The sequence below is a fragment of the Aquitalea sp. ASV11 genome, assembly GCF_016429185.1.
Classification (GTDB): domain Bacteria; phylum Pseudomonadota; class Gammaproteobacteria; order Burkholderiales; family Chromobacteriaceae; genus Aquitalea; species Aquitalea pelogenes.
Window position 1 is genome coordinate 1 of the sequence record NZ_JAELUD010000001.1, and the last position, 115,343, is coordinate 115,343.

The window sequence follows — 115,343 nt, forward strand, 5'->3', positions numbered from 1 at the left end:
AAGGTGTCTCGTAAGGGATGCTGGAGATATCAGAAGTGCGAATGCTGACATGAGTAGCGATAAAGCGGGTGAAAAGCCCGCTCGCCGAAAGCCCAAGGTTTCCTACGCAACGTTCATCGGCGTAGGGTGAGTCGGCCCCTAAGGCGAGGCTGAAAAGCGTAGTCGATGGGAAACGGGTTAAAATTCCCGTACTTTTGTGTAGTGCGATGTGGGGACGGAGAAGGTTAGGTCAGCGGCCTGTTGGAATAGGTCGTTCAAGCCGGTAGGCGTGAAGGGTAGGCAAATCCGCCCTTCTTTAACGCCGAGAAGTGATAACGAGGGTCTACGGACCTGAAGTGACTGATACCACGCTTCCAGGAAAAGCCACTAAGCTTCAGCTACACAAGAACCGTACCGCAAACCGACACAGGTGGGCAGGATGAGAATTCTAAGGCGCTTGAGAGAACTCAGGAGAAGGAACTCGGCAAATTGATACCGTAACTTCGGGAGAAGGTATGCCTGTTGTGGTGAACACCCTGCGGTGGGAGCTACGACAGGTCGCAGAGAATCGGTGGCTGCGACTGTTTATCAAAAACACAGCACTGTGCCAACACGAAAGTGGACGTATACGGTGTGACGCCTGCCCGGTGCTGGAAGGTTAAGTGATGGGGTGCAAGCTCTTGATCGAAGCCCCAGTAAACGGCGGCCGTAACTATAACGGTCCTAAGGTAGCGAAATTCCTTGTCGGGTAAGTTCCGACCCGCACGAATGGCGTAACGATGGCCACACTGTCTCCTCCTGAGACTCAGCGAAGTTGAAGTGTTTGTGAAGATGCAATCTCCCCGCTGCTAGACGGAAAGACCCCGTGAACCTTTACTGTAGCTTTGCATTGGACTTTGAAGTGGTTTGTGTAGGATAGGTGGGAGGCTTTGAAGCCAGGACGCTAGTTCTGGTGGAGCCGACCTTGAAATACCACCCTGACCCCTTTGAGGTTCTAACCTTGGTCCGTTATCCGGATCGGGGACAGTGCATGGTAGGCAGTTTGACTGGGGCGGTCTCCTCCCAAAGTGTAACGGAGGAGTTCGAAGGTTACCTAGGTACGGTCGGAAATCGTGCTGATAGTGCAATGGCAAAAGGTAGCTTAACTGCGAGACCGACAAGTCGAGCAGGTGCGAAAGCAGGACATAGTGATCCGGTGGTTCTGAATGGAAGGGCCATCGCTCAACGGATAAAAGGTACTCCGGGGATAACAGGCTGATACCGCCCAAGAGTTCACATCGACGGCGGTGTTTGGCACCTCGATGTCGGCTCATCACATCCTGGGGCTGTAGCCGGTCCCAAGGGTATGGCTGTTCGCCATTTAAAGTGGTACGTGAGCTGGGTTCAAAACGTCGTGAGACAGTTTGGTCCCTATCTGCAGTGGGCGTTGGAAGTTTGACGGGGGCTGCTCCTAGTACGAGAGGACCGGAGTGGACGAACCTCTGGTGTACCGGTTGTCACGCCAGTGGCATTGCCGGGTAGCTAAGTTCGGAAGAGATAAGCGCTGAAAGCATCTAAGCGCGAAACTCGCCTGAAGATGAGACTTCCCTGAGGGCTTGACCCTCCTGAAGAGTCGTTCGAGACCAGGACGTTGATAGGTCGGGTGTGGAAGCGCTGTGAGGCGTTAAGCTAACCGATACTAATTGCTCGTGAGGCTTGATCCTATCATTTGAGTGGCTTGGGAAACCGGGTCCGGATGGATAGTGAATGTGCGACGCGATCAAAGATCCAAGAAAGATACCTAATTAATTCAGTGATCCAGACGGTGTCTGGATGACAAAGCTTCTTCAAGTTTGTTGACAGTTTATGTCTGGTGGCCATAGCGAGGTGGTCCCACGCCTTCCCATCCCGAACAGGACCGTGAAACGCCTTAGCGCCGATGATAGTGTGGCATTCGCCATGTGAAAGTAGGACACCGCCAGACTCCCCATTCGAAGCCCAGCTCAACCGAGCTGGGCTTTGTGCTTTTGGGCACCGGCATGCGCCCGATTATCCTCAATCTGTCAGCGACTGCTGCTTTGATTTGTGAAGACAAGCCGTGCTGTTGGACAATGGCTTCATCTTCGTGTCTGGAGTGTTCATGCTATTGCGCCATCTGTCTTTCAAGTCGCTGTTGGTTGCTAGCTTGTTCGTGGTGACGCTGATTCCCTCGTTGGCACTGGTGCAAACCTGGTGGCATCTGCAGCAGTTGGCGGAGCAAGTGGACCAGAATCAGCGTCAGGCCTTATTACTTTCCGAATCCATACGCATATTTTCCAGTCAGGGTGAGCTGTTCGAGCGCTCGACACGCCAGTGGAATGTATTGCGTGAGGAAAGTTATTCCCAGGTTGGCAAAGAGGCCTTGAGCGCACTGATGCAGTTGGCGGCCAGGCTGGATCAGCAGGATGATGCGGGATTGCGCCGACTGGGACGCGCTCTGTTGCAGTGGGGCAAGCAATCTCAGGCCTTGCTGGACGGTGGTGAACATCCTGTTTCAGCGTGGTCCGCACAGTATGAGTCGCTGTCCGGTTTGGGTCAGATGCTGGAGTCGCGTATCAGACAACTGGGTGATGTTCAGCGAAAGCAGTGGGACAGTAATTTGCGGGAAAAACGTCAACAGGCTGACCGGGTGGCCATCCTGTCATTATGCCTTGCCGTGTTTTCCGGATTACTACTGGCTTGGCTGCTGGTCAGGCCCCTGCAGCATTTGCGCGGTAAAATTGCCGCCCTTTCTCAGGGAGTGCGTGGTCAGAGCTGGTTGATGTCGGCTCCGGCCGACATCGTGCAGCTGGCTTCTGCCCTGGGTGAGCTGGATCATCGGCTTGCCCGGCTGGAAGAGGATAAGGCAGATTTTTTCCGTCATGTCTCGCATGAGCTGAAAACCCCGTTGGCGGCCATTCAGGAGGCATCGTCACTGCTGCAAGACCAGATTCCCGGCCCCTTGCTGCCCTCGCAACAGGAAATCGTGGCGATCACCTTGTCCAATACCCGTTTGTTACGTCAGCGGGTAGATGCCTTGTTGCGGCATGATGCAGCCAACTGGTTGGCACAGCCTCTGGATATGCGTGTGCATGAATTGCATGCCTTGATTGAGGATGCGGCGGCAAGCATGCATCCCTTGTTGCAGCAAAAGCGCATCACGCTGGAACTGTCGCATGATAGTTTGCAGGTGCCGGTCGATAGTGAAAAATTCCGAACCATTATTGATAATCTTCTTTCTAACGCTATTCGGTTTTCTCCTGTTGGCGGTGTTATTTCCGTTGCAACTGGCAGGGAGGCTGATCGTACATGGGTAGCGGTCATTGATCAGGGGCCAGGAATTGCGCCTGAAAATCACACACTGGTTTTCCAGCCCTTCTATAGTGGGCCTGCTCCAGCCGGTGAAACGCCGGGTAGTGGTATCGGGCTGACCATGGTGAAAACCTTTGCCCAGCTGATGGGGGGCGATGTTGAATCCTTGCCTGCTGCTAAAGGTGCGCATTTCCGTGTCTGGTGGCCATGTACTTCCTGAATGAGCATTCGCATGATGCGTAACAATATTTTTGCCTTGTTGTTGTTGAGCCAGTTGTCGGCATGTGCTGGTTGGTCAGAGCATTCCTCACGCGATGCAGGTGGAATAGCTGCTTGGAAGAGTCAGTCACGCAACTGTCAGGACGCCGAGACTGTCCTGAGCAGCCTGCGGCGTAGTCGTGATAGTGCCTTGCCCGGGAAAGAAGCTTGTGCCGGTGAGCGCCTGCGCTATGTAGCACAGCAATGGCTGAATGGTGAGTCCAGGATTGAGCCATTGCGCAGCCAGCTGGACAAGGCGAATGAGCAGTTGCGGCAAGAGCCGGCAGAAGGCTTGTCGGGCTTGTCCACCTTGCTGGGCAGTCTGCTCAATGAGCGCAAGCGGCATGAGGATGCCATGCAAAGAAGCAATGCCCAGCTAGCCGAGCAGCAACATCGTGCCGATGAGCTGGCGGCCAAGCTGGAAGCCTTGCGTCTGATTGAACAATCCATGGTCAACAAGGCCAGCAAAAAGAAGATACAACCATGATGCATGCCGGGCGTGTTCTGTTGGTGGATGATGATGCGGACTTGCTGCATCTGCTTGGTTTGCGTCTGGAGGCAGCAGGTTATCTGGTGGACAAGGCAGCTTCGGCCGAGGCTGCCCTGAGCGCCTTGGCTGTGCGCAGAGCGGATGTGTTACTGACTGATTGGCGCTTGCCGGGAATGGATGGCATGGCCTTGTTCGAACAGGTAAAACGGAGTTACCCGTCCTTGCCGGTGATTATCCTGACAGCTCATGGCACAGTGCCTGATGCAGTGGAGGCGGTCAGTCGCGGTGTGTTCGGTTATCTGGTGAAGCCGTTTGACAGTGCCGCCCTGCTGAGCAAGGTGTCACAAGCGTTGCAGTTGTCTGCGCCTGCCTTGTCGCATGATGAGCAGGATGCCTGGCGCGCAGAGGTCGTCAGTTGCAGTCCTTTGATGGATGAGCTGTTGGCCGAGGCACGTCTGGTTGCTGTCACGGATGCCAGCGTATTGATTCGCGGAGAAAGTGGTACCGGCAAGGAAGTGCTGGCCCGAGCATTGCATCGCGCCAGTCCACGGGCAGACAAGCCGTTTATTGCAGTCAATTGCGCGGCCATTCCGGATAACTTGCTGGAGAGCGAGTTGTTCGGACATGAGAAAGGCGCTTTTACCGGGGCGGCAGCGCGCCACCAGGGGCTGATTGCCCAGGCCGATGGCGGCACCTTGTTTCTGGATGAAATCGGGGATATGCCGCTTGCCCTGCAGGTCAAGCTATTACGCGTGCTGCAGGAGCGCGAAGTGCGCCCCCTGGGCGCCAGCAAGCCAATCGCCGTTGATGTCAGGCTGATCTCGGCGACGCACCGCGATCTGGAATTGCTGATCAGTGATGGCCTGTTTCGTGAAGACCTGTTTTACCGTCTGAATGTCCTTACCCTGCAACTGCCTGCCCTGAGTGAACGGCGGGAGGATATTCCGCTGTTGGCGCAGCATTTCCTGAGTCAGGTGTGCGAACGTTATGGCAAGGAGGTAGCCGGATTCGCTCCCGACGCCATGGAATATCTGTGCACTCTGCGCTGGTCTGGCAACATCCGCCAACTGGCCAATGCCGTCGAGCAGTGCTGCGTGTTGAGTACCGCAGGCCTGATTCCGTTAAGCCTGGTGCAAAAAGCCGTATCAGACGGGATGGCCAGTATTCCTACACTGGCAGAGGCACGGCGCCAGTTCGAGCGGGAATATCTGGAGAAGCTTCTGCGGGTGACTGCAGGCAATGCCAGTGTGGCTGCGCGTATTGCTGACCGTAACAGAACCGAGTTCTACCGCTTGTTGCAAAAGCATGATCTGGTGGCTGCAGCGTTCAAGGACTTTTAAACCGGTATCAGGATCGAAAACCCCTGTCGCCATTTGGCGACAGGGGTTTTTTCATGTAAATCAATGACTTGAGCATTGTTGCCATCTCGCCTTGTCGCTGATAGGCGACAGTTTGAGACAAATAGGCAGCGGTGTAAGTGGCGTATTTTTACTAAGTCATTGAATTTAAATGCTTATCTAAGGTTGGCATGGCTTTTGCAATAGCAGCTGGAGTGCTCTTGTACCGAGGTGTGCGATGAAAATGAAACGTTCCGCATGGATATTTTTATTATTGCTTCCGCTGCAGGCAGTGATGGCAACTGACAGCCTGCCGATGGACCCGATTGCCGAACATGTTGCTGTTTCTCATGTATCTGATGACGAGAAAATAGCCTGGGAGCTGAATGAAGTACTGAAGCCGCTAGCCGATGGCTCGGGTTCGGTCGTGCATCCTTCGGTCAAGGCCGGAATGGTGTGGCTGAAAGGCTCCAGCCCCAGTCGCGATACCGTACGGCACTTGCTTGAGGTTGCCGCCAATGTGCCGGGGGTGCGCGAGGTTCGTTCGGAAATGTTGATACGCCCCATTTGATTTCTTGCTGCTTGATGTGAACTGCCCTTTGGCCTGCCTTCCCCCCCGAGAGGCAGGCCTTTTTTTATTCAGAAACTGACGACTTTGTCGGCTTCCAACGTCCAGTCGGCCAGTTCCGGCATGCTGCCTATCTTCACGCCTGGTAGCAGGCGGGTCTGATCCAGCCCGCGTGCTTCCGCGCAAGTGCGACAAACATAGACGGCTACACCATGCGCCATGGCCTCGGTCAGCATATCTGCCAGGCTTGGCCCGCTGGAGTTGCCCTGACCGTTTTGCGCGGTGATGACAGCATCGGACAGCAGAAACAGCTTGATGCGACTGGGTTGCCCATGGCTAGCAAGGGCCAGTGTCAAACGTAATGCACTCAGACAACGCTCGTTGCCATAGGGGCTGGCATTCACAATGAGCAAAATATTCTGCACGGCAAGTCCTGTCATTGACTACAAAGTGGATTGGCCCACCTGCGAAGGCCGGGTATCGGCGGTGGTCTGGCTCGCAAGCGGTAACGTTGTGGTAATGCAACAGCAAAGGATAGGGTTGATGCAGCAAATAATAGGACAAGTAGCTTGATTTGCCTTGATCTGTTGTCGTCCACGTAGTGTCTGGCGCCAAGAATATTTTATATTGTCGAACAAAGAAAAATGCAATTGTATACAATAGGCAAATCTTAACCGGTATAAACCGGGCTGCGAACAAAATCGGGAGTTTTCCATGCAATTCGAGGTGTTTGCCCTAAACCAGAGCGCCTTGCGCGATGCCATTACATCCGCATACCGTCGCGATGAACAGGAATGTGTACAGGCCTTGTTGCCGCAAGCGGCTTTGCAGCCGGCACAGGTAACCGCTACCCAGGACCTGGCGCGTCGCCTGGTCAGCCAGGTGCGGCATGAGCGTACGCGCTCCAGCGGGGTGGATGCCCTGATGCATGAGTTTTCGCTGGATAGCGCGGAAGGCATTGCCCTGATGTGTCTGGCTGAAGCCTTGCTGCGTATTCCGGACAAGGAAACTGCCGACAAGCTGATCCGCGACAAGATTTCCCGTGGCGACTGGAAAGCCCACCTGGGAAACAGCTCTTCCTTGTTCGTCAATGCCGCAGCCTGGGGCCTGGTGGTGACTGGCAAGCTGGTTTCCTCGCACAGCGAGCAAGGCCTGTCTGCTGCCATGACCCGTCTGATCGCCAAGGGCGGCGAGCCGCTGATCCGCAAAGGCGTGGACATGTCCATGCGCATGCTGGGCAAGCAGTTCGTCACTGGTGAAACCATCGAACAGGCGCTGGAAAATGGCCGTGAGCGCGAAGCACGTGGCTATCGTTTCTCCTACGACATGCTGGGTGAAGCCGCCATGACCGAGGACGATGCCCAGCGCTACATGAAAGACTATGTGATGGCAATCCACGCCATCGGCAAAGAGTCTGCCGGCCGTGGCATTTACGATGGTCCGGGCATCTCGGTAAAACTGTCCGCCATTCACCCGCGTTACAGTCGCGCCAAGCGTGAACGTGTGATGACCGAGCTGTATGCCCGCCTCAAGGAACTGCTGGTTCTGGCCAAGCAATACAATATCGGCCTGAATATCGATGCCGAAGAAGCCGACCGCATGGAGCTGTCGCTGGACCTGCTGGAACAGCTGGCTTTCGACAAGGACCTGGCAGGCTGGAATGGTATTGGTCTGGTGGTGCAGGCTTATCAGAAGCGCTGCCCCTTCATTATTGATTATCTGGTGGATCTGGCACGCCGTTCCGGTCACCGCTTCATGGTGCGCCTGGTGAAGGGTGCCTATTGGGATGCCGAAATCAAGCGCGCCCAGGTGGATGGCCTGCCGGGCTACCCGGTGTATACCCGCAAGGTGTATACCGACATTTCCTACCTGGCCTGTGCCAAGCGCCTGCTGGCCGCACAGGATGCCATCTACCCGCAGTTTGCCACCCACAATGCCTACAGCCTGTCTGCCATTTATCAACTGGGTCAGGGCCTGGATTACGAATTCCAGTGCCTGCACGGCATGGGTGAAACCCTGTACGACCAGGTGGTGGGCAAGGACAATCTGGGCAAGGCCTGCCGTATTTACGCGCCGGTGGGTTCGCACGAAACCCTGCTGGCTTATCTGGTACGCCGCCTGCTGGAAAACGGTGCCAACAGCTCTTTCGTCAATCGCATTGTGGACGAGAACGTATCCATCGACGAACTGGTGACCGACCAGGTAGCGGAAGCCGCCAGCCATGCCGGTCAGCCGCATCACAAGATTGCCCTGCCGGTTTCCCTGTATGGCAGCGAGCGTCAGAATTCCAAGGGACTGGACCTGTCCAGCGAGCATGTGCTTGCCGCCCTGCAAATCGGCCTGCAAGGTTCGGAACAGCAGCAGTGGCTGGCCAGCCCCTTGCTAGGCGATGCCGATATCAGCGAAGGTGACAAGCTGCCGGTACGTAACCCGGCCGACCATGCCGACATCGTCGGTGAAGTGATTGAAGCCACGCAGGAACATGTGGAACGCGCCTTGCAACTGGCCGAAGCTGCCGCCGCACGCTGGGCCAATACCCCGGTGGTGGATCGTGCGGGCTGCCTGAACCGTATGGCCGACCTGATGGAAGACCACATGCCGGCACTGATGGGCCTGGCAGTGCGTGAAGCGGGCAAGACCCTGAGCAATGCCATTGCCGAAGTGCGTGAAGCGGTGGACTTCTGCCGTTACTATGCCGCGCAGATCGTTGCCAATTTCGACAATGCCACCCACCAGCCGCTGGGCCCGGTGGTGTGCATCAGCCCGTGGAACTTCCCGCTGGCCATCTTCATTGGTGAAGTGACCGCCTCGCTGGCCGCCGGTAACCCGGTGCTGGCCAAACCGGCCGAGCAGACCAACCTGATTGCCGCCTATGCCGTGCGTCTGCTGCACGAAGCCGGCGTGCCGCGTGATGTGCTGCAACTGCTGCCGGGCCGTGGCGAAATCGTCGGTGCTGCACTGACCAGCGATCCGCGCATCCAGGGCGTCATTTTCACCGGTTCCACCGAAGTGGCACAAATCATCAACCGCACCCTGGCCAAGCGTGGCGAGGACGTGGTGCTGGTAGCCGAAACCGGCGGCCAGAACGCCATGATCGTGGACAGCTCGGCCCTGCCGGAGCAGGTGGTGACCGATGTCCTGAGCTCGGCCTTTGATTCGGCCGGTCAGCGTTGCTCTGCCTTGCGCGTGCTGTATCTGCAAAGCGATATCGCCGACAAGGTCATCGCCATGATCAAGGGCGCCATGGCCGAACTGACCGTGGGCAACCCGGCCAAGCTGAGTACCGATGTCGGCCCGGTGATCGATGCAGAAGCCCAGGCCGGCCTGCTGGCACATATCGACAAGATGAAGCAGCGTGCGCGCTGGTTCTACCAGACCCCGCTGACGGAACAATGCCAGCACGGCACCTTTGTACCGCCGACGTTGTTTGAAATCGACAACCTGTCCGATCTCACCCGCGAAGTATTCGGCCCGGTACTGCATGTACTGCGCTTTGAAGCCAGCCAGCTGGACAAGGTGGTGGCAGAAATCAACAGCACCGGTTACGGCCTGACTCACGGCATTCACAGCCGAATCGACGAAACCATCAACAACATTGTCGACAAGATCAAAGTGGGCAATGTCTACGTCAACCGCAATATCGTGGGTGCTGTAGTGGGTGTGCAGCCCTTCGGTGGCGAAGGCAAGTCCGGTACCGGCCCCAAAGCGGGTGGCCCGTTCTACCTGTACCGTCTGACCCGCGCAGCCTGGGCGCCCAAACTGGCCTTGCAGCCGGTGGCCGCCAATCTGTCCGGTCTGTCCAAGCTGGCCGCCGTGGCGGGCAGCATGGGCGTGAGTGGCCTGAATGCACGCATTGATGCGGCAGGTCGTGCTTCGCCGTTGACCCATCAGGTAAACCTGCCGGGACCGACCGGCGAAAAGAACACGCTCTGCTTTGCCCCGCGTGGCAAGGTAGGGTGCGTGGCCAGCAGTGGAGCAACGCTGGCCGAACAACTGGTGGCCGTACTGGCTACCGGCAACGTGGCAGTGCTGGCGGATTCGCCGGCCAATCGCCAGTTGGCCAGCACACTGGGCAGCCATGTCGAGCTGACGCAAGACGTGCTGACTGCCTCGCTGGATGCCGTGCTGTATGAAGGGGAAGACGCAGCCCGCGTGCGCCAGCAACTGGCGCAACGTGACGGTGCGCTGATTCCGCTGATTCTGGCCGGCAAAGATGGCTACAACCTGCATCGTCTGGTGGTGGAGCGCGCAGTCAGCGTCAACACCACGGCAGCAGGTGGTAACGCCAGCCTGATGAGTATCGGCGACTGATGTCAGTCAGCCCCGGCCCGGGCAAACCCGGCTGTTGGCGGGAATGGTCACAAACCGGGGCTGTGTGACGATATCTTTGTCACGCTACTTGTCATGTGCTGTCGGCATTGGAATAATGCCGCCAGCGTTTTCACTTACAACAAGCTCGCTGCATGAGATCTGTCCGCCACAAGCGGACAGGAGAGACCGAAAGATAGAGGATTCAAGATGCAATTCACCAAGCTGACTACCGTTACCATCGCTGTCGCAGCTGCTCTGGCACTGTCTGCATGTGGCAAGAAAGACGACGCCGCCGCTCCGGCTGGCGCATCCGCTCCGGCTGCTGCCGCTGCTGGTGGCGACACCGTGAAAATCGGCTTTGCCGCTCCGCTGACCGGCCCGCAAGCCCACTATGGCGAAGAATACAAAAACGGCGTGACCCTGGCCATCGAAGATGCCAACGCCGAGAAGCCGACCATCGGTGGCAAGCCGGTGACCTTCGAACTGGATGCCCAGGATGACCAGGCCGACCCGAAAACCGCTACCCAACTGGCCCAGAAGCTGGTGGACGACAAGGTTTCCGGCATCATCGGTCACTTCAACTCCGGTTGCGCCATCCCGGCCTCCAAGATCTACTCTGACGCCGGCATCCCGATGATTGCCATGGCGACTTCCCCGGTCTTCACCGCACAAGGCTTCAAGAACACCTTCCGTTCCATGACCTCCGATACCCAGCAAGGTAGCGTGATGGGCAAGTTCGTGGTGGACACCCTGAAGGCCAAGAAAATCGTCATTGTTGACGACCGTACCGCTTACGGCCAAGGCCTGGCTGACGAATTCGAAAAAGCCGTCAAGGCTGCCGGTGGCGACGTGGCCAAGCGCGAATTCACCAACGACAAGGCAACCGATTTCGCCGCCATTCTGACCTCCATCAAGGGCGTGAATCCGGACGTGATCTTCTACGGTGGTGCTGACGCCCAGTCCGCCCCGATGGCCAAGCAGATGAAGCGTCTGGGCCTGAAGGCTCCGCTGATCTCCGGCGAAATGACCAAGACCCCGAACTTCCTGCAACTGGCAGGCAAGGAAGCCGAAGGCTCCATCGCCTCACTGGCTGGCCTGCCGCTGGAACAAATGCCCAAGGGCAAGGAATATGCCGACAAGTACAAGGCACGTTTCAAGACCGACGTAGCCACTTACTCCCCGTACGGCTATGACGCGACCCGCGCGCTGATCCAGGCCATGAAGGATGCCAACTCCACCGATCCCAAGGCTTACCTGCCGGTACTGGCCAAGATCAAGTACTCCGGTGTGACTTCTTCCAACTGGACCTACGACGACAAGGGCGACCTGAAAGACGGCGGCATTACCGTGTACAAGGTGGAAGGCGGTCAGTGGAAAGTGATGCAAACCATCGGTGGCGGCGCAGCTGCTCCTGCTGCAGCATCCGCAGCCCAGTAATTTTCTTACTGATTTGGCTCAGAAACGGCGCAGACACTGCGCCGTTTTTTCATTCCTGCTGCTAGACAATTTCCCGCAGAACGGGGGCAGATGTGCATAATGAAAGCTGTATCTCTCAAGACTGATGTGATTGTGTATGAGTGAGTTGTTTGCCAGCATGCCCGCCAATCAGGCCGGGCGTGACTTTGTAGTGGGTGATGTGCATGGATGCTTCACCGAATTGCGTCAGTTACTGGAGCAAGTGGTGTTTGATGGCAGTCGCGACCGGCTGTTTTCCGTTGGCGACCTGGTGGATCGCGGCCCGGAGTCGCGCCAGGTACTGGAGTGGCTGGCCAAGCCCTGGTTTTATGCGGTAAGGGGCAATCATGAACAGATGGCACTGGAATTCGATCTGGCACAGACCGATGCCTGCGAACGCTACCTGAATAATGGTGGCGGCTGGTTCATCTGCCTGGATGAAAAAGACAAGCAAGCCTACCGCACTGCGTTCTTGCGCCTGCCGCTGGCGATGGAAGTGGTAAGCGAGCACGGCCTGATCGGCCTGTTGCACGCCGATTGCCCGCTGGACGACTGGAACCTGTTGCGTCAGCAACTGGCATTACCCACCCCTTGGGGAGAAGAGGGCGGCAAATTGCTGCGCCAGATCACCTGGTGCCGTTTGCGGGCCAAGGGCATGGTGCGCAAGCCGGTTGTCGGCGTGTACATGCTGTGTGTGGGGCATACTCCACAGCGCAAGGTCAGGCAGATCGACAATGTCTGGTATCTGGACACTGGCGGTGTATACGGCCGCCAATTGAGCATGCTGCAGCTGGATACCATGCAGACATATAGTGTAAACGTGGCCGACAAGGGCTACGGCACTGACATGCTGGAAAACTGAGCGGCCTGTCGTTTTGCTGGCACCCGGCCTATTTGCGCTGCAGCCGGCACCGAAGCGATGTTTGAGCCTGAACAATGTATTGCCTTATATGTTCATGGCATTTTTCTGAACTGCTATTATGTCGTGTGATTTTCGGGTAACTGGTCCCGCGTGCCGGGTTAGTCTCATTCCCTTGTAACAGGCTGTTTTATGTTTGCATCAATGTTGTTGCGTCATCATTCCGGGCTGCACCGCAGCCCTGCCGATTTTGCATTCCTGCGGCGTACTGGCGTTCTGTCCGGGCGGCCCGCATGAGTACCTCTCCCATTCCATCCCCCTGTCAGCAGCGTTGCCAACTGGATGCCACCGGTGAAAGCTGCAAGAGTTGCCGGCGAACATTAAAGGAAATAGCTGGTTGGCCAGGCTTCAGCGACTATGAAAAGAAAGCGGTATGGAACCGTTTGCTATCCTTGCCGCCGCTTGCCCAGGCCAAACTGTGCCAGCGCTGTGGCGACACCTTCCTCTGTGGTATTGCTGATGGTGAGGAAAACTGCTGGTGTGCCAGGCTGCCCAATGTCATGCCCATGTCGCAGGATGGCAGCGATTGCCTGTGCCCGGCCTGCTTGTTACAGGCCATTGCACAGGCTCCTTCCGGCCAGCAAGGGGATGCGGCCGACGACTCCTCAGGCCGATAGCAGTTTCCCGGTCTTGAATGACTGTGCGGTGGCCACCTTGGCTACCGTCATGCCCGCCGTGGCATACGGGTGCAGTTCCTGTGCGTACAGCATGCCGCCATAGCGTGAACTCAAAACTGCCACCTTGTCCTGCAGCGGGTCGATGATTTCGGCCACGGCCTGGCCTGCTGCTACCAGTGTGCCGGGAGCCAGCAGGAAATTGACCACCCCCGGATGGGGTGCCTGCAGGTTTTCCGAGCCGGACAGCGGGGTGGCCGGGTAGGGCAGCGGTGGCAATGCCGGTGCTTCGCCCGCAATCAAGCCACGCAGGCAGAGAAAATCCAGGATGGCGCGTGCGTCCTGCTGCGCCAGCGCCTGTGCCACCTGATGTTGTCCACGCAACTCCACGGTTACCGACAGACAGGCCATTTCGATGGGCACATCCAGGCCGTCCTGGCGGCACAGGGCTTCCAGTTCCCACCAGGTCTGGCTGCAGGCTTCGTCAAACGGATAATCGCCCGACTCGGTAGCCAGCAATTGCGCATGGGATTGCAAGTAGCGCGCCAGTGGCTCGCACTGTGGCCACAAGGGCGTGCCGGTGTAGACATGCAAGGCCGCATTGCTGTCGCAGTGCAGGTCCAGCACGATGTCGGCATCGGCGGCCAGCAGTAACAGCTGCTTGCGCAGGCTGACCAACTCGGTAGGTTCAGCCAGTTGTTGCAGGTGTTGGCGCATGGCCTGGCGGATCAGTGCGGTATTGGCTTTGGCGTCCTTGCCCAGCTGATGCTTGACTGCGGCGTATACCGCCTGGGTCAACTGCGGGTAGTGGCGGTTGAAGTTTTGTCCGCTGGCCAGTTCGAAGCGACCAAGCTGATACCCCAGCAGCGACTGGGCGTGGCCAATCGGGTTGGCTTGCGGTACCAGAATGATTTCACCGGCAATTTTTCCTTCCTGTTCCAGTACTTGCAGTGCTTGTTTCAGTTCCCACGCGGTCAGCATGCCGGGTAGCTCGTCTGCATGCAAAGACGCCTGGATATAAGCCTTCCCGGCGCTGGAGCCCGGCTGGCCGAAGTGAAAGCTGGAGAGCTGGCGCTGCGTTCCCAGGCAACTGGATGTCAATGGATGTTGGTGATGAATCATGAGGGCTCCGATGATGCCGCCATCAAATGCCGGCTTGAAGATGGTTCAGACAACAATGTAGCGCGTTGTGCGTACGCTGTCTAAATGCCTGCCCTCCGGTGTGTGCGGGGCTACCATGCTGACTTTGGCAGTGTTGGGATGTTTGGCTATGCATGATCAGAAATTTCCTATTGTTTGTTAAGAAATAACCCGGATAGTGATTGCATTGCCCTTTCTAAGCTTAGAGAGGCTCATGCTCGGTACGCTGTCAGCGTCAGTCGGAGCCTTTGAACGTGCTGGAATGCGGCGGATAATCACAAACAGGTGTCAGTGTCATGTCATATCATCATTTGATTTCAATGCGGCGGTGCATCGGCCACTGCTTGCAAGCACGCGCGGCGGATTCTGCATCCGGGGCTTACGGACCAAACGGAGGGGCCGCCACGCCCGAGTCGGATCTGTGGGCCGAAGGGTTGCAACCGAGGGTACTGGTTGCAGAGGATAATCTGGCCAATCTTTTTCTGCTTAACAGCCAGTTGCTGCGACTGGGTTGCCAAGTGGTGGGGGTCAGTAACGGACTGGATGCGCTGGCACAATGGCAGCAGGGGCAGTTTGATTGCTTGCTGACCGATTTGAGCATGCCGCAGCTGGGAGGGTTTGACCTGGTGCAACAGCTGCGGGCCGCAGGTGAGCAGCGCCCGGCCATTGGCATATCGGCTGACCCTTCCGAACGGGATCAGCAACGTGCGCAGGAAGCAGGCTTCAATATCCTGCTGCCCAAACCGGTTACCTTGCCGTTTTTGCATACCGTGCTGCTGCGCTACAGCCTGGATGTCTGCATGCAACGATTGCCGGTGTATGAAGCCAGCAGCCTGTCTGCCTTGTTTGATGGCAATCAGGATCTGATAGAGAAGTTTGTCAGCAAGCTGCTCGAAAGCAACCAGCAGGACTTTGCCGCCGCCAAGGCATGCTTTGCCGAGCGGGACTGGAATGGCCTTGCGCAGATGCTGCACAAGATCAAGGGTGCGGCGCGTCTGATTGATGCCCGGCAGGTAGTACGCTCTTGCGAGCAGCAGGAGAAAATCTGCAAGACCGGCAATGCCGAACAGCTGGAAATACTGCTGGCGGATCTGGACTTGCGCTTGCAGACGCTGGCCCGGCAATTGCGCAGTTTGTCCTGAGCCAATCACAGGCCTGCATGACAGCAAAAGAGCTGCCGGTTTCCCGGCAGCTCAGCTTTGACAAACCCCTCTCGCTTTCTGGAAAGAAAGCGAGGCTCCCCTTCTTCAATTGGCCGGGCAAGGGCGGGGGGATAGGGAATAGATGAGAAGGCTGCGGAATCAGTCACTTGGTCGAAAGGCCCGGCTTTGCCGGGTCCATTGCAATCGCACCAAATCACTTTGTCAGCAGCCTGAGCTGCCGGTTTCCCGGCAGCTCTTTTTCATGGCGATGCATTACGCTCAGCGCCGACTGATGATGGCCTGCAGAATCCGGCGGAAGGTGGCGATTTCATCCGGCGTGAAACTGGCCAGCATGGCGGCTTGTTGTTGCTCGGCCAGGTCATGCAAGGCCTCGGCATGCAGCTTGCCTTGCTGGGTCAGCTGATAATGCTGTCCTTGCAGGCTGATCAGCTCCTTGCGTATCAGCATCTGGGCGGCTTGTTCCACTTCCCTGTCCGGCATGTTGACCTCGCCGTGCATGGATGCCATATCCAGGCCCTGTTCCATCACCAGCAGCATGCGTGCCTCGCTGGTACGCAGCCCGGTGGCCAGTTGCAGTGGCTGGTAATGTTGCTGGTAGGCCCGTACTGCCTGGGTCAGCAGGTAGTAGACATTACCATCCAGCCGCTTTTGCCATTGCCGGTCTGCCGGGCTGCTTTCTTCTTTCTTTTGTTGCAGGCCATGCGGCAATGCCATGGCATAACTGCCCTGGTGGTAGAGCAGGGGTGCCCGGCCAAAGTCGTCCAGTGCCACCACCTTGCCCAGCATGATCCAGTGGTCGCCACCATCGTGCATGGCATGGCGTTCACACACGAAGCGGGCGGCGCAGTCCTCCAGCAGCGGCGCGCCACCAGCTCCCTGCGTGTGCGGTACACCTGCGAAGCGGTCGTCGCTCTGGCGGGCAAAGCGGTTGGACAGGCTGATCTGGTCGGCTGCCAGGATATTGACGGCAAAGTGACTGGCCGAGGCAAATACCGGATAGCTGCCGGAGCGCTTGTCTATGCTCCACAGAATCAACGGAGGGTCCAGCGATACCGAGTTGAAACTGTTGGCGGTGACGCCCACTTTTTGTCCATCGCTATCGCAGGCCGTCATCACGGTGACGCCGGTGGCAAAGTTACCCAGCGCGCGGCGGAACAGGCGTGGGTCATCCACACTGGCCGGTGGTTTGCTTGTCATCCTCATCTCCTTGTTTTGCTTGTTGTGGGGTGGTGTCAGACCATACTGGGGTCGGGTTCCAGTCCCATCAGTTCGCGGCCAAGGATCTGGGCGCAGACATCGTAGTCGGTATAAGCGTGGGCACCGGTCATGTGCGAGTCACGGAACAGGCGTTGCAGCTCGTTGCCTTCCAACCAGCTGGTGGCACCGGCTGCGCTGAACAGGCGATCCACCGCTTCGATGCACATCTTGACCGCATAAGCCTGATTGGTACGCCAGTAGGCCAGTGTCAGACGGTCCGGGTAGGCACGGCGACGGCCGTGTTCTGCATGATCCTGCCAGGTCTTTTCCAGCAAGGCGCGGGCGGCAGCCACCTGGTGGGTGGACTCTGCCAGGCGCATCAGGGCAGGCGTGGCAGTGCCGACGCTGGCACCGGTGTAGGCCCGCACGCGGTTGGCAGTTTTGTCCTTGAAGGCCTGCAACATCCGTTCGGCAATGCCCAGGCTGATGGCGGCAAAGCCACTGGCAAAATAGGGGCGGTACGGCGTGGTGAAAATATCGCTGTCCGGATACAGGCCAAAGCCGCTGGAGCGTCCTTCCATCATGTCCTTGGCCGCTTCGATACGGTGATTTGGGATGAAGGCATTGCGAATCACCAGGGTTTTGGAGCCGCTGCCTTTCATGCCCATGGCAAACCAGTTGTCGCGGATTTCATAGTCGCAACGTGGCAGCACGCCAAAACTGTAGACCAGTTCGCCCTCGGCATTCTTGCGGCGCATGCCGACAATGGCCCATTCGGCATGATCGCAACCGCTGCTCCATCCCATTTCGCCGCTCAGGTAAACGCCACCTTCCGCTTCTTCAATCTGGCTGAACGGGGCAATGCTGCTGCTGGCGGTGGCGTCCGGGTTGTTGGCCCATACTTCGTCCTGCAGCTGTTGCGAAAACATGGCCAGCTGATGGCTGTGGGTGCACAGCAGGCTGAATGCCCAGGCGGTGCCGCCACAGGCACCGGCCAGTGCGGCCACGCAGTCGGCAAATTCCGGCAGGGAGATTTCCAGCCCGCCGTATTTCTTTGGCTGGAAGGCGCGATGCATGCCAATGCCTTTGAGCAGGCGGATGTTTTGTTCCGGCACCTGGCGCATGGCTTCGGCCTTGTCCGCGTTGGCGGCGATTTCCGGCAGGATTTGCTGCAGCCGGGTCAGCAGGGTGTTCTCACTCATGAATGTCTCCTGTTGCATGTATTTTATTAACAAGTTAAGTATTCGTGCCGTGAGCAATGAAATACGGCAGCCAGCTGGCACTTGGTGTTGTTATCGTCCGACGAGCGTAAAAGCGCGACGTGCTGACTGCATTATGTAGGCCATATTGCAGCCGTGAAATACAAGTTTCAGGTTGATTACTGTACTTTTCATGGATTCATTCGGCCTTGCACCAAAAGGCAGATCGCGCAAAAAAAACAGCCGCTCGACAAGGAGCGGCTGACAAGGATGGTGCAGCTGAAAGGAGAATCTGCCCATCTGGAGCGGCTTTGGCATCAGAAACTGTGGCGCAGCCCCATGGCCAGTCCATGTACCGTACTGCCGGCAGACACACTGCCAATACTGCTGAAGCCGAAATCATAGGCGGCGCTGCCATGATTCCGGATTTGCGCATAGAGGGCTTTCAGCGTGGTGTGACGCGACAGGTCGTATTCGTAGCCCAGCTCGGCATGGCGTGCCCGCCCGCTATCGCTGGCTGTGCTGCCTTGCAACTTGCCGGACACGCCATACTGGCTGATCAGCCGTCCATGGTCGCCGACGCCGATAACGGCCTGGGCATACCACACATTCTGGCTGAGGCTGCTGCCCTGATAACTGGCGGCGGCAGTGGGGGTGAGATGGCCATCCGTATGGTCAAGCAGCAGGCCGATACGGCTGACATCACCAAAACGGTAATAGCCACCTGCGCGCAGGTTCCACACCCGGCGGAACTGGGTTGTGCTGCTGGCAGCATCATCCACGCCGGTGTCGATGCGCTCATAGGCTGAAGTCAGCAGCCATGGGCCACCGCGATAGCTCAGCCCGAGGTCAAACACGCTGGCGGTATGACTGGCACCTGTGGCGCGCGTTTCCACCGCGTCATAGCCCACGGTTGCCGTCAGCCCCTGCCAACTGGGGCTGGTGTACTGCACGGCGTTCTTGCGGCGGGTGTCGAAAGGGCTGGTGCGTACCAGGGTGTTGCCATTGCCATCGGCCGGGGTGGCGCTGCCATAGCTTTTCAGCAGGCCGTCAGCCGACAGGATGTTGCCCAGTTTGCCCAGCAACGCACCGGACATGCCGATGCCGGTATTGCCCTGATTGACATCCAGCATGCCAGCCACTACCCGGGTGGGCGGGCTGATCAGACCGGCCTGCACGCTACCGGCTGGCGTGGCGAGGCCGACAAAGCTGTCGCGGGTGCCGAAGGTGGCATAGGACGGCGCGCTATCCAGCCAGAGATTGCTTTCCAGCTGCCAGTAGGCGGAGAGGCCGTTGCCCAGTTCTTCACGCCCCTTGAAGCCGATCAGCGAACTGTCCGAGCTGATGCGGCGCACGCTGCTGCCGGGCTGACCATTGGCAGCACCACGGGTGCCGACGGATTCGATGGTCTCGTCCACTGTGCCGTACAGGGTGACGTCGGCATGGGCCAGCAGCGGCAGCAGGAACAGGGCTGCCCAAAAATGTTTGCCTTGCATGATATGGCTCCGGTTTGGGCCTGCGTTGCTGATTGTCAGGCGCAGGCCGTCGCGGTGTGCGGCCTTGATGCCGGACACCGTGCAGGTAAATAGGGAAGGGTTAATGGTTCAGTGGCGGGCCGGCTTTTGCAGCGGAATCAGCAGAAACACCAGGGCGCCGATCAGCAAGGCGGCTACCGCATACAACAGGCCGCTGGTGAAGCTGTGCGACATGTCTTTCAGCCAGCCCACCACGAAGGAGCTGAGCGCCGAGCCGATATTGCCGGTGGCGTTGATCAGCGCAATGCCCACGGCCTTGGCCTTGTTGGACAGGGTGGTGTCAGGGGTGGTCCAGAAAATGGTCATGGCGGTGAAGGAACCGGCCGATGCCATCACGATACCGGCCAGCCGCACTGCCGGGTCTCCGGCATAGGCAGTCAGCAGCCAGCCGGCAGCGGCGAACAGCATGGGCAGCACGGTGTGCCACTTGCGTTCCTGCGTGCGGTCGGAGCGCGCACCCCACCACAGCATCAGCAGGATGGTGCCCACTTGCGGAATGGCCGCCAGGATGCCGATGGTGACGTTGCTGCTGCTGGTGTTGAAGCTTTTGACGATTTGCGGCACCCAGATATTCACCATGCTCAGGGTGTTGACCAGGCAGAAATAGGCAAAGGCGAATTTCAGCACCGTGGGTTGCAGCAGCTCGTGCATTACGCCGGAATGTTGCTGGGCCGGCTGGTGTGCCTCGGCGTCCAGCATGCCTTGCAGACAGCGCTTTTCTTCCGGGCTGAGCCATTTTGCCTTGGCCGGCGAGTCATCCAGATAAAACCACACCACCACGCCCAGCACGGCTGAGGGCAGGCCTTCCACCAGAAACAGCCACTGCCAGCCGGCCAGTTGCCAGATGCCGTCCATTTCCAGCAGATAGCCGGATACCACCGAGCCCAGCGCTGCCGTTACCGGCATGGCAATCATGAACAGGGCATTGGCGCGGGCGCGGTAGACACGTGGAAACCAGAGAGTGAGGTAGACCAGCATGCCGGGCAGGAAGCCGGCTTCGGTAATGCCCACCAGTGCGCGCAGGATGTACAGGCTGGTGGCGTCATGGGCAAACATGGTGGCGGTGGAGGCAAAGCCCCAGGCCACCATGATGCCGGCCATCCAGCGCCGCGCACCGATGCGGCTGAGCATCATGTTGCTGGGGATGCCGCACAACACGTAGGTGATGTAAAAAATGGTGGCGGCAAAGCCGAACATGGTGGCGGTCAGGTTCAGGCTTTTGGCCATGGTGAGGCCGGCAAAGCCGATATTGATGCGGTCCAGAAAGGAAAATACGAACAGGATGAACAGAAACCAGATCAGGCGTCCGGAGACTTTGCGGATTACCCGCTGTTCTTGCTGTGTGTCGTCCTTGTGCGCCTGATCCATCAGGTCGGGCGCGGTGTGGCAGGTCGTGGCTTTATCCAGACTCATGCACTTCTCCTCATTTATCGTGCCGGGAGCGTTCCGGCGTGTTGTCCTTTGTCGTGGTGCCTGCTCTTGCTGGCAGATCACCTTGTTGCCTTGCTGCGGTGTGGCTGTGCGGTCCTTTCGGTCATGGTTAATTGAATATATTAATTATCTGGTGGCTGAACACAGTGCCAGCGGACGACCCACTGGGCCGTCCATTGTTGTTTCAATACACGCCACTGGCACCGGCCTGCTGGCCGCCACTTTTGAAGCGGCCGGCCAGTGCTTCGGCACTGCGCGCCAGCACGGTACTGTCCACCCCGACGGCGACAAACTGCGCGCCAAGCTCAATGTAGTGACGGGCCAGTTTCTCGTCAGCCATCAGGATGCCAGCCGCCTTGCCCTGGGCGCGGATGCGGGCGATGGCCTGTACGATGGCGGCTTGCACTTCCGGGTGGACAGGCTGGCCCAGATAACCCATGTCGGCGGACAAATCCGCCGGGCCGATGAACACGCCATCCACGCCGGGTGTGGCGGCAATGGCATCCAGATTGTTCAGGCCCTGACGGGTTTCGATCTGCACCAGCACACACAGCTCTTGTTCAGCCTGCTTGAGGTAGCCCTCGATCCGGTTCCAGCGCGAGGCGCGGGCAATGGCGCTGCCCACCCCGCGGATGCCATGCGGTGGATAGCGGGTGGCGGCTACCGCCAGAGCTGCTTCTTCGGCAGTCTGCACCATGGGCAGCAGCAGGGTTTGCGCGCCAATGTCCAGAATCTGCTTGATGCGCACCGGGTCGTTCCATACCGGCCGTACCACCGGGTGACTGGGGTAGGGGGCGATGGCCTGCAGCTGGCCCAGCATGTCATTCAATTCATTGGGCGCGTGTTCGCCGTCGATCAACAGCCAGTCGAAACCGGCAGCGGCCAGCAGCTCGGCGCTGTAGGGGCTGGCCAGGCTCAGCCACAGGCCGATCTGCACTTCGCCGTTTTTCAGCGCAGCCTTGAAGCAGTTGGATGGGTTCTGCATGGAATTTTCCTTAAAAAACAAGAGCAGCTAACAAAATAGCGCAGCGCCCCTGATGCAAGGCGCGCTGACGCAGACAGTACAAGGTGTACGGCCAGGAGGCGCAACGCAGCAGCAGGGTTTTTGTTCGCTGATCTAAACAAAGCGGCAGCTGATGGCACCTAGCGGCCCATAGTCCACATGGAAGGTATCGCCAGCGCGGGCCGGCACCGGACGAGTGAAGGAGCCACCCAGAATCACCTGACCGGGTTTCAGGCTGACATCAAACGGCGCCAGCTTGTTGGCCAGCCAGGCCACACCATTGGCCGGGTGGTTCAGTACTGCCGCAGCTACGCCGGATTCCTCGATCACCCCGTTGCGATACATCAGCGCGGATACCCAGCGCAGGTCCAGCTCCGACGGCTTCACCGGGCGGCCGCCCATCACCACCCCGGCATTGGCGGCATTGTCGGAAATGGTATCGAACACCTTGCGCGGCCGGCCGGAGGCCGGGTCGATGGATTGGCTGCGGGCATCGATGATTTCCAGTGCCGGAATGACAAAATCGGTGGCCTGATAGACATCAAACAGGGTAATGTCCGGGCCTTTCAGCTCCTTGCCCAGGATGAAGGCCAGCTCCACTTCCACCCGTGGCACGATAAAGCGGCTGGAGGGGATATCGCTACCGTCGTTGAAGAACATGTCGTCCAGCAGGGTGCCGTAGTCCGGCTCGTTGATCTGCGAGGACATCTGCATGGCGCGTGAGGTCAGGCCGATCTTGTGGCCCTTGATGGTTCTGCCTTCAGCCAGCTTCATCTCCACCCAGCAACGCTGGATGGCGTAGGCGTCCTCGATGGTGATGTCCGGGTAGTCCAGCGAAATCTGGCGGATCTGTTCGCGTTGCTGCTCGGCCTGATGCAGGCGGCGGGCGGTAGTCTGGATGATGTCTTGCGTCAGCATGTGGTCTCCTCAGTTGGCGATGCCGCCAAAGCACAGGTATTTGGTTTCCATGAATTCTTCCAGCCCCAGACGGCCGCCTTCACGACCCAGCCCGGACTGCTTGATACCGCCAAACGGGGCGACTTCGGTGGAGATGGCACCTTCATTGATGCCGACCATGCCGGCCTCGATGGCTTCTGCCACGCGCCAGCAGCGGCCAACGTCGCGGCTATAGAAGTAGGCGGCGAGGCCGGATTCGCCGCTATTGGCCAGACGGATGGCTTCGGCCTCGTCGTGAAAGCGGATCAGCGGTGCCAGCGGGCCAAAGGTTTCTTCCTGCGCCACCAGCATCTGTTCGGTGACACCGGCCAGTACGGTGGGCTGGAAGAAGTTGCCGCCGCGTGCATGCGCTGCGCCGCCGGTGAGTACCGTCGCCCCCAGGCTGACAGCGTTGGTGATGTGGCGCTGCACCTTGGCCACGGCGGCTGGGCTGATCAGCGGGCCTTGCTGCATGCCGCTCTCGCTGGCCGGGCCTACTTGCAAGGCTGCCACCGCGCTGGCGAGTTTGGCGGCAAAGGCGTCGTAGATGCCATCCTGCACCAGCAAGCGGTTGGCACAGACACAGGTCTGGCCGCTGTTGCGGAATTTGGCAAACAAGGCTCCCTGCACGGCGGCATCCAGGTCGGCATCGTCAAACACGATGAAAGGTGCATTGCCACCCAGCTCCAGCCCCAGTTTTTTTACCGTGTCGGCGCACTGGCGCATCAGCAATTTGCCGACAGCGGTGGAGCCGGTGAAGCTGAGCGCGCGCACCAGCGGGCTGCCTGTCAGTTCGCCGCCGATGGCCACGGCATCGGTGCCGGTCACCACATTGAATACACCGGGCGGCAAGCCAGCCTGCTCGGCCAGTGCCGCCAGTGCCAGCGCGGACAAGGGCGTTTCGGCGGCGGGTTTCAACACCACGGTGCAACCGGCCGCCAGCGCCGGGGCCACCTTGCGGGTGATCATTGCGTGCGGGAAATTCCACGGCGTGATGGCAGCCACCACACCCACGCCCTGACGGATGGTGACCAGGCGCTTGTCGGCAAAGGGGCTGGGAATCACCTCGCCATAAACCCGTTTGCCTTCTTCGGCAAACCACTCGATATAACTGGCACCGTAGGCGATTTCGCCCAGGCTTTCGGCCTGCGGTTTGCCTTGTTCCTGGCTGATCAGGTCGGCCAATCCGGCTTGATGCTGCAGGATCAGCGCATGCCAGCGCTGCAAGATGACGCCACGCTGTTTGGCCGTCAGCTTTTGCCAGGCGGGCAGGGCAGCATGGGCAGCGGCAATGGCGGCGCTGGTTTCCGCCGCACCCATATCGGCCACACGGGCCAGCAATGCACCGCTGGCCGGGTTGTGCACGGCAAATTGTTGCGCGCCGGACAGCCACTGGCCGTTGATGTAGGCCTGCTCACGCAGCAGGGGGGAGTGAGAGAGGGTGTTCATGAGGCTTTCCGGGAGAAACGGATCAATTGCAGACTCAGCCAGGCGGACACGCCGCAGGCCATCACCAGCAGGCACATGGCGCGCGGGCTGCCGTCAAACAGGCTGGCCACCAGTGCGCTGGCCAGCATGCCGCAGCCAAACTGGCCGGATACTGCCAGCGCCATCACCGCACCGGCCCGGTCGGCATGCAGTTGCAAGAGCCGCGCCATGGCATTCGGGCCGATGCTGCCGGTCATGCCCACGCTGAACAGCAGTGGCAACACTGTCAGCCACAGGCTGTGCGCACCCAGCAGCCATAGCGCCAGCCCGGCCACCGCCACCACGCCGCATTGCCATTGCAACAGGCTGTCGATGGCATGCCGTCGCAGCAGGTATCGGTTGAGCTGGCTGAACAGCACGATGGCGACGATATTCAGCCCGAACAGATAGCCGTAATGCTGCGCGGCCACGCCAAAGTACTGGATGTAGACAAAGGGCGAGCCGGTGATGTAGGCGAACATCGCGCCAAAGCTCAGGCCCAGCGCCAGGCTGTAGCCCATGGTGGGCAGGTGTTGCAGCAGGTGGCCGTAGGCACGGAAGGCCTTGCCCAGCGTGATGTCGCTGCGGCCACTGGGCGGATGGCTTTCCGGCAGGCGCAGTACCACCACGGCCAGCGATGCCGCGCCAATCAGCGCCAGCAACAGAAACAGGCTGCGCCAGCCCGCCAGCAGCAACAACCAGCCACCCAGCAGCGGGGCCAGCAAGGGGGCGATCATGGTGATTTGCTGCATCAGCGTCAGCACATGGCTGGCCTCGCTCAACGGAAAGGCATCGCGCACGATGGCGCGTGCCATCACCGTGGCCGCACCACCGCCCATGGCCTGCAGCACGCGCAGGACAATCAGCTGTTCTGCCGTTTGCGCCGCAGCGCAAGCCAGGCTGGCCAGCACATACAGGCTGAGGCCGGTCAGCAATACCGGGCGGCGGCCATAGCGGTCGGACAGCGGGCCGTACAGCAGCATGCCGCCACAAAAGCCGGCCAGAAAGCTGCCTATGGTCAGCTGGATGCGTGCCACCGGCGCGGCCAGATCCGCCGCAATGGAGGGCAGGGCGGGCAGATACATGTCGATGGACAGCGGGCCGAAGGCCACCAGTACTCCCAGCAGCACGATCAGCCGCACCTGTTGCTGTGCCTGACTTACGGTATGCATGGCGGTTTATCTGAAGCGCTGATGCACGTTGTTGTGCTTGTAGCTGAGCCTCGCGTCCAGCTCGCTCAGCTCGAATGTCAGCGCCAGATAACGGGCATCAAACAGCGGGGCAAAGTGTTCCTTGATCAGCGCAAACAGGCCCTCGGCGGTGCGCTCGCGTTCTTCAAACGTGCGGCCGTGGCCGATTTTCAGGCTCATGTGGACAAAGGCGTAGTCGGCCTCGCCATCGGCCATGCGCCAGGTGTCCAGCCAGATGGCGCGGCTGCGGATGCCCGCCACCGGATACAGACCGGTGCCAATCAGGTAGGCATGGGCTTTTTCGAACAGGCCGGGCAGGTCGGCCTGCTCGCGGATATTGTCGGTACATTCGACGATGAAATGCGGCATGGAATCCTCCGGAAAAAACTGCCAGCCTGCCGGGGCAGGGCTGGCCGTGCGGGATGACTAATCAGACCGGCAGCACCACGTTGATCTGGCCGGTGCCGGAGCTGCCAAAATAAGGCGTGACCACCTCGGCCTTGCCCTGGTACTCGTCCCAGCCCAGCGCGCCCAGCAGCATGGCGGTGTCGTGCATGAAGCCTTCGCCATGGCACTTTTCCGCATACTCCGGCAGCATGGCGCAGAAGGTTTTCCAGTCGCCGCGCTGCCACATGGCCACCACTTCGTAGTCGAAGGTTTCGAGGAAGGGGCTCCATACCTTGTGCAGGTATTGTTCGGCGACGCCGTTCTGGGCAAAACGGTGCGATAGTGAACCGCTGGCAAGGAAGGCCACTTTGCCGTCGTACTGTTCTTCCACCGCCTGACGCATGGCCATGCCCAGCCGGGCGCTGTCGGCCAGGTTGTGCACCGTGCACATGGCGGACACCGACACCACCTTGAAATGCTGGTCGGCATTCATGTAGCGCATCGGCACCAGCGTGCCGTACTCCAGCGCCAGCGTGGTGGCGTCATGGGCGCGGGTGTGTACCCCGGCCTTGGTGGCGGCATCGGCCAGCAACTGGCCCAGTGCCGGATTGCCCGGATAGGCGTAAGGCAGGTTCTTGATGAAGTGCGGCAGTTCGTTGGAGGTGTAGACCCCTTCAAATGCCGGGGCGCAATTGACGTGGTAGCCGGAGTTCACCAGCCAGTGGGTATCGAACACCACAATGGTGTCCACCCCCAGTTCGCGGCAGCGGCGGCCGATTTCCTTGTGGCCGTCGATGGCGGCCTGACGGCAGCCCTGATGCTGACCGGGCAGTTCGGATAAATACATCGACGGCACATGCGTGATCTTGGCCGCCAGGGCGAGTTGTCCCATTTTGTCTCCTTTGTAGTCGTGAGGACGGTGGGCGAATGATGTGTCACAGCCAACTGGCCGGGCGTTCTGTGACGCCCTGACCATCTGTTGTCTTACTGTTGTCTTAAGAGCTGCTAACAAAATAGCGCAGCGGCTCTGATGCAAGGCGCGCCGACGCAGACAGTACAAGCAGTACGGCTAGGAGGCGCAACGCCACAGCAGGGTTTTTGTTAGTAGCGATAAGTTCACAGGCCCCAGCGCGGGATGTGATGCCCACCCATGGAAATGCACACGTTCTTGATTTCGGCAAACACCTCGAAGCTGTATTCGCCGCCTTCACGCCCGGTGCCGGAGGCTTTCACGCCGCCAAACGGTTGGCGCAGGTCTCGGACGTTCTGGCTGTTGATGAACACCATGCCAGCCTCGATGCCACGCGCCAGACGGTGGGCCTTGCCGATGTCCTGGGTCCAGATATAGGACGCCAGGCCGTATTCCACATCGTTAGCCAGCCGCAGCGCATCGGCCTCGTCGTCAAACGGCATCAGGCACACCACCGGGCCGAAGATTTCTTCCTGGGCAATGCGCATGCGGTTGTCCACATCGGCAAACACCGTGGGCTGGATGAAGTTGCCACGCGCCAGATGGGCAGGCAGACCAGCCGGGCGTTCCAGACCACCAGCTACCAGACGCGCGCCTTCTTCCATGCCGATACGGATATAGCCGGTGACCTTGTCGTAGTGCTGCGGGGTGATCATGGAGCCGACCTGGGTTTTCGGGTCTTGCGGATCGCCAACAATCAGGCGCTTGGCGCGGGCGGCGAATTCCTCGACAAACTTGTCGTACACCGGACGCTGGATGAAGATGCGGCTGCCAGCAGTGCAGCGTTCGCCATTGAGCGAGAAGATGGTGAACAGCGCGGCATCCAGCGCGCGGTCCAGATCAGCATCGGCAAAAATCAGTACTGGCGACTTGCCGCCCAGCTCCATGGAAAATTTCTTCAGGCCGGCATTCTGCATGATGCGCTTGCCGGTGGCAGTGCCGCCGGTAAACGACACCGCGCGCACATCCGGGTGGCGCACCAGCGCATCCCCTGCAGTAGCGCCATAGCCCTGCACCACGTTGAACACGCCAGGCGGCACGCCGGCTTCCAGCGCCAGACGGCCCAGCTCGTTTGCCGTGAGCGGGGACAGTTCGGACATCTTCAGCACTGCAGTATTGCCCAGCGCCAGGCAGGGTGCGGTTTTCCAGGTGGCGGTCATGAAAGGCACGTTCCACGGCGACACCAGACCGCACACGCCCACCGGCTGGTACAGCGTGTAATTGAGCATGCTGTCGTCCACCGGATAGCTGTGGCCGTTCATGCGGGTGCACACTTCGGCGAAGAAGTCGAAGTTGTGCGAGGCACGCGGAATAAGCACGTTCTTGGTCTGGTGAATCGGCAGGCCGGTGTCCAGCGTTTCCAGCTCGGCCAGCATGGGCACGTTCTGGTCGATCAGCTCGCCCAGACGGCGCATGATCCTGGCGCGTTCCTTGGCCGGGGTGCCGGCCCACTTGGGGAAGGCTTCCTTGGCAGCGGCCACGGCGGCGTTGATTTCGTCGGCACCGCCAGAGGCGACTTCGGTAATCACTTCGCCAGTCGCCGGATTGACGGTTTCAAAGACTTCCTTGCTGTCGACCTCGCGGCCGTTGATCCAGTGCTTGATCATCTTGTGTTCTCCTGTGCAGGCGCGCCGTCTGCCGGGCTGCGCCGGGTAATGATTCAGCCGATTATTGACAACCCCCTCTCGCTTTCTGAAAGGAAGCGAGGCGCCCTTCTTCAATTGGCAGGGCAAGGGCGGGGGGATCGGGAATAGATGGAAAGGCTGCGGAATCAATCAGTTCGTTGAAAGGCCCGGCTTTGCCGGGTCCAGTGAAATCTCATCAAATCACTTTGCCAGCAGCCTGTCGGCGTATTGCGCCTCGCTGACAATGTGGTTGACCAGACGGCCCACACCTTCCACCTCGACAACCACTTCATCGCCCGGCAGCACATCGGCCAGCCCTTCCGGCGTGCCGGTGGCGATCATGTCGCCGGGGGACAGGGTCATGAAGCTGCTGAGGTAGGCAATCAGATAAGGAATGTCGAACACCATGTCGCGGGTGTTGCCCTGCTGGCGCAGCTCGCCATTCACCCAGGTGCGCAGGGTGAGGCTGGCCGGGTTGGCCACGTCGTCACGGTCCACCCACCACGGGCCGATCGGAGTGAGGGTGTCGCGGTTTTTCACCCGCAGATTCGGCCGGTAGTAGTTTTCCAGGTAGTCACGCACGGCGTAGTCATTGCACACGCTGTAGCCGGCCACGTAGTCCATCGCCTGTTCGCGGCTGACGTTCTTGGCGGTTTTGCCGATGATCACCACCAGCTCGCACTCGTAATGCATGTACGTGATGTTGTCCGGGCGTACCGATACCTGACGATGGCCGGTGAGGGTGGCGGGCGATTTCAGAAATACCAAGGGCTCGGTGGGAGCCTTGAAGGCCAGTTCGGCGGCGTGGTCGGCATAGTTCAGCCCCAGCGCGAATACCGTGCCTTCTGCTGGCGGCAGCCATTCGACCGCCTCTTCGGCAAAGCGGCGGCCATCAGCCAGTTGTACCGAGTGGTCGTCATTCACCAGAACAGCGTGGATGTCTGCCTCACCGGGCAGGCGGATGCGGGCGTGTTTCATTGGGCGCTCTCCTCGGCGATCAGGCGGTTTTCCAGGCGGCCGATGCCGTCGATTTCCACGGCCACGGTGTCGCCGGGGCGGATTTCCAGCTGGCGCAGCGGGGTGGCGGGGATGATCACATCGCCCGGCTGCAAGGTCATGAACTGGCTGAGGGAGGCAATCAGCTGCGGCACGGAGCGCAACCAGTCGCGGCTGTGATTGGTTTCAGCCAGCTCGCCATTCAGGTAACTGCGGATTTCCATGTTCAGCGGGTCGATGGCAGCGGCATCCATCAGCCACGGGCCCATCGGGCAGAAACCGTCGCGGCACTTGGCCTTGACGGCCGGGCGGTAGAAGCTGGTTTCTTCCAGGCTGATTTCATTCACCACGGTGTAGCCAGCCACGACATCCAGTGCCTGTTCGACTGCTACTTTGCTGGCCACCTTGCCAATCACCACGCCCAGCGCACCGCCGGCAAACACCTTGCCCGCCTGGGTGGGCAGGGCAATGGCGCTGCCGTGACCGGCGTGGGTATTGCGCGGCTTGATGAACAGCACCGGCGTGGCCGGGGCTTTCTGGTAGGGCGGTTGCTGGAAGTCGGCTTCCAGCTGTTCCAGCAGGCTGCGGTGGTTCAGCGCCACGCCATACACGGTGCCACTGGCCGGAGCCAGCCATTGCGGGGAGTCTGCCAGTGGATTGCCGTTGTCCAGCAGCAGCTTGCCATCGGCCAGCGCTGTCACGCGGCGGGCTTGCTGGTTCAGCACGATGCGGCCTTGCTTCATCGGTCTCTTCCTTGTTGTGGTGGTGGACAGCGGGGCTGACCATTTATTTAATATATTAACTTTATACGGGCCTGCTTCCGTCTTTGTCAACGCGCTCTATCTGCTGCAAGCACTGATGCTGCCCACTATGCCATGTGGCATGCCGCATTTTCTAAGGAATTAACTGTACTTTTCATGGAATTTCTGTGAACGCTGGTTTATTCTTTTTCGCTGGAATACTGGCTGGAAATGCCAGAAAGCCAATCAATACAAAGGGCAGGGGCCGGCTGTGGCTTGCAGCTGGAAAATGCTTGCTGTACAAAAGGTGGAAATGAGTCGGCATGTGGCATTTTGCGCACATAACAGGATGGAGTCGCCATGAAGCAGGAAAGCCGTACCCCGATTCCCAATATCGACATCGGCAAGGTGTATGACAGCCGCTATGGCGAGTCGGATATCAATGTGGAAGCCTTTGGCAAGCTGGCGGAGTTTTTTGGCCGCAATATGCCGGTGCACCGGCACGACCGCTTTTTCCAGTTGCATTATCTGGCCAGCGGGCAGATACGGCTCTATCTGGAAGATCAGCACTACGTGGCGCAAGCTCCGCTGTTTTTCTTTACTCCACCCACGGTGCCGCATGCCTTCATCACCGAGGCCGATGCCGACGGCTATGTGCTGACCGTAAGGCAGGAGCTGGCACGCCAGTTATTGCACACCCTGCCGCTGACCCAGCGCGAGGCAGGGCTGATGCAGCCGTTTTGCGTAGAACTGGCCGACGGGACGGCAGCACAGCAGCTGCCCCAACTGCTGGCCTTGCTGGCAGAGGAGTATGGCCATGACGCAGTGGGGCGCGAGGCCGCGCTGCACGGCCTGGTGCAGCTGGTACTGGTGACGGCCTTGCGCCTGAGTGCGCAGGGCGAGCACAGCCGGCAATGCCGCCGCGAGGACTTGCAGGTTTTCCATCGCTTCAATGCCTTGATCGAAGCGCATTTTCGCGAGCACTGGCCGCTGTGGCGTTATGGCGAGGAAATGGGGGTGACCGAGTCGCGGCTGAATGATATTTGCCGGCGCATGGCGGATTTGCCGTCCAAGCGGCTGGTGCATGATCGGCTGTTGCAGGAAGCCAAGCGCTTGTTGATGTATTCCGCCGGGTCGGTAAACGAAATTGCCTATCACCTGGGCTTCAAGGACCCGGCGTATTTTTCCCGCTTCTTCCTGCGTGAAACCGGCAGCAAGCCCAGTGCCTACCGCCAGCAGCATGGAGGGTAGGCAAGACCGGCAGCCTGGCGTGTCTTACTGCAGCAGGCTGCGCTGGCGGGTTTCCGATGGCAGCTCGCAAAACAGCTTGCGGTAGTCGCGGGCAAAATGTCCCAGGTGGTAAAAGCCCCAGTGCCCGGCGGCATCGCGCACGCCAAGCCCGGCATGTTCCGGCGACAGCAGCATGCGCCGCACCGCATTGAGCCGGATGGAGCGCAGGTAATCCACCGGCGTGGTGCCGGCAATCAGCTGGAAGCTGTTTTGCAGGGTGCGTCGGCTGATGCGCAGCTGCTGGCACAGGTCCAGCACGGTCACCGGTTCGTCGCTGCTGGCCAGTACGATGGCCTGGCTGCGCCGCACGATGTCACAGTGGGTGGCATGGGTAAGGTTGATGGCGCGCTCCGGCACACTGCCGTGCAGCAGGTCCAGCAGCAGGCTGATCAGCTGGTGTTGCACCAGCTTCTGGCTGCCGGCAAAGCGCATCAGGTCCGGGTTTTCCACCGCTTCTTCAAACACGCTCAGCAGCAAGTGGCGGGTGTGGGCCAGTTGTTCGGGCGGAATCTGGATTACCGGCTGCCATTGGCGTTTGCTGTTCAGCTGCTGGTAAAACTCCGGTGCCAGTGCTGCCAGGTCTTCATTGCGTACCGACAGCTGGATGGAGTCCACTTCGGCAGGCGCATGCATGATGAATTCTTCATTGCTGCGCAGGGCGGTAATGGCATGACAGCCTACCGCGCGGCCTTGCAGGGTGAGGGGCAGCGGGGCGTGGATGGGAATGGCAAAGTGCACCATGTCGGCTGGCGCGCGGCCATATTGCACCACGCGCTGGTTGAAAGCTTCGCGGAACACTTCCAGATGGCCGGTATTCAGGCGGGACAGCGAGCTGTAAAAGCGCCCGCCGCTGATCTGGTCGTATACCTGTTGCCAGCCGGGCAAGTGCGCGGCATGGCACTGGGCATCATTGAAATGGCGAACCTCAGCCAGCATGGTGGACCTCCTGATGCATTTCTCCGGTGGCAGCCTGTGGCCCGTCACCTTCTGTTTCTGACGCTGTAGATGTCAATCTGGTGTGATGGCGTGTGCTATCGCCCGGCCTCTGCGGGCCATCTTTTCTGTCTGGGCAAGGCAGTGCCATGTCTGCACCGGACGTCCCGTCTTGCCAAGCCAAGTCCAGACTATATTGGGTCATTTGCCGGTGCGCTGCAAAAAATACTTAATATATTATCTATTTGCCTGTCATCCCAGCCTGGCCAGGCCTTTCCCAGCCCTGTCAGACCGTGGTTCTGCCGTGTTGGCTGCTGTTTCTTCATTGCAACAAAGCAGTCCGGGAAGCACCGGTTTTGTGTCTGGCTGCCCAGCCGGGCAGGCCATGCAGGATTTGCCGATTTGGGATAAGCCCGCCAAAAACTGACGCGTATATTGATCTGCAACAAATCGCGTTGCTGCTGTTGCTGCTTGTCAGCGAATGGTGGCGACAAGGCAAATCAGGTGGCCTGCCTGCGGGCAAGGCCGCCCTGCAAGGAGTGGAGAGAAAATGGATCACAATCGGGTGGATGTACTGGAGTCGGTGAATGCCTTCCTGCTGCGCGAGCATGGCTTGCTGCTGGACGGCAAGATGGTGGCCGCCAAGTCCGGCCAACGCAGCGAGGTACGTAATCCGGCTACCGGCCAGGTGATTGCCAGCGTCGCCGATGGCAACGAGCAGGATGTGGATGCGGTGGTGGAAAGCGCACACCGTGCGTTCAGCGCCGGGGTGTGGTCCGGCCTGCGCCCGGCCGATCGCGAGCGCATTCTGCTGAAGCTGGCCGATGTACTGGAAGCGCATGCCGAAGAGCTGGCCCAGCTGGAAACACTGAACCAGGGCAAGTCCATCCATATCTCGCGTGCCATCGAAGTGGGCGCGTCCATCGAGTTTGTCCGCTACATGGCCGGCTGGGCCACCAAGCTGGGTGGCGAAACCATGGATGTGTCGATTCCGGTGCCGCCCGGCACCCGTTACACCGCCTACACCCGCCGCCAGCCTGTGGGGGTGGTGGCCGGCATCGTGCCGTGGAATTTCCCCTTGATGATTGCCATCTGGAAGATGGTGCCAGCCCTGGCCGCCGGTTGTACGGTCGTTCTCAAGCCTTCCACCGAAACTCCGCTCACCGCGCTGCGTCTGGGTGAGCTGGCACTGGAAGCCGGCATTCCGCCCGGCGTGGTGAATGTGCTGACTGGCCGTGGCTCCCGTGCCGGGCAGGCGCTGGCCGGTCACCCGCTGGTGAGCAAGGTGTCGTTTACCGGTTCTACCGAAATCGGCAAGACCATCGGCCATACCGCCATCGACAATATGACCCGCTTTTCGCTGGAGCTGGGCGGCAAGAACCCGATGATCATGCTGGGTGATGTGGATGTGGACAAGGCCATCCAGGGCGCGCTGATGGGAGGCTTTCTCAATCAAGGCCAGGTCTGTGCCGCCGCTTCCCGCCTGTATATCCAGCGCAGCAAGTTCAACCAGATTGTCGAAGGCCTGGCCGCTGCCGCCAACAGCATGACGCTGGGTTGCGGCATGGACCTGAACGCCCAGGTCAACCCGCTGGTGTCCGCCCGTCAGCAACAGTCGGTGTGCCGGCTGATCGACACCGCTCGCAGCGAAGGCGCCAGCATTCTGGCCGGCGGCGGCGCGGCTGATTTGCCCGGCTATTTCGTCAAACCCACCATCATTGTCAACGCCGCCCAGCACAGCACCATCGTGCGCGAGGAAGCATTCGGCCCGGTGCTGGTGGCGCTGCCCTTCGACCATCCCGACGAGGCCATCGCCATGGCCAACGACTCGCGCTATGGCCTGGCCGCCAGCTTGTGGACCAACGACCTGTCCGCCGCCATGAACCTGGTGCCGCGCATCGACGCCGGTACGGTGTGGGTCAACAGCCATATCCCGCTCGACCCCAGCCTGCCGTTTGGCGGCTTCAAGCAATCCGGCATCGGCCGCGAGTTTGGTCGCGGTGCGGTGGAAAACTTTACCGAGACCAAGTCGGTCTGCATCGCGCACTGAGCGGCAAGAAAAATTCCGGTCCCGTGCATTCCTGCCTGCTTGTCCGCCATGTGATGGCCGGCAGGGTGTAAGGCGAAGCGGAAAGCCACCTCAGGTTTTGTTGGCCGCCATCGGCCGCACATATGTCTGCAAAGGAGTAACCCATGTCTTACGACAAGTCCCGTTTCTGGCACCCCATGCTGCACCCCAATGAAATGAAGCAGCGCCAGCCCATCCGCATCGTACGTGGTGATGGCTGTCATGTATTCGACGATCAGGGCCGCAAGCTGGTGGATGGCGTGGCCGGTTTGTGGAACGTCAACGTTGGCCACAACCGTCCGGAAATCAAGCAGGCCATCGTGGAGCAATTGGACGAGCTGGAATACTTCCAGCTGTTTGACGGCATCTCGCACCCGCGTGCCGAAGAATTGTCCGCCACCCTCATCGACATGCTGAAGCAGGAAGATATGGCGCGGGTCAGCTTCAGTTCCGGCGGGTCTGACGCGGTGGAAACCGCGCTCAAGCTGGCCCGTCAGTACTGGCGTGTCAGCGGTCAGCCGGACCGTACCAAGTTCATCTCGCTCAAGCAGGGTTACCATGGCGTGCATTTCGGCGGCGCTTCGGTCAATGGCAATACCGTGTTCCGTCGCAGCTACGAGCCGCTGTTGCCAGGCTGCTTCCATGTGGAAACACCGTGGCTGTACCGCAACCCGTTTACCGAAGATCCGGAAGAGCTGGCGCAAATCTGTGCGCAGATGCTGGAGCGGGAAATCCTGTTCCAGAGCCCGGACACCGTGGCCGCCTTCATTGCCGAACCCATCCAGGGGGCCGGTGGCGTCATCGTACCGCCCGCCAGCTACTGGCCGCTGATCCGCGCCGTGTGCGACAAGTACGGCGTGCTGCTGATTGCCGATGAAATCGTCACCGGCTTTGGCCGTTCCGGCTCCATGTTCGGCAGCCGCCTGTGGGGCGTGAAGCCGGACATCATGTGCCTGGCCAAGGGCATTTCCTCCGGCTATGTACCGCTGGGTGCCACCGTGGTGAACCAGCGCGTGGCCGATGCCTTTGCCAAGAACCAGGATTTCGGCGGCGTCATCATGCACGGCTACACCTATGCCGGTCACCCGGTAGCCTGCGCGGCAGCCATTGCCAACCTCAAGATCGTGCGCGAGGAGAACCTGCCGGCCCAGGCCGCCGCCCAGGGCGAATACCTGCTGGCCAAGCTCAAGCCGTTTGCCGACAAATACGCCTCCGTCGGCGAGGTGCGTGGCAAGGGGCTGATGATTGCGCTGGATCTGGTGCAGGACAAACAGACCCGCGAGCCGATCGATCCACTGGGCGGTTACGCCAACCGCGTTGCCGAGATTGCGCGCGAAAACGGCGTGCTGGTGCGCCCGGTGGGCACCAAGATCATCCTGTCGCCGCCGCTGGTCATCGGCCAGGCTGAATGCGATGCCATCGTGGCAGCGCTGGCCGCCGGTTTCGAGGCTGTCTGAACCATGTGACGGGAGGGAGCGGGCCAGGCGCCTGCTTCCGACCATTGCCAGGACAACACCATGACTCATCTGCTTGCTGACGCACCGGTGGCAAAGCCGTTGCAACGCTGTCTGGAAGTACTGCAGGATGTATTGCCGCACAGCGCCACTGCTTTTTACCGGGTGGACCGGCAGCAGCAGCCGCATGATTTTGTCTTGCGTCACATGCCGCAAGAGGTGCATCAGCGCTATGTTGCGCGTTACATGGGGCACGACCCGTTGCATCCGGCCAGGCTGGCCCGCCAGCCGCTGGATGTGGTGACGCTGGGCCGCGCCTTGCCAGACGAACTACGTGCCACATCGCGCTATGCACCGTTTCTGGCCAGCAACCGGCTGGTGGATGTGGCGGAAATCCTGCTGCGGCGGCAGGGGCGTGTGGTTGCCGCTTTCTCCCTGTTGCGGCAAGGGCGGATGCCCGGTTTTGGCGACGACGAGCTGCGTGTGCTGCATGGCTTGCATGGCCTGCTGGACATGGCGCTGGACAGCACGCTGAGCCAGCCTTGCCCGGACCCCGCCATCGTGCTGACCGAGCGTGAGCAGGCAGTGGCCATGCTGTTGTCTACCGGTGCCTGCAACAAGACCATTGCCCGCGAGCTGAACATGGGGCTCGCCACGGTCAAAACTCATTTATTGCACCTGTTTCGCAAGTTTGATGTGAGTAGTCGTACCGCGCTGGCGCATGCGCTGTTTGTCCGGCAACAAGCCGAACAGCAGTTGCGGCAGTGACGGTTTCGTCCGGGACAGCCATAAAAACAAGCGCGCCCGGTTATCAGCATGATGGGGAAGGTGTACTGATGCGCCACAGACAGGTAGCAAGCCTGCTGCAGTGCCTCCCTGCCATGGTTAGCGAGTCTTCAGGAGGAAAACAGCATGTCAATAGAGAAGAAACTGACCCAGCACCTGCAGCAAGGGGTGGTTGGTTTCCCGGTGGCACTGGCCAGTTCGGTCGGTGTGGTGATGGCCAGTCCGGTCATTCTTACCGTCACTAGCGGTTTTGGCATGGCGGGTAGCACGTTTGCCCTGGCCATGCTGATTGCCTTCATCATGATGCAGGCGCAAGCCACCACCTTTGCCGAGGCGGCCTCGATGATGCCGACTTCCGGTGCCGTCTACGACTACATATCCTGCGGGTTGGGACGCTTCTGGGCGATTACCGGCACCATTTCCGCGTATCTGCTGGTGCATGTGTTTGCCGGTACGGCGGAAACCATCCTGTCCGGCATCATGGCGCTGGTGAACTTTGAACACCTCAACACCATGATGGAACACAGCGGTACTTCCTGGATGGTGGGGGTGGGGCTGGTGGTGCTGTTCGGCATTCTCAATGCCCTGGGGGTTACCATTTTCGGCAAGGCGGAAATCGTGCTCACCTTCGTGATGTGGGCCACGCTCACCGTGTTCGGCATCATTGGCCTGATCAAGGCACCGGCGGTTTCGCTGCAAGGCTGGTTTGGCAGCCCGCTGGACCTGTCTGATGCCAGCGGCGTGCTCAGCCTGATTGGCATGGCCATGTTTATGTTTGTCGGTTTCGAACTGGTGACGCCGTTGGCACCGGAGCTGAAAAACGCGGACCGTAACATTCCGCGTGCCGCCAAGCTGGGCCTGACCGGCGTTGCCGTCACCATGGCCATCTACGGTGCGGCCATGGTGCATCAGGTAGCCAATGTGGCGATGGACCCGAAAGCGCCTGCCGGCCCGCATTTGCTGGATACGCCGATGGCCATTCCGGCGTTTGCCGATCAGGTGATGGGGCCGTTCGGCAAGATCTGGCTGGGTATCGGCCTGCTGTTTGCCGGTGCGGCCACCATCAACACCCTGATTGCCGCGCTGCCGCGCATTCTGTATGGCATGGCGGTGGATGGTGCATTGCCCAAGGCCTTTACCTATCTGCACCCGCGTTTCAAAACACCGCTGGTGGGCATTCTGGTGGCGGTGATCATCCCCTGTGTCCATGCCTGGATCATCCAGGGGGATCTGGATCGCATCATGCCGCTGGTGCTGGCGGCGGTGTGTGCCTGGGGGGTGGCTTATCTGCTGGTGAATCTGGCCATTGTCCGTCTGCGCTTCACCCGGCCGGATTTCCCGCGTGCCTACCGCTCGCCGTGGTTTCCGCTGCCGCAGATCATCTCCTCGGTGGGCATCCTGCTTGCCATCTGGTACATCACTCCTCCGGGCATGCATCCGCGGGACATCTATCTGCCTTTTGGCATCATGCTGGGGCTGACTGCGCTGTATGCACTGGTGTGGACCGTGTTTGTCCAGAAGGTGAACCCCTTCCGTGCCGTGGCCATTGAAGACATTCTGGCCGAGGAGTTCGGCAAGGTGGGCGGTCATGCTTCGCTGATTGATGAGGAGCTCAAGCGTGTTGCCTCTGGCGCTTGAGCGGCTGTGGCAGCCACGCCTGCCACGGGCTTACCGGCCGGGGGCAACCCTGGCCAGGCTGGCGCAGGACCTGAACGGGCTGGAAGTGGTCGGTGCGGAAGAGGGCTGTCCGGCATACCGCTTGCCTGCTGCGGACTGGTTTTTCCGGGTGGAGGAGCGGGTGGAAAGCCAGTTCCTGCTGCATACCGTCAGCTGCTGCTTTGTACTGGCACTGCCTGGTACTGCGCCATCCAGTCCGTCCCGGCTGCAACTGCAACACCGCGGCAACTGGCAGCGCAGCGGTTTTGCCTGTCTGCGCCGCGAGGGTGCTGGCGCAGAGCTGGCGGGCCTGATGGTCTTGTTGCAGCAGGACCGCGACTTGCACACCGCGCTGATGCCGCTGGATTTCAAGCGTTGTGAACTGATTGCGGATGAGCAGGGCTGGCGGCTGGAAGTCGAGCATTTTGCCGCCAGTGAAGTGGTGGGCAGCTTCCCGCCTTTTCGCCGCTATATCCGCCTGTTGACCACACAAAAGCTGGCGCTGCTGGCCGTGATGGCGGCGGTGCGGCGAGTGGTGGGCTGCGCGGGCTGATTTTCACGCGGTAAAACAATACACAACAGGCCCCGGCATTACACCGGGGCCTGTTGCTTTCAGTCGCTGGTTTCAGCGGTCAGCTTCGGTCAGCAGCGGCTTGTCTTCGGTCAGCGCCACGGGGGCTGGCAGTTGTTCCAGTTCGTTCAGCAGTCTGATCAGCAGTTCCAGCTTTTCCTCGCCAAAATGCGCTTCTATCTGCCGGTAGCAGGCATTGGACAGTGGCGCGACCTCGCGCGTCAGCTGGCGGCCTTCCCTGGACAAGGACACGATCAGGCGGCGGCTATCCACCTTGTCACGGCTGCGATGAATCAGGCCGGCCTTTTCCATGCGCACCAGAATGCCGGTGAGGCTGGGGGACAGGATGCAGGCCAGGTCGGCAATCACCCCGGCTTCCATTTCGCCGCGGTCATCCAGCAGGCGCAGAATGCGCCATTGCTGTTCGGTCAGGCCCACACTGTTGAGCAAGGGACGAAAGTAAGCCATCACGGCTTCACGGGCGCGCAGCAAGTGCTGCGGCAGACGGTGCTGGTGTTGTGCGCTGGAAGTTGGCATGCGATTCAGGATGGCGGATCAATGTGATTAATATCTTAACATTCTGCGCGCCCCTTCCCAAGTCGCCATCTGCCATTTGCCCGGAACAATGTGCGTCACATGCAGACGCGGCTCCTCCATCTGGTGGATGGGGGAAGATGGCTGGTCTGCCTACACTGTGGCTTCCCGTTCTTATTTCAGGAAGGAAAGCAGATGGCAGCACAAGCCAAAACCGTGGTGATTACCGGTGCCGGCAGTGGCATAGGCGCAGCCTGCGCCGCATTGCTGGCAGCCGACGGCGTGCAGCTGGTATTGATTGGCCGTCGTGCCGCGCCCGTGCAGCAGCTGGCCGCGCAATACGGTGCGCTGGCACTGGCGGGCGATGCAGCGGACAGCACGCTTTGGCCGGACTGGCTGGCGCATATCCGTCAACGCTTTGGTGCCATTGACGGCTTGCTGTGTTGTGCCGGTGGTCTGGGCATGGGCAGTGCGCTGGATACGGACGATGCCACGTGGCAGGCGGCGATGCGTGCCAATCTGGATACCGCTTTTGTTGCCGCACGGGCATGCCTGCCGGATTTGATGGCCAGCCGGGGTGCCATGGTGTTGCTGGCTTCGATAGCCTCACTGGCCGCCGGGCCGGAGGTGTGCGGCTATACCACCGCCAAGCATGCGCTGATTGGCCTCACCCGTTCGCTGGCGCGTGATTACGGCCCGCACGGGGTGAGGGTGAATGCGGTGTGTCCCGGCTGGGTGAAAACGCCGATGGCGGATGATGAAATGCAGCCGTTGATGCAACAGTATGGCGACAGCCTGGATGAGGCCTATGCCCGGGTGACGGCGGATGTTCCCTTGCGCCGGGCTGCCGCACCGGAGGAAATCGCCAGCATCTGTCGCTTCCTGCTGTCGGAGCAGGCCAGCATCATCACTGGCGCGGCCATTGTGGCTGATGGCGGCTCCAGCATTGTCGATGTGCCTACCCTGGCTTTCAACGCACTGTCCTGAGCGCGGTTTCAATTGGATTCAATGAACAACACCGCCTACATGGCGGTGTTGTCGTTTGCGGCACTACCAATCATTTCAGTGCTGCGCCGCCGTGCTCTCCGGCAAGGTGGCACCGCCGTCCACGATGATGGTCTGCCCGGTGATGTAGGCTGCGGCATCCGAGGCGAGAAACAGCATGGCGGCGGCAATATCTCCCGGCTCGCCCAGTCGTCCCAGTGGAATGTTGCGGGCGATGGCGGCATTCAGCTTGTCATCGCCCAGATTATCCATGGCCGGGGTGCGGATCATGCCCGGTTCCACGCCGTTGACGGTGATGCCATCGGCCGCCAGTTCCAGCGCGGCAGCGCGGATGAAGCCATTGACCCCTGCCTTGGAAGCGGCATAGTGTGCCAGCCCCGGATAGGCAACCCGCGGGCCGGTTACCGAGGAAGTCACCAGCATGCGCCCGCCACCTTGCGCGCGCATGGCGGGCAGGGCGGCCTGACTCAGCCAGAACAGCGCCTGCAGATTCACCGCCAGAGTCCGTTGCAGCAGGGGCGGGGTGATGTCGGCAAACGCAGTGAGCGGGAAATAGGCCGCGTTGTGGATCAGCACATCCAGCCGGCCATATTCTGCCAGCACCTGCGCCACCAGTGTGGTGGCCTGTTCCGGCTCGGCCAGATCGCACTGGCAGGCGCTGGCCTTCAAGCCCTGCGCCCGCAAGCTGGCGGACATGGACTGGGCCGTTTCTCCCTGCATATCCGCCACCACCACGGTAGCCGCGTGGCGGGCAAACAGCTGGCTGATGGCGGCACCTATGCCTTGTGCGCCTCCGGTCACCAAGACCACTTTGCCGGCAAAATCGAAGTTCAGCATGGCTGTGCTCCGGCTTACAGTGCGTGGCTGGTGTGGTTGAGAATCTGCGTGATGGCACCCACCGGGAAGTTGGACAGCGCGCTAAAGTCGTTGCCCTGGTAGCCGAAGATCTTGCCATCGGTTTTCAGCTGTTGCAGGTCGATCAGCACCACGCCCAGCGTGGGGACAATCTTTTCCCGCCACACAAACAGATAAAGCTGCTCTGCCAGCTTGAAGTAATGACAGCGGTCCACATCGGCCAGGCCTTGCTCCACCCCTTGCAGGCACTGCCAGGTATAGAAGTGGCTATTCAGATAGATGTGTTCGTAGCATTCGGTGGGGCTGTAGCGGTACTGGTTGCGCAGGCCGATCAACTCGTCGGTGCTGTGGTGCAGCGTGCTGTGTGCTGTCACCGGCTGGTCGATGCAGCCATGGGAAAAGCGGCAGTCCACGGCGGTCAGTGCCTCACCGGCCAATACCCGGCTGAAGGCCGAACGGGCGACATCTTCCGCCTGCGGCAGCACCCCGGCCACGGCAGTGAACAGGCCATGTGCCAGATCCAGTACCAGGCTGAGTGAATGCCCGTGCTGCCCTTCCGGCAGGAAATCCAGCAACACGATATCGGGGCGCAGGCTGCTGGCGCGGTAGCGGCCCTGGCCGCTGAATCCTGCTGCCTCTCCGTCGGCCAATGCCGTCAGCTGGCAGTCTGCGGCATTCACTTGCAAGCGGGCACCGCTGCCATCGGCAAAATGCAGTTGCAACTGACGGCCCTGCAGCAGCGGGCTGAAAGGCAGGATGTGGCTGTCGGGGGCAAAACCGTCAGCCAGATCGCCGACCGGAATGAAAACGGGTTGATTGCTCATGCTGCGCTCCTGATGGTGTTGGGTGTGGGCGCAGTGTGCAATGGGCTTGGGCAGGCGACCATCCACCGAATGGTGGAGCCATGCATGCAAACAGGGCGCTGTCCCGGCAGGAGAGCGCCCTGTAATGCTTATCCCGTCAGTAAACCAAACCTGAGGAAATGTGCGATGAAAGCCGCGGAATCAGGCGTCCGGCACGTTCATCGAGTTGATGCTGAAGCCGGCGTCCACATAGGTGATTTCGCCGGTGATGCCGGAGGACAGGTCCGACAGCAGGAAGGCAGCGGTGTTGCCCACTTCTTCGGTGGTCACATTGCGGCGCAGACAGGATTGGCCGGCAGCAATGGACAGCAGCTTGGAGAAGCCGGAAATGCCGGCAGCAGCCAGGGTCTTGATCGGACCGGCGGACAGACCGTTCACCCGGATGCCGTCCTTGCCCAGGCTGGCAGCCATGAAGCGTACCGATGCTTCCAGGCTGGCCTTGGCCAGACCCATCACATTGTAGTTGGGGATGGCACGTACCGCGCCCAGGTAGGACAGGGTCAGCAGGGCGCCGTTACGGCCTTGCATCATCGGGCGGGCAGCCTTGGCCAGTGCCGGGAAGCTGTAGGACGACACATCGTGAGCAGTCTGGAATGCTTCACGGCTCAGTGCGTCCAGGAAGTCGCCTTCCAGCGATTCGCGCGGGGCGAAGGCAATGGCGTGTACCAAGCCATCCAGGCCATCCCACTGTTTGCCCAGGTCAACAAACAGCTGGTTGATTTCATCATCGCTTTGTACATCGCAGCGGAACACCAGTTCGCTGCCAAAATCCTTGGCCATTTCACGTACACGATCTTCCAGCTTGTCCACCACATAGGTGAATGCCAGCTCGGCGCCTTCGCGGTGGCAGGCTTGAGCGATGCCGTAAGCGATGGAGCGGTTGGAAATCATGCCGGTAATCAGAATTTTTTTGCCTTGCAGAAAGCCCATTTGGAGTCCTTCTTGGTAGAAACAGGGGGGCATTATACCCAAGCCTGCGCTACGCTGTCGTGGGGATTGTCCTACAGCCTGCCTTCATGACACGGGCAGGTGCTCGGAAAAAGGTTTATATCGTGGTAACAAGCGGTAAATCGGAATCAGACTGCATTCCGTCACCATGCTGAAACAGGCTATTCTAGCCACGATGAATCTTAAAATCCTGTCACTGCGGCAGCTGATGCACGGCACCGGCCTGTCCGGACAGGGATAAAAGCCACAATGATAAGCTAGTCATGATCAATTCGTAAGCCGTACAACAAGATGAAACACTTACATTGCTTGGGGGTGATGCTGCTGCTGTGGGCGTGCAGCAGCATGGCTGCGCCGTCTCAGGCGCTGGGCTATGTGCCGAAATATGCGGCAGGCTTTACACATTTTGACTACGTCAATCCGTCTGCGCCCAAGGGCGGGCGGCTGGTTTTGCCGGCACAAGGCAGTTTTGACACGCTCAACCCCTTCTCGCTCAAGGGCGACAAGGCCGATGGGATAGAAGCCCTGACGCTGGATACCCTGGGGGTGAACAGCGAGGACGAACCGTACACTTGCTACGGTTTGCTGGCTGACGACATGCAGCTGGCAGCCGACAAGCTGTCCGTGCGTTTTCATCTGAATGCACAGGCGCGTTTTGCCAACGGCCAGCCGGTGCAGGCCGCCGATGTGGTGGCTTCCTTCAATACCCTCACCCGCGACCCGGCCGCCACGCCGCAGTACCGGCTGTACTGGGCGGATGTGAAGCAAGCACTGGCGCTGGATGCCAATACGGTGCGTTTTGATTTCAAGCGCAAGAATTCCGAACTGCACATGATTCTGTGCCAGCTGCCGGTGTTTTCCCGGCAGTGGATTCCTGCCGGCAAGACGCTGGCCGACATGGTGCTGGTGCCGCCCGTCGGTTCCGGCCCCTATGTACTGAGCCAATACCAACTGGGCAAGAACATCCGTTTTCAGCGCAATCCGCACTATTGGGCGGCCAATTTGCCGGTACGGCGCGGCATGTTCAATTTTGACGAAGTCGGCTACCGCTATTACCAGGACGAAACCGTCCGGCTGGAAGCCTTCAAGGCCGGCGAGTTTGATGTTTCGGCCGAAAACATGGCCAAGCAGTGGGCGCGTGGCTATATCGGCCCCAAGTTCGACGATGGCCGCATCGTCAAGAAAGTGCTGCCGCATCAGCGCTCTGCCGGCATGCAGGGCTTTGTCTTCAATCTGCGGCGGCCACAGTTTGCCGACAAACGCCTGCGCCAGGCCATCAGTCTGGCCTTTGACTTCGAATGGGCCAATCGCAACCTGTTTTATGGCCAGTACCGCCGCAGCAACAGCTTTTTCACCAATAGCGAACTGGCTGCCAGCGGCCTGCCGGGGCCGGATGAGCTGAAGCTGCTGGAGCCGCTGCGCGAAAAGCTGGACCCGGTGGTATTCGGCCTGCCGGTGGAACCTCCCTTCACTGACGGACGTTATGGCATCCGCCGCAATCTGCGCGAGGCGCGTCAGTTGCTGTTCGAGGCAGGCTGGCGCTATGAGGGCGGCAAGCTGGTGGATCACATGGGCCGCCCGCTGCGCATCGAATTTCTGACCTATTCCAAGGTATACGACCGGGTGGCCAGCGGCTGGCAGCAGAACCTGGCCAAGCTGGGCATCACCCTGACCGTGCGGGTGGTGGACCCGGCCATCTACCAGCGGCGGCTGAATGATTTTGACTACGACATGACGGTGGTGGTGTACGGCGCCAGCAACAGCCCGGGCAACGAACAGCTGGACTTCCACAGCTGCCAGGCGGCACAGACACCCGGCTCGCAAAACTGGGCCGGGCTGTGCGACCCGGCAGTGGAGGCCTTGCTGCCGCAATTCCAGCACTTTGCCAGCCGGCAGCAGCTGCTTGCCGCCAGCCATGCACTGGACCGCGTGCTGCGTGCCGGCTATTACCTGGTGCCCAACTGGAATCTGCCGTATCACCGCATGGCCTGGTGGAACCGCTTTGGCCAACCGGCCAGGCTGCCGCTGTATTACAGCCCCATCACCTGGGCCATCGAAACCTGGTGGGAGAAAAAATAAGCATGTGGCGCTATATCCTGAAACGGCTGTTGCTGATGATTCCCACGCTGGTTGGCGTGCTGGCGCTCACCTTTGCCATCATCCAGTTTGTGCCGGGCGGTCCGGTAGAGCAGATGGTGCAGCAACTGAGCCATGGTGGCGTGGCCGGCGAAACCACGGCCACCAGCGGCGTGTTCAAGAGCCGTGGCGGCTTGCAGCCGGAAGAGTTGCAGGCACTGCAAAAGCTGTATGGCTTTGATCAGCCGCCCTTGCAGCGTTTCGGCCACATGCTGGCCGGTTTTGCCCGTTTCGATCTGGGCGAGAGTTTTTTCCATCACCAGTCGGTGGCGCAGCTGATTCTGTCCAAGCTGCCGGTGTCGATGAGCATCGGCCTGTGGACCTTCTTCATCACCTATCTGCTGTGCATTCCGCTGGGCATTGCCAAGGCGGTGCGTGACGGCAGCCTGTTCGATCTGGCCAGCAGCACGGTAATTTTGCTGGGTTATGCCATTCCGGGCTTCGTGCTGGGGGTGGCCCTGCTGGTACTGTTTGGCGGTGGCAGCTTCTGGCAGCTGTTTCCGCTGCGCGGGCTGGTGAGCGACAACTGGGGCAGCCTGAGCCTTATCGACAAGGTGCTGGATTATCTGTGGCACATCGTGTTGCCGGTGACGGCCTCGGTGGTGGGGAATCTGGCGGTGATGACCATGCTCACCAAGAATGTGTTTCTGGAGGAAATCCGCCGTCAGTATGTGTACACCGCCCGCGCCAAGGGCTTGTCCGAGCGGGCCATCCTGTACCGCCATGTGTTCCGCAATGCGCTGATTCCGCTGATTACCGGCTTCCCGGCCGCTTTCATCGGGGCTTTTTTCACTGGCAGCCTGCTGATTGAAACCCTGTTTTCCCTGGACGGACTGGGTCTGCTGTCCTACGAGTCCGTGATGCGGCGCGATTACCCGGTGGTGATGGGCAGCCTGTATGTGTTCACCCTGCTGGGGCTGGTGGCCAAGCTGCTGTCCGACCTCAGCTACGTGCTGGTGGACCCGCGGGTCAGTTTTGACGGAGGGGAGCGATGAGCCACGCACCCAGCCTGACACCGACCCAGCGTGCCTGGCGGCGCTTTTGCCAGCACAAGCGCGGCTTTTACAGCCTGTGGCTGTTCTTGCTGTTTTTTGTCCTGTCGCTGGGGGCGGAGCTGCTGTCCAACGACCGGCCGCTGGTGGTGCGTTATCACGATCAGCTGTATTTCCCGGTGCTGTTCGATTATCAGGAAACCGCCTTTGGTGGCGATTTCGATACCGCTACCGATTATCTGGACCCCTTCATCCAGGACCAGTTTGCCCGGCCGGGCAATTTCGCCATTTATGCGCCCAACCCCTACAGCTACAACACGGTGAATTACTTTGCCGACAATCCCAATCCGGCCGCACCGTCCAACGACAATGTGCTGGGTACGGATGACCGCGGGCGTGATGTGCTGGCACGGCTGATCTACGGTTTCAGGGTGTCGGTGCTGTTTGCGCTGGCGCTTACCGTGTCCGGCACCCTGCTGGGGGTATTGTTTGGCGCGCTGCAAGGCTTTTTCGGTGGCAAGTTCGACCTGCTGCTGCAGCGTGTGCTGGAAATCTGGGGCAGCTTGCCCGAGCTGTATTTGCTGATCATCCTGGCGTCCTTGTTCAACCCCAGTCTGTGGTTGCTGTTGCTGTTGCTCACGCTGTTTGGCTGGATGGGCCTGGCCGATTACGTGCGGGCAGAATTCCTGCGCAACCGGCAGATGGACTACGTGCTGGCCGCGCGTGCCAGCGGGCTGAACAGCTGGCAGATCATGTGGCGGCACGTGCTGCCCAACAGCCTTACACCGGTGCTGGCCTTCCTGCCATTCCGGGTGAGCGGGGCGATTCTGGCGCTCACCAGCCTGGATTTTCTCGGCCTTGGCGTGCCATCGTCCACGCCCAGCCTGGGCGAGCTGCTGGCACAGGGCAAGGATAATCTGGATGCCTGGTGGATTGCGCTGCCTACCTTTGTGGTGCTGACCGTCACCCTCTTATTGCTGATTTTCATAGGCGAAGGCCTGCGTGCCGCGCTGGATACCCGGAAAGGCTGAGATGGAAACCCTGTTGACAGTTGCCGCGCTCAATGCCCACTTTGGCCGGCAGCAAGTATTGTCCTCGGTCGGTTTCAGTGTGGCCGCTGGCGAAAAAGTGGCGCTGGTGGGCGAATCCGGCTCCGGCAAGACCGTCACCGCCCAGGCACTGTTGCAGCTGAACCCTGATGTGCGGCTTGCAGGCTCCATCCGCCTGGCCGGAGAAGAACTGCTGGGCGTGGGCGAGAAGCGCCTGCGGCAGATCCGTGGCCGCGACATCGCCATGATTTTTCAGGAACCCATGCATGCGCTCAACCCGCTGTTCACCATTGGCCGGCAAATTGGCGAAACCCTGACCCTGCATCTGGGACTGAATGCCCGTGAAGCGCGGGCCGAGGCCATTCGCCTGTTGCTGCGTACCGGCATTGCCGATGCGGTGGATAAGATCGACAGCTACCCCTTCCAGCTGTCCGGCGGTCAGCGTCAGCGCGCGATGATTGCCATGGCGCTGGCTTGCCAGCCCAGGTTACTGATTGCCGATGAACCCACCACCGCGCTGGATGTGACGGTGCAGGCGCAAATCCTGCAATTGCTGGATGAATTGCAGCAGGAGATGGGCATGGCGGTGCTGTTCATCACCCACGACCTCAATCTGGTTCGGCGCTTTGCCGACAAGGTCATCGTGATGCGTGGCGGGCTGGTGGTGGAAAGCGGCAAGGTGGCGCAGGTGTTCAGCCATCCGGCCCATCCTTACACCGCCGAGCTGCTGGCCAGCCGCCCCGACAAGCTGGAGGACGATGCCGCGCCCGCAGCTGATACCCGGCCCCGGCTGCAAGCCAGCGCCATCAAGGTGAGCTATCCGGTGGCCGGTGGCTGGTTGCGCAAGCGTAATCGCGTCGTATTGCAGGATGTTTCGCTGCAGGTACCGCCGGGGCAGACACTGGGCATCGTCGGTGAGTCCGGCTCCGGCAAGACATCGTTGGGCCTTGCCCTGCTGCGCCTGCTGCCCTGCGAGGGGGAAATCCGGCTGGATGATCTGGCATTGCATGCCTTGCATGGCGGCAAACTGCGCCGTGCCCGCAAGGATTTCCAGGTGGTGTTCCAGGACCCGTTTTCCTCGCTGTCGCCACGCATGACGGTGGGGCAGATTGTGGCCGAGGGCCTGGCCTTGCATCAGCCGGGCTTAAGTGCCGCGCAGATTCGCCAGCAGGTGGTGGCCACCCTGTCCGAGGTTGGCCTGCATCACGAAATGATGGAACGCTATCCGCACGAATTTTCCGGCGGCCAGCGCCAGCGCATTGCCATTGCCCGCGCGCTGATCCTCAAACCGCGACTGATCCTGCTGGACGAACCCACCAGCGCACTGGATGCCACCTTGCAAAAGCAGGTGCTGCAACTGTTGCGCAGCCTGCAGCGCAAGTACGGCCTGAGCTATCTGTTCATCAGTCACGACCTGGCGGTCATCCGTGCCATCGCCCATCAGGTGCTGGTGTTGCAGGCGGGCAAGGTGGTGGAGCAGGGGCCGACCGCCCGGGTATTTGCCAGCCCCGAGCAGCCCTATACCCGCCAATTGCTGGCGGCAGCCTTGCCGACGACTTGAAAATGGCGGGGTTCGCTCCCATTGTCAGTTGACCAGCCGAATTCTTGCATGCATTTCCTGATGTGCCGCACGCTGCGCCCGGCCGGGCGACAGTGGGCGGATTCTGCCGCTGCCGCCACCAGACGGCGGTTGCTCCACGCTCAGTCAATTGTTACCATCAACGGCTATCGATACTGCAAACCACCCCGAATACTAGAGGAAGCCATGAGCGATCTTATCCTGCACGTAACCGACGACTCCTTTGAACAAGACGTCCTGAAGGCCGATGTGCCGGTTCTGGTCGACTACTGGGCTGAATGGTGCGGTCCTTGCAAGATGATCGCCCCCATCCTGGACGAAGTGGCCAAGGAATACGCCGGTCGCCTGAAAGTGGCCAAGCTGAACATCGACCAGAACGAACTGACCCCGCCGAAATTCGGCATCCGCGGCATCCCGACCCTGATGATCTTCAAGGACGGCCAGGTTGCCGCCACCAAGGTTGGTGCACTGGCCAAGAGCCAGCTGGCCGCCTTCATTGACAGTCACATCTAAAGCGTCTATCCTCAGCTGAATTTCTTCAAACAGGCGGCACATCAGTCGCCTGTCTCTTGTCTGCACCCACACCTCACAAACAGCGTTCTGCTCAATCTTTACGAGTCGACCAACGGCCGCTATGCATTTATCTGACCTCAAACACCTTCATGTATCCCAGCTCGTGGAAATGGCTATTTCCAACGAGATCGAGGGCGCGAACCGCCTGCGCAAACAAGACCTCATCTTTGCGCTTCTGAAAAACCAGGCCAAAAAAGGCGAAAGCATCTTCGGCGAGGGCACACTGGAAGTGCTGCCGGACGGCTTCGGATTCTTGCGCAGCCCGGATACCTCGTATCTGGCCGGCCCGGATGACATCTACGTCAGCCCGTCGCAGATCCGCCGTTTCAATCTGCATACCGGTGACTCGATCGAAGGCGAAATCCGTACCCCCAAGGACGGCGAGCGCTATTTTGCACTGGTGAAGGTGGACAAGGTCAACGGCGAGCCGCCGGAGAACTCCAAGCACAAGATCCTGTTTGAAAACCTCACGCCGCTGTTCCCGACCGAGCAGTTCAAGCTCGAGCGCGACATCCGTAGCGAGGAAAACATCACCAGCCGCATCATCGATCTGATTGCCCCCATTGGCAAAGGTCAGCGTGCCTTGTTGGTGGCGCCGCCCAAGTCCGGTAAAACGGTCATGCTGCAACACATCGCGCACGCCATCACCACCAACCACCCGGAAGCGGTGATGATTGTGCTGCTGATCGACGAGCGTCCGGAAGAAGTGACCGAAATGCAGCGTTCGGTGAAGGGCGAGGTTGTATCCTCCACCTTCGACGAGCCGGCCACCCGCCACGTGCAAGTGGCTGAAATGGTGATTGAAAAAGCCAAGCGTCTGGTCGAGCACAAGAAGGATGTCGTCATTCTGCTGGACTCCATCACCCGTCTGGCGCGTGCCTACAACACCGTGGTACCGGCTTCGGGCAAGGTGCTGACCGGTGGTGTGGATGCCAACGCCCTGCAGCGCCCCAAGCGCTTCTTCGGTGCCGCGCGTAATGTGGAAGAGGGCGGCAGCCTGACCATCATCGCCACCGCGCTGATCGATACCGGCAGCCGCATGGACGATGTGATCTACGAAGAATTCAAGGGTACCGGCAACTGCGAAATCCATCTGGATCGTCGCATGGCGGAAAAACGCATATTCCCGGCACTGAACATCAATCGCTCCGGTACCCGTCGCGAAGAGCTGCTGGTGCCGCAAGACCAGTTGCAACGCATCTGGGTACTGCGCAAGCTGCTGTACCCGATGGATGACATCGAGGCGATGGAATTCCTGCAGGACAAGATCAAGGCCACCAAGTCCAATCTGGCCTTCTTCGATTCCATGCGTCGTTAAGCCTGACGCGGTTTTCCCGCCTGGGAAATGATGAATGAACCCGACGCCGGACCTGAGCAGGTCTGGCGTTTTTTATGGTATTGCTTGCAGATGGAATTCAGTAGCCGTTTTTTCCAGATGGAGTTGTTCTCCGCCATCGGCACCGTTGCTTTTGCCTTTTCCGGTTATCTGATCGGCGTGCGCAAGCAGCTGGATTTGTTGGGCATCGTGGTGGTGGCCCTGCTTACCGCCATCGGTGGCGGCATTTTGCGTGATGTACTGGTGGCAAGGGTGCCGCTGGTGTTCTTCAATTACAGCAGCCTGGCCATCATCGCCGCTACCCTGTTGCTGTCGGTCTTGCTGCGCCTGCACAGGCGGCAAAGCCGCACGCTGGACCGCCTGTTCATCATTGCCGATTCGCTCGGCCTGGTTGCCTTCAGCATTACCGGTGCCCAGGTGGGACTGATGTACGACCTGAACGCCTTTGGCGTGGTGTTGCTGGGTTTCATTACCGCAGTGGGTGGCGGAGTGGTGCGTGACATGATGGTGAATGACATTCCCTTCATCCTGCACAAGGATTTTTACGGCACGGTGTCCATACTGGTAGCTGGTGGTTTGTTTGTGCTGGACCAGTTGACCTGGGTCACCAGCTGGATGTTGCAGTTGCTGTTTGTGCTTGGCCTGGCCATTCGCCTGTTTGCACACTGGAGCGAGCTGGCCCTGCCCAAGATTGGCCCGCAATCAAAACAAGGATGACAGCCATGTGGCCGGCTGAAATGGTGGAGGCCCAGGCCTGGATACGCCAGCGTCTGGCAGGGTTCGAGTTTGATGGACGTGCCGGGGACATTCCCTGGCGTGTGGCCGGGGCGAAACAGCGTCCGGCGGCGGTACTGGTGCCGCTGGTGTGGCATGACAGCGGTCCTACCGTGTTGCTCACGCGGCGGACGGAGTCGCTGTCCACCCATGCCGGACAGGTGAGCTTTCCGGGCGGAAAAGTGGATGCCACCGACAATTCGGTGATTGCCGCTGCCTTGCGTGAAGCACATGAGGAAATTGGCCTGGCGGCCGATGGCGTGACAGTGCTGGGTACGCTGCCGCAGTACGTCACCATTACCGATTTTGTCGTGACGCCTGTGGTTGCCATGCTGCAACCGCCCTTGCAGTTGCGACCGGAGCCGGGTGAAGTGGCGGAGGTGTTCGAGGTACCACTGGCGCTGGCGCTGGATGGGCGTCAGTACGAGCGGCACAGTTACGAACGTGACGGTGTGCGTGGACAGTATCTGGCCATGCAGTGGCAGCATTACACCATCTGGGGCGCTACCGCCGCCATGCTGCGCCTGCTGGCGCAGGCACTGGGCCAGCACGGTGAAGCCAGCCAGCGCTGATGGTGCTGACCCGGCAATCGGTCATTCCGGGTTGCCGTCGCTGAGCATCAGGTCGCGACCGGCCATCTTGGCCTCGTACAGCAGCTTGTCGGCACGGCTGAGCATGCCCGACGGGCTGTCTCCCGGTCGCCAGTCGGTAATGCCGCCACTGAAGGTGACTTTTTCATCGGTGAACGGGAATACCGTGCCGGCCAATACCTGCTGCACCCGCGCCATCACTTTTTCTGCATCGCGCAAGCGGGTGCAGGGGAAAATCACCAGGAATTCTTCGCCACCAATGCGGGCACACACGTCCATGCTGCGCGTGCAGTCGATCAGCGCATTCGCCACCGCCAGCAGCACATTGTCACCGGCCTGATGGCCAAAGCGGTCATTGAACTGCTTGAAATGGTCGATATCGAATACCGCCACTGACATCGGCTGGCTGTAGCGTTCGCAACGTTGCAGCTCTTCCCGCAAGGTCTGGTCGGCATGACGGCGGTTGCACAGTCGGGTGAGCGGGTCGGTGATGGCCATTTCATTGAGCAGGCGGTTCTTTTCTTCCAGCTCGTTTTCCAGTGCCTTGCGCTGGGAAATGTCATACAAGGCAATCAACGCGGCCGGAATCTGCTGATGTGGCATCAGTTCCACCGACACAATCGCCCAGAAACTGCTTTGGTCTTCGCGTTGCAGCTCGGTTTCCCGGTTGGCTACCGCTTCCCCGTTGCGCAGCCATTCATTGACTGGCTCCAGATGCAAGGGCAGATCCAGCAGCGCGGGCTGGCCATCATGACGCAGCGGGGCAGGGAGAATCTGCAGCATGTCGCGGGCCGGGGCATTGGCACGCAGGATGCGCATGGTTTGTGTCGCGACCAGAATCAGGGCCACCGGTGCGGTATCCAGCGTGAGCCTTGCCAGTTCCTCGCTTTCGCGGATGCGGGCGGCACTGGCTGACAATAAGCGGTTCTGCCGGATGCTGGCCAGATGGCTGCGTAGTGTGATCAGGGTCAGCGCGGCGGTGAACAGCCAGGCCAGAATCGCCAGTGTTGCCTTGTCATGGTAAGCGCGGGTGAAGTCCCGCTCGGCGATGCCTACCACCACGCGGAAAGGGAAGCCTTCCATCAGGCGCGAGCTGTACAGGCGGACTTCCTGATCCAGAATCGAACTGGCACGGAACTGCAGGTAATTGTCGTGGCGTTCCAGTACATCGGTGCTTTGCAGTTCGTTCAGCGGCTGCTCGGAATGCGCGTTCTGCGCTGGCCAGCTGGCTTGCAGCACCTGGCGCTGGTCCAGCACCAGGATTTCGCCAAAGCGGCCTACCGGCAGTTTGGCAACTTCGGTCTGGAAGAAGTGGCGGTCCAGAATGCCCACCACCATGCCCACCGCCTCATCGTCCTGGTTCAGCAGCTTTTGCACCAGCACAATGCCATCCTGGCCGTGGTCCTGCCGGGTGGAGGTAAAGTTGCCATCCTGATTGCCATTGCGGTGATACCAGCGGCAATAGTCGGTTTTCAGCTGTGAGGCGGCATTGTTGTGCTGCGTGGAGTACAGCACGTAACAGGCGCTATCCAGGATGTCGATCTGCTTGAGTTGCGGCATCTGGCGCAGCTTGCCCTGCAGCAGCAGGTCGATGCGTTGCTGCTGGTCCTGGCTTAGCATGTGTTTGTTCAGCAGCATCTGCACCAGATTGCTGTCGCTGGCGCTTTTCAGGATCAGGTTGGTTTCGCGCAGGCCGGATGACAGGCGCTCTTCCAGCAGCTGTGACAAGCCTGCCGCCTGGTTGCGCGCTTCGCTTTCCCCTTGCTGCCGCGTGCCTGCCAGGTCGAGAACGACCACCAGCAGGGTGCTGAGCAGAAAGATGGCAGCCAGCCATTTGGCTAGTCTGCCCTTGTTGTGGAAGAGCGTGCGCAAGTGTGCGGTTCCCCTGTAATGAAATGGAGCCTGCAAGCGGCAGGCTGTCTTATGTGGTATATCCCTTAAAACGACAAAAGGACAATGTCGGACTGCGGTCCGTGCATTGTCCCTTGCTGCCGGACTAGACGGCGAAGCGCATGGACAGGTCGATGGCCTGGATGTCCTTGGTCAGCTTGCCGATGGAAATGCGGTCGACACCGGTTTCGGCAATGGCACGCACGGTGTCCATGTCCACACCGCCGGAGGCTTCCAGCAAGGCCTTGCCCGCGCTCAATTCCACCGCGCGACGCATGTCATCCAGCGACATATTGTCCAGCAGGACAAGCTTGGCACCAGCGTCCAGCGCCTGTTGCAGCTCGTCCAGGTTTTCCACTTCAATCTGCAAGGAAACGCCGGGCGGAATGATGCGGAAGGCCTGTTCCAGTGCCTGGGCAATGCCACCGGCCGCCATGATGTGGTTTTCCTTGATCAGGATGCCGTCGTACAAACCGATGCGCTGATTGTCGCCTCCGCCCACGGTTACCGCGTACTTCTGCGCCAGGCGCAGGCCAGGCAAGGTCTTGCGGGTGTCCAGGATGCGGGCGCGGGTGCCGGCCACCACATCCACATAACGGCGGGTCTGGGTGGCAACGGCAGACAGGGTTTGCAGGAAATTCAGTGCGGAACGTTCAGCGGTAAGCAGCGCGCGTGCCGGGCCGCTGATTTCGCACAGTACGGTACCGGCCGCCACCTTGCGGCCTTCGCGTACCTGCCACAGTACACTGCAACGCTCGTCTACCTGGCGAAAGCATTCCTCGAACCAGGCCTTGCCGCAAATCACGGCATCTTCACGCAGCAACACGGTGGCGCTGCTTTCCGCGGTCCGGTCAATCAGCTGGGCGGTCCAGTCGGCCTGACCAATATCCTCGGCCAGCGCTATGCTGACTTGTTGGGCAATAAGATGGTTGGCTGGCTGTTTGCTCATGACGGAACTCAGGCGTAAAAAAGCGTTATTGTACCCAGCCGTGGCCTGACTGTGGTGCTTATCGTGGTGGTGGTATCATGCGCAGCACACTGTCAGGCTGGAGAATTCATGGATTTGCCTGCTGTACTGTTTCCCACCTGGCTGCTTTATGCCGCCATGGCCGTCGCAGGCCTGCTGTTGGGCTTTGCCGCCACACGCGTACGCTGGCATATGCTGGATGCCCGTGCCAGCAATGCCTGGCTGGGCGCGGTAGTGGTATTGCTGGGTCTGTGGCTGATGCGTGGCGGGCTCAAGCCGGGCTTGTCCTTCCACATGCTGGGAGCGACCGTGCTGACCTTGCTGATGGGCCCCTGGCTGGCCATGCTGGGCTTGGCCGTATTATTGCTGGCGCTGGCAGCGGGCGGGCATGGCGACTGGCTGGCGCTGGGGCTGGACTGGCTGTGTGGCGCGGCGGTGCCGGTTGCGGTGACGGCGGGGCTGTTGCAACTGGCGCGCCGCAAGCTGCCGGCCCAGTTGTTTGTCTATGTGTTCATCAATGCTTTTATTGCTGGTGGACTCAGCCTGTTTTGCAGTGCATTGGCCAGCATGCTGCTGCTGGGGGGCCATGCTGTCTATCCCTGGGATTACCTGCTGGAAGAAGCCTTGCCGTTTTATTTTCTGCTGTCCTGGTCCGAGGCCTTTACCAGTGGCTTGGCCATGGCCGTGCTGGTGGTGTACCGCCCGCACTGGGTCAGCACTTTTGATGATGCCGCTTATCTGGGTTCAGGTTCGCGCTGGTGATGTCAGCGTAATGCCTGCAATGTTGTCCTGTTACAAGGAGTTGTCATGCCGTTTGCACTGTGGAGTATCTTGCTGGCTTCTTTTTTGCCTTTGTTGTGGACGGCGCTGGCCAAGGCCGGGGCACCCTATGACAACCATCAGCCGCGGGTGGTGCTGGCAGCGGCCACTGGCTGGCGCCAGCGTGCCAACTGGGCGCAACAAAATGCCTGGGAAGCTTTTCCCTGCTATGCCTCAGCCATGTTGCTGGCCTGGATGATGAAGGTGCCAGCTGCCCGGCTGGACTTGCTGGCCGTGGTATACGTGCTGCTGCGCCTGGGCCATGGCTTGTGTTACCTCAGCGACAAGGCCACGCTGCGCTCGCTGTGCTGGCTGGGTGGTTATGCTGTGGTGGTGCTGCTGTTTGTCAGCGCTGCCGGGCTGTTCTGAATGTTTCAGTCCAGCAGGCGGTGAGCCTGTACTGCCTGTCGCACCGCGTCAAAACCGACGGTGTGGCAGGCCTGCCAGCCTGCTTGCGTGGCGCTGTGCACGCATTCGATGTTGTCATCAAAAAAGATGATGTCGGCAGCATCTGCCTGCAAGGCTTGCTGCACATGGTGGTAAACCGCCAGGTCCGGCTTGCGCAAGCCCAGGTGGTGTGAGGCAAAGCAGGTTTCGCACAAGGGCAGGATGTCGAACTGGCGCTCGATCTTGCCCCAGTGCAGCGCATTGTTATTGCTGAGCACGGCCAGCCGGTAGTGTGCGCCCAGTTGTTGCAGCAGCTCTCGCACGCCGGGGTAGGGGCCTTGCAGCCAGTCGTCCAGTGCTTGCAGCATGGCCGCAGTGCCCAGTCCCAGTTGCAGTCGTTCATCCATCAGCCGGGCAAATTCCTCCGGTGTCACCCGGCCAGTGTCCAGCAGCGCCACCTCCGGCGTATGCATCCAGAACTGCCTGGCCTGTTCACGTTCCAGACGTCCTTGCGACACGGCCATCAGGGTGTCGATGCCGTTCCAGTCCACCAGCACACCGCCCAGATCGAAAACCAGCACCGGCCGCTTGCCGTGTCGTGTCGCTTGCATGTCTGTTTCCTTCATAAAAGCCGGGTGTTACAAGACCAGCGGTTCGGCTTCCAGTTCCACACCGTAACGCTGACGCACCGTGTCCTGCACATGGCGTGCCAGTGCCCACATCTGGCTGCCGCTGGCGGTACCATGATTCACCAGCACCAGTGCCTGGCGGTCATGAACCGCGGCATCACCCTGGCGGTAGCCTTTCAGGCCAGCCTGATCAATCAGCCAGCCTGCTGCCAGTTTTACCTTACCGGGCCCGGCCGGGTAATGCGGCAGGGCAGGAAAGCGCTGCAACAGTGCATCGGCCTGAGTCTGGCTGATGACCGGGTTCTTGAAGAAACTGCCGGCATTGCCCAGCTCTGCCGGGTTGGGTAGCTTGCTGGCACGGATGGCCATCACCACATCGCTGACATCCAGCGGTGTGGGGTGGCTGATGCCACGTTTGTCCAGCTCCTGCTGGATGTCGCCATAGGCTGTTTTCAGTTGCGGCTGGCGAGTCAGCTGGAAGCGCACGGCAGTCACCAGCAGGCGACCGGCGGCTTCGTGTTTGAAAACGCTGTCGCGATAGGCAAAGCGACAGTCTGCGTTGTCCAGTACGACTTCCGCACCATTGGCATGCAAATCGGCACACACCACCTGGGCAATGCGGTCCTTCACTTCCACACCATAGGCACCGATATTCTGCACCGGGCAGGCACCCACCGTGCCGGGAATCAGGCTGAGGTTTTCCAGCCCGTACCAGCCTTGTTGCAGGCAGTGGCGCACAAAGTCATGCCAGTTTTCCCCGGCGGCGGCTTCCACCAGCAGGCTGTCGCCATTGTCTTCCACTACGCGGATGCCACGCAGGCCCAGTTTGACCACCAGGCCGGAGTAGTCTTGTGTCAGCAAAAGATTACTGCCGCCACCCAGCCACAGTACCGGGCCTTGCTGGTAGTGCTTGTCGGCCAGCAGGGCAGGCAGCCGGGCCAGGTCGTCCAGCTGGCAGAAATGGGCGGCGCTGACATCCATGCCAAAGGTGTTATGGGGTTTGAGCGAAACTTGCGATTGAATGCACAGCGTCATCATCAGCTTTCTTGCAGGGTGTTGTGGCGCAGCAGGCGCAGGCGGCTTTCCCGCGCCAGATAGCTCACCAGCAGCAGGGCGGCAATGCTCAGACTGATGACCAGTGCCAGCCAGAAACCGTAAATGCCCATCGGGGAAACCAGCCAGTCGGTAAGCCCCAGCGTGATGCCAAGCCCCAGTCCGATGCCCCAGAAGGCGGTAATGTGGATCACCATGGGAATGGTGGTCAGCTTGTAGCCGCGCAGTGCGCCGGAGGCAATGGTCTGGGCGGCATCAGTCAGCTGGAATACAGCTGCAAACAACAGCAGGCTGGAGCCCATGGCAATCACTTTGGGGTCTGGTGAATAGATGGCCATGATGTCACTGCGCAGCCACAGCACCAGCAACATGGTGCACAGCGCGGTGACCAGCCCCACCAGCAGGCCGACTCCGGCGACAAAACGGGCCTGATGGTAGTCGCCAGCACCGGCGCGCTGGCCGACTCTTACCGTCAGCGCGGTGGAAATGCTTTGCGGCAGCATGTAGATGATGCTGGAAAAATTGAGCACCGACTGGTGGCTGGCCACCACCGTCATGCCCAGCTTGGCAATCAGCAGGGCGATAAAGGAAAACAGGCTGACCTCGACAAAGAAGGACAGGCCGATAGGCAGGCCCAGCTTGAGGAATGCCCCGTAGCGTTTCCAGTCGGGCCAGCTCATCCGGCTGGTCAGGCCGTAGGGGCGGAAATGGTGATGCCAGCAGATATAAGCCAGCAGCGTCAGGCAGTTGAACCAGAACACGATGCCGGTGGCCCAGCCGCAACCGGCCCCCCCCAGTCTGGGCAGGCCGTACAGGCCGTGAATCAGCGCGTAATTGAGCGGGATATTGAGCGCCAGTGCAATCAGGCTGACCACCATGATCACCTTGGGCCGGTTCAGGCTGGAGGCATAGGCATGCAGGGCACGGTGCACCATGGCAGCGGGCATGCCCACGGCTGTGCCGGTGATGAACAGCATCACCTTGTCTTCCACGTCGGTTGGCAGTTGCAGCCACAGGCGCAAGGGGTGTTCGGCCAGCAGCATGGCGGCGGCACCAAGCAGGCCGACAAACAGGCCGAACCACATACCCTGGCGACCGGTTTCGCCAATCTGTTCTTTCTCTCCAGCGCCCAGCTGATGGCTCAATACCGGGTTGAGCGACGTCACCACGCCCATCAGGGTCACATAGACGGTGATGAAAATGCTGGCACCCAGCGACACGGCTGCCAGATCGTCAGTACTGACGCGGCCAGCCATGACGGTATCGACAAAGCCGGTGGCCACCTGGGCGACCTGGGCAATCATCATCGGCAAGGCAAGGCGGACGATCTGTCTGGCTTCACCGGCAATGGCACCGGGCGCAGCGCTTTTGAGTTCCTGCAGCATGGAGGCGGATCAATTCGACAAGGTAGGCAAGCGCTCCATTATAAGGAGCCGCTGCCCGGCCTGTCTTGTGCAATGGCGACGCCAGCCATGTGCTGGCGCGCTTCAGCCTGTGCTGCCGGAATGGGCGAGCAAACGTCTGCTGCGCTCAGAAACGTACTGGCGTTTCGCGGCGCAAATCGCAGCTGATGATCAGATGCTGGCCAAAGCGGCTGTTGATGTTCAGTGCATCCAGCAGGCCGACATCATGAATGGTCAGCAAGCCGCTTTCATCCAGCTGGCTGCTGTAACCCAGCTGGTCAGCGTAGTTGATCAGGTCTTGCAGGGGCAGGGTGCTGTCGGCGGACAACAAGGTGGCAGTCAGGCTGCCTTGAAGGGGGCGTTTTCTTCCCACGGCATCGTATACGGCAAAGGAAAAGTCGCTACAGCTGTCTTGCAGGCAATCGTACATGGTGAAACTCCATCGGGTATGGGTGGCGCTGTTGCGTGCCCAACCTTACCGTCAGGCGACGCTTTAGCAGGATTTTTGGGCGCCCTGCAAGTTGTCGATTAACTCGGCGCCGGTGTTCCGGACACAGCCCGGAACGGTAAAACGGTACTACTTTCAACATGCCCGATGTCGCACAGTGCGCGCACTATTAAGACGGTAAAAGAAAAACCCGCCGGGCCAGAGAGCGCAGCGGGTTTTCCGACTCACGCTTTAGCTGGCATTTATAGTGCGCCCAGCAAGCTGTATCAAATCGGCGCATGGGAAAAGATTATTCCCGTCAGAAAAGCCTGTCAAGCCCTGTTGCATGCCGTCCACTGTTGCAGGAAATCCTGCCATCCTGCGCCTTGCTGGCCTAGCAGTTGGGCAAGCTTTTGCTCGTGCTGGCTGCGGGTGAGGGCGGAAATCTGCCCTTGCAGCGCAGCCAGGCGCAGCCACATCAGGTAATGGCAGGCGGCGCGCTGTGCGCTGTGTGCCAGCAGGGCCGGCAACTGGCCTGCCGCTGCCATGGCCCAGGACTGGGCCGCGTCGTAATCGGGAATGCGCGGCAAGCCGCACAGGCCGGCCATTTCCTGCTGCGGTACACAGCCAGGCTGGGCGTTCTGGCACAGCAGGCGGCTGAGTTCCAGCGTCTGGCCAAACAGCCCGTTGGCACCGCCGGGGAAGGCAATGCCATGCATCATGGCGCGATGGCGCAATACCGGCAGCATCAACTGGGAACCTTGCCAGCTGACAATTTGCGGCATGTGTTCGTTCAGCAGGGTGGACAGGGTTTGCAGCATGCCCGCTTCATCCTGCCCGGGCAGGGAGTGGTGCAAAACCACTTCCTGACGGATGTGCAGGACGGCATGAATGCCGACCACACGATGCAGGTGGTAGGGCAGGAATTCATCCGCCCGGCTGGCCCGGCTGCGTTGCAGGGCAAAGTAAACGACGTCTGCATCGCTGATGTCGGCATCCAGCTGGTACAGGGTACGGATGCCATCGACATCAGGCAGGGTCTGGATATCCAGGGCGAGTAAGGGAATCACGGGCGGTCTTTACACGGAAAATGCGGCAGATGGTGTGCGATTCTAGGCCCGCTGCCGACGGCGGGCAATCATCACCGGGCATGTGGCCTATTGCCTGCGAGGAGAAAATGGGCCAGAGCGGTATATCTTGTCAGAAGATTCAGGCTATAATCTGCCGCTTGAATTCCTTTCTTGCGAATCCCTTCATTCCACGTCCTTATTCCTCTAAATGATCCGCAAGCTTATCCGTAAAGTACTGGAGCTGCCGTCTGGCATGGGCAAACGCCGTAGCAAACCACGCGTGATTCCGCTGTCCCAGCATGGCGTTCGCCGCGATCAGCTCAGCACTGCTGCGCTCAAGGTGACTTCCCGTCTGCAGGAAGCCGGTTTCTCTGCCTTCGTGGTAGGGGGGGCTGTGCGTGACCTGTTGCTGGATGTCGCACCCAAAGATTTTGACGTCGCCACCAATGCCACGCCGGAGCAGGTGCATCATCTGTTCCGCCGTTCGCGCATCATTGGCCGGCGTTTCCGCATCGTGCACGTGATGGTGGGCCCGGAAACCATCGAGGTGACTACCTTCCGCGGTGGTGGCATCGACGACCAGAACGAATCCGGCCGCATCATGGCGGACAACACCTTCGGCAGTCAGGAAGAAGACGCGCACCGCCGTGACTTCACCGTCAATGCGCTGTTCTTCGATCCGTCCGACGAGTCCATCATCGACTATCACCACGGGGTGAAGGACCTGAAGGCCAAGAAGCTGGTGATGATCGGCCAGCCGGCACGGCGCTATCAGGAAGACCCGGTACGCATGCTGCGTGCGGTGCGCCTGGCCGCCAAGCTGGGCTTCGACATTGACGAAGACACCCGCAAGCCCATCCGTGCCCATGCCCATCTGCTGAAAAAGGAACCCCCGGCCCGGCTGTTTGACGAAATGCTCAAGCTGCTGATGTCCGGCCATGCCTATGCCTGCCTGAAAAAGCTGCGCGAGGAAGGACTGTCGCGCGGGGTGTTCCCGCTGCTGGACGCGGTGATGGGCGAGGATGGCGACGATTTGTTCCTGCAACTGGGCCTGCAAAGTACCGATGCGCGCATCCGTGCCGACAAGCCGGTGTCTGTTGGCTTCCTGCTGGCCACCTTGTTGTGGCAACAGGTGAACCAGCACTGGCAGCAACATATCGCCGCTGGTGAAAAGCCACTGCAAGCCTTGCAGATGGCGATTGCCGACGTGGAAAACGAGCAGGACAACGACTTTGCCATTCCGCGCCGTTTCAGCGTCACCATGCGCGAAATCTGGACGCTGCAAGGCCGCTTCGACAGTCGTACCGGTGCCCGTCCTTACCGCTTCCTGGAACAGCCGCGCTTCCGTGCCGCCTTCGACTTCATGTCGCTGCGCGCCGAAGCAGGCGAGCTGCCGGCCAGCCTGGTGGAATGGTGGGAAGCCTTCCAGCGTGGTGATCAGGCCGAACGCGAAGCCTTGATCAACGAAGCCAAGAACAGTGGCGCTGACGAACCGGCCAAAAATCGCCGTCGTCGTCGCACCAGCAACCGCCGCCGTGCCGAGAGCACCGGTGGAGGGGGAGAGGCCGAGTGAGCCTGGCCTATGTCGCTCTGGGAAGCAACCTGGAGCAACCGGCCGAGCAAATCAGGGCCGCGCTAGCGGCCCTTGCTGCTCTTGCCGGCACCAGCGTGCTTGCGCATTCTTCTCTTTATCTCACCACCCCGGTGGGATATCTGGATCAGCCGGACTTCATCAATGCCGTGGCACAGCTGCAAACCAGCCTGAGTCCGCATGACTTGCTGCAGGCGCTGATGCAGATCGAAGCCGGTTTCGGGCGTGAGCGCAGCTTCCGCAATGCCCCCCGGGTTCTGGATCTGGACATCCTGTTGTATCAGGATACCGTGCTGGATGATCCGCAGCTGATGTTGCCGCATCCGCGCATGCACCAGCGCGCCTTTGTCATGGTACCGTTGGCAGAAATCGCCCCCGACCTGCCGGTAGGGGGGCATGGCCAGGCCGCTGCCATTGCCGCCACTCTGGATTGCAGTGGTGTGCGCAAGCTGGCCTAGCCTGCCGTTCTAGGAGCTCATCATGAGTCATAGCCATTTGCGTTATGTGGTAGTTGAAGGCCCCATCGGTTCGGGCAAATCGGCACTGGCCCGTCGGCTGGCCAGCTACTGGGGTGTGCAATTGCTGGCCGAAGACCCGGCCGCCAACCCCTTCTTGCCGCGTTTTTACCGTAATGTCGCCTCGCATGGCCTGGCTACCCAGCTGTCCTTCCTGATGCAACGGGCCGACATGGCACGCGGCATGTTGCTGGGCGATACCCTGGCCAGCCCGGTGGTGTCCGACTTCCTGTTTGAAAAGGATGCCCTGTTTGCCCGGGTGAATCTGGACGAGCAGGAACTGGCGCTGTACCAGCGCCTGGCCCAGCAACTGCTGCCGCAATATCCGGTGCCGGACCTGGTGATTTACCTGCAAGCTTCCGAGCAGGTATTGCTGGAGCGCAGTGCCGCCCGCGCCAGCCAGCTGGAGCAGGATTTCCCCGAAGGCTATCTCAAGCGCGTACATGCCGCGTACAGCGAATTTTTCCATCAGTACGAAGCAGCCCCCTTGCTGATCGTCAATACCGACCATCTCGAGTTGGTTGATGGTAACGAGGATTTCGAGCTATTGTTGCGCTGCATCAGCGAGATGCGCGGACAGCGCAGCTACTTCAACAAGAGCGTCTGAATACAAGTGACGCCTTGCATTTCCCGACCACACCGAGGAAGTACAGGTATGAAAATTACCGTCAACACCCTGCAGAAGATGGCCGCCGAAGGCCAGAAGATCGTCATGCTCACCAGCTATGACGCAAGCTTTTCCACCCTCCTTGATCAGGCCGGGGTAGAGATTCTGCTGGTGGGCGATTCTCTGGGCATGGTGATCCAGAATCGTGATTCCACCCTGCCGGTGACCATGGAAGAAATGGTCTACCACACCCGTTGCGTTGCCGCTGGTGCCGGCGATGCCATGGTACTGAGCGACCTGCCGTTCGGCAGCTATCAGGAAAGCCCGCAGCAGGCGTTTGCCAATGCTGCCCGCCTGATGCAGGCCGGTGCCCACATGGTGAAGCTCGAAGGTGGCGGTTTCATGGCAGAAACCACCCGCTTCCTGGTGGAGCGTGGTATTCCGGTCTGTTCGCACATCGGCCTTACCCCGCAGTTCGTCAATACCTTTGGCGGCTACCGCGTACAGGGCAAGACCCAGAGCGATGCCGAACGCCTGCTGGATGACGCCCGCAAGCTGGCCGATGCCGGTGCCAGCCTGGTGCTGATGGAATGTGTGCCCGCCGAACTGGCCGCGCGCGTGACCGAAGCAGTTCCCGTGCCCACCATCGGCATTGGTGCCGGTGCTGATGTCAGCGGTCAGGTGCTGGTATTGCACGACATCCTCGGTGTGTATCCGGGCAAGAAAGCCCGTTTCGTCAAGAATTTCATGAATGAGGCCGGCAGCATCCAGGGTGCGGTCGAAGCCTACGTCAAGGCAGTCAAGGCAGGGACCTTCCCGGCTGCCGAACATACCTTCTAAGCCAAAAGGGTAAGGAAATGGAAATCATCCGCAGCGTGGCAGCCATGCGTGCATGGCGTCGCCAGGCCGGTAAGCTGGCCTTTGTTCCCACCATGGGTAATCTGCACGAGGGTCACCTCGCGCTGGTTGCCGCCGCGCACGAGCATGCCGACAAGGTGGTGGTCAGCATTTTTGTCAATCGCCTGCAATTTGGTCAGGGTGAGGATTTCGACGCCTATCCGCGCACCTTCGAATCCGACTGTGCCAAGCTGGAAGCCGCCGGCGTGGACGCCTTGTTCTTCCCCACCGAGCAGGAGTTGTACCCGCGCGTGAAGCAGGATTTCAACGTAGAGCCGCCGCATATCCAGAACGAGCTGTGCGGTGCCTTCCGCCCCGGCCATTTCCGAGGCGTGGCCACGGTGGTGAGCAAGCTGTTCAATATCGTGCAGCCGGATGTGGCCTGTTTCGGCAAGAAGGACTTCCAGCAACTGCATGTGATCAAGGCCATGGTGGACGACCTGAACATTCCGGTTGCCATCGTGCCGGTGGATACCGGCCGGGCGGAAGACGGGCTGGCACTGTCTTCGCGCAATGGCTATCTCACTGCCGAAGAACGCGCCGAAGCACCGCGCCTGTACCGTAACCTGTCCGCCATGCGCGCAGCCTTGCTGGCCGGGGACAACGACTACGCCGGGCTGGAAGCCAAGGCCAGCGCCGACCTGCAACAGGCAGGCTGGACGGTGGATTATGTTGAAGTGCGCCAGGCCGATACCCTGGAAATCGCCCACGCCGGTGAAAAGCGCCTGGTGGTGCTGGCTGCCGCCCGTCTGGGTCGTACTCGTTTGATTGATAATGTGGAAATCACCCGCTAAGGCGGGCCGGGGAATTCAGTACCATGCAACGCATCATGCTCAAGTCCAAGCTGCACCGTGTCACCACCACGCACGCGGAGCTGCACTACATCGGTTCCTGCGCCATTGACGAAAACCTGCTGGAAGCTGCCGATATCCGTGAATACGAGGAAGTGCAGATCTGGAACGTCAACAATGGTGAGCGCTTTGCCACCTACGCCATCAAGGCCGAGCGTGGCTCCGGTGTCATCTCGGTCAATGGTTCGGCCGCACGCCGTGCTGCGCCGGGCGACCTGCTGATCATCGCCTCTTTTGCCCAGTATGAAGATGCCGAGCTGGTCAATCATCAGCCCAAGCTGGTGTTTGTTGATGAGCGCAACCAGATGACGGCACTGGATAACCAGACACCTACCCAGCCGGCCTGATATCAGCCAGTCGTTTTCCCACGCAAACGATGCCGCAAAACGGCATCGTTTTTTCATGCCCGCCATTGATCCTGCAAGACTGCTTATAACTGTCTATAGTTTTTGAACAAGCACGCCAAACGTCGGTGCCTGTCCAAGCCAGGCTCCGCCCAGCAGGAGACCATCATGAGCAGCATTCTGAATGGCGGCTGTCTGTGTGGCGCCGTGCGCTACCGGGTGCATGGCCAGCCCTTTCATGTCACGCATTGCCATTGCATCAGCTGCCGCAAGGCCAGTGGTGCGGCGTTTCTCACCTGGTTCACCGTGCGTTTGATCGAACTGGAGTGGCTGAGTGAAAAGCCGGTCTACTATCACTCATCAACGGCAGTGCAGCGCGGTTTCTGTCCGCATTGCGGGGCCACGCTCAGTTATCAGCATGAGTCCGACCCGGACGATATCGACATCACCGCTGCCTCGCTGGACGCGCCGGAGCAACTGGCGCCGGAATTCCATACCTGGTGGCAAGAGCATCTGGACTGGGGCGAACCGGCAAAGCAGGCCGCCTTGCCGGTACATGAACGCAGTCACGACGGCGCGTGACTGGTAAGGGAAGTGTGAAGCTGGCGTGTCAGAGCAGGGCCTGTGCCGCTACAATCACACCGTCTTCATCAGCATACAGCCATTCACCCGGTGTAAAGGTGACACCGCCAAAGCTTACCGGCAGGTCGCGCTGGCCTTCGCCGCGCTTCACCGATTTCAATGGATGGGTATTGAGTGCGCGGATGCCCAAGGGCAGCTGGTTGAGCGCTACCGAATCGCGGATGCAGCCATAAATCACCACTCCTTCCCAGTGATTGGCCACCGCCAGGTCGCCAATCTGGTCGCCAAGCAGCGCGCAGCGCAGAGAACCGCCGCCATCCACCACCAGCACCTTGCCATGGCCATCCTGGGCCAGGGTTTCGCGCACCAGGGTGTTGTCCTCAAACAGCTTGAGGGTGACGATTTGCCCGGCAAAGCGGGCATGGTTGCCATAGCGCTGGAACATGGGCTCGACCACACGCACCCGGCCTTCATTGGCATCGCACAAATCGGTAGTCAGAAAACTCATTTTCTCTCCTTTGCTTTTGCTGGTTTATTGGATGTCGGCAGCGATATCGGCAGCCGTGAAAAAGCCGCCTTGCGGCGGCTTGTCGGCATGCTCAATCGAGGCGAAGCGGCACGAACAGCGTGCTGTCCTGACGCCGCACCAGCAAGGCTATCTTGCCATGCGCGCTGGACAGCGCCTTCTCGAAACTCTTCACCGAGGTGATTTCATTCTGGTTCAGCCCCATGATCACGTCGCCATGTTGCAGGCCGGAGCGTGCCGCCGCACCTTGCGCCTTCTGTACCAGCAGGCCGCCATTCAGGCCCAGCTCGGTACGCTGGCGTGCGGTCAGCTCGGTGACGGTCAGCCCCAGTTTGCCAAACTGGAAATTCTGCGGAGCGGCTTCGTCCTGCTGCTTGGCCTGGGGGCTGGCTTCCGGTGCCAGTTCGCCCAGCGTGGCCTGAATGGTTTTCTCTTCGCCTTTGCGCCATACCGACAGTTTGACCTTGGCACCCGGTTGCAGCGAACCCACCATCATCGGCAGGTCTTTCGAGCTTTCGATATTGCGGTCATCCAGCTTGAGGATGATGTCCCCGGTCTGCAGACCGGCCTTGCCGGCAGGGCCTTGCGGATCCACACGCACCACCAGCGCACCACTGGGGCGGGGCAGGCCGAAGGATTGCGCCAGCTCCTGCGATACTTCCTGGATATTGATGCCCAGCTGGCCGCGGCTGACCTTGCCCTTGGCCTTGATCTGCTCGGCCACATTCATGGCCAGGTCAATCGGGATGGCAAAGGAAATGCCCATGAAACCACCGGAGCGGCTGTAAATCTGCGAGTTGATACCTACCACTTCGCCACGCAGGTTGAACAGCGGCCCACCGGAATTGCCAGGGTTGATGGCCACGTCGGTCTGGATGAACGGAACGTAGTTTTCATCCGGCAGGCTGCGGCCCTTGGCCGACACAATGCCTGCCGTCACCGTGTTTTCAAAGCCGAAAGGTGCGCCGATGGCCGCCACCCATTCGCCCACCTTGAGTTGGGACGGGCTGCCGATCTTGACCACCGGCAGGCTGGAGGCATCCACTTTCAGCAGTGCCACGTCGGTACGTTTGTCCAGGCCCACCAGGCGGGCTTTCAGCTCGCGCTTGTCGGTCAGCATCACCTTGATCTGGCTGCCGCCGCTCACCACGTGAGCATTGGTCATGATGTAGCCGTCATCACTGATGATGAAACCGGAGCCAAAGGACACACTTTCTTCCGGCGTCTGGTCCTGCTGGTTGGGCTGGTTGGGGATGAAACGCTTGAAGAAGTCGAACAGCGGGTCGTCTTCCGGTACCGGGAAAGGCATTTCGCTTTGCTGTGGTGCCGCCTCTGTGCGGTTGGCCTGAATGTTTACCACGGCCGGGCCATCACGCTCGACCAGTTGGGTAAAGTCAGGCAGCAACATGGCGACACGCCCATCCGACTGTGCAGGTACAGCCACCGGCGCGGGCTGGCTTTGCTTGTGGAACAGGCTTTCGATCTTGTCGCAACCCGAAAGCAACGACGCAGCCAGAAGGGCGCCGACGATGGGGCGAAGATACGGAGTCACAGAATTATCCTTTCGGGGAGGCTTTCAGACCGATATAGGGACGATCAGCTGTATTTCCAGAGAACTGCCAGCCATATTCCGCTGGCAATCATTTAATCATACCGGTTTTGCCGGGTATTCACACAAATCGGCAATCACGCAGCGATGGCATTCCGGTTTGCGCGCCTTGCACACATAGCGACCAAGCAGAATCAGCCAGTGGTGTGCATCTACCTTGAATTCTGCCGGCACATAACGCAGCAGTTTGTCTTCCACTTCACGCACATCCTTGCCCGGTGCCAGCCGGGTGCGGTTGGACACGCGGAAAATATGCGTATCCACAGCGATGGTGGGGTGGCCAAAGGCGGTGTTCAGTACCACATTGGCTGTTTTGCGTCCCACACCGGGCAGGGCTTCCAGCGCTTCACGGTCGTCGGGCACTTCGCCACCATGTTTTTCCAGCAGCAGGCGACAGGTGGCAATCACATTCTTTGCCTTGGTGCGGTACAGGCCGATGGTCTTGATGTAGTCGGCCACGGTTTCCTCGCCCAGCGCCAGCATGGCGGCCGGGGTGTTGGCTACGGCATACAGCGGTCGGGTGGCCTTGTTGACGCTGACGTCGGTGGCCTGGGCCGACAGCAGGACGGCAATCAGCAGCTCGAACGGCGTGCGGTATTCCAGTTCCGTGGTGGGGGTGGGGTTGTGCTCGCGCAGGCGGCGGAAGATTTCGTAGCGCTTGGTGGCGTTCATGGCGGCTGGCTGATGGCTGGTTGAGTACCGGTGCGTCCGGAAAATGGCGCACCGGTGATTGTAGCGCAGGCAGGGGCGCTGCCGAAGCCACTGTGGTTTCTACGTGCGAGGGGCTGGCTGCAGCAATTGGTCCACCAGCGGCGCGGCAGCGCTGAGCAGCAACAGGATGGCTGCCAGCAGCGGGGTAATGTCCGACCACTGGGTCAGCGCGGCAAAGCCGACACACAGCAGGCCGGCAGCCTGACCATGAATGAGCCTGCCCCGTGGCGTGATGGGGGTGCTGTTGCCATCCGTCATCACCCAGCCAAGCAGTAGCCACAATGCGGGCTGCAGCAGTAACCAGCCGGTGCCCAGTGGCAGGCTCACCAGCAATACCAGACAGAAACCCGCGGGTGCTTGCCAGGCAATCAGACCTTGCCAGAGCAGCCACACGCCACCGCCCAGCAAGGCGAGGCTCAGCGCTGCATTTTGAGCGGGCAGGATGGTGGGCAGACAGGGTGACAGCACCAACAGGCTGACAAGGACCGGGTGAATCGGTCCGTGGGCGGTTCCGCCAAACAGTTGTCGCCACAACACGGCAATCATGCAGGCAGCAAGCAGCAGGGCCGCCGGGGTGTCTATGGGTAGCAACAGTGCCAGTAACGTCCCCGTTAACAGGCTGGCGGGCTGTCTCCAGCTGGTGGCCAGCGGCTGCTTGCGCGAGGCTTGGCAGGCCATGTCGCTCAGCACGCTGCAACCCAGGGCCAGCAGCAGGTTGAACAGGGCGAGCCTGCCTTGCTGCGTCAGCAAGACCAGCACACCCGGCAACAGGGCAAACAGCGTCAGGCCCTGGCGGCGAGCCAGGCTGGGGGCAAGTCGCATGGTGGTGGTTGTCATGTGTTTTCCGGTTTCTCTGGCTGGCCTGTTGAGGCGGCCTTGTCGGCTTGCGCGGCTTTTTGCGCGGCGGCGCGCTGCATGGCGGCTTCGATCAGGGCTTTTTTGTCCGCATCCATGCCTGCCGGTGCTGCTGTGGGCTGTGTTGCTTTTTGCGCGGCGGCGCGCTGCATGGCGGCTTCGATCAGGGCTTTCTTGTCCGCATCCATGCTGGCCGGTGCTGCTGTGGGTTGTGCTGCTTTTTGCGCGGCGGCGCGCTGCATGGCGGCTTGAATCAGGGCCTGTTTGTCATCGCTTGTTGCTGCAAGGCTGTCCTGCGTGTCAGCGGCGCGGGCAGCTTTGGCGGCATCCTGCGCAGACTTGCGGGCTGCTGCGCGGGCCATGGCTGCATCAATGGCGGCTTGCCGGCTAGCCGCAATGGCGGCGGCGCGGGCATCTGCTTGCGTGTTGTCCGCAGCGCCGGTGGACTGTTTTCCCAGATGCTGGCTGTTGCGCTCGGCGGCGCGGGCCATGGCTGCGGCAATGGCGGCTTGTTTGTCGGCTGCTGCCGGTGAGGCCTTGCTTTCCGGCTGCGCTGCGGTGGCAGCCTGTTCGCGTTTGGCGGCCTGCTCGGCGGCGCGTGCGGCCAGGCGCTGGGCTTTTTCCTGTTTGTCCCGTTCCAGCCGGAACTGGCGGAAACGATGGCGCTGTCTGGCCAGGTCAGCCTGCTGTTGCTGTTGTTGTGTGTTCTGGTAGTGCAAGGCTGTGTGGCGGAAGGTTTCCAGCAAGGGCAATTGGCTGGGGCAAACGGCATCGCACAGTCCGCACAGGGTACAGTCCTGCAGGCCCCAGGCGTTGGCCTCTTCCATATTGTTTTGCTGGCAATGCCAGTAAAGCTCCTGTGCTTGCAGCTTGCTGGGGCAGATGCGCAGGCAGTCGCCGCAGCGGATGCAGTCCTGTTGCTGACCGGCGATATCTGGCGTGCGGGCTTGCAGGCATTGGCTATGCCAGTGCAGCCCCATCGCGTCAGCCTGATCGGCTGGCAGTGCATAGCCACGCAAACCGCCGCCATGGGTAATGGCACAATCGGCACTGGCACCGGCAAAGTTCAACAGATGGCTCAGCGGAGTACCCAGCGGTGCCTGCACGCTACCTGCTCTGTCCAGCTTGCCGTCTAGGGTAACAAAGCGGCTGATGCAGGGCTGGCCATGCAGGATGGCGGCACCAGCAGCAACCACGGCATCGGCTGGCAGACACAGGCAGTGTGCTGCTTCTGCCGGGCTGGCCAGCAGGCGGGTCAGCGTGGTTTCATCCGCCGCCGGATAGGGCGCATTGATGGTACTGATGTGCCAGCCGTGCTGGCTGGCGGCTGCCTGCATGGACTCGGCACTGCCGGTGTGGCTGATGGCAAGCACTATGCGTCCGGGCTGCAGGACTTGTTCCAGCATGGCAATGGCGGCCACGAGTTTATCGGCTTGCTGTTCCAGCAAGCTGGAGGTGGCAGTCAGGCAGGGCTCGTCTTCTACCGCATTGATGATCAGCAGGGACAGTGCATGTGTTTGCATGGCCCAGTCCAGCGGCAGCAGGGGGCCGTGAGTGCCCGCGACCCCCATGTCTTGCAGTTGCAGGGCGAGACTGAGCGGAGTGAGCAGGGTCGGGTCGCCTGCATGCAGCGGCAGGGCTTCATCCCGCCCATCTGCTTCCAGAACAAGGGTGTTGGCCAGCGGTGTGCCGGGCAAGGCTTGGGCCTGGGGCTGGATGGCGATGATGCGTCCGGATGTCGGTGCATGCAGGGCAACACCGTATTCACTGTCTGCATCGGCCAGGCGCTGGTATTTCAGGACGTGCTGGCCAGGCTGCACGCAAGGCTGGCACTGTTGCAGGCCCAGTAGCAGGCGCGTTGGCAGCGGCAGGGTCGTAGTAGCGGTGTTGTCATGCTTGCGGCCGGGCAAGGGCAGCTTGAACCCGCCAGGCAAGGAGAGAAAACGCCTCATGACCTTGCCTCGTGCTTGACGGCCTTGATGGCAATCACCGGGTAGCCCCAGCGCCAGTCGTTCGGGCTGCTGGTGGCCGGACGCATGCTGATGCAATCCACCGGACAGGGAACGAGGCAGAGTTCGCAACCGGTGCATTCGTCTGCCAGTACAGTGTGCATCTGCTTGGCCGAACCCAGGATGGCATCTACCGGACAGGCCTGAATGCAGAGCGTACAGCCGATACAGGTGCTTTCGTCAATCAGCGCCACGGCCTTGGGTTTGCTGGGCGGGGTGTCTGCGGCAAAGGGCAGGTAATCGGTATGCAGCAGTGCAGCCAGTTTGCGTATGCCTTCCTCGCCACCGGGCGGGCAGCGGTTGATGCTGTCCTCGCCCTTGGCCAGCGCGGCGGCATAGGGTTGGCATCCGGCGTGACCGCACTGGCCGCACTGGGTTTGCGGCAGGATGGCATCAATTTGTTCTACCAGCGGGCGCGGATCAGCATTTTGCGCTTGTTGCTGACGCTTGGTCATCACGCTGCGCAGCAGCCAGATGGCCAGCAGCAGCAAGGCGATAAGGAACAGGATATTCATGACAGTCGGGCTCCCAGGCTGTGCAGGGCCAGTGCCAGCAGCAGGGCACACAGCCAAAGGGCGGGCAGGTCTCGCAGCATGGCAGGCAAGCGGCTACGTGCCAGGCGGGTTGGCAAACAGGCAAATACAGCCAGTAACAGGCTGAGCAAGGCCGATAGCAACAGGCTTTGCATGCTGCTGCCCAGGCTGGCAGGCGCGTGCGATATCCAGCTACCCGGCAGGCTCAAGAGCAGATTGTTGGCCAGCAGCCAGCCCGGACGCAGGCTCAGTGCGCGGCTGGCGTTGCCTGTCTTGTTGTTGAGCAGCCAGGCAAGCGACAGGGCACTGGCGCTTTGCAGGATGATGATGGCAGGCAGCCCCGGCATCGGGCCGGTCAGGGGCTGCAGTAGCGCCAGGCCGAGATTGCCCAGCAACAGGCTGATCAGCAGGGTCAGCCCCATGGCGGCTGCGGCAGGCAAGGCCAGGCTGGGGGCACGCTGTCGGCCGGCCTGACAGTGCTGCAGACAGGCCATCAGGGCAAACAGTGGCAGATAGAGCCCGAAATTCATGGCGCAGAGTATCCGGAAAGCAAAACCGCAAAATTATCCGGGTTTCGGGCCTGCTTCACAACCTTGCTGGGGGTAGGCCATGGCCCACAGCCAGCATTCAGGGTAGTTGCCGGCCAAGCCAGGCTTGCAGTTTGCGCGCCTGACGCAGGGTTTCTTTCAGGATGCGGGCGTCCAGGGTGCTGAGCTGGTGCGGGTCGATCAGGCTGTCCAGCCCGGCCGCATTGTCCTGGCAGGCCAATTGGTGACGCAAACGCAAATCCTGCAGGAAACGGGCGCTGTCGGCAAAGGACTGGCAGTCGCTGCTGTCCAGGCCTGGCAACTGGCTGGCAGCGGCAAAGCGCTCGCTGGTGCGACCTGCGGCGCAACCAGCCATCAAGGCCATGATGCGGGCGGCGTCAACAAAGAAGTCCAGTGCGGCTTTCAGGTCCAGCTTGTCATTTTCATCGGTTTGCAGGCGTCCGCTCCAGCCCAGCGGTGCCTGATAGCGTCGGGCGTTGCGGCTGAGTGCCTGCAATACCTGACGGTCTGCGGCGCGTTGGCGCAGCCGGTTGGCCAACTCCAGACCCAGTGCGCTATTGCCCCATACCGGTCGTAAGTCCAGATACAGGCCGATGTGTCCGGCGGTGTCGTCCGACTGCATCAGCTGGCTGATAAAGGTGTCGCTCCAGTCATCCAGTGACAGGCAGTGGCTGGGATTGCCGGCCATTACGCCGTTGCGGCACAACGGTATGCCACAGGCGCTCAATGCCGAGCAGATACCCTGTGCAATGGCGGGCAGTTGCAAGGCCAGCTGGTGCTGTAGCAGCGGCTTGCTGCTGTGAAACACGATGCCGCTGTCTTGATCCGAAGAGAGGGTATTTTCCTGACGGCCACTGCTGCCAAACTGCAGCCAGCAGATTTCCACATCATCCAGCCCGGCTTCTGCCAGATGCAGCTGGCATAGCCGGGTCAGCAACTGGTCGTTGAACAGGCTGAGCAAGCGGGTGCTGGCGTCAGCATCCATGCCCTGGCGGAACAGGGCGACCACCTGGCGGCGGAAGGTGGCGGCCACGCCGGACAGGGCGGCCGTGCTGTCACAGCGACTGAGCCGTTGCAGCATTTCCTTCATGTCCAGCCGTGACAGGCGGTACAAATCATGTTCCGAAACAATGCCGACCAGTGCGCTGCCCTCGCATACCATCACGTGGCGCTCGCCGCTTTGCACCAGCGCCAGCATGGCTTCGCTGGCCAGTGCCGTAGGCGGCAGGATGCAGCTGGGCTGGCGCATCAATTGCTGCACCGGGGTGTCGTCCGGCCGTCCGGCCAGATGGGCGGACAGCAGGTCGCGCAGGGTGAACAGGCCAAGCAGTCTTTGTTCCGGGCTGGTGATTACCACCGAGCCAACCCCTTGGTCCTGCATCAATTCCAGCAAGGGGCGCAGTGCGGTATCGGGCCTGCAAGTGACGGGTGGCCGCTGGATGACCGCTGACAGCGGGGTATGCAGACTGAGGCCCTGTCCACCTAGCGCTGCGGGGTGTTGTTGTCTGGCGCGGGACAGCAGATTGGCCAGCCGCTGGGTGCAAAACTGCTGGAATGCCGACGAGGCACGGCATAGCTCCAGAAAGGCCGCATGGGGTAACAGCAGCACCATGCAGTCACTGTCGGCACGGTAGTGGTTGGTGACAGCCCGCTGTGCCAGCAGTGCACCCAGCGGAAACATTTCGCCCTGGCTGAGCATGGCAAACGGCTGGCCGCTGTAAATATCCTCGGCCAGTACCTGGCCTTCCAGCACGATGAACAGCTGCGTGGCTAGCCCTGCCTGGGGATTGAGCAAGCTGCTGCCGCGGGGATAATGCTGGCGTTTGCCATAACGGGCCAGTAACTGGAGCTGTTCCGCTGTCATGACGGCAAATGGTTCATGCACCAGCAATGGTTGCCAGTCTGCCGGGAATGGAGTGGGCGTGGTCATGGTCTGCCGGTTGCGCTGTGATGGGTTGAATATAAAGCTGGCCAGACCCGACTGATATTGGGGAAATCCGTCGCAGTGCTTTTGCCCGCTTCAGTGGCCGGTCATGCTATTCACTGTTCTGTTTGAGGATCTGCTGGTAACGGCCATCGCGTTTTATCTGCTCCAGTGCCTGGCGGAATGCCTCTACCGTGGAGGCTGGTGTTCCCAGGCTGAATGCCATGGACATGCCTTGGGGCAGTTGCTTGAACACAAAGGCAGTCTGCAGCACCTGGCCGGGTTGGTCATGCATTTGCTGCACGGTGGAATAGGCTGTCAGCTGGTTGGCCGCCCACAGTGTGATGCGTTTGGCGCGCAGCATCTGGTAGCCCTCGCGATACGAGGAAAAGGCCTCCAGATGGGTGAATCCGTGTTCTTGCAGGTATTTTTCCTGATAAGAACCATGCAGTACACCAATCGCGTAGTTCTGATAGTCAGCCAGTTTGCCGTTACGGGGAATGCGCCCGCCATTTTCGGTCAGCATCAATAACACCGGCGGAGAGTGGATGACCTCGCCTACCCATTGAAAGCGATCTTCCCGCTCCGGTGTTCTGGCAATGGCGCATACCAGTGTGTTGGGCTGATTCAGGCCCATGGTCAATACCCGGTTCCACGGGTAAAGGTGCACGGTTTCACCCAAGCCCAGTTGGCGAATGATCAGCTGCACGACATCAACCACGATGCCGTGCGGCTGTCCGCCAGCCTCGCTGGAAAATGGTGGCAGATTATCTTCACAGGCAATGGTGAGTGTGCCTGCCTGTGCCACGGGCAAGGCCGAGCACAGCATCAGCAGCGGGATCGACAGGGCAGGGAGAGTGCGTTTCATCTCTTTACTGTAGTTGTTGCCCTTGGGGCGGCAAGTGAAATTGCCGAGTCGTATTTTGCACTGCAGCATGTGTGACGATGGCTTATCATGTCGGCTTTAACATCATTGGCTGATATTGCTTCATGATTGTCCGATCATCCCTGAGCTGGTTTCGCTTGCTGTTTGTCTGGCATGGCTCAGTCCTGCCGCGCATCATGCCACGACTGTTGCTGGTGTTGTTGATTGCCGTCATGTCAGCCGGCGCCCGCCACTGGTGGCTTAGCACTCATGCGGATTCTGCGCTCAGCATTCCCACCTTCACCTTGCTTGGTGTGTCGCTGGCCATTTTTCTGGGTTTTCGCAATTCAGTCAGTTACGACCGCTTCTGGGAAGCCCGCAAATTGTGGGGTGGCCTGCTGATTGTCAATCGCTCCATCACCCGCCTGCTGCTGTCTGCCGTACCGAAACATCCGCTGACTGCCGAGGCGGCAGATTTGCTCTGTGCCTTTGCCTATGCGCTGAAGGCCCAGCTGCGGCGGGAGGATGATTGCCAGCATCTACAGCGCCTGATTGCCCCCGGCCTGCTGGACGAGGTGCAAGCGGCCCGTTTTGCTCCGGCCATCATCCTGCGTCGGCTGGGAGAGCTGGTGCAGCAGTTGCAGCGCGAAGGCTGCCTGAACGAGTGGCAATGGCAGGCGCTGGACCGCAAGCTGGATACCATGTCGGAAATCCTGGGCGGTTGCGAGCGCATCGACACCACGCCGATTCCTTATACCTATCGCGTCCTGCTTAACCGCACGGTCACCATCTACAGCTTGCTGTTGCCGATGGGCCTGGTCAGCAGCATAGGCTGGCTGACGCCTCCGATTGCCGTATTCATTGCTTACACATATCTCGCGCTGGAAGTGATTGGCGAAGAACTGGAAGAACCGTTTGGTCGCGAAGGCAATGACCTGCCACTGGCTGCCCTGTGCCATACCATCGAATCCGCCGTGCGCGAAATGCAGGGCCTGCCGGTGACGGTGGAAGCGCCAAAGCCGCAAGGGGTGTATCTGCACTAAGCGCATCCATCAGGAAAGCTGTTGCCGTGGTGATGCCAGGTTCTTGTCGGACCTTTCTGGTCACCGCCGTTGCAGTTAGAGACGGATACTACGGGCAATAAAAAAAGCCCGGTGAAATCACCGGGCTCAAGGTCAGTGTGCTCCTGAACTGATTCAGATGGGGTTTTGCAGCTGGCCCAGAATCTGCGGGTTTTCCAGCGTCGAAACGTCCTGTGTGATTTCCTCGCCCTTGGCAATCGAGCGCAACAGGCGGCGCATGATCTTGCCGGAGCGGGTCTTGGGCAGGTTTTCGCCAAAGCGGATGTCGTCCGGCTGGGCGATCTTGCCGATTTCGTGGGCTACCCAGTTCTTGAGTTCGGCCGCAATCTTCTTGGCTTCGTCGCCTTCCGGACGGGCGCCCTTCAGTACCACGAAGGCTACCACGGCTTCACCCTTCACTTCGTGCGGCTTCCCTACCACCGCGGCTTCGGCCACCAGCGGGTTGGCCACCAGTGCCGATTCGATTTCCATGGTGCCCAGACGGTGGCCGGATACGTTCAGTACATCGTCGATACGGCCCATGATCCAGAAGTAGCCGTTTTCGTCGCGGTTAGCCGAGTCGCCAGCCAGGTAGTACTGACCGTTGAACTCGTCCGGGAAGTAGGTTTTCTTGAAGCGGTCCGGGTCGTTCCAGATGGTACGCACCAGGGACGGGAAGGGCTTCTTGATCACCAGGAAGCCACCGCGGCCCGGTTCCACCTGCGCACCGGATTCGTCCACGATGTCGGCAATGATGCCCGGCAGCGGCAGGGTGCAAGAGCCCGGCTTGGTGGGAACGGCACCCGGAATCGGCGCAATCATGGCCGAGCCGGTTTCGGTTTGCCACCAGGTATCCACGATAGGGCAGCGGCCACCGCCCACTACTTCGTAGTACCACATCCAGGCTTCCGGGTTGATCGGCTCGCCCACGGTGCCCAACAGGCGCAGGCTGGACAGGTCGAACTGTTTGGGCAGGTTATTGCCCAGCTTGATCAGAGAACGGATGGCAGTCGGTGCAGTGTAGAAAATGCTGACCTTGTGCTGCTCGATCATGCGCCAGAAGCGGCTGGCATCCGGGTAGGTCGGCACGCCCTCGAATACCACCTGGGTGGCACCGATGCCCAGCGGACCGTAGCAGATATAAGAATGACCAGTGATCCAGCCCACATCGGCGGTGCACCAGTACACATCATTCGGTTTGTAGTCAAAGGCCCAGCGGAAGCTGTTGATGGCGCCCAGCAGGTAACCGGCGCTGCTGTGCTGGATGCCTTTCGGTTTGCCGGTGGAACCGGAAGTGTAGAGGATGAACAGCGGATCGTCCGCCAGCATCCATTCCGGTTCGCAGGCTTCTGCCTGGCCTTCCACCAGCTTGTGCCACCATACGTCGCGGCCTTCGGTCCACTGTGCGCCGCCATTGGTGCGCTGGTAAACCACTACGTTTTGTACCGACTCGCAGCCTTCCAGTGCCAGGGCTTCGTCCACGGTGGCCTTCAGCGGAACGGTCTTGCCGCCGCGCAGGCCTTCATTGGCGGTAATCACCAGCTTGGCACCGGCATCCTGAATACGGTCGCGTACCGCACCGGCGGAGAAACCGCCGAATACCACGGAGTGGATGGCGCCGATACGGGCGCAGGCCTGCATGGCCACGATGGCTTCAATCACCATCGGCATGTAGATGACCACACGGTCGCCCTTGCCAATTCCCAGGCTCTTCAGACCATTGGCAAACTGGCAAACGCGACGGTGCAGTTCGGAATAGGTAACCCGGGTCACTTCGCCATCATCTGCTTCGAAAATCAGGGCGATCTTGTTGGCGTTCAGCGGCAGGTGACGGTCCAGGCAGTTGTAGGAGACGTTCAGCACACCATCGTCAAACCATTTGAAGAAAGGTGCATTGCTGTCATCCAGTACCCGTGAGAAGGGTTTTTTCCAGGTGATCAGCTCGCGTGCCAGGTCCCCCCAGAAAGCCAGGTAGCTGTCATCAGCCTGTTCGCACAGCGCATTGTAGGCCTCCATGCCAGACACAGTGGCCTTGTGGCGGAAGTCATCGGACGGCGGAAAGCTGCGGGTTTCTTTCAGAATGGACTCGAGGGTGGACATAACTTCTCCTTATGTTTTGTCTTGCTGTAGCCGCATCCCGCAGGATGCGGCCCCAGGTGTAACGATTAGTGCTTGGAAGCGCCGGAGGCGCCGATGCCGGTCATGGAGCGAACGAACTGGGCATCAAACTTGGCCTTTTCTTCAGCAGCAGACTTGGAGTTGTCGGTCACCGAGAACAGCCAGGTGGTCACGAACGCCAGGGTGATGGAGAAGATGGCCGGGTTCTTGTACGGGAACAGGGCGGCTTTGTGTTTCATCACATCCACCCATACTGCCGGTCCCAGAACAATCAGCACCACTGCGGTTGCCAGGCCGATGAAGCCGCCGATTACTGCGCCGCGGGTGGTGAGGCCCTTCCAGAACATGGACAGGAACAGAACCGGGAAGTTGGCGGAAGCCGCGATCGAGAAGGCCAGACCAACCATGAAGGCAATGTTCTGCTTCTCGAACACCAGGCCCAGCACGATGGCGATGACGCCCAGTGCCACGGTGGTGATCTTGGATACGCGGATTTCGTCAGCTTCGTTCGCCTTGCCCTTCTTGATAACCGAAGCGTACAGATCGTGCGAGACGGCAGAGGCACCGGACAGGGCCAGACCTGCTACAACGGCCAGGATGGTGGCGAAGGCAACAGCAGAGATGAAGCCCAGGAACATGTCACCGCCAACCGCATTGGCCAGGTGAATGGCGGCCATATTGCTGCCACCAACCAGTTGGGTGATTTGCTTGCCATCCTTGGTGATGGTTTCCATCATGCCCGGCTGATTCAGCACCAGCATGATTGCGCCAAAACCGATGATGAAGGTCAGGATGTAGAAGTAGCCGATGAAACCGGTGGCGTAGAACACCGACTTGCGGGCTTCCTTGGCATCAGACACGGTGAAGAAGCGCATCAGGATGTGCGGCAGTCCGGCAGTACCAAACATCAGCGCCATGCCCAGCGAGATGGAGTCAACCGGATCAGCCTTGCCCGGCGCCATGATGGCAGCGTGCTTGGCATGAGCGGCAACTGCCTTCTCGAACATCAGTTCCGGGCTGAAGCCAACGGTGGACAGCACCATGAAGGCCATGAAGGAAGCACCACACAGCAGCAGTACGGCCTTGATGATCTGTACCCAGGTGGTAGCCAGCATGCCGCCAAACAGCACGTAGCACACCATCAGGATGCCCACCATGATTACCGCAGAGGAGTAGTTCATGCCGAACAGCAGCTGGATCAGCTTGCCGGCACCTACCATCTGGGCAATCAGGTACATGGCCACCACAACCAGGGTGGAAGTGGCGGCAAAAGAGCGTACCGGGGTCTGTTGCAGGCGGTAGGAAGCCACGTCGGCAAAGGTGTATTTGCCCAGGTTACGCAGACGTTCTGCCACCAGGAACAGGATCACCGGCCAGCCAACCAGGAAGCCCATGGAGTAGATCAGGCCGTCATAGCCCTTGTCGAACACCATGGCGGAAATCCCCAGGAAGGAGGCTGCCGACATGTAGTCACCGGCAATGGCCAGGCCATTCTGGAAACCGCTGATGCCGCCACCGGCGGTATAGAAGTCCGAAGCAGAACGGGTACGGCGTGCCGCCCAGTAGGTAATGCCCATGGTGAAGGCTACAAACACTACGAACATGATGATGGCGTGCCAGTTGGTGGCCTGTTGCTTCACATCACCTTCGATGGCGCCGGAGGCGAAAGCCAGGGCAGGAAACAGGGTCAGGGCTGCCAGAGCGAGAGAGCCAGTGCGTTTTGTCATTGTTGTGCCTCCTCAACGATCTCGCGGTTGAGCTGGTCAAACTCGCCGTTGGCTTTGCGCACGTACAGGCCGGTCAGCACGAAAGCAGAAAGAATGATCAGGATCCCTACCGGGATGCCAACAGTCATGGTCATGCCGGGGGCGAGCGGAGCTCCCAGCGTCGATGGTGAAAATGCCAGAATCAGAATGAAGCCATAGTAAATGGCCAGCATTACGATGCTGAGCTGCCAACCCAGGCTTGTCTTCTTGTGAACAAGCTCTTTGAACTTCGGGTTGGACTGTACTTTCTTGAGTACGTCCTCGTTCATTGCATCCTCCTTTGTCGTAACGATCGTCTGACCGCTGGATGAAACATAAGGGACGAAAGCTGGGCACCGCTAATCGCTTTTTTTGATCAGCAAAATTTGTCATGTCGATGTTGCGTTGCAAAAAATATTAAAAAACAATAGGTTGAAATGGTATTTTTGCTCCATTTCCCCTGTGGTTTGTGCGGTTTTTTTGTGTGGGAATACCGGAAAATGTTGTGGAAGATGTGCTATTGAAGCCAAAATGAGGCAGCAGAACATGTCGTACAAACAGAAAAATGTAGTTCATTTACTACAGGCAGAGAGAACAGGTCGTACATGGAAATCTATCAGTTGAGGACCTTTGTCACCGTGGCCCAGCAAGGGCATCTGACCCAGGCCGCCGAATTGCTGCATTTGTCCCAGCCTGCCGTGACCGCACAGATCAAGGCGCTGGAAGAAGAAGTTGGCATGCCGCTGTTTGAACGGACTGCCGGTGGGGTGACCATGACGCGTGCCGGGCAGGAACTGTTGCCGCAGGCGCAATCCATCCTGGCCTCGGCCCGGGAAATACTGAATCACGCCAAAACCCTGAAAGGGCAGACCGGTGGCAAGGCTCTGGTGGGGCTGACCCTGACCCCGGCGACACTGAAAATGGGGCAGTGGGTGGCCGCCCTGGTGGAAAAGTACCCGCTGCTGGACCTGCGCCTGCAACACGGGGTCACGGGCGAGGTGCTCAACCTTGTGCGCAAGAAGGAACTGGATGCCGGCTTCTATCTGGGCAAAAATCCCTACGTCAATGTCAATACCGTCCTGCTGACCAATTTGCCGTTTCGCATCGTGATGCCACACAACTGGCAAAACCGTATTGACATCCACAATCACAAAGACCTAGGGCGCTTGCCCTGGATAGGTCTGTCGCAGTTTTCCAGCTTGTCCAAGATCACTGCAGAACTGTGGCGTGAACTGAATATTTCTCCGAAGAAGGTGACAGAAAGCGACAATCTGGCTTCCATTCTGGAACTTGTCGCCTGTGGCGTCGGTGTGGCACTGGCGCGTGAGGAAGAGGCGCTGGAATGGGAGGCCGCTGGGCGGTTGACGGTTGTGCCCGGTGTGCGCAAACTGGCTGAGCTTCAATTCGTTTATCCGTCAGACCGGGTTGGCGACCCCATACTGGAAGCACTGCTGCACGAACTGATTCGCATCTGGGAACTCAGCCCCGCCACCGCGCATTGAACCCCGCCTCACCGACAAGGATCTTCCATGGCCTACGAATGGTTTGCCAGTGCTTTCGAGCGTTATCTGCGTACCATGGAGCTCAGCCAGCGCCGCTTGCTGGATGCCCAGCAGGATGCCTGTATCAGCTGGGCCGTTGCATGGCTGCAAGGGCCGGCCTTGCCGGAAGGCGAACTGCAGAACCGCATCGACAGCAGCTTGCTTGGCAGTGTGTCCCTGATGCAGGCACACGCGGACAACCAGCGAGACCTGATGCTGGCAACCGAAAAGTCGCTCAATGACATGCACAAGCGCCTGCTCAGCCAACTGGAGCAGTCCGGTAACCACCCCTCATTCACCGTGATGAAACAGGCGCTGCAGCTTGGGCAAAGTTCGGGCAATGCCGTGAGCAAGATGAGCCGTCAGGTAGGTCACTTTGCCGCCACCAGCTTTTCCTCCGCCTCACTCAACGCCGCCCGCGACATGCGCCGGGTATTGCGTCGGCAAAAACCCTGATTGGTTTCAGGTGTTTATCCGCCCGGGTCGCGACTAGAATCGGGCAATGCAAGCACTCACTTCCCAGACCTTCGGTCAACGTTTTCTGCAGCTGCCACCGGTTTTCCACCGTTCGGTCCAGCCCCAGTCACTCAGCCAGCCGTATCTTGTTGCGGCCAACGCCCCCCTGTGTGTGCAGCTGGGTATACAGCCCGAAACACTGGATACGCCTGCTGCCGTGGCACTGCTGTCGGGCAATCGGCTGGCAGATGGCATGCAGCCTGTGGCGGCTGTGTATGCCGGGCATCAGTTCGGTGTGTTCGTCCCGCAACTGGGAGATGGCCGGGCGCTCTTGCTGGGTGATACGGCAGACATCCATGGCCATCGCTGGGAGTGGCAGCTCAAGGGGGCCGGACTGACTCCCTTTTCCCGGATGGGCGATGGTCGAGCCGTATTACGCTCCACCATCCGCGAATACTTGTGCAGCGAAGCCATGCACGGGCTGGGTATCCCGACCACCCGCGCACTGGCCATGGTGGGCTCGCCAGATCCGGTTTACCGCGAGCAAGTCGAGACCGCCGCCGTGCTGACCCGACTGGCAGAGAGTTTCATCCGCTTCGGTAGTTTCGAAGTGTTTTATCACCGTGGTCAGCATGATGAAATCCGTATCCTGGCGGACTTCCTCATCCGTCATCATTTCCCGGACTGTGCAGAACAAGCGCAGCCCTACGCAGCATTATTCAGCGAAATTGTCACTCGCACCGCAGGTTTGATTGCGCAATGGCAGGCAGTGGGCTTCTGTCATGGTGTGATGAATACCGACAATATGTCAGTGCTGGGGCTGACGCTGGACTACGGCCCGTTTGGCTTCATGGATGGCTTCAATGCCGCGCATGTATGCAATCACAGCGATCATTCCGGACGTTATGCCTACAACCAGCAACCACAGGTTGGCTTGTGGAATCTGCATTGCCTGGCATCGGCTTTTTTGCCGCTGGTGGACGAGGAAACGCTGCTGTCAGCCCTGTCCTCTTACCGGGAACAGTATGCGCAGTGCTGGATGAGGCTGATGCGCAGCAAGCTGGGCCTTGTCACCGAGCTGGAAGAGGATGATGCCTTGATCGAGGGATTACTGCTGGCCATGCATGCACACCGGACGGATTACACCGTGTTCTTCCGCCGGCTGGCGGATTTTGTGGCCGGTGAGGACAATGCGCCGTTGCGCGATCTGTTCCTGGATCGCAGCCTGTTTGATGACTGGGCTGCGCGTTATGCCGCGCGTTTGCAGCTAGAGTCAACACCGAAGGCCACGCGCAGGGCGGCCATGCTGGCAGTCAACCCCAAATACATCTTGCGCAATTATCTGGCTGAACAAGCAATACAAGCCGCTCAACAGGGCGATTTCACCCTGATAAACCGCTTGCATGATTGCCTGCAACATCCATTCGACGAACAGCCAGAGTATCAGGACTTTGCCGCTGAACCACCCGCCTGGGCGACGGAAATCAGCGTCAGCTGCTCCAGCTGAATCCAGCGCTTTTTCCCTGTCCCACTTCAGGCCTGTCTGCTGCCTGCTGAAAGCCGCTGCCCGATTCCAGATGCACGCCATGTCCTGCCGTGTGTTCTGGATGGCCAGCGGCTTCATTCTTTCCCGCTGCTTTCCGCCCGTATTCTTCTGACTATTGAGTGCGCTTATCAGGCCGGTACATCCAGTATCTGCCCGGAATGCGTATGCATTCTGTCCTGCTATTCAAATGTCTCAGGTCATGGTGTTTTGAATATTCTGTATTTAATTCAATTTTTTCTGACTAACAATAGTATTGATCGTGAATTGCTTTTGATAATTCACTTTTGATGCGGTGTATTGCTAAGTTGCAGATGTGGGATTTTATTATTGCCGCTAATAAGGTCAGTTTTTCATGCTTGTATGGTGCTTGGGTTTGTAATACTTTCATCGGGTCGATTAATGGGATGCAGGTTCTGTTAATATTGTTCATCAAAATGTTTTTGTTGATATATTTGCGGTGCTTGTTGCTTTTATTGCAATAATGTTGAACCGATAAAGGTGGCGGAATGAAAAGTATTATTATCACCCGGCCAGGTAGTCTGTTATTGGCAGATGAAAAAATACCTGCTCCTGCCGCGCATGAAGTCCGGGTCAAGGTTAAATATGCCAGTGTATGTGGCTCTGATGTGCATATTTATCGGGGGCATAATCCCTTTGCCAGCTATCCGCGGGTGATAGGGCATGAATTTTTTGGCATTGTTGATGCGGTTGGAGAGTCTGTCGACACTGCCCGTATCAGTCAGCGCGTGGTGATTGATCCGGTCATCAGCTGTGCTTGCTGCTATCCCTGTCGGATGGGGCGCCCAAATGTCTGTCTGAAGCTAAAGGTACTGGGCGTACATCGTGATGGTGGTTTCAGCGAATATGTCTGCGTACCTGCCGCAAATATCCATGAGGTGCCATCGAATATTCCAGATCGGCATGCCGCCCTGATTGAACCATTCAGTGTTGCGGCAAACATGACTGCTCAGTTGCAACCAGCCACACATGATTCAGCCTTGATTTATGGTGCCGGCCCCATGGGATTGGCGCTGGTACAGGTATTGAAAAATGTTTATCAGGTTGGCAAGGTGATGGTGGTGGACCGGATTCCTTCGCGGCTGGAGATGGCGATTGAATGCGGGGCAGATGTCATCATCAATAATCTTCAGTCATCCGAGGCTGATTATCTGCAAGGCATCCGGTGCCAGCCGACACTGATTATCGATGCTGCGTGTCATCCTGCCATTTTGTCACAGGCGATTGCCTTGGCATCTCCTGCCGGTCGTATCGGTATCATGGGTTTTTCTGATGCGGAAACGGTGATCCGGCAAAAAGACATAACCAGTAAAGAATTGTCCATTTTCTCTTCCCGTTTGAATAGTGCCCGCTTTCCTCAGGTTATTGAATGGATGGCTGCTGGCAAATTGTTTCCGCACATCCTGATCAGCCATGACATGAGGATGGAACAGGTAGAGCAGGCACTAGCGCTGTTTGAGTCAAATCCGGATAGCTGCTGCAAGATTCTGCTCCGATTCCCTGATTGAGAGACGGATGAACTGATGATTTTGGGGGTGTGATGTGAATACGGATAATGTCCTGGATCAGCAAATCAAGGAAAGTGATACTTCCGGCCTGGTCAAGACTGCTGTTTCAGGCTGGTTGGGAACGGCTCTTGAATTCATGGATTTTCAGCTTTACTCCCTGGGCGCTGCCCTGGTTTTTCATGAAATATTCTTCTATGGACAAAGCAGGGCCATGGTATTGATCCTGGCCATGGGCACATATGGCGCAGGTTATCTGGCACGTATTGTCGGTGCCATTATTTTCGGACGCATGGGGGACCGGGTTGGTCGCAAGAAAGTACTGTTTATCACCATTACCATGATGGGTTTGTGTACAACCCTGATCGGTGCACTGCCTACTTATGCGCAGATCGGCATTCTGGCCCCCATACTGCTGGTTATCCTGCGTATTGTGCAAGGATTGGGTGCCGGAGCGGAAATATCCGGTGCCGGCACCATGCTGGCCGAGTCAGCTCCGCAGGGTAAACGCGGCATCATTTCTTCATTGGTAGCCATAGGGACAAATTGCGGAACCTTGCTGGCAACGGCGATCTGGGGTGTTCTGTTTTATTTGCTGGACCGTCAGCAACTGATGGAATGGGGATGGCGCATTCCGTTCCTGTCCAGCGTCGTGGTCATGGCATTTGCCATCTGGCTACGTGCCAACCTGAAGGAGTCGCCTGTTTTCGTGCAAGGCGTGAATCAACGGCATGTGCATGAAAAATCTCATGAAAATCCGGCTGCCGTGGAAGTGAATGATGGCGGTTTTGCTGCCATGTTCCGCAGTCGCGCATTCTGGATTGCGACCACCCTGCGTTTTGGTCAGGCTGGAAATTCCGGTTTGATTCAAACCTTCCTGACCGCTTATCTGGTTCAGACCCTGCTGTTTGACAAGAGCATTCCGACGGATGCCTTGATGATAAGTTCTGCCATCGGATTCCTGACGATTCCATTAATGGGATATCTGTCGGATCGCCTGGGCAGAAGATTTCCATATATTTTGTTGAATGTCATGGGTATTTTGCTGGCTTATCCATTACTGTCATTGATCATGGATAAAGCGCAGGATATCAGCACCATCATGGTGGCGATCATCATTATTCACAATATTGCTGTGCTGGGTTTGTTTGCATTGGAAAACATTACATTGGCCGAGTTGTTTGGTGCCCGGCAGCGTTTTACCCGCATGGCCATATCCAAGGAGGCCGGAGGCCTGGTGGCGGTTGGTTTGGGCCCGCTGCTGGCTGGTATCTTTTGCCATTTGACTAACAGCTGGTGGCCTGTTGCAGTGATGATCATGTGCTATTCAATGGCAGGCCTGATGGCGGCATTGTCGATGCCGGAAGTTAAAGACCGAGATCTGAACATAATGCAGGATGCAGAAGTTTGAGCCGTATTTTGGGAGGTATTGGCACAAGGTTAATCATGCCTGTTCGTACCAGTTCCTGAGGAGTGCGCATGTCTGATTCATTGTCGTCCCCCAAGGGCTTATCGCCACCTTACCCACGTGAAGCCTTGCGACCCAGATTATTACATCTGGGTTGTGGGGCCTTTCATCGCGCTCATCAGGCGGTGTATGCCGACATGCTGGCCAGCGACCATGCCAGTGACTGGGGCTACTGTGAAGTTAGCCTGACGGATAGTGGCAGTACGATTACTGCCTTGAAAAGACAGGACTTTCTCTATGCAGTGGCAGAAATGGATGGGAACGACTGGTCATGCCGGGTGGTGGGCGTGGTCTGTCAGGCACTGAGCCTGCGTGAGGATGGCTTGTCGGCCGTTGTTGAGGCGCTGGCGCAGCCTGAGCTGGCCGTGGTGACGCTGACCATTACCGAGAAGGGTTATTGCCATTCACCCGCTACCGGCCAATTGCAGATGGAGCATCCCGCCATCCGGCATGATATTGCCTGCCCCTGGCAGCCATGCTCTGCTCCCGGAGTGTTGCTGGCTGGTCTGCGTTTGCGTCGTGAGCGTGGCTTGCCCGGCTTGACCATTCTGTCTTGCGACAATATGCCGGCTAACGGTGTCGTGACAAGGCAAGTCATGATGACGCTGGGCAGATTGCAGGATGCAGACCTGGCTGCCTGGGTGGAATCGCAGGTGGCATTTCCTTCCAGCATGGTGGACTGCATTGTGCCCATGGTGACCTCGGAAACCCGCAGGCGTATCCGTGACTTGCTTGGCGGTGCCGATGACCCGGCCGGTGTGGCTTGTGAACCTTATCGCCAGTGGGTGATAGAAGACTGCTTTCCTTACGGGCGACCGCCGTGGGAACTGGTTGGAGTCAAGCTGCTTGCCGATGTGCAGCCTTTCGAGGAAATGAAGTTGCGCATGCTCAATGGCAGTCATTCCTTTCTGGCGTATCTGGGTTGTCTGGCCGGCTATGTGCATGTCAGCGATTGCATGCAGGATGCTTGCCTGGTGAGGCTGGTCTACCATTTGATGGTGCATGAGCAAGCACGAACATTGGAATGCTGTCCGGATGATCCGCAAGAGTATGCGGAGCAGCTCTTGGCGCGTTTTCGCAATCCTGCTTTATTACACCGGACCTTGCAGATAGCAATGGATGGCAGCCAGAAATTGCCACAGCGCATGCTGGCGTCCATTCGTTTTCATCTGCAGCACGGAAATCGTTTTGACTGCCTGGCACTGGGGGTGGCGGCATGGATGTGCTTTGTCAGTCGGGTGGATGAGCAGGGGCAAGTAATATCCGTGTCCGATCCGCTGGCCGGGGAAATAGGCCGTCTGCTGTCCAGCAGAACGGACGGTGAATCTGCGGTACGGGCATTGTTGAAGCTGGAGCAAGTTTTCGGGAGCGATTTGCCCGCCAATGCGCATTTTGTCGAGCTGCTTGAGCAGCAGTTCCAGCTATTGCAGCAGCTTGGTGTCAGGGCCTGTATCACATCGTTGTGCAGTCGGCTTGGCCTGACAGTAACCTTGGCCTGATGTCACTGGCAGGCTACAAGATTGCCATGTCCTGATGTTGTGAAAAAAGCCCCGCCGGATTGCTCTGGCGGGGCTTTTCATATTGGCAGCAAAAGCGGCCGGAACGGCTTAGTGCAATACCAGCAAGGTAAACGGCGGCAGATAGGCCATCGCTGTTACCACTAGGCCAACCAGGCAGGCCAGTGCCAGCGAGTGGAAGAACACATAGCGCAGGATCACACCTTCCTTGCCGTAATACTGGGTTGCAGTCGAAGCCACCACGATGGACTGGGCGTCGATCATCTTGCCCATTACCCCACCGGCGGAGTTGGCCGCAGTCATCAGCACCGGCGACAGGCCCAGCTGAGTAGCGGATGCCTTTTGCAGGCCACCGAACAGCACGTTGGCGGCGGTGTCGGAACCAGTCAGTGCCACACCCAGCCAGCCCAGCAGGGTGCCGAAGAAGGGGTAGAGCACGCCAGTGTGCGAGAACGCCAGGCCCAGGGTGATGTCCACGCCGGAGTAGCGGGTCAGGTAGCCCAGTGCCAGCATGGCCACGATGGTGATCAGCGAGTAGCGCAGCGACCAGAAGGTCTGACCGTATACCTTGATCAGCTCACTCGGGCGATAGCCCATGATCAGGCCGGACAGGATGCCAGCCACCAGAATGCCGGTACCGGTGGTGGACAGCAGGTTCAGCTTGTAGATGGCTGCTTCGACATGCGGCTTGGCCACAACCGGCGGCATCTTCTGTACCAGGTTGTGCAGGCCGGGCCACTGGATTTCCATGGTGAAAATGGAGTCCAGCAGTTTTTTCACGCTTGGCGAGCCCCAGGCGAATACCAGCACCGACAGGATCAGCCACGGCAGCCAGGCACGGATCACATCTCCAGTGGAGTAACCATGCTTGGGTTGCAGGGCGGTCTTGCCAGCGGCTTCGGCAGCAGCACCGGCCATGGTGCCGGCGGTGGAGGTGTATACCTCTTGCGGGTGCCATACCTTCAGGAAGAGAACCAGCGCGGCAATCGAGCACACCGAGGCAATCACGGCAACCAGTTCCGGCCCCATGGTGTTGGACACGATCAGCTGCGGAATGGCGAAGGACAAGCCGGCCACCAGGGCGGCAGGCCAGATGCGCAGGGTATTCTTCCAGCCGCAGAAGGCAATCAGCAGCCAGAACGGCACGATGACGGCGAAGATGGTCATCTGGCGACCCACCATGGAGGAAATCAGCATCACATCGATGCCGGTCACCTTGGCCAGGGTGGTAATCGGTGTGCCCAGTGCACCGTAGGCGACCGGCGCAGTGTTGGCGATCAGCGACAGGCCGGATGCGGCCAGCGGCGAGAAGCCCAGGCCAATCAGCATGGCACCGGTAACGGCTACCGGAGTGCCAAAGCCGCCAGCGCCTTCAAAGAAAGCACCAAAGCAGAAGGCAATCAGCAGCAGTTGCAGGCGACGGTCTTGCGTGACGCCGGTAATGCTTTCACGCAGGATGGCAAACTGTCCTTTGCGTTCGGTCAGCTGGTACAGGAAGATCACGTTCAGGATGATCCAGCCAATCGGCAGCAAGCCGTTGGCCGCACCCATCAGGGTGGCGCTGGCAGCCATGCCGGCGGGCATGCCGAAAATGCCGATGGCGACAACGAGCGAAGTGATCAAACCCATCACAGCTGCAATGTGAGCCTTGATATGAAAAATGCCGAGCGCGCCCAGCAGCACGATGACCGGCAGCGCTGCGCACAGCGTAGACAGCCACGGGTTGCCCAGTGGGTCGTAAACGTGGGACCACATGATGGTTCTCTCCAATGATTGTTGGCGTTGATCGGGCGCAGCCATCGCGGCTGTGCCCCATTCGAGCGTTCCGCCTGTTTTTGTACTGGTGGCGGATGGCGCAACTGTAGTGATCAAGCATCAAATCGTCATTTAGGGCTTGCCCTTGCGGGTTTACCCTGTGTCTGACGATGGGGAGAGAGGGCGAGCGAGAGGGTCAGGCGGCCGTCAGCGGGGCGCTGCTTTCGCCATCCAGAGCGGATAACTGTCGGTGGTCAGCGGTTTGGTCGCGCAAGCGGAAGAAGGCCACCCGTTGCTGCAAGGCCTCGGCATGCTGCAGCATTTCCCGGGATAGTGTGGCCATGTTCAGCGATTCTTCAGCATTTTGCACTGATGAATAGCTTAATTGGTTCAAGGACTGTGAAATCTGGCTGATGCCCAGGTTCTGTTCCTGACTGCTGCTGTTGATGTGTTCCACCAGGCGACGGGTCTGGCTGATGATGTCTTCCAGCGTACCCATGGCACTACCGGCATGTTCGGCCCGGCTCATGGTTTGTTGCGACAGTTGCTGGATTTCCTGCGCCACGTCCTTGCTGCGCTGGGCCAGTTTGCGAACCTCCTGTGCCACCACGGCAAAGCCCTTGCCGTGTTCTCCGGCGCGGGCGGCTTCGATAGTGGCATTCAAGGCCAGCAAGTCCGTCTGGTAAACAATGTCGTCGATCTGCTCTATGCACTGGATGATATGGTGCAGGGCCTGCACCGTGTTTTCTACCAGCAAGCGGCCTTCACGGCTTGCATCTACCGCTGCAATGGCTTGTTGTTCGGTTTGCTGGGCGCTATGCATGGTGGCATCCAGCGTGGAAGAAAACTGCTGCAAGGTAGTGGCAATTTCTTCCAGATGGGCGGCCTGGCTACTGGTTTGGTCCCCGACATGGCTGGCAGCATGTTCTACTTGTCCGGACAAGGTGCGCATGTCGGTGGCTGTCTGCCGTATGCCGTGCATGACCGTGCTCAAGCGGCTGATCATGCTGTCCAGTACACCACTCATGCTGTGGGGGCTGACTTGTTGCAGATGGCCTTGCCACTGGCCTTCTGCCAGTTGGCCGATATGCTGGCGGGTCTGGGCCGGTTCCGCACCCAACAGTGCAATCAGACGGCGATAGCTCCAGCGCAACAACACGGCCACGACCAAAACGGTAGCGAGCAAGGCCAGTGACAATAGCAGCCAGTTTTGCTGATTACTGCTGGCAGCTTCATCTTCCAGTCGCTGCTGGTATTGCTGGGCCTGAATCACGGCCTTGTCGATAGCCTGGCGGTGTTGCGCATACACCTGCTGCATATGGGCAAAAACAATGCTTACCTGGCGGTCCTGTTTTTTTTGCAGGGCCGGAAGCAACTGCTGATTCAGCAATATGAAAAACTCACGTCCATATTCCTGAGCCTGGCCTGTCAGAGACTCGCGTAATGCAACAGGCAGATCCTGTTGCTGCCAGTACTGGTAATGCTGATTGAATGACTGTTCGCTGCGCTGTAACTGCCCCAGCAGATGTGCTTGCTGCTCAATGGATGCCAGCCTGAGCTGATGGACCAGAAGGTTGGCCTCGATGATGTAGGCCGGCGGTGGCAGGATATCGGCCACCAGATCCTTGGCCTGGATGATGCGGTGGTACTGCGGGCCACCGATGGTGATTTGCCTGATGAGTACTGCCGCTCCCAGTGCTACGGCGGCAAGCAAGCTGGCCAGCACCAGCGTGAGCCAGACAAAACGCTGGCGCACCGAGAAAAAACGGTGATGGTTCTGCATTGATGTGATTCCCCAAAACCCGCACATGCGCGCCCAGACCCTGCCTGTTGGCGGGCCATGTATGCTGTGCTGCTGTTGTCAGGCATGTCAGGCATGCCATGTTGTCCGTGGGCTGAGACTACAGTGGCAATGTCAGCGAGCCCACTTATCAGGAATAGCACATTCTTGCCAGAGCGAAGGTATTACATGCTGACCGAAAGGATAGCTCCTAACGGTAGTAGGGATGGGATTGTATGGAGAGCCTTCCGTGTGCCCCGCGGCGATTTTGCTGGAAAGGCTCCCATTGCTGGGACTAGTCGTGGTGGTGGCCTGCTGTCAGTGCATGAGCCTGCAGACCATTTTCATCCAGTCGCAGATAGCCGCCATGATTGCCGTACCAGTCAGTCAGCACCCAGCGCTGACTGGTCTTGTTGTCTTGCTGATAGCAGTGGCAGGCCGGGCGGTGGGTGTGGCCGTGGATGAGAACCGGCCAGTCATACTGGTCGAGTAATGCCAGAACGGCCTGTTCGGTGACATCGGTAATGGCGCTCAGGCCTTGCTGCTGTTTGGCTGCTTCACTTTGCATGCGTGCCTGGGCTGCGATGGCGTGGCGTTCGGCCAAGGGCCGCGCCAGCATGGCGGCTTGCCAGGCCGGGTTGCGGCTTACTGCACGGAATTGCTGATAGGCGGTGTCATCGGTACACAGCGCATCGCCATGACTCAATAGATAGCGCTGGCCATAGGCCTCCAGCAGATGGGGGTCTTCCAGCAACATGGCCCCGCTGCGCTGGCAAAAGCCCTCGCCCAGCAGGAAGTCGCGGTTGCCTCGCATCACATAAAGTGGCGTATGGCGGGAGAACTGCTGCATGGCAGCCAGCATGTCCTGCAAGAATGCAGAATCATCGTCATCACCAACCCAGTATTCGAACAAATCACCCAGAATGAACAGGCTGTCGATCTGTCCCTGCCATGCTTGCAAGGTACTCACGAACAACTGGCATAGTGCGGGGCTGTCTTCGCTCAGGTGCAGGTCGGAAATGAAGTGATGGCTCATGATGTTTCAGTAAGGGCAACAATTGTCAGAATGCCAAAGCAAAGCCAGCTCACCCGGGGGCAGCTGGCTTGCTGACAGGGCCGCTAGTGGCCCTGGACGGGATCAGATGATCTCGGCCTTTTCCACCACTACGGCTTCAACCGGCACGTCCTGGTGACCACCGCTACGACCGGTACGCACGGTCTTGATGCGATCAACCACTTCCTTGCCTTCCACAACCTGGCCAAATACGGCATAGCCCCAGCCTTGGGTGGTTTCGGACTTGAAGTCGAGGAAGTCATTGTCGGACACGTTGATGAAGAACTGGGCCGATGCGGAGTGCGGGTCCATGGTGCGGGCCATGGCTACGGTGTAGGTCTTGTTGGAAACACCGTTGTTGGCTTCGTTCTTGATCGGATCGCGGGTGTCTTTTTGCTTCATGTCGGCATCAAAACCACCGCCCTGAATCATGAAACCGTTGATTACGCGGTGAAAGATGGTGCCGTCGTAGTGGCCGCTCTTTACGTATTCTTCAAAATTGGCGGCAGTGACCGGGGCTTTGTCGTGGAACAGTTCCAGAACGATATCGCCGAAATTGGTGCTCAGTTTGATCATGTGGATTCCTTTATTGTCTGAAGCGTACGCTTGATGCGGTGTGCTGAAGGCCAGCCTGTGGCTGGCCGGTGAAGGCGGGTCAGGGTTTGACCACAACCTTCTGGATCACGATGGGCTCGAAGGGCACGTCATCCATGCCTTTCATGCTGCCGGTGTGGGTTTTGGCAATGCGGTTGACCACGTCCATGCCCTTGCTGACCTTGCCGAATACAGCATAGCCGATGCCTTGCGGGCTGGGGTTCTTGTAGTCAAGGAATTCATTGTTGGCCACATTGATGAAAAACTGTGCCGTTGCCGAATTGGGGTCGGCAGTGCGGGCCATGGCGATGGTGCCAATGCTGTTTTTCAGGCCGTTGGCGGCTTCATTGGGGATGGGCGCGTTGGTTTTCTTCTGTTCCAGCTTGCCGTCAAAACCACCACCCTGAATCATGAAACCATCGATGACGCGGTGAAATACCGTACCGTTGTAAAAACCGGCCTTGGCATAGCTGACAAAATTGGCCACGGTCTTGGGCGCTTTGGCCGAATCCAGGGTAATTTCAATCACGCCTTTGTTGGTGGTCATTTCCACCACCGGCGCGGCGTGTGCCAACAGGGGCAGGGCACACAGGGCAAGGCTTGCGAGCAGTTTTTTCATGGATGTAAGGAGTGCTGTCGGCGGAAACAAAGCCGAATTCTAGCACAGCAGCCGCATCGCGGATGCGGCGGCTTGGGTCGCTTGCTTCAGACGTCAAAACGCAGCGACTTGTCCTCATCTGCATTGTGCATGTGCTTGGGGGCACCTACGATCAGCGGGTCGGCGGCATGGGCCACACGCGGGTCCTTGTTGGGGTAGTCCAGGCTGGCCAGGAAATGGCGGATACAGTTCAGCCGTGCCCGCTTCTTGTCGTCCGATTTCACCACCACCCAGGGCGCATCGCCGGTATTGGTGTGGAAGAACATGGCTTGCTTGGCCGCGGTGTAGTCGTCCCATTTGTCCAGCGACTGAATGTCGATGGGCGAGAGTTTCCAGTGCTTGAGCGGGTCATCCCGGCGCGAGATGAAACGACGCAGCTGTTCTTCACGGCTGACCGAGAACCAGAACTTGAACAGATGGATGCCGCTGTTGACCAGCATGCGCTCCAGCTGTGGCGTCTGGCGCATGAATTCCAGATATTCGTCCGGATTGCAGAAGCCCATCACCCGTTCCACGCCCGCGCGGTTATACCAGGAGCGGTCGAAGAACACGATTTCGCCGGAAGACGGCAGATGTTCGATATAACGCTGGAAATACCATTGGCCGCGTTCGCGTTCGGACGGTTTCTCCAGCGCCACCACACGGGCACCACGCGGGTTCAGGTGTTCCATATAGCGCTTGATGGTGCCGCCCTTGCCGGCAGCGTCGCGGCCCTCAAACAGGATGACGATTTTCTGCCCGGTTTCCTTCACCCAGTTCTGTACTTTCAACAGCTCGATCTGCAGTTCCAGCTTGATCTTTTCGTACTCGGCCCGGCGCATGCGGGTGCGGTAGGGAAAACTGGCAGGAAGTTCGGCAGTGCTGCTGTCTTCGCTGCTGCCGTGCGGGGCTTCGGCCACCTGCAGCGCAACCGGCTGCTGGCTGACGGTTTCGATGGCTTTCACCGACTCCTGATGCACGCGCTTGACGTTGCTCTGGCGGCTGCTGGTGCTGCGCGCAGGCTTGCGGCTGGCTGCAGGGGTGGTGTTGGTGGTGCTGGTATTTTCCGCGACAGCTGTGGTGTCGGCGGGCGTGCTGATGGCGGGATCGTTATTTTTGTCTTGCGTCATGGTTTTCCCTCATGCTGAAGTGGTCTTGAAACCATGCTACGCCTGTTGAATTGGGGTGTCGATATGCCTCTGCCATGATGGTTATCCCGCAGCCGGGATACCTGGCTCGCTTGCGCCTGGCGTAGTTGGCGTCGATGATGACAGTACAAACATGCAGGCGCAGCACTGTTTGCTGCCGCTTGCCATCAACGAAAGTCGCACCATGTTCAGTCCGGGATTCCACCCTCGTATTGTCGATACCCTCAAAAGCTATAACCGCCAGTTGCTGCGCGATGACATCATGGCCGGCATTACCGTCGGCATTGTCGCCTTGCCCTTGGCCATGGCCTTTGCCATGGCCAGTGGGGTGACACCACAGGCTGGCATATTCACTGCCGTGATTGCCGGTTTTCTGGCAGCGGTGCTGGGGGGGAGCCGTTTGTCGGTCACCGGGCCTACCGGGGCCTTCATCGTCATTATCTACGGCATTGTGGCCAAGTATGGGGTGGCCAACCTGCTGATCTGCACCTTCATGTCCGGCGTGATGCTGGTGTTGATGGGCATTTTCCGGCTGGGGCAGGTGATCCGCTTTTTTCCCTTGCCACTGATTACCGGCTTTACCAACGGTATCGCCGTGCTGATTTTCCTGACCCAACTGAAAGATTTTTTCGGCTTGCCGGTGGAAAAGATGCCAGCCGGCTTCTTTGCCGTGATGCAGGTATTGCGTGAGCAACTGGGCAATTTTCATTGGCCGACCTTGCTGCTGTCTGCGCTCAGCTTGCTGCTTATCCTGCTATGGCCAAAGAGACTCAACCGCCTGTTGCCCGCGCCTTTTGTGGCGCTGATTCTGGCGACGCTGGCCACGGCCTTGTTCAGCCTGCCGGTAGCCACGCTGGGTAGCAAGTTCGGTGGCATTCCGCAAGGCTTGCCCAGCTTTGGCGGGCTGGACCTGGACCTGACCCATCTGTCCGACCTGCTGGCACCGGCCTTTACCATTGCCCTGCTGGGAGCCATCGAGTCACTGCTGTGTGCGGTGGTGGCGGACAGCATGACATCTGACAAGCACGACTCCAATCAGGAGCTGATCGGTCAGGGCATCGCCAATATGGTGGCGCCGTTTTTTGGCGGCATTCCGGCGACCGGAGCGGTAGCACGCACTGCCACCAATATCAGCAACGGTGGTCGCAGCCCGGTGGCTGCCATGGTGCATGCGGTGTTGCTGATGTTGATTTTGCTGGTGGCAGCCCCGCTGGCGGCGAGCATTCCCCTGGCGGTGCTGGCTGCCATCCTGATTTCGGTGGCGCTGAAAATGGGGGACTGGGATATCCGCAAGGCTTTCCAGTTTCCCAAACGCGATACCGCAGTATTGATTGTCACCTTTGTACTGACCGTGGTGTTTGACCTGACGGTGGCAGTACAGATCGGCCTGCTGATGGCAGCGGTGTTCTTCATCCGCAGCATGGCCAGCCATACCTCGGTCAACCGCTTGTTGCCGGAATATGCGCAGTTGTTCGAGCGCCATACCATTGCCGGCAAGCATGTGCCGGATGGCTGCGCAGCTTTCCGGGTGGAGGGGGCACTGTTTTTCGGCGCGGCGGACAGTGTGGAAATCATTCACCAGCAGGCCGAGCAGGCGCGCGTCATCATCTTGCAGTTGCACCGGCTGGTGATGCTGGATACCACCGGTTTGCTGGCGCTGGACAGTCTGAACGACAAGCTGCGCGTGCAGGGGAAGACGCTGATTCTGTGTGGTGCGACCGATGAGGTGCTGGACATGCTCAAGGGCTCGCGCCTGGTGGATGATCTGGGTGCGGACAATCTGCAGCCGGACCTGGCAGCCGCCTTGCAGCGTGCCGAACAGTTGCTGACCAGCGGGGTGGTGTGGGGCTAGAGCTGGCCTTCCTCGCGCAATACCTGCTGCAAGGCTTCAAAACAGCGTGGATCGATGGCCACGTGCAGGTTCTGCTGCATGATTTCCAGCGTTTTGGCCACCGGCGTGGCCGGGTGGTATGGCCGCTCGGCATTGATGGCGTCAAAGATGTCGGCGGTGGTGATGATGCGGGTTTCCAGGGTGATGGCGTCGCCTGACAGACCGCGCGGATAGCCCTTGCCATCCAGTCGTTCATGGTGGGCGGCGGAAACATCGGCCAGCTCGGCAAACACCTGCATGCGGCCAAGGATGGCGTGGGTGTAGCTGGCGTGCTTTTGCACGGCGGCCCATTCCTCGGCATCCAGCTTGCCGGGTTTGTCCAGAATGCGGTTGCTCACCCCCAGTTTGCCTACGTCGTGTAGCAGGGCACCGCGTTTTAGCCAGCGGCGGCGCGCATCATCCAGGCCCAGGGTGGCGGCAATACGGTCGGCATAATGGCCTACCCTCTGGCTGTGACCGGCGGTGAAGGGGCTTTTGGAGTCGACCACCTGGCCGAAGCCTTCGGCAATTTCATCCAGATAATCTTCGTCCACTTCCACCTGATGCTGCGCCGGTTCCAGTGCCAGCACTGCCTGATCCACCGCCGTGGATTCCAGCACCTGCCAGAAGGCTTCGTCACTGGCCACGCTGGCAAAGCAGGCCACCAGCTTTGGGTCGAACCAGTTGCCGGCACGTTGCTGCACCTCGGCCAGCGCACCGTCACGACCACTGGTGATGTGAAACACATCCACCACTTGCGCCAGCAGGGCAATGCGGGCATTGAGCGGAATGGCCTCACCCTGCAAACCCAGCGGACGGCCGGAGCCATCCCAGTGCTCGTCCAGCGACTGGATGCCGCGCGCGACGTTTTCATTGAAGCGCAGCTGACGGGCGATATCCGCACCACGGTAGCAGCGGGTCTGGATCAGCTCATTGGCGATTTCCTTGCCATTGCGCACAATGCTGATAATGGATGCCAGCCGTTCCGCCCAGCCGGCATGGCGTCCGGCATGGCTCAAGACAAAACCCAGTTTGTCCTGCAAGCTGCTGCCTACCAGCTTGAAGTCTTGCTTGAACTGGCGATCATCAGCCAGATACAGTTCGCTGATACGGGCGGCATTGCTGCTGCAGCCCAGGTCTTTCAGCAAGATGGCGTAGTACAGTTCCCACAGTGACTGGCTGTCCAGCCCGATGGCACGGCCAATGTGCATGCCTATCCAGCAGCTGCGTACGCAATGGCCTTCAGGTTGTCCCTCGGTGATATCCAGTGCATAGCTGAGCGAACCCAGCAATTCCGCCAGCTTGAGCGAAGCCCCCATGGTGCATGTCCTGTTTGAATCCGGTTGGCTGCTACTTTAGCTGCCAATCAGGGAGTCTGCCCAATAAAAACGGCATCGCCAGGCGATGCCGTTTTTATTGCCGATGATGATGGATCAGCGTTTGTGCTTGCTGCGGTTGGTGCCAGTGGCCTGGCTTGCCGGTTTGCTGCCCGGTTTTGCTCCCGGCCGGCCGGTGGCTTGAGGGCGTCCACCAAAGGATTTGCCTTGCGCTGCCGTGGCCTTGCCCTGACCCGGACGCGGCTGGCCGGGCTTGCCATTGCCCTGACGTGCCGCCGGTGCGCCCAGACGGTGACGCACCGCAGCGGATTTGTCACCCGGCGGGGTAGGCGGAATCAGGCAGTGCTTGCTGTGGCCGATGAGGTCGCTGCGGCCCATATTGATCAGCGCATCGTGAATGATCTGCCAGTTGTCCGAGTGGTGATAGCGGAGGAAGGCCTTGTGCAGCTTGCGGCGATAACCATCGCGCACCACATCCACTTTTTCCGAACTGCGCGACAGGCGCTTGAGCGGATTGCGCCGGGTATGCCACATGGTGGTGGCCATGGCCATCGGCGTCGGCGTAAAGGTTTGCACCTGATCCAGACGGAAGTTGTTCTTCTTCAGCCACAGCGCCAGATTCATCATGTCCTCATCGCTGGTGCCGGGGTGGGCGGCGATGAAGTAGGGGATCAGGTACTGTTCCTTGCCCGCCTGGCGGCTGAAGCGTTCGAACAGCTCCTTGAACTTGTCGTAAGCGCCCATGCCCGGCTTCATCATCTTGGACAGCGGGCCGTCTTCGGTGTGTTCCGGGGCAATTTTCAGGTAGCCCCCCACGTGGTGCTGCACCAGTTCCTTGATGTATTCGGGCGAGCGCACCGCCAGGTCGTAACGCAGGCCGGACTGGATGTTGATCTTCTTCACGCCCGGCAAGGCACGCGCCTTGCGGTACAGCTGGATCAAATGACTGTGGTCGGTATTCAGGTTCTCGCAGATGTCCGGGAACACACAGGACAGCTTGCGACAGGAGCGCTCGATGTTGGGGTCCTTGCACGACAGGCGGTACATATTGGCTGTCGGGCCGCCCAGGTCGGAAATATGACCGGTGAAGCCCGGCGTCTTGTCGCGGATTTCCTCGATCTCGTGCAGGATGGATTCTTCCGAACGGCTCTGGATGATGCGGCCCTCGTGCTCGGTGATGGAGCAGAAGGTGCAGCCGCCAAAACAGCCACGCATGATGTTGACCGAATACTTGATCATTTCCCACGCCGGAATGTGCGCATTGCCATAGGACGGATGCGGATTGCGGGCGTAGGGCAGGCCGTAGACGAAGTCCATTTCCTCGGTAGTCAGCGGAATGGGCGGCGGGTTCAGCCATACATCGCGGCTGCCGTGCAACTGCACCAGGGCACGGGCATTGCCGGGGTTGGATTCCAGATGCAGGGTGCGGCTGGCATGGGCATACAGCACCGGGTCGTGCGCCACGGCTTCGTAGGCCGGAATGCGGATGACGGTTTTGGCACGTTCGGCGCGGCGTTTGGCCAGGCGTTCTTCGCGCGATTCGATGCGGATCACTTGCGGGGCGGTCGGGTCGCTGTCCTTGGTGGCTTCGGCGGCTTGCTCCGGAATCTCCTGATACGGATTCAGGTGCGGATCCACCTTGCCGGGGGTGTCCACCACGCTGGAATCCATCTCCTGCCATTCCTCATCCGGACGCCAGCCTTGCTGCACCACAAAGGCGGTGCCGCGTACGTCGCGGATTTCACTGAGTTTTTCACCCTTGGCAGCACGATGGGCGATTTCCACCAGGGCGCGCTCGGCATTGCCATACAGCAGAATGTCGGCCTTGGAGGTAATCAGTACCGACTGGCGCACCTTGTCACTCCAGTAGTCGAAGTGGGCGATGCGGCGCAGGCTGGCCTCAATGGAACCAATCATAACCCCCACGCCGGGGTAAGCCTCGCGGCAGCGCTGCGCATACACGGTAACGGCGCGGTCCGGGCGCTTGTTCGGTTCGGCATTGGGGGTGTAGGCATCATCCGAGCGCGGGCGACGGTCCGCCGTGTAACGGTTGATCATCGAGTCCATATTGCCGGCGGTGACGCCAAAAAACAGGTTCGGCTTGCCCAGCGCGCGGAAGGGCTCGGCCGACTGCCAGTCCGGCTGCGCGATGATGCCGACGCGGAAGCCCTGGGCTTCCAGCAAACGGCCCACCAGCGCCATGCCGAAGCTGGGATGGTCGATATAGCAGTCGCCGGAAATCAGGATGATGTCACAGGAATCCCAGCCCAGCTGGTCCATTTCGGCGCGGCTCATCGGCAGGAAAGGGGCTGTGCCGAAGCGGCTGGCCCAGTACTTGCGGTAAGAGGTAATCGGTTTGGCGGCGGCTGGCTGTGTCGTCATGCTGAATGAAAGCGGCTGGTGGCGCAGGTGGATAAGCAACCGGGCATTATGCCGTACTTTTGGATTTTTATCAGCATAAATTGTTGTTTTTAATGGCGAATTGCCATGATGGGAGTAGGGGTGGGGTGCAATATTTTCCGTTGAAATCAGTTGTTTGGCGGTTTTGCCGCCCTGCAAGCGCAGCCGGAGTGTGACCTTGGCCGCAGTTTGGCGTACGCTTGCGGATTGTCTTGGTTTGTCATGCTGATGTGTTGTATTGCTTCACATCAGCCACATACAGCACAGGAAACATTGCGCATGAGCAGTCAGATCATCCATCTGGACGGAAAGTCATTTACATCCCAGGTATCCGCGCTGGAAAGCGGCAAGGTACTGTTTCTGCCGCAGCTGGACTTTGCCATCCAGCCTGCCGAACTGGCCTTGCTGAACCCGGCCATTGCCGACCCTAAACGCAAGAACATCAGCCTGGAGCCGCAAGATGGTGGCAAGTTGCATGGCGTGGCCGACCCGGCCAACGAAGCCGCAGTGCGCGCCTTGATTGCCCGCTATCGCGACAGCGCCTTTGCCCTGGTCGACCAGTTGCTGCCGGAATACCGTGGCAAGCTGCGCGCCGCACCCACCAGCCTGCGCCTGATGCGGGTGGAAAATCGCCAGACTTCCTGGCGCAAGGACGACAGCCGCCTGCACGTGGATGCCTTCCCCTCGCGCCCCACCTATGGTGAGCGCATCTTGCGCGTGTTCTACAATGCCAACCCGAACGGCGAGCCACGCGTGTGGCGGGTGGGCGAGCCGTTTGCCGACATGGCGCGGCGCATGCTGCCGCGCATTCCACGGCAATGGCCGGGTTCGGCCGCACTGATGGCGGCGCTGAAAATCACCAAGCGCAAACGCAGCGCTTACGACCACCTGATGCTGCATCTGCACGATGCCATGAAGGCGGACATGGACTACCAGCGCAGCTGCCCGCAGGAAACCATGCCGTTTCCGCCCGGCTGTGGCTGGGTGTGTTTCTCCGACCATGCCTCGCATGCGGTGATGTCCGGCCAGTTCATGCTGGAGCAGACGTTCTGGCTGGCCGCGCAGGACATGGCCAACCCGGCACGCTCGCCACTGGCCGAATTGCAGGCCATCACCGGGCGCAAGCTGCTGTAAACCAAGCGGGTGGATGGCCGGGCAAAGTACCGGCCAGCCAGTATTTCCCCGGCAAAACCGGCCATGCCGGGACTGCCTCTCCCCAGCAAGGGCAAATCGGTTACAATCACCGATTGCTTTCAATCAGTCTGCAGCCAGAATCATGAGCACGGAAAACAACGCGCCAGTAGTCAGCAACTTCATTCGCAACATCATTGACGAGGATCTGGCTTCCGGCAAGCACAGTTCCATCGTCACCCGCTTCCCGCCGGAGCCCAATGGCTACCTGCACGTGGGCCACGCCAAATCCATCTGCCTGAACTTCGGTCTGGCCGAGGATTACCAGGGCAAGTGCAATCTGCGCATGGATGACACCAACCCGGAAAAAGAGTCGGACGAATTCGTGCAGTCCATCAAGGACAGCGTGGAATGGCTGGGTTTCAAGTGGGATGGCAATGTCCGTTTCGCCTCGGATTACTTCGATGCGCTGTATGACTATGCCGTCGAACTGATCAAGTCGGGCAAGGCCTTTGTCTGCGACCTGAACGCCGAAGAAATGCGCGCCTATCGCGGCAGCCTGACCGAGCCGGGCAAGAACAGCCCCTTCCGCGACCGTAGCGTGGAAGAGAACCTCGACCTGTTCACCCGCATGCGTAACGGCGAATTCCCGGACGGCAGCAAAACCCTGCGCCTGAAAATCGACATGGCTTCCGGCAACGTGAACCTGCGCGATCCGGTGATCTACCGTATCCGCCGCGCACATCACCACCGTACCGGCGACAAGTGGTGCATCTACCCGATGTACGACTACACCCACTGCATCTCCGATGCGCTGGAAGGCATCACCCACAGCCTGTGCACGCTGGAATTCGAAGACCATCGCCCGCTGTACGACTGGGTGCTGGACAACATCACCATTCCTTGCCACCCGCGCCAGTACGAATTCTCCCGTCTGGAACTGCTGTACGCGCTTACTTCCAAGCGCAAGCTGCAGGCGCTGGTAACCGACGGCCTGGTGGATGGCTGGAACGACCCGCGCATGCCCACCATTGAAGGCATGCGTCGCCGCGGTTTCAGCCCGGCCGGCATTCGCCTGTTCGCCCAGCGCATTGGCGTGTCCAAGGGTGAAAACATCATCGACATGAGCGTGCTGGAAGGCGCCGTGCGCGAGATGCTGGAAAACGAATCGCCGCGTGTGATGGCCGTGCTGGACCCGATCAAGGTGACCCTCACCAACTTCGATGCCGACGTCACCGCCAGCCGCAGCGCGCCTTTCCATCCGCATCACCCGGAATTCGGCGAGCGCGAAGTGCCGATCGCCCGTGAAATCTGGATCGAGCGTGACGACTTTGCCGAAGTGCCGCCGCCCAAGTGGCAGCGCCTGACCGCCGGTGGCGAAGTGCGCCTGCGTTACAGCTATGTCATCAAGTGCGATGAAGTGATCAAGGATGCCGATGGCAAGGTGGTGGAACTGAAGTGCTCCATCGACCACGACACCCTGGGCAAGAACCCGGAAGGCCGCAAGGTCAAGGGCGTGATTCACTGGGTATCGGCTGCGCATGCTATCGAGGCTGATGTGCGCCTGTACGACCGCCTGTTCACCGAGCCGCGTCCGGATGCCGTGCGTGGCGAAGATGGCGAATATGTGGATTTCCGCCAGTTCCTCAACCCGGAATCGCTGAAAACCGTCACTGCTTTTGTGGAAGACGCCGTGTTGAAGGCAGCCCCGGAATCGCGCTTCCAGTTTGAGCGCCTGGGCTACTTTGTCACCGACCGTTACGACCATCAGCAAGGTGTGCGTGCAGTGTTCAACCGGACTGTGGGTCTGCGCGATACCTGGAGCAAGTGATTTTTTTGTCCTAGCGGGTAAGTAAGCATTTACTTACCCGACTTGGTGCTGAATCTCTCTCAAGCGGGCATGTAGCCCGCTTTTTTCATGCCTGCTGCTTGGGCTACACCGTTAAGCAGGCACTGACAAGCTTCGCCAGCGCAGCATTTGATGCACGTCGACTTTGGCGCGATGTAATTTGCCTGCTACACCTGTCCTGCTTAGCATCAAAACCATTCAGTCTTGCTTTGCGGAGAAGTGTGATGAACCAGCCACGTCTGCTTTACCTGCAATCCGGCGGCCCCACCGCAGTACTCAACGCCTCGGCGCAAGGGGTGATAGAAACCGCCCGCAAGCTAGGCATCTCGGTGTATGCCGCCCGCGACGGACTGGCTGGCCTGCTGGAGGACCGGCTGGTGAATACCGATGGCGTGTCCGATCACGACATCGCCCAGCTGGGTTTTCTGCCTGGCGGGCATTTTGGCGTCAGCCGCCGCATGATAGGCCGTTTCGACGAATGTCCCGAAGACTGGCTGCGCATGAAAGCGGTGCTGGCACGTCACGGCATTCATTATCTGCTGATCAATGGCGGCAACGGCTCGCTGGGCTGCGCCGCCCGGCTGGCGGATTTCCAGCGCCATACCGGTCATGCGCTGCATGTGATCGGTGTGCCCAAGACCATAGACAACGATCTGGTCGGCACCGACAACAGCCCGGGCTATGGCTCGGCGGCCAAGTTTCTGGCCAGCACCATGCTGGAAGTCGGCATGGACATGATCAGCATGGGGCGGGGCCGGGTGTTCATCATGGAAGCCATGGGCCGCCATACCGGCTGGCTGGCGGCGGCACCGGCTGCGGCGCGCATTCACGGTGGGCAGGCACCGCATATCGTGTTGTTGCCGGAAGTGCCGTTTGATCAGGGCAAGTTTCTGGCCGCAGTGGATGCCAGCCTGGCGGCGCATGGCCAGTGCGCCATCTCGGTGGCAGAAGGCCTGGTGGATGCCGCCGGGCGCTTTGTCACCGAGGCCAATGCCTCGGCCGTGTATGGGCATGAGCAACTGGGCGGGGTAGGGAGCTGGCTGGCGGCGCTGCTCAAGCGCGAGCGCGGCCTGTCCGCCCATGTGGCGCAGGTGGATTACCTGCAACGCGCAGCCGGGCATCTGGTGTCGGCCACCGATGCCGCCCAGGCTTACCAGATGGGGCAGAAGGGCGTGGAATGGCTGCAGGCGGGCCGCAGCGGCGTGATGGCGGGCATCCGCCGTCTGTCCGATCACCCATACCGCTGGGAAGTGGCGGCGTTTCCGCTCTCTGATGTTGGGGATCTGGAAAAGGCTTTCCCATCGCACTTTATCTCCGCCGACGGCTATGGCGTGACCCAGGCCTTTCTCGACTACCTGCTGCCGCTGATGGAGGGCGAGCGCATGCCACCTTTCCGTCAAGGCTTGCCAGACTACCGCCGTATTGAATGGCCACCGGTCTGACCCCATCTGTCAGCTTTCGTTGGTCAAGCCGCCGGGCCATGTGCCCGGTTTTGCATTTTGCGCATCGCTTGTCGGGCAGTGTGCAGGCGCTTCGCGGGGGCTTGACGACTCTGCTACAATTTCCCCTTTTACCCAAGCACAGGTTATCTAGATCATGCTGAACGTGTACAACACCCTGACTCGCCAGAAAGAAGAGTTCCATCCCATCGAACCGGGCAAGGTGCGTATGTATGTGTGTGGCATGACGGTGTACGACCTCTGTCATATCGGCCATGCCCGCATGCTGGCCGCCTTTGACGTGATCTACCGCTGGCTCAAGGCCTCCGGCTACGATGTCAACTACGTGCGCAACATCACCGACATCGAAGACAAGATCATCAAGCGTGCACTGGAGCGCGGCATCACCCCGGACCAGCTGGTGGCGGAAACCATTGCCGACATGCACCAGGATGCCGCCGCGCTGAACCTGCTGCCGCCAACGCATGAGCCGCGCGCCACCCACCATGTGGGCGGCATGATTGCGCTGATCGAACAGCTGATTGCCAATGGCAAGGCCTATCCGGCCCCTAATGGCGATGTGTATTACGCGGTGCGCGAGTTTGAAGGCTACGGCAAGCTGTCCGGCCGTACGCTGGACAAGCTGCGCGCCGGTGAGCGCGTGGAAATCGACCCCAACAAGCGCGACCCGCTGGACTTCGTGCTGTGGAAGGCTGCCAAACCCGGCGAGCCGTCCTGGGACAGCCCGTGGGGTGCAGGCCGTCCGGGCTGGCATATCGAATGCTCGGTAATGAGCTGCCACCATCTGGGCGAGCATTTCGACATCCACGGCGGTGGTGAAGACCTGCAATTCCCGCACCATGAAAACGAAATCGCCCAATCCGAAGGCGCGCATGGCCATCAGTATGTGAATTACTGGCTGCACAACGGCTTCATCAATGTCGATGGCGAAAAGATGTCCAAATCGCTGGGCAATTTCTTCACCATCCGCGATGTGCTGCAGCATTTCGACGGGGAAGTGGTGCGCTTCTTCATCGTGCGCAGCCACTACCGCAGCCCGGTCAACTACACCGACAGCATCCTCAACGATGCCAAGCAGGGCCTGACCCGTCTGTACACTGCGCTGCGTGGCCTGGACTTGCCGGAAAGCACGGGCATCGACTGGAGCAACCCTTACGCTGCGCGCTTCAAGGCGGCAATGGACGACGACTTCAGCTCCTCTGAAGCCGTTGCCGTGCTGTTCGAGCTGGCTGGTGAAGTCAACAAGAGCCGCGATGTACAACTGGCTCGCCTGATGAAGGACCTGGGTGGCGTGCTGGGCCTGCTGCAACGCGAACCGGAGGAATTCCTCAAGGCCGGTGCCGGGGAGGGCGAATTGACTGCCGAGCAGATCGAAGCGCTGATCCAGGCCCGTCGTGATGCCCGCGCCAGCAAGAACTGGGCCGAGTCTGACCGTATCCGTGACGAGCTGATCGCCAAGGGTGTGGTGCTGGAAGACAATGCCCAGGGTACCAGCTGGCGTCGTGCCTGAGTTTTACCTGGTCTTGGGCGTGCGACGGCGGTCGGGTATGGCCCGCACCGCTGTTTTTAGTTTGCCGCGACTTGTCAAGTGCTGATAAAGCGCGGATAATGCACCCCTTCACCAAGTAGTACAGGCAAAACCCCTGTACCCGTAACCAAGGAAGCTCATCATGCGCGCTGATATCCACCCGAATTACAAAGAAGTTGCGGTTACCTGCTCCTGCGGTAACACCTTCACCACCCAGTCCACCATGGGCAAGGACGCCTTCCACATTGAAGTGTGCTCCAGCTGCCACCCGTTCTACACTGGCAAGCAGAAGATTGTTGATACCGCCGGCCGTATCGACAAGTTCAACCAGAAGTTCGGTGGCTTCTTCAAGCGCTAAGCTTGTAAGCTTTGGAAAAAAGGCAGCCCAGGCTGCCTTTTTTCATTTCCGCTGCGTGTGCTTGCACATTAAAATGACGCTTTACTCCAACTGGCGCGCGCCTCGATGCTGACGTACTCCCCGCAAAACGCCACTGTCCCCGTTCCCACCGAAAAGCCCTGGGTCTTGTTGCTGCTGTGTTTTGTCTGGCTGTGGCCGGGCATCATCGGTCACGACCCGTGGAAGCCTGACGAACCCTATGTGATGGCTGTAGTGGATGGCATGCTGCGCAGCGGCAACTGGCTGCTGCCCACCATCCAGGGCGTGCCCTATCTGGAATCCCCACCGCTGTATTACTGGGTGGCTACTGTACTTGCCAAGCTGTTTTCCCCCTGGCTGCTCCCTGCCCATGATGCCGCGCGGCTGGCAACGCCGCTGTTCATGACCCTGGGCCTCACCCTGGCGGGCATGACCGGGCGTGACCTGATTGGCCGCCGTCACGGACGCAGCGTGGTGATGATCCTGATTGGCTGTCTGGGGCTGATTGTCACCGGCCACCAGATGACGCCGATGGTAGCCAGCTTTACCGGTTTTGCTGCCGCCTTTTATGCCTTGTCGCTCACCCTGCGCTCTCCCGGACTGGCTGGTGCCATTCTGGGTGCCGGCAGCGCCGCGCTGTTCCTGAGTGCCAGCCTGCTGGAGGTGATGCTGGTGTGGGCTGTCGTGCTGTTCTTGCCGGCCTTTGCCGCCTGGCGCAACAAGCGCTATGTCATCACCGTGCTGATGGCCTTGCTGGTGGCTGTGCCTGTGGCGCTGATTTGGCCGCTGGAGCTGTCCCGCAGCTATCCGGCACTGTTCCGCCTGTGGTGGGAACACCATGCGCTGGGCCCGCTGGACGGCTTTGGCAAGGTAGGGCTGTTTCACGGTTTTGGCTACTACACCTTCAATACCATCTGGTTTGCCTGGCCGGCCTGGCCGCTGGCAGCCTGGACGCTGTACCGCAACCGCAAGTACGAACTGCCCATGTTGCAGCTGCCGCTGATGTTCTTTGCCGTGGTGCTGATCATGCTGACGCTGTCGGTGCGCAAGAGCATGGATTACGCCATGCCGCTGCTGTTGCCGCTGTCCCTGCTCGCTGCGGTGGAGCTGGATAATCTGCGCCGTGGCGCTGCTGCCTTTCTCAACTGGTTCGGTCTGATGGCATTCGGGGTGTTCGGCCTGCTGATCTGGGCGGGCTGGGCGGCGATGAACTATGGCTGGCCGGAACGGCTGGCGGGGCGGGCGCAGTACTTCAGCCCTTACTATGTGCCACATGTTTCGCTGCTGGCCGCCATCTTTGCCATTCTGGCCACCATCACCTGGATATGGGCGGTCACCCGCAGCCATGTGCGTGGTCGGCAAGCCATTACCAACTGGGCTGCCGGGCTTACCTTGTGCTGGGGATTGGCGTTGAGCCTGTGGCTGCCATGGCTGGATGCGGCAAAGAGCTATCGCCCGGTGGTGGAAAGCATGCTGCGCAACGTGCCTCCGGCGGTACTCAATGGCAGCAGCTGCATTGCTACAGAGCGCGAGAACATGATGGCGCGCATCAGCTGGCACTATTATGGCGGGATTGATCTGGTGGCTTATCCGGCTGGCGAAAGCAGCCCCTGCGACTACCGCCTGTTGATGCGCTCTCGTACCGAGGGCCTGGCCGAGCCGGGCTGGAACTTGTTGTGGCAAGGTGCACGGCCGCGTGAGAAGTACGAGCTGTTCGGCTTGTTCCAGCGTTCGCCGCACTAGCCGCATAGCAGAACACATCATCAGGACCCATCATGATGACGACAGGCCGCACCGCATGCGGCCTGTCTGCTTTTGGTCCTTCCCGTGCTGATTCAGGGCAGCCATCACTGTCGGCAGGCTTTCTGCCAGCACAAACAGCTCGCGCTCTTCAAAGCGGACATGGGCAGTCATGGCATCGGCAAAGGCTTGCAGCATGGCTGCCGAGGCCAGTTGCGGATGTTGCAGCAGGGCATGCAAATGGGCGTGATCTGCCAGCGTGCGGTCAACCGCAGCCTGCTGCCCCGCTTGTGACAGCGCAGGTAACAAGAGGCGTTCTTCCTGGGCGAAATGGGCTTGCAAGCTGTCCTGATAATGCTGGATCAGCCTCCGGGCGACGCGTTGCCACTCTTCAGCATCATCCTGCCGTGCCGCTTTGCCGGCCTGCATGGCCAGCGACAGGGCATGGTGATGGTCGTGGGAGAGTGGGGTAAGGGCTGCGCTGCGTTTCATGGTGGTGGCTGTTAACGGTCAGGCAGACAGCCTGCGCCAGTGGCAGAAGATATGCCTTGATCACTCTCAAGGACAGCCGGGCCTCCCGCCGGGAGGCCCTGAGCGGCTAGTGTTGCAACTGCGGCAGATTGGCAAACAGCTGCAGTGCTTCCGGGTTGGCCAGTGCACTGAGATTATTCACCGGCTCGCCGTGAATCACGTTTTTCACCGCCAGTTCGACAATCTTGCCGCTGATGGTGCGTGGAATGTCGGTGACGGCAATGATGCGCGCCGGGACATGGCGCGGGCTGGCACCACGCTTGATCTGTTCGCGCAGCCGGTTGACCAGCGCGTCATCCAGCACATGGCCCTGCTGCAGCCGGACAAACAGCACCACGCGCTCGTCGTCCTGCCAGCGCTGGCCCACGGCCAGGCTTTCCACCACTTCCGGGAAGCTTTCCACCTGGCGGTAAATTTCCGCCGTGCCGATACGCACGCCACCGGGGTTGAGCACCGCGTCGGAACGGCCATAAATCACCATGCCGTTGTGAGCGGTGATTTCAGCGTAGTCACCGTGGCACCACACATTATCGAAGCGGCCAAAATAGGCCTGACGATATTTGCTGCCCTGCTCGTCCTGCCAGAACCCCACCGGCATGGAGGGGAAGGGGCGGGTGCATACCAGTTCGCCCTTTTCCTGCCGCACCGGCCTGCCGTAACTGTTGAAGATGTCCACCGCCATGCCAAGGCCGCGGCATTGCAGCTCGCCACGGTATACCGGCAGCTTGGCGCAGCCCAGGGCAAAGCAGGACACAATGTCGGTACCGCCGGAAATGGAGGCCAGATTGATGTCCAGCTTGATGTTGGCGTATACCCAGTCAAAGCTTTCCGCCATCAGTGGCGAGCCGGTGGAGAACACTGCGCGTAGTGCATCCAGCCGGTATTGCGTGGCAGGAGTCAGGTTGATCTTGCGCAGGCCGTCGATGTATTTGGCCGAGGTGCCAAACTGGGTGAATTGCCATTGCTGCGCATATTCCCACAGGATGTGTCCCTGATTGGCAAACGGCGAGCCGTCATACAGCATCAGCGCCGCGCCGCTGGCCAGGCCGGATACCAGCCAGTTCCACATCATCCAGCCGCAGGTGGTGAAGTAAAACAGGTGGTCGCCATGGTGAATGTCGGCGTGCAGCTGGTGTTCTTTCAGATGCTGCAGCAGGGTGCCGCCGGTGCCATGCACGATGCACTTGGGTTTACCGGTGGTGCCGCTGGAATACAGGATGAACAGCGGATGGTTGAATTCCACCCGCACAAACTGCAAGGGACGCGCAGCGAAGCGGGCAATGAAATCGTCCAGTGTGATAGTGCGCGGCAGGCTTGCGGCAAAGGCAGCGGTTTCCCCCAGGTAGGGGACGGCAATGAACTGCTGTACCGAAGGCAGGCCTGCTGCCAGCGCCTGCATCTTGTCGCGGATGTCGATTGGCTTGCCGCCATACCAGTAGCCATCCGGGCAGAACAGCAGCTTGGGCTCGGTCTGGCCAAAGCGGTCGATGGCACCGTCGATGCCGAAGTCGGGCGAACAACTGGTCCATACCGCGCCCAGACTGGTGGCGGCCAGCATGGCGGCCACGGTTTCCGGCATATTGGGCAGGAAACCGGCTACGCGGTCGCCCGCCACAATGCCGGCTGCCTGCATGGCTTGCTGCAAGCGGGACACCAGCTGGCGCAGCTGCTGCCAGCTGTAGCGGGATTTGACCTTGTCCTCCCCCCAGAACACCAGGGCGGTGCCATCGCCATCGTGACGCAGCAGGTTTTCTGCGTAATTGAGGCGGGCTTCGGGGAAAAAGCGTGCAGCCAGCATATTGTCCGCCTGCTCCAGCGCACTACCACCCTTGTCGCCTACTACTCCGCAGTAATCCCACACCAGCGCCCAGAAGCGGCCCGGGTCGTCCACGCTGGCTTGCCACAGCGTCTGGTAATCCGGCAGCGGGCGGTCATAGGCTGCTTCGGCCAGGCGGGTAAAGGCATGCAGGTGGGAGCCTGCAATACGTTCGGCGGATGGTTGCCAGATGGGCTGGGTGGGCTGCTGCATGGTTCTCCTCTTTCTTTACCTTGCTTGCTTTTCTTGCTTTGTTTTTGCGGCCTTGCCGTGGCTGCTCAGTGGGCCGTTGCCATGGCCTGCGCCACCTTCGAGGTGGGGGCGCGGCCCAGCAGGCCGGCGGCAAACCAGGCGGTTTGCACCAGTGTCGGCAAGTCTATGCCACAGTCCACGCCCAGGCCATGCATCAGGTACAACACGTCTTCGGTGGCGACATTGCCGGATGCCCCACGAGCATACGGGCAGCCGCCCAGCCCGGCAATCGAGGAATCGAATGTTCTGATGCCTGCCTGAAAAGACGCATGAATATTGCTGATGGCCATGCCGTAGGTATCGTGGAAGTGACCTGCCAGTTGTGCAATTGGCACAAGCTTGCTCACGGTATTCAGCATGTCCAGCACCCGGTTGGGGGTGGCAGTGCCGATGGTGTCGCCTAGTGAAATCTCGTAGCAGCCCATGTCCAGCAGGCGGGCCGCCACTTCTGCCACCTTGGCCGGGGCAATCGGCCCTTCATAGGGGCAATCCACCACACAGGACACATAGCCGCGCACGCGGATGCCCTCGCGCCGTGCTGTAGCCATCACGCTGTCGAAGCGGGCCAGGCTTTCGGCAATGCTGGCATTGATGTTTTTCTGGCTGAAACTTTCACTGGCCGCACCAAACACGGCAATCTCGCGCACGCCAGCAGCCAGTGCCTGCTCCATGCCCTTGTCGTTGGGCACCAGCACCGGGTAATGCACCGGGCCGGACAGGTCCAGTGCCTGCAATACTTGCAAACTGTCGGCCATTTGCGGCACCCATTTGGGCGAGACAAAAGCCCCGGCCTCGATGGTGGTGAGGCCGCTGGCAGCCAGGCGGCGAATCAGTTCCAGCTTGCTGGCGGTATCCACCTGCTGCTTTTCGTTCTGCAGCCCGTCGCGCGGGCCGACTTCGACGATTTTTACGGTTGGCATAGCGTGTTGTCCTTCGGATCAGTCGGCGTCGAAGTCGAGCAACTCGTCGCCATCGCATACCTGTTCACCAGCACCAAAGTAAAAGGCATTCACCGTGCCATCGGCTGGGGCATGGATGGTGTGCTCCATTTTCATGGCTTCCAGAATCAACAGGGGCTCACCTTTGCTCACCTGCTGTCCGCTACTGGCCAGCAAGGCCACTACCCGCCCAGGCATCGGTGCTTTCAGGTGGGTGGCGCCATGCACTTCTTCGGTGCTGGCGGCGTACGGGTCCACCCAGCTTGCTTCCAGCCGTTCGCCTTGCAGGAACAACACCCGCAGCTGCTGCTGGCTAATGACGGTGGCGCGCAGTTGTTGCCCGTCCAGCGTGACATGCCATTCACCGTGTTGCAGCCGTGCTGCGGCCTGATATGTCTGTCCTGCCACCGTCACGGCAAAACCGTGGTCCAGATGGCGCAGGCTGACGCTGTGCAGGGTATCGCCGTGGATGAATTGCTGGACGGTTTCCAGCTGACCATTCAGTCGCCAGCCCGCGCGCACCGGGAAGTCCGTCTGCGCGCCCAGCGTCTGGGCCAGCGCCAGCACAGCCAGCTGAGCACTACTGGCCGGAGTGGCTGGTGGCAGCAATTCTTCCTGATAGCGGGCGATGAGCCCGGTATCCACTGCACCACTGGCAAAGCTGTGGTGCTGCACAATGCGGCGCAGGAAAGCGATATTGGTGGTGACACCGGCCACCTGATACTGCGCCAGTGCCGCGTCCAGCTGTTGCAAGGCGGCAGCCCGGTTTTTACCCCAGACAATCAGCTTGGCAATCATCGGGTCGTAGAAGGGGCTGATGCTGTCGCCTTGTTCCACCCCGGTATCGATGCGTACCTGTGCGCTTTCGGCAGGGGGGGCCAGGTGAATCAGCTGGCCGGTGGCTGGCAGGAAGCCCTTGTCCGGGTCTTCCGCATAAATACGGGCCTCGATGGCGTGGCCGTGAATCTGCAGCTCGTTCTGCCGCAGCGGTAGCGGCTGACCGGCGGCTACTTGCAACTGCCAGGCCACCAGGTCCTGCCGGGTGATCATTTCGGTCACCGGGTGTTCTACCTGCAGACGGGTGTTCATCTCCATAAAGTAAAAGTCACCGGGGCGGCCATCGTCCTGTACCGCCATGATGAATTCCACTGTTCCCGCACCGACATAGCCCACCGCACGCGCAGCGGCGCAGGCGGCGTCGCCCATGGCCTGCCGGGTGCTGACCGGCAAATCCGGTGCCGGGGCTTCTTCCAGTACTTTCTGATGACGGCGCTGCACCGAGCAGTCACGCTCGAACAGGTAGACACAGCCGCCCAGGCTGTCGGCAAACACCTGGATTTCCACATGGCGCGACCGTGGCAGGTATTTCTCCACCAGCACCTTGTCGTCACCAAAGCTGGCGGCTGCTTCGCGCTGGCAGGATGCCAGCGCAGCGGCAAAATCCTCACTGCGCTCGACAATGCGCATGCCCTTGCCACCACCACCGGCGCTGGCCTTGATCAGTACCGGATAGCCAATGCGGTCGGCCTGCTGGTGCAGGAAATCCGGCTCCTGGCGCTCGCCGTGATAGCCGGGCACCAGCGGTACGGCCGCTTGTTCCATCAGTGCCTTGGCGGCAGATTTACTGCCCATGGCGGCAATGGCGTTGGCCGGCGGGCCGATAAAGGCGATACCTGCGGCAGCGCAGGCGGCGGCAAAATCAGCGTTTTCCGACAAAAAACCATAACCGGGGTGGATAGCCTCGGCACCGCTCTGGCGGGCAATGTCCAGAATCAGCCCGGCCTTGAGATAGGATTCCGCCGCCGGAGCCGGACCCAGTCGCCAGGCTTCATCGGCCAGTCTGACAAAGCGGGCATCGGCATCAGCGTCGGAATAGACCGCTACGGTGGCAATGCCCAGCTGGCGCGCGGTCTTGATTACCCTGCAGGCGATTTCGCCGCGGTTGGCAATGAGGATTTTCTTAAACATGGCAGTCTCCCGCGGCGAAATCGCCACGGCGCAGGCGCGCCGTCAGGCGATGTTGCTGCGCAGCTGCGCAGCCTTGCGGCTGCTGGTCGCCTCTATTCGCAATAAGTATTTTCTTGAACATGGCGGCGTCCTTATTGTTCTTGTTGCCAGGCGGGCGGGCGTTTGTCGAAGAAGGCGGCCAGCCCTTCACGGGCTTCTGCGCCGCTGCGGGTGCTGGCAATGCGGCTGGCGGTGTCGGCCAGCAGGTCGTCATCCCAGGGTGAGCCTTCATGCAGTTCGGCCAGCAGGTCTTTGGCGGCCCCCAGCGCACGTGGTGCGCCTTTGGCCAGTTCGCTGGCGATCTCGGCGATGCGCTGGTCCAGCATGTCCGCGGCGACCACT

At 59.8% G+C, this 115,343-nt stretch carries 99 protein-coding genes and 2 rRNA genes (1 of these 101 running past the window's edge); 49 read left to right on the plus strand and 52 right to left on the minus strand.

Annotated features, from left to right (window positions below; translation table 11 throughout):
* The 6 genes from JHD62_RS00005 to JHD62_RS00030 form a co-directional block, all read left to right on the plus strand.
* Window positions 1–1,682 (plus strand): 23S ribosomal RNA (locus JHD62_RS00005); the annotation flags it as partial.
* A 145-nt stretch (window positions 1,683–1,827) separates the two neighbouring features.
* A 5S ribosomal RNA gene (rrf, locus tag JHD62_RS00010) occupies window positions 1,828–1,942 on the plus strand.
* Window positions 1,943–2,056: 114 nt separating this feature from the next.
* Complete coding sequence (locus tag JHD62_RS00015; protein WP_199101255.1) at window positions 2,057–3,508, plus strand: HAMP domain-containing sensor histidine kinase; 1,452 nt, start codon at window positions 2,057–2,059, stop codon at window positions 3,506–3,508.
* Window positions 3,509–3,697: 189 nt separating this feature from the next.
* Window positions 3,698–4,033, plus strand: coding sequence for a hypothetical protein (locus JHD62_RS00020; RefSeq protein ID WP_199101256.1), 336 nt, complete (start codon window positions 3,698–3,700; stop codon window positions 4,031–4,033).
* The gene (locus tag JHD62_RS00025; RefSeq protein ID WP_199101257.1) at window positions 4,030–5,376 is read left to right on the plus strand and encodes a sigma 54-interacting transcriptional regulator; all 1,347 of its coding nucleotides are present in this window, start codon (window positions 4,030–4,032) and stop codon (window positions 5,374–5,376) included. The genes JHD62_RS00020 and JHD62_RS00025 overlap by 4 nt, the downstream gene beginning before the upstream one ends.
* A 241-nt stretch (window positions 5,377–5,617) precedes the next feature.
* Window positions 5,618–5,944, plus strand: coding sequence for a BON domain-containing protein (locus JHD62_RS00030; RefSeq protein WP_153013316.1), 327 nt, complete (start codon window positions 5,618–5,620; stop codon window positions 5,942–5,944).
* Between the two features lie 68 nt (window positions 5,945–6,012).
* Here the strand turns inward: JHD62_RS00030 and JHD62_RS00035 are convergent, their stop codons facing one another.
* Window positions 6,013–6,366, minus strand: a complete 354-nt coding sequence (locus tag JHD62_RS00035) for a DsrE family protein (protein WP_199101258.1) — start codon at window positions 6,364–6,366, stop codon at window positions 6,013–6,015.
* Window positions 6,367–6,655: 289 nt separating this feature from the next.
* Between JHD62_RS00035 and putA the strand changes: the two genes are divergently transcribed.
* The 4 genes from putA to JHD62_RS00055 all read left to right on the plus strand — a co-directional run bounded on the left by putA (window position 6,656) and on the right by JHD62_RS00055 (window position 13,243).
* Window positions 6,656–10,252, plus strand: a complete 3,597-nt coding sequence (gene putA, locus JHD62_RS00040) for a trifunctional transcriptional regulator/proline dehydrogenase/L-glutamate gamma-semialdehyde dehydrogenase (protein WP_199101259.1) — start codon at window positions 6,656–6,658, stop codon at window positions 10,250–10,252.
* 207 nt (window positions 10,253–10,459) lie between these two features.
* Complete coding sequence (locus tag JHD62_RS00045; protein ID WP_062789309.1) at window positions 10,460–11,689, plus strand: branched-chain amino acid ABC transporter substrate-binding protein; 1,230 nt, start codon at window positions 10,460–10,462, stop codon at window positions 11,687–11,689.
* 136 nt (window positions 11,690–11,825) lie between these two features.
* Window positions 11,826–12,569, plus strand: a complete 744-nt coding sequence (locus JHD62_RS00050; RefSeq protein ID WP_199101260.1) for a metallophosphoesterase — start codon at window positions 11,826–11,828, stop codon at window positions 12,567–12,569.
* Window positions 12,570–12,859: 290 nt separating this feature from the next.
* Window positions 12,860–13,243, plus strand: coding sequence for a cysteine-rich CWC family protein (locus tag JHD62_RS00055; protein ID WP_199101261.1), 384 nt, complete (start codon window positions 12,860–12,862; stop codon window positions 13,241–13,243).
* On the opposite strand, the gene JHD62_RS00060 is transcribed toward JHD62_RS00055, so the two are convergent.
* On the minus strand, window positions 13,232–14,362 hold the full coding sequence (locus tag JHD62_RS00060; RefSeq protein ID WP_199101262.1) for a succinylglutamate desuccinylase/aspartoacylase family protein: 1,131 nt from the start codon (window positions 14,360–14,362) through the stop codon (window positions 13,232–13,234). The two genes, JHD62_RS00055 and JHD62_RS00060, sit on opposite strands and share 12 nt — an antisense overlap.
* 338 nt (window positions 14,363–14,700) lie before the next feature.
* On the opposite strand from JHD62_RS00060, the gene JHD62_RS00065 reads away from it, so the two are divergent.
* The gene (locus JHD62_RS00065) at window positions 14,701–15,522 is read left to right on the plus strand and encodes a response regulator (RefSeq protein WP_233160477.1); all 822 of its coding nucleotides are present in this window, start codon (window positions 14,701–14,703) and stop codon (window positions 15,520–15,522) included.
* Between the two features lie 279 nt (window positions 15,523–15,801).
* Here JHD62_RS00065 and JHD62_RS00070 read toward each other — a convergent pair whose 3' ends face one another.
* The 13 genes from JHD62_RS00070 to JHD62_RS00130 all read right to left on the minus strand — a co-directional run bounded on the left by JHD62_RS00070 (window position 15,802) and on the right by JHD62_RS00130 (window position 30,222).
* Complete coding sequence (locus JHD62_RS00070; RefSeq protein WP_199101264.1) at window positions 15,802–16,740, minus strand: p-hydroxyphenylacetate 3-hydroxylase reductase component; 939 nt, start codon at window positions 16,738–16,740, stop codon at window positions 15,802–15,804.
* A gap of 35 nt (window positions 16,741–16,775) precedes the next feature.
* Window positions 16,776–17,942, minus strand: a complete 1,167-nt coding sequence (locus JHD62_RS00075; protein ID WP_199101265.1) for a p-hydroxyphenylacetate 3-hydroxylase oxygenase component — start codon at window positions 17,940–17,942, stop codon at window positions 16,776–16,778.
* Between the two features lie 314 nt (window positions 17,943–18,256).
* Window positions 18,257–19,435 carry a porin gene (locus JHD62_RS00080; RefSeq protein WP_199101266.1) on the minus strand — a complete coding sequence of 393 codons (1,179 nt, stop codon included), beginning with the start codon at window positions 19,433–19,435 and terminating at the stop codon, window positions 18,257–18,259.
* 108 nt (window positions 19,436–19,543) lie between these two features.
* Window positions 19,544–20,887, minus strand: coding sequence for a 4-hydroxyphenylacetate permease (gene hpaX / locus JHD62_RS00085; protein WP_199101267.1), 1,344 nt, complete (start codon window positions 20,885–20,887; stop codon window positions 19,544–19,546).
* 202 nt (window positions 20,888–21,089) lie between these two features.
* Window positions 21,090–21,890: a 4-hydroxy-2-oxoheptanedioate aldolase gene (gene hpaI, locus JHD62_RS00090; RefSeq protein WP_199101268.1), complete on the minus strand. Its 801-nt coding sequence runs from the start codon at window positions 21,888–21,890 to the stop codon at window positions 21,090–21,092.
* 132 nt (window positions 21,891–22,022) lie between these two features.
* A complete protein-coding gene (gene hpaH / locus JHD62_RS00095) occupies window positions 22,023–22,826 on the minus strand; it encodes a 2-oxo-hept-4-ene-1,7-dioate hydratase (protein ID WP_199101269.1) in 804 nt (267 codons plus the stop codon).
* Window positions 22,827–22,835: 9 nt separating this feature from the next.
* Window positions 22,836–24,293: a succinate-semialdehyde dehydrogenase gene (locus tag JHD62_RS00100; protein ID WP_199101270.1), complete on the minus strand. Its 1,458-nt coding sequence runs from the start codon at window positions 24,291–24,293 to the stop codon at window positions 22,836–22,838.
* Entirely contained in the window at window positions 24,290–25,483 is a 1,194-nt protein-coding gene (locus JHD62_RS00105; protein ID WP_199101271.1) for a Bcr/CflA family multidrug efflux MFS transporter, read from the minus strand. Before JHD62_RS00105 ends, JHD62_RS00100 begins: the two co-directional genes overlap by 4 nt.
* 6 nt (window positions 25,484–25,489) lie before the next feature.
* A complete protein-coding gene (locus JHD62_RS00110; protein ID WP_199101272.1) occupies window positions 25,490–25,870 on the minus strand; it encodes a 5-carboxymethyl-2-hydroxymuconate Delta-isomerase in 381 nt (126 codons plus the stop codon).
* Window positions 25,871–25,931: 61 nt separating this feature from the next.
* Window positions 25,932–26,780: a 3,4-dihydroxyphenylacetate 2,3-dioxygenase gene (gene hpaD / locus JHD62_RS00115; protein ID WP_199101273.1), complete on the minus strand. Its 849-nt coding sequence runs from the start codon at window positions 26,778–26,780 to the stop codon at window positions 25,932–25,934.
* Window positions 26,781–27,004: 224 nt separating this feature from the next.
* A complete protein-coding gene (gene hpaE / locus JHD62_RS00120) occupies window positions 27,005–28,465 on the minus strand; it encodes a 5-carboxymethyl-2-hydroxymuconate semialdehyde dehydrogenase (RefSeq protein WP_199101274.1) in 1,461 nt (486 codons plus the stop codon).
* Between the two features lie 219 nt (window positions 28,466–28,684).
* Window positions 28,685–29,461: a fumarylacetoacetate hydrolase family protein gene (locus JHD62_RS00125; protein ID WP_199101275.1), complete on the minus strand. Its 777-nt coding sequence runs from the start codon at window positions 29,459–29,461 to the stop codon at window positions 28,685–28,687.
* Complete coding sequence (locus JHD62_RS00130) at window positions 29,458–30,222, minus strand: fumarylacetoacetate hydrolase family protein (RefSeq protein WP_199101276.1); 765 nt, start codon at window positions 30,220–30,222, stop codon at window positions 29,458–29,460. Before JHD62_RS00130 ends, JHD62_RS00125 begins: the two co-directional genes overlap by 4 nt.
* Before the next feature lie 357 nt (window positions 30,223–30,579).
* Here JHD62_RS00130 and hpaA point away from each other — a divergent pair, with 357 nt between their 5' ends.
* Window positions 30,580–31,470, plus strand: coding sequence for a 4-hydroxyphenylacetate catabolism regulatory protein HpaA (hpaA, locus tag JHD62_RS00135; protein ID WP_199101277.1), 891 nt, complete (start codon window positions 30,580–30,582; stop codon window positions 31,468–31,470).
* A gap of 24 nt (window positions 31,471–31,494) precedes the next feature.
* Here hpaA and JHD62_RS00140 read toward each other — a convergent pair whose 3' ends face one another.
* Entirely contained in the window at window positions 31,495–32,445 is a 951-nt protein-coding gene (locus JHD62_RS00140) for a helix-turn-helix domain-containing protein (protein WP_052694064.1), read from the minus strand.
* Between the two features lie 547 nt (window positions 32,446–32,992).
* Here JHD62_RS00140 and JHD62_RS00145 point away from each other — a divergent pair.
* The 5 genes from JHD62_RS00145 (at window position 32,993) to JHD62_RS00165 (ending at window position 38,959) form a co-directional block, all read left to right on the plus strand.
* Window positions 32,993–34,492, plus strand: coding sequence for an aldehyde dehydrogenase family protein (locus JHD62_RS00145; protein ID WP_199101278.1), 1,500 nt, complete (start codon window positions 32,993–32,995; stop codon window positions 34,490–34,492).
* Window positions 34,493–34,635: 143 nt separating this feature from the next.
* Window positions 34,636–35,967 (plus strand): aspartate aminotransferase family protein, encoded by a 1,332-nt coding sequence (locus tag JHD62_RS00150; RefSeq protein ID WP_199101279.1) that lies wholly within the window; start codon window positions 34,636–34,638, stop codon window positions 35,965–35,967.
* A gap of 60 nt (window positions 35,968–36,027) precedes the next feature.
* Entirely contained in the window at window positions 36,028–36,732 is a 705-nt protein-coding gene (locus tag JHD62_RS00155; protein ID WP_199101280.1) for a LuxR C-terminal-related transcriptional regulator, read from the plus strand.
* Window positions 36,733–36,876: 144 nt separating this feature from the next.
* A complete protein-coding gene (locus tag JHD62_RS00160) occupies window positions 36,877–38,388 on the plus strand; it encodes an APC family permease (RefSeq protein WP_199101281.1) in 1,512 nt (503 codons plus the stop codon).
* On the plus strand, window positions 38,369–38,959 hold the full coding sequence (locus tag JHD62_RS00165) for a DUF3156 family protein (protein ID WP_199101282.1): 591 nt from the start codon (window positions 38,369–38,371) through the stop codon (window positions 38,957–38,959). Before JHD62_RS00160 ends, JHD62_RS00165 begins: the two co-directional genes overlap by 20 nt.
* Window positions 38,960–39,031: 72 nt before the next feature.
* On the opposite strand, the gene hpaR is transcribed toward JHD62_RS00165, so the two are convergent.
* Window positions 39,032–39,514: a homoprotocatechuate degradation operon regulator HpaR gene (gene hpaR, locus JHD62_RS00170; protein ID WP_199101283.1), complete on the minus strand. Its 483-nt coding sequence runs from the start codon at window positions 39,512–39,514 to the stop codon at window positions 39,032–39,034.
* A 192-nt stretch (window positions 39,515–39,706) separates the two neighbouring features.
* Here hpaR and JHD62_RS00175 point away from each other — a divergent pair, with 192 nt between their 5' ends.
* The gene (locus JHD62_RS00175) at window positions 39,707–40,498 is read left to right on the plus strand and encodes an SDR family NAD(P)-dependent oxidoreductase (RefSeq protein ID WP_199101284.1); all 792 of its coding nucleotides are present in this window, start codon (window positions 39,707–39,709) and stop codon (window positions 40,496–40,498) included.
* 75 nt (window positions 40,499–40,573) lie between these two features.
* Here JHD62_RS00175 and JHD62_RS00180 read toward each other — a convergent pair whose 3' ends face one another.
* From JHD62_RS00180 to fabI, 3 genes are all read right to left on the minus strand, one after another.
* Window positions 40,574–41,353, minus strand: coding sequence for an SDR family oxidoreductase (locus JHD62_RS00180; RefSeq protein ID WP_199101285.1), 780 nt, complete (start codon window positions 41,351–41,353; stop codon window positions 40,574–40,576).
* A gap of 14 nt (window positions 41,354–41,367) precedes the next feature.
* Entirely contained in the window at window positions 41,368–42,195 is an 828-nt protein-coding gene (locus JHD62_RS00185; protein ID WP_199101286.1) for a MoaF C-terminal domain-containing protein, read from the minus strand.
* 180 nt (window positions 42,196–42,375) lie between these two features.
* The gene (gene fabI, locus JHD62_RS00190; RefSeq protein WP_045847060.1) at window positions 42,376–43,164 is read right to left on the minus strand and encodes an enoyl-ACP reductase FabI; all 789 of its coding nucleotides are present in this window, start codon (window positions 43,162–43,164) and stop codon (window positions 42,376–42,378) included.
* A 309-nt stretch (window positions 43,165–43,473) separates the two neighbouring features.
* On the opposite strand from fabI, the gene JHD62_RS00195 reads away from it, so the two are divergent.
* The 8 genes from JHD62_RS00195 to JHD62_RS00230 all read left to right on the plus strand — a co-directional run bounded on the left by JHD62_RS00195 (window position 43,474) and on the right by JHD62_RS00230 (window position 52,193).
* Window positions 43,474–45,261 (plus strand): extracellular solute-binding protein, encoded by a 1,788-nt coding sequence (locus tag JHD62_RS00195; RefSeq protein ID WP_199101287.1) that lies wholly within the window; start codon window positions 43,474–43,476, stop codon window positions 45,259–45,261.
* A 2-nt stretch (window positions 45,262–45,263) separates the two neighbouring features.
* Entirely contained in the window at window positions 45,264–46,313 is a 1,050-nt protein-coding gene (locus JHD62_RS00200) for a microcin C ABC transporter permease YejB (protein WP_199101288.1), read from the plus strand.
* A complete protein-coding gene (locus tag JHD62_RS00205) occupies window positions 46,310–47,341 on the plus strand; it encodes an ABC transporter permease (RefSeq protein WP_045847063.1) in 1,032 nt (343 codons plus the stop codon). Before JHD62_RS00200 ends, JHD62_RS00205 begins: the two co-directional genes overlap by 4 nt.
* 1 nt (window position 47,342) lies before the next feature.
* Complete coding sequence (locus JHD62_RS00210; RefSeq protein ID WP_199101289.1) at window positions 47,343–48,920, plus strand: ABC transporter ATP-binding protein; 1,578 nt, start codon at window positions 47,343–47,345, stop codon at window positions 48,918–48,920.
* Window positions 48,921–49,124: 204 nt separating this feature from the next.
* The gene (gene trxA / locus JHD62_RS00215) at window positions 49,125–49,451 is read left to right on the plus strand and encodes a thioredoxin TrxA (protein WP_045847065.1); all 327 of its coding nucleotides are present in this window, start codon (window positions 49,125–49,127) and stop codon (window positions 49,449–49,451) included.
* A gap of 121 nt (window positions 49,452–49,572) precedes the next feature.
* Window positions 49,573–50,829 carry a transcription termination factor Rho gene (gene rho / locus JHD62_RS00220; protein ID WP_110313219.1) on the plus strand — a complete coding sequence of 419 codons (1,257 nt, stop codon included), beginning with the start codon at window positions 49,573–49,575 and terminating at the stop codon, window positions 50,827–50,829.
* Between the two features lie 90 nt (window positions 50,830–50,919).
* Complete coding sequence (locus tag JHD62_RS00225; RefSeq protein ID WP_045847067.1) at window positions 50,920–51,564, plus strand: trimeric intracellular cation channel family protein; 645 nt, start codon at window positions 50,920–50,922, stop codon at window positions 51,562–51,564.
* Between the two features lie 5 nt (window positions 51,565–51,569).
* On the plus strand, window positions 51,570–52,193 hold the full coding sequence (locus JHD62_RS00230; protein ID WP_199101290.1) for a CoA pyrophosphatase: 624 nt from the start codon (window positions 51,570–51,572) through the stop codon (window positions 52,191–52,193).
* Between the two features lie 21 nt (window positions 52,194–52,214).
* Here JHD62_RS00230 and JHD62_RS00235 read toward each other — a convergent pair whose 3' ends face one another.
* Together JHD62_RS00235 and nadC are read right to left on the minus strand one after the other, a co-directional pair.
* Window positions 52,215–54,083: a diguanylate cyclase gene (locus JHD62_RS00235; RefSeq protein WP_199101291.1), complete on the minus strand. Its 1,869-nt coding sequence runs from the start codon at window positions 54,081–54,083 to the stop codon at window positions 52,215–52,217.
* Window positions 54,084–54,207: 124 nt separating this feature from the next.
* On the minus strand, window positions 54,208–55,050 hold the full coding sequence (nadC, locus tag JHD62_RS00240) for a carboxylating nicotinate-nucleotide diphosphorylase (protein ID WP_045847068.1): 843 nt from the start codon (window positions 55,048–55,050) through the stop codon (window positions 54,208–54,210).
* A gap of 108 nt (window positions 55,051–55,158) precedes the next feature.
* On the opposite strand from nadC, the gene JHD62_RS00245 reads away from it, so the two are divergent.
* Together JHD62_RS00245 and JHD62_RS00250 are read left to right on the plus strand one after the other, a co-directional pair.
* Window positions 55,159–55,830, plus strand: coding sequence for an energy-coupling factor ABC transporter permease (locus tag JHD62_RS00245; RefSeq protein ID WP_199101292.1), 672 nt, complete (start codon window positions 55,159–55,161; stop codon window positions 55,828–55,830).
* Window positions 55,831–55,875: 45 nt separating this feature from the next.
* The gene (locus JHD62_RS00250; protein WP_199101293.1) at window positions 55,876–56,256 is read left to right on the plus strand and encodes an MAPEG family protein; all 381 of its coding nucleotides are present in this window, start codon (window positions 55,876–55,878) and stop codon (window positions 56,254–56,256) included.
* A gap of 5 nt (window positions 56,257–56,261) precedes the next feature.
* Here the strand turns inward: JHD62_RS00250 and JHD62_RS00255 are convergent, their stop codons facing one another.
* From JHD62_RS00255 to JHD62_RS00275, 5 genes are all read right to left on the minus strand, one after another.
* Window positions 56,262–56,885 (minus strand): HAD family hydrolase, encoded by a 624-nt coding sequence (locus JHD62_RS00255; RefSeq protein WP_199101294.1) that lies wholly within the window; start codon window positions 56,883–56,885, stop codon window positions 56,262–56,264.
* A gap of 27 nt (window positions 56,886–56,912) precedes the next feature.
* Complete coding sequence (gene murB, locus JHD62_RS00260) at window positions 56,913–57,938, minus strand: UDP-N-acetylmuramate dehydrogenase (protein ID WP_199101402.1); 1,026 nt, start codon at window positions 57,936–57,938, stop codon at window positions 56,913–56,915.
* A 2-nt stretch (window positions 57,939–57,940) separates the two neighbouring features.
* Window positions 57,941–59,341 (minus strand): MATE family efflux transporter, encoded by a 1,401-nt coding sequence (locus JHD62_RS00265; protein ID WP_199101295.1) that lies wholly within the window; start codon window positions 59,339–59,341, stop codon window positions 57,941–57,943.
* A gap of 145 nt (window positions 59,342–59,486) precedes the next feature.
* Window positions 59,487–59,789, minus strand: a complete 303-nt coding sequence (locus JHD62_RS00270) for a hypothetical protein (RefSeq protein WP_045847073.1) — start codon at window positions 59,787–59,789, stop codon at window positions 59,487–59,489.
* Between the two features lie 329 nt (window positions 59,790–60,118).
* On the minus strand, window positions 60,119–60,856 hold the full coding sequence (locus JHD62_RS00275) for a hypothetical protein (RefSeq protein WP_199101296.1): 738 nt from the start codon (window positions 60,854–60,856) through the stop codon (window positions 60,119–60,121).
* A 208-nt stretch (window positions 60,857–61,064) separates the two neighbouring features.
* Between JHD62_RS00275 and pcnB the strand changes: the two genes are divergently transcribed.
* The 7 genes from pcnB (at window position 61,065) to JHD62_RS00310 (ending at window position 66,243) form a co-directional block, all read left to right on the plus strand.
* Window positions 61,065–62,429 carry a polynucleotide adenylyltransferase PcnB gene (gene pcnB / locus JHD62_RS00280; RefSeq protein ID WP_199101297.1) on the plus strand — a complete coding sequence of 455 codons (1,365 nt, stop codon included), beginning with the start codon at window positions 61,065–61,067 and terminating at the stop codon, window positions 62,427–62,429.
* The gene (gene folK / locus JHD62_RS00285) at window positions 62,426–62,905 is read left to right on the plus strand and encodes a 2-amino-4-hydroxy-6-hydroxymethyldihydropteridine diphosphokinase (RefSeq protein WP_199101298.1); all 480 of its coding nucleotides are present in this window, start codon (window positions 62,426–62,428) and stop codon (window positions 62,903–62,905) included. The genes pcnB and folK overlap by 4 nt, the downstream gene beginning before the upstream one ends.
* A gap of 22 nt (window positions 62,906–62,927) precedes the next feature.
* Complete coding sequence (locus JHD62_RS00290) at window positions 62,928–63,569, plus strand: deoxynucleoside kinase (protein ID WP_045847076.1); 642 nt, start codon at window positions 62,928–62,930, stop codon at window positions 63,567–63,569.
* A 48-nt stretch (window positions 63,570–63,617) separates the two neighbouring features.
* On the plus strand, window positions 63,618–64,409 hold the full coding sequence (panB, locus tag JHD62_RS00295; RefSeq protein WP_199101299.1) for a 3-methyl-2-oxobutanoate hydroxymethyltransferase: 792 nt from the start codon (window positions 63,618–63,620) through the stop codon (window positions 64,407–64,409).
* Between the two features lie 17 nt (window positions 64,410–64,426).
* Window positions 64,427–65,260 (plus strand): pantoate--beta-alanine ligase, encoded by an 834-nt coding sequence (gene panC, locus JHD62_RS00300; RefSeq protein WP_045847078.1) that lies wholly within the window; start codon window positions 64,427–64,429, stop codon window positions 65,258–65,260.
* Between the two features lie 23 nt (window positions 65,261–65,283).
* The gene (gene panD, locus JHD62_RS00305; RefSeq protein WP_199101300.1) at window positions 65,284–65,664 is read left to right on the plus strand and encodes an aspartate 1-decarboxylase; all 381 of its coding nucleotides are present in this window, start codon (window positions 65,284–65,286) and stop codon (window positions 65,662–65,664) included.
* 165 nt (window positions 65,665–65,829) lie between these two features.
* On the plus strand, window positions 65,830–66,243 hold the full coding sequence (locus tag JHD62_RS00310; RefSeq protein WP_233160463.1) for a GFA family protein: 414 nt from the start codon (window positions 65,830–65,832) through the stop codon (window positions 66,241–66,243).
* 28 nt (window positions 66,244–66,271) lie between these two features.
* On the opposite strand, the gene rraA is transcribed toward JHD62_RS00310, so the two are convergent.
* The 9 genes from rraA to JHD62_RS00355 all read right to left on the minus strand — a co-directional run bounded on the left by rraA (window position 66,272) and on the right by JHD62_RS00355 (window position 75,826).
* Window positions 66,272–66,751: a ribonuclease E activity regulator RraA gene (gene rraA, locus JHD62_RS00315; protein ID WP_199101301.1), complete on the minus strand. Its 480-nt coding sequence runs from the start codon at window positions 66,749–66,751 to the stop codon at window positions 66,272–66,274.
* Window positions 66,752–66,842: 91 nt separating this feature from the next.
* On the minus strand, window positions 66,843–68,321 hold the full coding sequence (locus JHD62_RS00320; RefSeq protein ID WP_199101302.1) for a DegQ family serine endoprotease: 1,479 nt from the start codon (window positions 68,319–68,321) through the stop codon (window positions 66,843–66,845).
* A 96-nt stretch (window positions 68,322–68,417) separates the two neighbouring features.
* Entirely contained in the window at window positions 68,418–69,050 is a 633-nt protein-coding gene (gene nth, locus JHD62_RS00325; RefSeq protein WP_178970719.1) for an endonuclease III, read from the minus strand.
* A gap of 99 nt (window positions 69,051–69,149) precedes the next feature.
* Window positions 69,150–69,926, minus strand: coding sequence for an RnfABCDGE type electron transport complex subunit D (locus tag JHD62_RS00330; protein WP_199101303.1), 777 nt, complete (start codon window positions 69,924–69,926; stop codon window positions 69,150–69,152).
* Window positions 69,923–71,896: a 4Fe-4S dicluster domain-containing protein gene (locus JHD62_RS00335; RefSeq protein ID WP_199101304.1), complete on the minus strand. Its 1,974-nt coding sequence runs from the start codon at window positions 71,894–71,896 to the stop codon at window positions 69,923–69,925. The genes JHD62_RS00330 and JHD62_RS00335 overlap by 4 nt, the downstream gene beginning before the upstream one ends.
* On the minus strand, window positions 71,893–72,468 hold the full coding sequence (gene rsxB, locus JHD62_RS00340) for an electron transport complex subunit RsxB (RefSeq protein ID WP_199101305.1): 576 nt from the start codon (window positions 72,466–72,468) through the stop codon (window positions 71,893–71,895). The genes JHD62_RS00335 and rsxB overlap by 4 nt, the downstream gene beginning before the upstream one ends.
* Window positions 72,465–73,016 (minus strand): hypothetical protein, encoded by a 552-nt coding sequence (locus tag JHD62_RS00345; protein WP_199101306.1) that lies wholly within the window; start codon window positions 73,014–73,016, stop codon window positions 72,465–72,467. The genes rsxB and JHD62_RS00345 overlap by 4 nt, the downstream gene beginning before the upstream one ends.
* Before the next feature lie 97 nt (window positions 73,017–73,113).
* Window positions 73,114–74,964: a DUF294 nucleotidyltransferase-like domain-containing protein gene (locus JHD62_RS00350; protein ID WP_199101307.1), complete on the minus strand. Its 1,851-nt coding sequence runs from the start codon at window positions 74,962–74,964 to the stop codon at window positions 73,114–73,116.
* Window positions 74,965–75,070: 106 nt separating this feature from the next.
* A complete protein-coding gene (locus JHD62_RS00355) occupies window positions 75,071–75,826 on the minus strand; it encodes an ABC transporter substrate-binding protein (RefSeq protein WP_199101308.1) in 756 nt (251 codons plus the stop codon).
* Window positions 75,827–75,948: 122 nt separating this feature from the next.
* Between JHD62_RS00355 and JHD62_RS00360 the strand changes: the two genes are divergently transcribed.
* On the plus strand, window positions 75,949–76,866 hold the full coding sequence (locus JHD62_RS00360; RefSeq protein WP_045847089.1) for a bestrophin family protein: 918 nt from the start codon (window positions 75,949–75,951) through the stop codon (window positions 76,864–76,866).
* Window positions 76,867–77,019: 153 nt separating this feature from the next.
* Here the strand turns inward: JHD62_RS00360 and acs are convergent, their stop codons facing one another.
* The 3 genes from acs to JHD62_RS00375 all read right to left on the minus strand — a co-directional run bounded on the left by acs (window position 77,020) and on the right by JHD62_RS00375 (window position 81,037).
* A complete protein-coding gene (gene acs / locus JHD62_RS00365) occupies window positions 77,020–78,984 on the minus strand; it encodes an acetate--CoA ligase (RefSeq protein WP_199101309.1) in 1,965 nt (654 codons plus the stop codon).
* Between the two features lie 65 nt (window positions 78,985–79,049).
* Window positions 79,050–80,729 carry a cation acetate symporter gene (locus JHD62_RS00370; RefSeq protein WP_199101310.1) on the minus strand — a complete coding sequence of 560 codons (1,680 nt, stop codon included), beginning with the start codon at window positions 80,727–80,729 and terminating at the stop codon, window positions 79,050–79,052.
* Window positions 80,726–81,037 (minus strand): DUF485 domain-containing protein, encoded by a 312-nt coding sequence (locus tag JHD62_RS00375; protein ID WP_045847092.1) that lies wholly within the window; start codon window positions 81,035–81,037, stop codon window positions 80,726–80,728. Before JHD62_RS00375 ends, JHD62_RS00370 begins: the two co-directional genes overlap by 4 nt.
* Window positions 81,038–81,352: 315 nt before the next feature.
* Between JHD62_RS00375 and JHD62_RS00380 the strand changes: the two genes are divergently transcribed.
* The 6 genes from JHD62_RS00380 (at window position 81,353) to JHD62_RS00405 (ending at window position 88,780) form a co-directional block, all read left to right on the plus strand.
* Complete coding sequence (locus tag JHD62_RS00380; RefSeq protein WP_199101311.1) at window positions 81,353–82,249, plus strand: LysR family transcriptional regulator; 897 nt, start codon at window positions 81,353–81,355, stop codon at window positions 82,247–82,249.
* A 27-nt stretch (window positions 82,250–82,276) separates the two neighbouring features.
* The gene (locus JHD62_RS00385) at window positions 82,277–82,744 is read left to right on the plus strand and encodes a hypothetical protein (RefSeq protein WP_131355047.1); all 468 of its coding nucleotides are present in this window, start codon (window positions 82,277–82,279) and stop codon (window positions 82,742–82,744) included.
* A gap of 46 nt (window positions 82,745–82,790) precedes the next feature.
* On the plus strand, window positions 82,791–84,251 hold the full coding sequence (locus JHD62_RS00390; protein ID WP_199101312.1) for a YdiU family protein: 1,461 nt from the start codon (window positions 82,791–82,793) through the stop codon (window positions 84,249–84,251).
* Window positions 84,252–84,796: 545 nt separating this feature from the next.
* On the plus strand, window positions 84,797–85,816 hold the full coding sequence (locus JHD62_RS00395; RefSeq protein WP_199101313.1) for a Zn-dependent oxidoreductase: 1,020 nt from the start codon (window positions 84,797–84,799) through the stop codon (window positions 85,814–85,816).
* Window positions 85,817–85,850: 34 nt separating this feature from the next.
* On the plus strand, window positions 85,851–87,224 hold the full coding sequence (locus tag JHD62_RS00400) for an MFS transporter (RefSeq protein ID WP_370541001.1): 1,374 nt from the start codon (window positions 85,851–85,853) through the stop codon (window positions 87,222–87,224).
* Window positions 87,225–87,292: 68 nt separating this feature from the next.
* Window positions 87,293–88,780 (plus strand): mannitol dehydrogenase family protein, encoded by a 1,488-nt coding sequence (locus JHD62_RS00405; RefSeq protein WP_199101314.1) that lies wholly within the window; start codon window positions 87,293–87,295, stop codon window positions 88,778–88,780.
* Between the two features lie 108 nt (window positions 88,781–88,888).
* Here JHD62_RS00405 and JHD62_RS00410 read toward each other — a convergent pair whose 3' ends face one another.
* The 6 genes from JHD62_RS00410 to ppk2 form a co-directional block, all read right to left on the minus strand.
* The gene (locus tag JHD62_RS00410; RefSeq protein ID WP_082086460.1) at window positions 88,889–90,553 is read right to left on the minus strand and encodes an L-lactate permease; all 1,665 of its coding nucleotides are present in this window, start codon (window positions 90,551–90,553) and stop codon (window positions 88,889–88,891) included.
* 196 nt (window positions 90,554–90,749) lie between these two features.
* Window positions 90,750–92,336, minus strand: coding sequence for a methyl-accepting chemotaxis protein (locus JHD62_RS00415; protein ID WP_199101315.1), 1,587 nt, complete (start codon window positions 92,334–92,336; stop codon window positions 90,750–90,752).
* Between the two features lie 292 nt (window positions 92,337–92,628).
* Entirely contained in the window at window positions 92,629–93,369 is a 741-nt protein-coding gene (locus JHD62_RS00420) for a UDP-2,3-diacylglucosamine diphosphatase (RefSeq protein WP_199101316.1), read from the minus strand.
* A 102-nt stretch (window positions 93,370–93,471) separates the two neighbouring features.
* Window positions 93,472–93,963 (minus strand): peptidylprolyl isomerase, encoded by a 492-nt coding sequence (locus JHD62_RS00425; protein ID WP_045847100.1) that lies wholly within the window; start codon window positions 93,961–93,963, stop codon window positions 93,472–93,474.
* A gap of 79 nt (window positions 93,964–94,042) precedes the next feature.
* On the minus strand, window positions 94,043–94,600 hold the full coding sequence (locus tag JHD62_RS00430) for a peptidylprolyl isomerase (protein ID WP_045847101.1): 558 nt from the start codon (window positions 94,598–94,600) through the stop codon (window positions 94,043–94,045).
* Window positions 94,601–94,686: 86 nt separating this feature from the next.
* Window positions 94,687–95,544, minus strand: coding sequence for a polyphosphate kinase 2 (gene ppk2, locus JHD62_RS00435; protein WP_199101405.1), 858 nt, complete (start codon window positions 95,542–95,544; stop codon window positions 94,687–94,689).
* 406 nt (window positions 95,545–95,950) lie between these two features.
* Here ppk2 and JHD62_RS00440 point away from each other — a divergent pair, with 406 nt between their 5' ends.
* The gene (locus JHD62_RS00440) at window positions 95,951–97,618 is read left to right on the plus strand and encodes a SulP family inorganic anion transporter (RefSeq protein ID WP_199101317.1); all 1,668 of its coding nucleotides are present in this window, start codon (window positions 95,951–95,953) and stop codon (window positions 97,616–97,618) included.
* Here JHD62_RS00440 and JHD62_RS00445 read toward each other — a convergent pair.
* Window positions 97,615–98,955, minus strand: coding sequence for an HD-GYP domain-containing protein (locus tag JHD62_RS00445; protein WP_199101318.1), 1,341 nt, complete (start codon window positions 98,953–98,955; stop codon window positions 97,615–97,617). The two genes, JHD62_RS00440 and JHD62_RS00445, sit on opposite strands and share 4 nt — an antisense overlap.
* A gap of 114 nt (window positions 98,956–99,069) precedes the next feature.
* Window positions 99,070–101,355, minus strand: coding sequence for a YgiQ family radical SAM protein (locus JHD62_RS00450; RefSeq protein WP_233160464.1), 2,286 nt, complete (start codon window positions 101,353–101,355; stop codon window positions 99,070–99,072).
* A 297-nt stretch (window positions 101,356–101,652) separates the two neighbouring features.
* Here JHD62_RS00450 and JHD62_RS00455 point away from each other — a divergent pair, with 297 nt between their 5' ends.
* The 6 genes from JHD62_RS00455 to JHD62_RS00480 all read left to right on the plus strand — a co-directional run bounded on the left by JHD62_RS00455 (window position 101,653) and on the right by JHD62_RS00480 (window position 109,460).
* A complete protein-coding gene (locus tag JHD62_RS00455; RefSeq protein WP_199101319.1) occupies window positions 101,653–102,507 on the plus strand; it encodes a Kdo hydroxylase family protein in 855 nt (284 codons plus the stop codon).
* A gap of 142 nt (window positions 102,508–102,649) precedes the next feature.
* A complete protein-coding gene (locus tag JHD62_RS00460; RefSeq protein WP_199101320.1) occupies window positions 102,650–104,335 on the plus strand; it encodes a glutamine--tRNA ligase/YqeY domain fusion protein in 1,686 nt (561 codons plus the stop codon).
* Between the two features lie 242 nt (window positions 104,336–104,577).
* A complete protein-coding gene (locus tag JHD62_RS00465; RefSeq protein ID WP_199101321.1) occupies window positions 104,578–105,795 on the plus strand; it encodes a 6-phosphofructokinase in 1,218 nt (405 codons plus the stop codon).
* Window positions 105,796–105,949: 154 nt separating this feature from the next.
* Complete coding sequence (gene cysS, locus JHD62_RS00470; RefSeq protein WP_199101322.1) at window positions 105,950–107,323, plus strand: cysteine--tRNA ligase; 1,374 nt, start codon at window positions 105,950–105,952, stop codon at window positions 107,321–107,323.
* A gap of 160 nt (window positions 107,324–107,483) precedes the next feature.
* Window positions 107,484–107,699 carry a 50S ribosomal protein L31 gene (rpmE, locus tag JHD62_RS00475; protein ID WP_045847109.1) on the plus strand — a complete coding sequence of 72 codons (216 nt, stop codon included), beginning with the start codon at window positions 107,484–107,486 and terminating at the stop codon, window positions 107,697–107,699.
* A gap of 105 nt (window positions 107,700–107,804) precedes the next feature.
* Complete coding sequence (locus JHD62_RS00480) at window positions 107,805–109,460, plus strand: glycosyltransferase family 39 protein (RefSeq protein WP_199101323.1); 1,656 nt, start codon at window positions 107,805–107,807, stop codon at window positions 109,458–109,460.
* A gap of 30 nt (window positions 109,461–109,490) precedes the next feature.
* Here the strand turns inward: JHD62_RS00480 and JHD62_RS00485 are convergent, their stop codons facing one another.
* From JHD62_RS00485 to JHD62_RS00505, 5 genes are all read right to left on the minus strand, one after another.
* Window positions 109,491–109,949: a hemerythrin domain-containing protein gene (locus JHD62_RS00485; RefSeq protein WP_199101324.1), complete on the minus strand. Its 459-nt coding sequence runs from the start codon at window positions 109,947–109,949 to the stop codon at window positions 109,491–109,493.
* A 106-nt stretch (window positions 109,950–110,055) separates the two neighbouring features.
* Window positions 110,056–112,017: an acetoacetate--CoA ligase gene (locus JHD62_RS00490; protein ID WP_199101325.1), complete on the minus strand. Its 1,962-nt coding sequence runs from the start codon at window positions 112,015–112,017 to the stop codon at window positions 110,056–110,058.
* A gap of 65 nt (window positions 112,018–112,082) precedes the next feature.
* A complete protein-coding gene (locus JHD62_RS00495; protein WP_199101326.1) occupies window positions 112,083–112,976 on the minus strand; it encodes a hydroxymethylglutaryl-CoA lyase in 894 nt (297 codons plus the stop codon).
* A gap of 18 nt (window positions 112,977–112,994) precedes the next feature.
* On the minus strand, window positions 112,995–114,962 hold the full coding sequence (locus JHD62_RS00500; RefSeq protein ID WP_199101327.1) for an acetyl/propionyl/methylcrotonyl-CoA carboxylase subunit alpha: 1,968 nt from the start codon (window positions 114,960–114,962) through the stop codon (window positions 112,995–112,997).
* Window positions 114,963–115,093: 131 nt separating this feature from the next.
* On the minus strand, window positions 115,094–115,343 hold the end of the coding sequence (locus tag JHD62_RS00505; protein ID WP_199101328.1) for an enoyl-CoA hydratase/isomerase family protein. Its footprint extends 548 nt past the window's final position; 250 of the gene's 798 nt are visible here — the last part of the coding sequence; the start codon falls outside the window, past its right edge; the stop codon is at window positions 115,094–115,096.

Excerpts from the sequence above, each read along its gene's own strand:
- JHD62_RS00025 (WP_199101257.1), top strand. The coding sequence starts at position 4,030 with ATGATGCATGCCGGGCGTGTTCTGTTGGTGGATGATGATGCGGACTTG.
- JHD62_RS00030 (WP_153013316.1), top strand. The coding sequence starts at position 5,618 with ATGAAACGTTCCGCATGGATATTTTTATTATTGCTTCCGCTGCAGGCA.
- putA (WP_199101259.1), top strand. The coding sequence starts at position 6,656 with ATGCAATTCGAGGTGTTTGCCCTAAACCAGAGCGCCTTGCGCGATGCC.
- JHD62_RS00045 (WP_062789309.1), top strand. The coding sequence starts at position 10,460 with ATGCAATTCACCAAGCTGACTACCGTTACCATCGCTGTCGCAGCTGCT.
- JHD62_RS00050 (WP_199101260.1), top strand. The coding sequence starts at position 11,826 with ATGAGTGAGTTGTTTGCCAGCATGCCCGCCAATCAGGCCGGGCGTGAC.
- JHD62_RS00055 (WP_199101261.1), top strand. The coding sequence starts at position 12,860 with ATGAGTACCTCTCCCATTCCATCCCCCTGTCAGCAGCGTTGCCAACTG.
- JHD62_RS00060 (WP_199101262.1), bottom strand. The coding sequence starts at position 14,362 with ATGATTCATCACCAACATCCATTGACATCCAGTTGCCTGGGAACGCAG.
- JHD62_RS00065 (WP_233160477.1), top strand. The coding sequence starts at position 14,701 with ATGCGGCGGTGCATCGGCCACTGCTTGCAAGCACGCGCGGCGGATTCT.
- JHD62_RS00070 (WP_199101264.1), bottom strand. The coding sequence starts at position 16,740 with ATGACAAGCAAACCACCGGCCAGTGTGGATGACCCACGCCTGTTCCGC.
- JHD62_RS00075 (WP_199101265.1), bottom strand. The coding sequence starts at position 17,942 with ATGAGTGAGAACACCCTGCTGACCCGGCTGCAGCAAATCCTGCCGGAA.
- JHD62_RS00080 (WP_199101266.1), bottom strand. The coding sequence starts at position 19,435 with ATGCAAGGCAAACATTTTTGGGCAGCCCTGTTCCTGCTGCCGCTGCTG.
- hpaX (WP_199101267.1), bottom strand. The coding sequence starts at position 20,887 with ATGAGTCTGGATAAAGCCACGACCTGCCACACCGCGCCCGACCTGATG.
- hpaI (WP_199101268.1), bottom strand. The coding sequence starts at position 21,890 with ATGCAGAACCCATCCAACTGCTTCAAGGCTGCGCTGAAAAACGGCGAA.
- hpaH (WP_199101269.1), bottom strand. The coding sequence starts at position 22,826 with ATGCTGACGCAAGACATCATCCAGACTACCGCCCGCCGCCTGCATCAG.
- JHD62_RS00100 (WP_199101270.1), bottom strand. The coding sequence starts at position 24,293 with ATGAACACCCTCTCTCACTCCCCCCTGCTGCGTGAGCAGGCCTACATC.
- JHD62_RS00105 (WP_199101271.1), bottom strand. The coding sequence starts at position 25,483 with ATGCATACCGTAAGTCAGGCACAGCAACAGGTGCGGCTGATCGTGCTG.
- JHD62_RS00110 (WP_199101272.1), bottom strand. The coding sequence starts at position 25,870 with ATGCCGCATTTCATCGTCGAATGTACCGACAATATCCGCGAGCAGGCC.
- hpaD (WP_199101273.1), bottom strand. The coding sequence starts at position 26,780 with ATGGGACAACTCGCCCTGGCGGCCAAGATCACGCATGTGCCGTCGATG.
- hpaE (WP_199101274.1), bottom strand. The coding sequence starts at position 28,465 with ATGATCAAGCACTGGATCAACGGCCGCGAGGTCGACAGCAAGGAAGTC.
- JHD62_RS00125 (WP_199101275.1), bottom strand. The coding sequence starts at position 29,461 with ATGAAACACGCCCGCATCCGCCTGCCCGGTGAGGCAGACATCCACGCT.
- JHD62_RS00130 (WP_199101276.1), bottom strand. The coding sequence starts at position 30,222 with ATGAAGCAAGGCCGCATCGTGCTGAACCAGCAAGCCCGCCGCGTGACA.
- hpaA (WP_199101277.1), top strand. The coding sequence starts at position 30,580 with ATGAAGCAGGAAAGCCGTACCCCGATTCCCAATATCGACATCGGCAAG.
- JHD62_RS00140 (WP_052694064.1), bottom strand. The coding sequence starts at position 32,445 with ATGCTGGCTGAGGTTCGCCATTTCAATGATGCCCAGTGCCATGCCGCG.
- JHD62_RS00145 (WP_199101278.1), top strand. The coding sequence starts at position 32,993 with ATGGATCACAATCGGGTGGATGTACTGGAGTCGGTGAATGCCTTCCTG.
- JHD62_RS00150 (WP_199101279.1), top strand. The coding sequence starts at position 34,636 with ATGTCTTACGACAAGTCCCGTTTCTGGCACCCCATGCTGCACCCCAAT.
- JHD62_RS00155 (WP_199101280.1), top strand. The coding sequence starts at position 36,028 with ATGACTCATCTGCTTGCTGACGCACCGGTGGCAAAGCCGTTGCAACGC.
- JHD62_RS00160 (WP_199101281.1), top strand. The coding sequence starts at position 36,877 with ATGTCAATAGAGAAGAAACTGACCCAGCACCTGCAGCAAGGGGTGGTT.
- hpaR (WP_199101283.1), bottom strand. The coding sequence starts at position 39,514 with ATGCCAACTTCCAGCGCACAACACCAGCACCGTCTGCCGCAGCACTTG.
- JHD62_RS00175 (WP_199101284.1), top strand. The coding sequence starts at position 39,707 with ATGGCAGCACAAGCCAAAACCGTGGTGATTACCGGTGCCGGCAGTGGC.
- JHD62_RS00180 (WP_199101285.1), bottom strand. The coding sequence starts at position 41,353 with ATGCTGAACTTCGATTTTGCCGGCAAAGTGGTCTTGGTGACCGGAGGC.
- JHD62_RS00185 (WP_199101286.1), bottom strand. The coding sequence starts at position 42,195 with ATGAGCAATCAACCCGTTTTCATTCCGGTCGGCGATCTGGCTGACGGT.
- fabI (WP_045847060.1), bottom strand. The coding sequence starts at position 43,164 with ATGGGCTTTCTGCAAGGCAAAAAAATTCTGATTACCGGCATGATTTCC.
- JHD62_RS00195 (WP_199101287.1), top strand. The coding sequence starts at position 43,474 with ATGAAACACTTACATTGCTTGGGGGTGATGCTGCTGCTGTGGGCGTGC.
- JHD62_RS00200 (WP_199101288.1), top strand. The coding sequence starts at position 45,264 with ATGTGGCGCTATATCCTGAAACGGCTGTTGCTGATGATTCCCACGCTG.
- JHD62_RS00205 (WP_045847063.1), top strand. The coding sequence starts at position 46,310 with ATGAGCCACGCACCCAGCCTGACACCGACCCAGCGTGCCTGGCGGCGC.
- JHD62_RS00210 (WP_199101289.1), top strand. The coding sequence starts at position 47,343 with ATGGAAACCCTGTTGACAGTTGCCGCGCTCAATGCCCACTTTGGCCGG.
- trxA (WP_045847065.1), top strand. The coding sequence starts at position 49,125 with ATGAGCGATCTTATCCTGCACGTAACCGACGACTCCTTTGAACAAGAC.
- rho (WP_110313219.1), top strand. The coding sequence starts at position 49,573 with ATGCATTTATCTGACCTCAAACACCTTCATGTATCCCAGCTCGTGGAA.
- JHD62_RS00225 (WP_045847067.1), top strand. The coding sequence starts at position 50,920 with ATGGAATTCAGTAGCCGTTTTTTCCAGATGGAGTTGTTCTCCGCCATC.
- JHD62_RS00230 (WP_199101290.1), top strand. The coding sequence starts at position 51,570 with ATGTGGCCGGCTGAAATGGTGGAGGCCCAGGCCTGGATACGCCAGCGT.
- nadC (WP_045847068.1), bottom strand. The coding sequence starts at position 55,050 with ATGAGCAAACAGCCAGCCAACCATCTTATTGCCCAACAAGTCAGCATA.
- JHD62_RS00245 (WP_199101292.1), top strand. The coding sequence starts at position 55,159 with ATGGATTTGCCTGCTGTACTGTTTCCCACCTGGCTGCTTTATGCCGCC.
- JHD62_RS00250 (WP_199101293.1), top strand. The coding sequence starts at position 55,876 with ATGCCGTTTGCACTGTGGAGTATCTTGCTGGCTTCTTTTTTGCCTTTG.
- JHD62_RS00255 (WP_199101294.1), bottom strand. The coding sequence starts at position 56,885 with ATGCAAGCGACACGACACGGCAAGCGGCCGGTGCTGGTTTTCGATCTG.
- murB (WP_199101402.1), bottom strand. The coding sequence starts at position 57,938 with ATGACGCTGTGCATTCAATCGCAAGTTTCGCTCAAACCCCATAACACC.
- JHD62_RS00265 (WP_199101295.1), bottom strand. The coding sequence starts at position 59,341 with ATGCTGCAGGAACTCAAAAGCGCTGCGCCCGGTGCCATTGCCGGTGAA.
- JHD62_RS00270 (WP_045847073.1), bottom strand. The coding sequence starts at position 59,789 with ATGTACGATTGCCTGCAAGACAGCTGTAGCGACTTTTCCTTTGCCGTA.
- pcnB (WP_199101297.1), top strand. The coding sequence starts at position 61,065 with ATGATCCGCAAGCTTATCCGTAAAGTACTGGAGCTGCCGTCTGGCATG.
- JHD62_RS00290 (WP_045847076.1), top strand. The coding sequence starts at position 62,928 with ATGAGTCATAGCCATTTGCGTTATGTGGTAGTTGAAGGCCCCATCGGT.
- panB (WP_199101299.1), top strand. The coding sequence starts at position 63,618 with ATGAAAATTACCGTCAACACCCTGCAGAAGATGGCCGCCGAAGGCCAG.
- panC (WP_045847078.1), top strand. The coding sequence starts at position 64,427 with ATGGAAATCATCCGCAGCGTGGCAGCCATGCGTGCATGGCGTCGCCAG.
- panD (WP_199101300.1), top strand. The coding sequence starts at position 65,284 with ATGCAACGCATCATGCTCAAGTCCAAGCTGCACCGTGTCACCACCACG.
- JHD62_RS00310 (WP_233160463.1), top strand. The coding sequence starts at position 65,830 with ATGAGCAGCATTCTGAATGGCGGCTGTCTGTGTGGCGCCGTGCGCTAC.
- rraA (WP_199101301.1), bottom strand. The coding sequence starts at position 66,751 with ATGAGTTTTCTGACTACCGATTTGTGCGATGCCAATGAAGGCCGGGTG.
- nth (WP_178970719.1), bottom strand. The coding sequence starts at position 69,050 with ATGAACGCCACCAAGCGCTACGAAATCTTCCGCCGCCTGCGCGAGCAC.
- JHD62_RS00330 (WP_199101303.1), bottom strand. The coding sequence starts at position 69,926 with ATGACAACCACCACCATGCGACTTGCCCCCAGCCTGGCTCGCCGCCAG.
- JHD62_RS00335 (WP_199101304.1), bottom strand. The coding sequence starts at position 71,896 with ATGAGGCGTTTTCTCTCCTTGCCTGGCGGGTTCAAGCTGCCCTTGCCC.
- rsxB (WP_199101305.1), bottom strand. The coding sequence starts at position 72,468 with ATGAATATCCTGTTCCTTATCGCCTTGCTGCTGCTGGCCATCTGGCTG.
- JHD62_RS00345 (WP_199101306.1), bottom strand. The coding sequence starts at position 73,016 with ATGAATTTCGGGCTCTATCTGCCACTGTTTGCCCTGATGGCCTGTCTG.
- JHD62_RS00350 (WP_199101307.1), bottom strand. The coding sequence starts at position 74,964 with ATGACCACGCCCACTCCATTCCCGGCAGACTGGCAACCATTGCTGGTG.
- JHD62_RS00355 (WP_199101308.1), bottom strand. The coding sequence starts at position 75,826 with ATGAAACGCACTCTCCCTGCCCTGTCGATCCCGCTGCTGATGCTGTGC.
- JHD62_RS00360 (WP_045847089.1), top strand. The coding sequence starts at position 75,949 with ATGATTGTCCGATCATCCCTGAGCTGGTTTCGCTTGCTGTTTGTCTGG.
- acs (WP_199101309.1), bottom strand. The coding sequence starts at position 78,984 with ATGTCCACCCTCGAGTCCATTCTGAAAGAAACCCGCAGCTTTCCGCCG.
- JHD62_RS00370 (WP_199101310.1), bottom strand. The coding sequence starts at position 80,729 with ATGACAAAACGCACTGGCTCTCTCGCTCTGGCAGCCCTGACCCTGTTT.
- JHD62_RS00375 (WP_045847092.1), bottom strand. The coding sequence starts at position 81,037 with ATGAACGAGGACGTACTCAAGAAAGTACAGTCCAACCCGAAGTTCAAA.
- JHD62_RS00380 (WP_199101311.1), top strand. The coding sequence starts at position 81,353 with ATGGAAATCTATCAGTTGAGGACCTTTGTCACCGTGGCCCAGCAAGGG.
- JHD62_RS00385 (WP_131355047.1), top strand. The coding sequence starts at position 82,277 with ATGGCCTACGAATGGTTTGCCAGTGCTTTCGAGCGTTATCTGCGTACC.
- JHD62_RS00390 (WP_199101312.1), top strand. The coding sequence starts at position 82,791 with ATGCAAGCACTCACTTCCCAGACCTTCGGTCAACGTTTTCTGCAGCTG.
- JHD62_RS00395 (WP_199101313.1), top strand. The coding sequence starts at position 84,797 with ATGAAAAGTATTATTATCACCCGGCCAGGTAGTCTGTTATTGGCAGAT.
- JHD62_RS00405 (WP_199101314.1), top strand. The coding sequence starts at position 87,293 with ATGTCTGATTCATTGTCGTCCCCCAAGGGCTTATCGCCACCTTACCCA.
- JHD62_RS00410 (WP_082086460.1), bottom strand. The coding sequence starts at position 90,553 with ATGTGGTCCCACGTTTACGACCCACTGGGCAACCCGTGGCTGTCTACG.
- JHD62_RS00415 (WP_199101315.1), bottom strand. The coding sequence starts at position 92,336 with ATGCAGAACCATCACCGTTTTTTCTCGGTGCGCCAGCGTTTTGTCTGG.
- JHD62_RS00420 (WP_199101316.1), bottom strand. The coding sequence starts at position 93,369 with ATGAGCCATCACTTCATTTCCGACCTGCACCTGAGCGAAGACAGCCCC.
- JHD62_RS00425 (WP_045847100.1), bottom strand. The coding sequence starts at position 93,963 with ATGATCAAACTGAGCACCAATTTCGGCGATATCGTTCTGGAACTGTTC.
- JHD62_RS00430 (WP_045847101.1), bottom strand. The coding sequence starts at position 94,600 with ATGAAAAAACTGCTCGCAAGCCTTGCCCTGTGTGCCCTGCCCCTGTTG.
- JHD62_RS00440 (WP_199101317.1), top strand. The coding sequence starts at position 95,951 with ATGTTCAGTCCGGGATTCCACCCTCGTATTGTCGATACCCTCAAAAGC.
- JHD62_RS00445 (WP_199101318.1), bottom strand. The coding sequence starts at position 98,955 with ATGGGGGCTTCGCTCAAGCTGGCGGAATTGCTGGGTTCGCTCAGCTAT.
- JHD62_RS00450 (WP_233160464.1), bottom strand. The coding sequence starts at position 101,355 with ATGACGACACAGCCAGCCGCCGCCAAACCGATTACCTCTTACCGCAAG.
- JHD62_RS00455 (WP_199101319.1), top strand. The coding sequence starts at position 101,653 with ATGAGCAGTCAGATCATCCATCTGGACGGAAAGTCATTTACATCCCAG.
- JHD62_RS00460 (WP_199101320.1), top strand. The coding sequence starts at position 102,650 with ATGAGCACGGAAAACAACGCGCCAGTAGTCAGCAACTTCATTCGCAAC.
- JHD62_RS00465 (WP_199101321.1), top strand. The coding sequence starts at position 104,578 with ATGAACCAGCCACGTCTGCTTTACCTGCAATCCGGCGGCCCCACCGCA.
- cysS (WP_199101322.1), top strand. The coding sequence starts at position 105,950 with ATGCTGAACGTGTACAACACCCTGACTCGCCAGAAAGAAGAGTTCCAT.
- rpmE (WP_045847109.1), top strand. The coding sequence starts at position 107,484 with ATGCGCGCTGATATCCACCCGAATTACAAAGAAGTTGCGGTTACCTGC.
- JHD62_RS00480 (WP_199101323.1), top strand. The coding sequence starts at position 107,805 with ATGCTGACGTACTCCCCGCAAAACGCCACTGTCCCCGTTCCCACCGAA.
- JHD62_RS00485 (WP_199101324.1), bottom strand. The coding sequence starts at position 109,949 with ATGAAACGCAGCGCAGCCCTTACCCCACTCTCCCACGACCATCACCAT.
- JHD62_RS00490 (WP_199101325.1), bottom strand. The coding sequence starts at position 112,017 with ATGCAGCAGCCCACCCAGCCCATCTGGCAACCATCCGCCGAACGTATT.
- JHD62_RS00495 (WP_199101326.1), bottom strand. The coding sequence starts at position 112,976 with ATGCCAACCGTAAAAATCGTCGAAGTCGGCCCGCGCGACGGGCTGCAG.
- JHD62_RS00500 (WP_199101327.1), bottom strand. The coding sequence starts at position 114,962 with ATGTTTAAGAAAATCCTCATTGCCAACCGCGGCGAAATCGCCTGCAGG.